The sequence below is a fragment of the Thalassovita mangrovi genome (assembly GCF_009857745.1).
Lineage (GTDB): Bacteria > Pseudomonadota > Alphaproteobacteria > Rhodobacterales > Rhodobacteraceae > Thalassobius > Thalassobius mangrovi.
Window position 1 is genome coordinate 733,641 of sequence record NZ_WWEN01000002.1, and the last position, 112,015, is coordinate 845,655.

General features: G+C 63.8%; 106 protein-coding genes, 2 tRNA genes, 2 pseudogenes and 1 riboswitch (2 of these 111 only partly in view). Of the genes and pseudogenes, 46 read left to right on the forward strand and 64 right to left on the reverse strand.

Annotated features, from left to right (window positions below; all coding sequences use genetic code 11):
- The 5 genes from GR167_RS05325 to GR167_RS05345 form a co-directional block, all read right to left on the reverse strand.
- Positions 1-1,288: the 5' portion of a HAMP domain-containing methyl-accepting chemotaxis protein gene (locus GR167_RS05325; RefSeq protein ID WP_160972389.1), read on the reverse strand. Its footprint begins 776 nt before the window's first position; 1,288 of the gene's 2,064 nt are visible here — the first part of the coding sequence; it begins with the start codon at positions 1,286-1,288; its stop codon lies beyond the left edge, outside the window.
- A gap of 638 nt (positions 1,289-1,926) precedes the next feature.
- Positions 1,927-3,297: a serine hydrolase domain-containing protein gene (locus tag GR167_RS05330; protein ID WP_212769831.1), complete on the reverse strand. Its 1,371-nt coding sequence runs from the start codon at positions 3,295-3,297 to the stop codon at positions 1,927-1,929.
- 569 nt (positions 3,298-3,866) lie between these two features.
- Positions 3,867-4,994: an aminotransferase class V-fold PLP-dependent enzyme gene (locus GR167_RS05335; RefSeq protein ID WP_160972391.1), complete on the reverse strand. Its 1,128-nt coding sequence runs from the start codon at positions 4,992-4,994 to the stop codon at positions 3,867-3,869.
- Positions 4,995-5,071: 77 nt separating this feature from the next.
- On the reverse strand, positions 5,072-5,530 hold the full coding sequence (locus tag GR167_RS05340) for an Lrp/AsnC family transcriptional regulator (protein ID WP_160972392.1): 459 nt from the start codon (positions 5,528-5,530) through the stop codon (positions 5,072-5,074).
- Entirely contained in the window at positions 5,527-5,982 is a 456-nt protein-coding gene (locus tag GR167_RS05345; protein WP_160972393.1) for an Lrp/AsnC family transcriptional regulator, read from the reverse strand. The genes GR167_RS05340 and GR167_RS05345 overlap by 4 nt, the downstream gene beginning before the upstream one ends.
- A gap of 132 nt (positions 5,983-6,114) precedes the next feature.
- Between GR167_RS05345 and ilvC the strand changes: the two genes are divergently transcribed.
- A complete protein-coding gene (gene ilvC / locus GR167_RS05350) occupies positions 6,115-7,137 on the forward strand; it encodes a ketol-acid reductoisomerase (protein ID WP_160972394.1) in 1,023 nt (340 codons plus the stop codon).
- A 102-nt stretch (positions 7,138-7,239) separates the two neighbouring features.
- On the opposite strand, the gene folP is transcribed toward ilvC, so the two are convergent.
- The 7 genes from folP to GR167_RS05385 all read right to left on the reverse strand — a co-directional run bounded on the left by folP (position 7,240) and on the right by GR167_RS05385 (position 16,546).
- The gene (folP, locus tag GR167_RS05355; protein WP_160972395.1) at positions 7,240-8,241 is read right to left on the reverse strand and encodes a dihydropteroate synthase; all 1,002 of its coding nucleotides are present in this window, start codon (positions 8,239-8,241) and stop codon (positions 7,240-7,242) included.
- 39 nt (positions 8,242-8,280) lie between these two features.
- Complete coding sequence (locus GR167_RS05360; protein ID WP_160972396.1) at positions 8,281-9,189, reverse strand: dihydroneopterin aldolase; 909 nt, start codon at positions 9,187-9,189, stop codon at positions 8,281-8,283.
- A gap of 117 nt (positions 9,190-9,306) precedes the next feature.
- Positions 9,307-9,873, reverse strand: a complete 567-nt coding sequence (locus GR167_RS05365) for a cell wall hydrolase (RefSeq protein ID WP_160972397.1) — start codon at positions 9,871-9,873, stop codon at positions 9,307-9,309.
- Positions 9,874-10,074: 201 nt separating this feature from the next.
- The gene (gene ppdK, locus GR167_RS05370) at positions 10,075-12,642 is read right to left on the reverse strand and encodes a pyruvate, phosphate dikinase (RefSeq protein WP_160972398.1); all 2,568 of its coding nucleotides are present in this window, start codon (positions 12,640-12,642) and stop codon (positions 10,075-10,077) included.
- A 130-nt stretch (positions 12,643-12,772) separates the two neighbouring features.
- Positions 12,773-15,028 carry a glycine--tRNA ligase subunit beta gene (gene glyS / locus GR167_RS05375; protein WP_160972399.1) on the reverse strand — a complete coding sequence of 752 codons (2,256 nt, stop codon included), beginning with the start codon at positions 15,026-15,028 and terminating at the stop codon, positions 12,773-12,775.
- A 1-nt stretch (position 15,029) separates the two neighbouring features.
- Complete coding sequence (locus GR167_RS05380; RefSeq protein ID WP_212769833.1) at positions 15,030-15,557, reverse strand: DUF6446 family protein; 528 nt, start codon at positions 15,555-15,557, stop codon at positions 15,030-15,032.
- Positions 15,557-16,546: a glycine--tRNA ligase subunit alpha gene (locus GR167_RS05385; RefSeq protein WP_160972400.1), complete on the reverse strand. Its 990-nt coding sequence runs from the start codon at positions 16,544-16,546 to the stop codon at positions 15,557-15,559. Before GR167_RS05385 ends, GR167_RS05380 begins: the two co-directional genes overlap by 1 nt.
- 290 nt (positions 16,547-16,836) lie before the next feature.
- Between GR167_RS05385 and GR167_RS05390 the strand changes: the two genes are divergently transcribed.
- A complete protein-coding gene (locus GR167_RS05390) occupies positions 16,837-18,480 on the forward strand; it encodes a serine protease (RefSeq protein ID WP_306419553.1) in 1,644 nt (547 codons plus the stop codon).
- Positions 18,481-18,559: 79 nt separating this feature from the next.
- Here the strand turns inward: GR167_RS05390 and GR167_RS05395 are convergent, their stop codons facing one another.
- Positions 18,560-20,008: a TrkH family potassium uptake protein gene (locus GR167_RS05395; protein ID WP_160972402.1), complete on the reverse strand. Its 1,449-nt coding sequence runs from the start codon at positions 20,006-20,008 to the stop codon at positions 18,560-18,562.
- A 194-nt stretch (positions 20,009-20,202) separates the two neighbouring features.
- Here GR167_RS05395 and GR167_RS05400 point away from each other — a divergent pair, with 194 nt between their 5' ends.
- Positions 20,203-20,799, forward strand: a complete 597-nt coding sequence (locus tag GR167_RS05400) for a LysE family translocator (protein ID WP_160972403.1) — start codon at positions 20,203-20,205, stop codon at positions 20,797-20,799.
- A gap of 92 nt (positions 20,800-20,891) precedes the next feature.
- Here the strand turns inward: GR167_RS05400 and GR167_RS05405 are convergent, their stop codons facing one another.
- The 4 genes from GR167_RS05405 to GR167_RS05420 all read right to left on the reverse strand — a co-directional run bounded on the left by GR167_RS05405 (position 20,892) and on the right by GR167_RS05420 (position 24,217).
- Positions 20,892-21,107, reverse strand: coding sequence for a hypothetical protein (locus GR167_RS05405; RefSeq protein WP_160972404.1), 216 nt, complete (start codon positions 21,105-21,107; stop codon positions 20,892-20,894).
- Positions 21,108-21,262: 155 nt separating this feature from the next.
- The gene (locus GR167_RS05410) at positions 21,263-21,610 is read right to left on the reverse strand and encodes a hypothetical protein (protein WP_160972405.1); all 348 of its coding nucleotides are present in this window, start codon (positions 21,608-21,610) and stop codon (positions 21,263-21,265) included.
- Positions 21,611-21,804: 194 nt separating this feature from the next.
- Positions 21,805-22,905 (reverse strand): GTP cyclohydrolase FolE2, encoded by a 1,101-nt coding sequence (folE2, locus tag GR167_RS05415; RefSeq protein WP_160972406.1) that lies wholly within the window; start codon positions 22,903-22,905, stop codon positions 21,805-21,807.
- A 130-nt stretch (positions 22,906-23,035) separates the two neighbouring features.
- On the reverse strand, positions 23,036-24,217 hold the full coding sequence (locus tag GR167_RS05420) for an aminotransferase class I/II-fold pyridoxal phosphate-dependent enzyme (RefSeq protein WP_160972407.1): 1,182 nt from the start codon (positions 24,215-24,217) through the stop codon (positions 23,036-23,038).
- A 60-nt stretch (positions 24,218-24,277) separates the two neighbouring features.
- Positions 24,278-24,354: riboswitch (SAM riboswitch) on the reverse strand.
- Between the two features lie 117 nt (positions 24,355-24,471).
- On the opposite strand from GR167_RS05420, the gene GR167_RS05425 reads away from it, so the two are divergent.
- On the forward strand, positions 24,472-25,413 hold the full coding sequence (locus GR167_RS05425) for a DUF726 domain-containing protein (RefSeq protein ID WP_160972408.1): 942 nt from the start codon (positions 24,472-24,474) through the stop codon (positions 25,411-25,413).
- A gap of 26 nt (positions 25,414-25,439) precedes the next feature.
- Positions 25,440-26,147: a glutathione S-transferase family protein gene (locus tag GR167_RS05430; RefSeq protein ID WP_160972409.1), complete on the forward strand. Its 708-nt coding sequence runs from the start codon at positions 25,440-25,442 to the stop codon at positions 26,145-26,147.
- 23 nt (positions 26,148-26,170) lie between these two features.
- On the opposite strand, the gene GR167_RS05435 is transcribed toward GR167_RS05430, so the two are convergent.
- The 5 genes from GR167_RS05435 to GR167_RS05455 form a co-directional block, all read right to left on the reverse strand.
- Entirely contained in the window at positions 26,171-26,779 is a 609-nt protein-coding gene (locus GR167_RS05435) for an inner membrane-spanning protein YciB (RefSeq protein WP_160972410.1), read from the reverse strand.
- Between the two features lie 11 nt (positions 26,780-26,790).
- Complete coding sequence (locus tag GR167_RS05440) at positions 26,791-27,693, reverse strand: EamA family transporter (RefSeq protein ID WP_160972411.1); 903 nt, start codon at positions 27,691-27,693, stop codon at positions 26,791-26,793.
- Complete coding sequence (locus GR167_RS05445; protein WP_160972412.1) at positions 27,690-28,127, reverse strand: hypothetical protein; 438 nt, start codon at positions 28,125-28,127, stop codon at positions 27,690-27,692. The genes GR167_RS05440 and GR167_RS05445 overlap by 4 nt, the downstream gene beginning before the upstream one ends.
- A complete protein-coding gene (ftsY, locus tag GR167_RS05450) occupies positions 28,120-29,319 on the reverse strand; it encodes a signal recognition particle-docking protein FtsY (RefSeq protein WP_160972413.1) in 1,200 nt (399 codons plus the stop codon). Before ftsY ends, GR167_RS05445 begins: the two co-directional genes overlap by 8 nt.
- 118 nt (positions 29,320-29,437) lie before the next feature.
- Positions 29,438-30,085 carry a lysoplasmalogenase family protein gene (locus GR167_RS05455; protein ID WP_160972414.1) on the reverse strand — a complete coding sequence of 216 codons (648 nt, stop codon included), beginning with the start codon at positions 30,083-30,085 and terminating at the stop codon, positions 29,438-29,440.
- A gap of 84 nt (positions 30,086-30,169) precedes the next feature.
- On the opposite strand from GR167_RS05455, the gene GR167_RS05460 reads away from it, so the two are divergent.
- Positions 30,170-30,559: a hypothetical protein gene (locus tag GR167_RS05460; protein WP_160972415.1), complete on the forward strand. Its 390-nt coding sequence runs from the start codon at positions 30,170-30,172 to the stop codon at positions 30,557-30,559.
- Between the two features lie 87 nt (positions 30,560-30,646).
- Entirely contained in the window at positions 30,647-31,663 is a 1,017-nt protein-coding gene (locus GR167_RS05465) for an alkane 1-monooxygenase (RefSeq protein ID WP_160972416.1), read from the forward strand.
- Positions 31,664-31,730: 67 nt separating this feature from the next.
- Here GR167_RS05465 and xseA read toward each other — a convergent pair whose 3' ends face one another.
- Positions 31,731-33,281 carry an exodeoxyribonuclease VII large subunit gene (gene xseA, locus GR167_RS05470; protein ID WP_160972417.1) on the reverse strand — a complete coding sequence of 517 codons (1,551 nt, stop codon included), beginning with the start codon at positions 33,279-33,281 and terminating at the stop codon, positions 31,731-31,733.
- A gap of 82 nt (positions 33,282-33,363) precedes the next feature.
- Between xseA and purD the strand changes: the two genes are divergently transcribed.
- On the forward strand, positions 33,364-34,626 hold the full coding sequence (gene purD / locus GR167_RS05475; protein WP_160972418.1) for a phosphoribosylamine--glycine ligase: 1,263 nt from the start codon (positions 33,364-33,366) through the stop codon (positions 34,624-34,626).
- A 100-nt stretch (positions 34,627-34,726) separates the two neighbouring features.
- A complete protein-coding gene (locus tag GR167_RS05480) occupies positions 34,727-35,329 on the forward strand; it encodes a LuxR C-terminal-related transcriptional regulator (protein WP_160972419.1) in 603 nt (200 codons plus the stop codon).
- 6 nt (positions 35,330-35,335) lie between these two features.
- Here GR167_RS05480 and GR167_RS05485 read toward each other — a convergent pair whose 3' ends face one another.
- On the reverse strand, positions 35,336-36,043 hold the full coding sequence (locus GR167_RS05485; protein ID WP_160972420.1) for an FG-GAP repeat domain-containing protein: 708 nt from the start codon (positions 36,041-36,043) through the stop codon (positions 35,336-35,338).
- A 26-nt stretch (positions 36,044-36,069) separates the two neighbouring features.
- Positions 36,070-36,393, reverse strand: coding sequence for a 2Fe-2S iron-sulfur cluster-binding protein (locus tag GR167_RS05490; protein WP_160972421.1), 324 nt, complete (start codon positions 36,391-36,393; stop codon positions 36,070-36,072).
- 203 nt (positions 36,394-36,596) lie between these two features.
- On the opposite strand from GR167_RS05490, the gene GR167_RS05495 reads away from it, so the two are divergent.
- Positions 36,597-37,133 (forward strand): peptidoglycan-binding domain-containing protein, encoded by a 537-nt coding sequence (locus GR167_RS05495; RefSeq protein ID WP_160972422.1) that lies wholly within the window; start codon positions 36,597-36,599, stop codon positions 37,131-37,133.
- 97 nt (positions 37,134-37,230) lie between these two features.
- On the opposite strand, the gene GR167_RS05500 is transcribed toward GR167_RS05495, so the two are convergent.
- The 6 genes from GR167_RS05500 to rpiA form a co-directional block, all read right to left on the reverse strand.
- On the reverse strand, positions 37,231-38,604 hold the full coding sequence (locus GR167_RS05500; protein WP_160972658.1) for a Do family serine endopeptidase: 1,374 nt from the start codon (positions 38,602-38,604) through the stop codon (positions 37,231-37,233).
- A 340-nt stretch (positions 38,605-38,944) separates the two neighbouring features.
- Positions 38,945-39,139 (reverse strand): DUF2065 domain-containing protein, encoded by a 195-nt coding sequence (locus GR167_RS05505; protein WP_160972423.1) that lies wholly within the window; start codon positions 39,137-39,139, stop codon positions 38,945-38,947.
- On the reverse strand, positions 39,139-40,017 hold the full coding sequence (gene hflC / locus GR167_RS05510; protein WP_160972424.1) for a protease modulator HflC: 879 nt from the start codon (positions 40,015-40,017) through the stop codon (positions 39,139-39,141). The genes GR167_RS05505 and hflC overlap by 1 nt, the downstream gene beginning before the upstream one ends.
- Positions 40,018-40,020: 3 nt before the next feature.
- Positions 40,021-41,175 (reverse strand): FtsH protease activity modulator HflK, encoded by a 1,155-nt coding sequence (gene hflK, locus GR167_RS05515; RefSeq protein WP_160972425.1) that lies wholly within the window; start codon positions 41,173-41,175, stop codon positions 40,021-40,023.
- 91 nt (positions 41,176-41,266) lie between these two features.
- Positions 41,267-42,628, reverse strand: a complete 1,362-nt coding sequence (gor, locus tag GR167_RS05520) for a glutathione-disulfide reductase (RefSeq protein WP_160972426.1) — start codon at positions 42,626-42,628, stop codon at positions 41,267-41,269.
- Between the two features lie 218 nt (positions 42,629-42,846).
- Positions 42,847-43,635, reverse strand: coding sequence for a ribose-5-phosphate isomerase RpiA (gene rpiA / locus GR167_RS05525; protein WP_160972427.1), 789 nt, complete (start codon positions 43,633-43,635; stop codon positions 42,847-42,849).
- A gap of 240 nt (positions 43,636-43,875) precedes the next feature.
- Between rpiA and GR167_RS05530 the strand changes: the two genes are divergently transcribed.
- Positions 43,876-45,249 carry an L-serine ammonia-lyase gene (locus GR167_RS05530; protein WP_160972428.1) on the forward strand — a complete coding sequence of 458 codons (1,374 nt, stop codon included), beginning with the start codon at positions 43,876-43,878 and terminating at the stop codon, positions 45,247-45,249.
- Between the two features lie 71 nt (positions 45,250-45,320).
- Entirely contained in the window at positions 45,321-46,304 is a 984-nt protein-coding gene (locus tag GR167_RS05535; RefSeq protein ID WP_306419554.1) for a DMT family transporter, read from the forward strand.
- Positions 46,305-46,329: 25 nt separating this feature from the next.
- On the opposite strand, the pseudogene GR167_RS05540 reads toward GR167_RS05535, so the two are convergent.
- Positions 46,330-46,866 (reverse strand): annotated as a pseudogene (locus GR167_RS05540) (thiamine pyrophosphokinase); the annotation flags it as partial.
- Positions 46,867-47,003: 137 nt separating this feature from the next.
- Here GR167_RS05540 and GR167_RS05545 point away from each other — a divergent pair.
- A complete protein-coding gene (locus GR167_RS05545; protein WP_160972430.1) occupies positions 47,004-49,052 on the forward strand; it encodes a hypothetical protein in 2,049 nt (682 codons plus the stop codon).
- 73 nt (positions 49,053-49,125) lie between these two features.
- Here the strand turns inward: GR167_RS05545 and GR167_RS05550 are convergent, their stop codons facing one another.
- Complete coding sequence (locus tag GR167_RS05550) at positions 49,126-49,824, reverse strand: HAD family hydrolase (RefSeq protein WP_160972431.1); 699 nt, start codon at positions 49,822-49,824, stop codon at positions 49,126-49,128.
- Positions 49,825-49,931: 107 nt separating this feature from the next.
- Here GR167_RS05550 and GR167_RS05555 point away from each other — a divergent pair, with 107 nt between their 5' ends.
- A complete protein-coding gene (locus GR167_RS05555; RefSeq protein WP_160972432.1) occupies positions 49,932-50,387 on the forward strand; it encodes a MarR family winged helix-turn-helix transcriptional regulator in 456 nt (151 codons plus the stop codon).
- Positions 50,388-50,406: 19 nt separating this feature from the next.
- On the opposite strand, the gene GR167_RS05560 is transcribed toward GR167_RS05555, so the two are convergent.
- Positions 50,407-50,685, reverse strand: a complete 279-nt coding sequence (locus GR167_RS05560) for a DUF3572 domain-containing protein (RefSeq protein ID WP_160972433.1) — start codon at positions 50,683-50,685, stop codon at positions 50,407-50,409.
- A 191-nt stretch (positions 50,686-50,876) separates the two neighbouring features.
- Between GR167_RS05560 and GR167_RS05565 the strand changes: the two genes are divergently transcribed.
- Positions 50,877-52,274, forward strand: coding sequence for a diguanylate cyclase domain-containing protein (locus tag GR167_RS05565; protein ID WP_370741247.1), 1,398 nt, complete (start codon positions 50,877-50,879; stop codon positions 52,272-52,274).
- Here GR167_RS05565 and GR167_RS05570 read toward each other — a convergent pair.
- From GR167_RS05570 to GR167_RS05585, 4 genes are all read right to left on the reverse strand, one after another.
- Positions 52,255-52,845, reverse strand: coding sequence for a periplasmic heavy metal sensor (locus GR167_RS05570; RefSeq protein WP_235915843.1), 591 nt, complete (start codon positions 52,843-52,845; stop codon positions 52,255-52,257). The two genes, GR167_RS05565 and GR167_RS05570, sit on opposite strands and share 20 nt — an antisense overlap.
- Positions 52,846-52,849: 4 nt before the next feature.
- Positions 52,850-53,227 carry a hypothetical protein gene (locus tag GR167_RS05575; protein WP_160972435.1) on the reverse strand — a complete coding sequence of 126 codons (378 nt, stop codon included), beginning with the start codon at positions 53,225-53,227 and terminating at the stop codon, positions 52,850-52,852.
- Positions 53,220-53,804: an RNA polymerase sigma factor gene (locus tag GR167_RS05580; RefSeq protein ID WP_160972436.1), complete on the reverse strand. Its 585-nt coding sequence runs from the start codon at positions 53,802-53,804 to the stop codon at positions 53,220-53,222. Before GR167_RS05580 ends, GR167_RS05575 begins: the two co-directional genes overlap by 8 nt.
- Before the next feature lie 116 nt (positions 53,805-53,920).
- Complete coding sequence (locus GR167_RS05585) at positions 53,921-54,499, reverse strand: EF-hand domain-containing protein (RefSeq protein WP_160972437.1); 579 nt, start codon at positions 54,497-54,499, stop codon at positions 53,921-53,923.
- A 243-nt stretch (positions 54,500-54,742) separates the two neighbouring features.
- Here GR167_RS05585 and GR167_RS05590 point away from each other — a divergent pair, with 243 nt between their 5' ends.
- Positions 54,743-55,132, forward strand: coding sequence for a DUF983 domain-containing protein (locus GR167_RS05590; RefSeq protein WP_160972438.1), 390 nt, complete (start codon positions 54,743-54,745; stop codon positions 55,130-55,132).
- Positions 55,133-55,153: 21 nt separating this feature from the next.
- Positions 55,154-55,861 (forward strand): NUDIX hydrolase, encoded by a 708-nt coding sequence (locus GR167_RS05595; RefSeq protein WP_160972439.1) that lies wholly within the window; start codon positions 55,154-55,156, stop codon positions 55,859-55,861.
- On the opposite strand, the gene GR167_RS05600 is transcribed toward GR167_RS05595, so the two are convergent.
- The 3 genes from GR167_RS05600 to GR167_RS05610 form a co-directional block, all read right to left on the reverse strand.
- Entirely contained in the window at positions 55,824-56,723 is a 900-nt protein-coding gene (locus tag GR167_RS05600) for a DMT family transporter (protein WP_160972440.1), read from the reverse strand. The genes GR167_RS05595 and GR167_RS05600 overlap by 38 nt on opposite strands.
- A gap of 113 nt (positions 56,724-56,836) precedes the next feature.
- Complete coding sequence (locus GR167_RS05605; RefSeq protein WP_160972441.1) at positions 56,837-57,709, reverse strand: MBL fold metallo-hydrolase; 873 nt, start codon at positions 57,707-57,709, stop codon at positions 56,837-56,839.
- A 97-nt stretch (positions 57,710-57,806) separates the two neighbouring features.
- Positions 57,807-58,451 (reverse strand): peroxiredoxin, encoded by a 645-nt coding sequence (locus GR167_RS05610; RefSeq protein WP_160972442.1) that lies wholly within the window; start codon positions 58,449-58,451, stop codon positions 57,807-57,809.
- A gap of 99 nt (positions 58,452-58,550) precedes the next feature.
- On the opposite strand from GR167_RS05610, the gene GR167_RS05615 reads away from it, so the two are divergent.
- A complete protein-coding gene (locus tag GR167_RS05615; RefSeq protein ID WP_160972443.1) occupies positions 58,551-59,435 on the forward strand; it encodes a hydrogen peroxide-inducible genes activator in 885 nt (294 codons plus the stop codon).
- A 55-nt stretch (positions 59,436-59,490) separates the two neighbouring features.
- On the opposite strand, the gene GR167_RS05620 is transcribed toward GR167_RS05615, so the two are convergent.
- Positions 59,491-61,950 carry a GcvT family protein gene (locus GR167_RS05620; protein WP_160972444.1) on the reverse strand — a complete coding sequence of 820 codons (2,460 nt, stop codon included), beginning with the start codon at positions 61,948-61,950 and terminating at the stop codon, positions 59,491-59,493.
- Between the two features lie 105 nt (positions 61,951-62,055).
- Between GR167_RS05620 and GR167_RS05625 the strand changes: the two genes are divergently transcribed.
- A complete protein-coding gene (locus GR167_RS05625) occupies positions 62,056-62,700 on the forward strand; it encodes a TetR/AcrR family transcriptional regulator (protein ID WP_160972445.1) in 645 nt (214 codons plus the stop codon).
- A gap of 39 nt (positions 62,701-62,739) precedes the next feature.
- On the opposite strand, the gene GR167_RS05630 is transcribed toward GR167_RS05625, so the two are convergent.
- Positions 62,740-63,786 (reverse strand): aldo/keto reductase, encoded by a 1,047-nt coding sequence (locus tag GR167_RS05630; protein ID WP_160972446.1) that lies wholly within the window; start codon positions 63,784-63,786, stop codon positions 62,740-62,742.
- An 86-nt stretch (positions 63,787-63,872) separates the two neighbouring features.
- Positions 63,873-64,301, reverse strand: coding sequence for a DsrE family protein (locus GR167_RS05635; protein ID WP_160972447.1), 429 nt, complete (start codon positions 64,299-64,301; stop codon positions 63,873-63,875).
- A 201-nt stretch (positions 64,302-64,502) separates the two neighbouring features.
- Between GR167_RS05635 and metG the strand changes: the two genes are divergently transcribed.
- From metG to GR167_RS05650, 3 genes are all read left to right on the forward strand, one after another.
- Positions 64,503-66,215, forward strand: a complete 1,713-nt coding sequence (gene metG, locus GR167_RS05640) for a methionine--tRNA ligase (protein WP_160972448.1) — start codon at positions 64,503-64,505, stop codon at positions 66,213-66,215.
- 79 nt (positions 66,216-66,294) lie between these two features.
- Complete coding sequence (locus GR167_RS05645) at positions 66,295-66,846, forward strand: hypothetical protein (protein WP_160972449.1); 552 nt, start codon at positions 66,295-66,297, stop codon at positions 66,844-66,846.
- Positions 66,847-66,984: 138 nt separating this feature from the next.
- A complete protein-coding gene (locus GR167_RS05650; protein WP_160972450.1) occupies positions 66,985-68,520 on the forward strand; it encodes an acetolactate synthase large subunit in 1,536 nt (511 codons plus the stop codon).
- Positions 68,521-68,577: 57 nt separating this feature from the next.
- Here GR167_RS05650 and GR167_RS05655 read toward each other — a convergent pair whose 3' ends face one another.
- From GR167_RS05655 to glpD, 3 genes are read right to left on the reverse strand one after another with little or no spacing between them, the layout of a single operon-like run.
- Entirely contained in the window at positions 68,578-69,093 is a 516-nt protein-coding gene (locus tag GR167_RS05655) for an alkylphosphonate utilization protein (protein ID WP_160972451.1), read from the reverse strand.
- Positions 69,094-69,152: 59 nt separating this feature from the next.
- A complete protein-coding gene (gene glpK, locus GR167_RS05660; protein ID WP_160972452.1) occupies positions 69,153-70,643 on the reverse strand; it encodes a glycerol kinase GlpK in 1,491 nt (496 codons plus the stop codon).
- A gap of 53 nt (positions 70,644-70,696) precedes the next feature.
- On the reverse strand, positions 70,697-72,259 hold the full coding sequence (glpD, locus tag GR167_RS05665) for a glycerol-3-phosphate dehydrogenase (protein ID WP_160972453.1): 1,563 nt from the start codon (positions 72,257-72,259) through the stop codon (positions 70,697-70,699).
- Between glpD and GR167_RS05670 the strand changes: the two genes are divergently transcribed.
- From GR167_RS05670 to GR167_RS05690, 5 genes are read left to right on the forward strand one after another with little or no spacing between them, the layout of a single operon-like run.
- Positions 72,252-72,527 carry a hypothetical protein gene (locus tag GR167_RS05670; protein ID WP_160972454.1) on the forward strand — a complete coding sequence of 92 codons (276 nt, stop codon included), beginning with the start codon at positions 72,252-72,254 and terminating at the stop codon, positions 72,525-72,527. The two genes, glpD and GR167_RS05670, sit on opposite strands and share 8 nt — an antisense overlap.
- Before the next feature lie 17 nt (positions 72,528-72,544).
- On the forward strand, positions 72,545-73,975 hold the full coding sequence (locus GR167_RS05675; RefSeq protein WP_160972455.1) for a circularly permuted type 2 ATP-grasp protein: 1,431 nt from the start codon (positions 72,545-72,547) through the stop codon (positions 73,973-73,975).
- Positions 73,976-73,979: 4 nt separating this feature from the next.
- Positions 73,980-74,921 (forward strand): alpha-E domain-containing protein, encoded by a 942-nt coding sequence (locus tag GR167_RS05680; RefSeq protein WP_160972456.1) that lies wholly within the window; start codon positions 73,980-73,982, stop codon positions 74,919-74,921.
- Between the two features lie 5 nt (positions 74,922-74,926).
- The gene (locus tag GR167_RS05685; protein ID WP_160972457.1) at positions 74,927-75,742 is read left to right on the forward strand and encodes a transglutaminase family protein; all 816 of its coding nucleotides are present in this window, start codon (positions 74,927-74,929) and stop codon (positions 75,740-75,742) included.
- Positions 75,743-75,781: 39 nt separating this feature from the next.
- A complete protein-coding gene (locus tag GR167_RS05690) occupies positions 75,782-76,564 on the forward strand; it encodes a proteasome-type protease (RefSeq protein WP_160972458.1) in 783 nt (260 codons plus the stop codon).
- Between the two features lie 112 nt (positions 76,565-76,676).
- Here the strand turns inward: GR167_RS05690 and GR167_RS05695 are convergent, their stop codons facing one another.
- On the reverse strand, positions 76,677-76,895 hold the full coding sequence (locus GR167_RS05695) for a DUF1127 domain-containing protein (protein ID WP_160972459.1): 219 nt from the start codon (positions 76,893-76,895) through the stop codon (positions 76,677-76,679).
- Positions 76,896-77,057: 162 nt separating this feature from the next.
- Here GR167_RS05695 and GR167_RS05700 point away from each other — a divergent pair, with 162 nt between their 5' ends.
- Entirely contained in the window at positions 77,058-78,677 is a 1,620-nt protein-coding gene (locus tag GR167_RS05700; protein WP_160972460.1) for a hypothetical protein, read from the forward strand.
- Positions 78,678-78,800: 123 nt separating this feature from the next.
- Here the strand turns inward: GR167_RS05700 and GR167_RS05705 are convergent.
- Both GR167_RS05705 and GR167_RS05710 read right to left on the reverse strand, forming a co-directional pair.
- Positions 78,801-78,887, reverse strand: a tRNA-Leu gene (locus tag GR167_RS05705).
- Positions 78,888-78,945: 58 nt separating this feature from the next.
- On the reverse strand, positions 78,946-79,488 hold the full coding sequence (locus GR167_RS05710) for a tetratricopeptide repeat protein (protein ID WP_160972461.1): 543 nt from the start codon (positions 79,486-79,488) through the stop codon (positions 78,946-78,948).
- Positions 79,489-79,589: 101 nt separating this feature from the next.
- Between GR167_RS05710 and GR167_RS05715 the strand changes: the two genes are divergently transcribed.
- Together GR167_RS05715 and GR167_RS05720 are read left to right on the forward strand one after the other, a co-directional pair.
- On the forward strand, positions 79,590-80,387 hold the full coding sequence (locus GR167_RS05715; protein ID WP_160972462.1) for a rhomboid family intramembrane serine protease: 798 nt from the start codon (positions 79,590-79,592) through the stop codon (positions 80,385-80,387).
- On the forward strand, positions 80,380-80,748 hold the full coding sequence (locus GR167_RS05720) for a GFA family protein (RefSeq protein ID WP_212769834.1): 369 nt from the start codon (positions 80,380-80,382) through the stop codon (positions 80,746-80,748). Before GR167_RS05715 ends, GR167_RS05720 begins: the two co-directional genes overlap by 8 nt.
- Positions 80,749-80,777: 29 nt before the next feature.
- On the opposite strand, the gene GR167_RS05725 is transcribed toward GR167_RS05720, so the two are convergent.
- Both GR167_RS05725 and GR167_RS05730 read right to left on the reverse strand, forming a co-directional pair.
- Entirely contained in the window at positions 80,778-81,575 is a 798-nt protein-coding gene (locus GR167_RS05725) for an inositol monophosphatase family protein (protein ID WP_160972463.1), read from the reverse strand.
- A 158-nt stretch (positions 81,576-81,733) separates the two neighbouring features.
- Positions 81,734-82,639, reverse strand: coding sequence for a LysR family transcriptional regulator (locus GR167_RS05730; protein WP_160972464.1), 906 nt, complete (start codon positions 82,637-82,639; stop codon positions 81,734-81,736).
- A gap of 98 nt (positions 82,640-82,737) precedes the next feature.
- Here GR167_RS05730 and metF point away from each other — a divergent pair, with 98 nt between their 5' ends.
- Together metF and GR167_RS05740 are read left to right on the forward strand one after the other, a co-directional pair.
- Positions 82,738-83,604, forward strand: a complete 867-nt coding sequence (gene metF, locus GR167_RS05735; protein WP_160972661.1) for a methylenetetrahydrofolate reductase [NAD(P)H] — start codon at positions 82,738-82,740, stop codon at positions 83,602-83,604.
- Positions 83,605-83,668: 64 nt separating this feature from the next.
- Entirely contained in the window at positions 83,669-84,157 is a 489-nt protein-coding gene (locus GR167_RS05740; RefSeq protein ID WP_160972465.1) for a PaaI family thioesterase, read from the forward strand.
- On the opposite strand, the gene GR167_RS05745 is transcribed toward GR167_RS05740, so the two are convergent.
- The 3 genes from GR167_RS05745 to GR167_RS05755 are packed head-to-tail and all read right to left on the reverse strand — an operon-like array spanning position 84,141 to position 88,691.
- The gene (locus GR167_RS05745) at positions 84,141-85,205 is read right to left on the reverse strand and encodes a T6SS phospholipase effector Tle1-like catalytic domain-containing protein (protein WP_160972466.1); all 1,065 of its coding nucleotides are present in this window, start codon (positions 85,203-85,205) and stop codon (positions 84,141-84,143) included. The genes GR167_RS05740 and GR167_RS05745 overlap by 17 nt on opposite strands.
- Positions 85,183-87,480 (reverse strand): xanthine dehydrogenase family protein molybdopterin-binding subunit, encoded by a 2,298-nt coding sequence (locus GR167_RS05750; RefSeq protein ID WP_160972467.1) that lies wholly within the window; start codon positions 87,478-87,480, stop codon positions 85,183-85,185. The genes GR167_RS05745 and GR167_RS05750 overlap by 23 nt, the downstream gene beginning before the upstream one ends.
- Positions 87,481-87,536: 56 nt before the next feature.
- Positions 87,537-88,691: a type III PLP-dependent enzyme gene (locus GR167_RS05755; RefSeq protein ID WP_160972468.1), complete on the reverse strand. Its 1,155-nt coding sequence runs from the start codon at positions 88,689-88,691 to the stop codon at positions 87,537-87,539.
- Between the two features lie 104 nt (positions 88,692-88,795).
- On the opposite strand from GR167_RS05755, the gene GR167_RS05760 reads away from it, so the two are divergent.
- The 3 genes from GR167_RS05760 to GR167_RS05770 all read left to right on the forward strand — a co-directional run bounded on the left by GR167_RS05760 (position 88,796) and on the right by GR167_RS05770 (position 93,030).
- Positions 88,796-89,230, forward strand: coding sequence for an Lrp/AsnC family transcriptional regulator (locus tag GR167_RS05760; RefSeq protein WP_160972469.1), 435 nt, complete (start codon positions 88,796-88,798; stop codon positions 89,228-89,230).
- Between the two features lie 249 nt (positions 89,231-89,479).
- Positions 89,480-92,572: a valine--tRNA ligase gene (locus GR167_RS05765; RefSeq protein ID WP_160972470.1), complete on the forward strand. Its 3,093-nt coding sequence runs from the start codon at positions 89,480-89,482 to the stop codon at positions 92,570-92,572.
- Positions 92,573-92,700: 128 nt separating this feature from the next.
- The gene (locus GR167_RS05770) at positions 92,701-93,030 is read left to right on the forward strand and encodes a DnaJ family domain-containing protein (protein ID WP_160972471.1); all 330 of its coding nucleotides are present in this window, start codon (positions 92,701-92,703) and stop codon (positions 93,028-93,030) included.
- Here GR167_RS05770 and GR167_RS05775 read toward each other — a convergent pair.
- Entirely contained in the window at positions 93,027-93,815 is a 789-nt protein-coding gene (locus GR167_RS05775) for a crotonase/enoyl-CoA hydratase family protein (protein WP_160972472.1), read from the reverse strand. The genes GR167_RS05770 and GR167_RS05775 overlap by 4 nt on opposite strands.
- 117 nt (positions 93,816-93,932) lie before the next feature.
- Here GR167_RS05775 and GR167_RS05780 point away from each other — a divergent pair, with 117 nt between their 5' ends.
- Together GR167_RS05780 and GR167_RS05785 are read left to right on the forward strand one after the other, a co-directional pair.
- A complete protein-coding gene (locus GR167_RS05780) occupies positions 93,933-95,039 on the forward strand; it encodes a pyridoxal phosphate-dependent aminotransferase (protein ID WP_160972473.1) in 1,107 nt (368 codons plus the stop codon).
- Positions 95,040-95,236: 197 nt separating this feature from the next.
- Positions 95,237-95,632: a DUF6858 family protein gene (locus GR167_RS05785; protein WP_160972474.1), complete on the forward strand. Its 396-nt coding sequence runs from the start codon at positions 95,237-95,239 to the stop codon at positions 95,630-95,632.
- An 85-nt stretch (positions 95,633-95,717) separates the two neighbouring features.
- On the opposite strand, the gene GR167_RS05790 is transcribed toward GR167_RS05785, so the two are convergent.
- A complete protein-coding gene (locus GR167_RS05790) occupies positions 95,718-96,914 on the reverse strand; it encodes a pyridoxal-phosphate-dependent aminotransferase family protein (protein ID WP_160972475.1) in 1,197 nt (398 codons plus the stop codon).
- Between the two features lie 200 nt (positions 96,915-97,114).
- Here GR167_RS05790 and GR167_RS05795 point away from each other — a divergent pair, with 200 nt between their 5' ends.
- On the forward strand, positions 97,115-97,801 hold the full coding sequence (locus GR167_RS05795) for a fused DSP-PTPase phosphatase/NAD kinase-like protein (RefSeq protein ID WP_235915845.1): 687 nt from the start codon (positions 97,115-97,117) through the stop codon (positions 97,799-97,801).
- Positions 97,798-99,684 (forward strand): ABC transporter ATP-binding protein, encoded by a 1,887-nt coding sequence (locus GR167_RS05800; RefSeq protein WP_235915846.1) that lies wholly within the window; start codon positions 97,798-97,800, stop codon positions 99,682-99,684. Before GR167_RS05795 ends, GR167_RS05800 begins: the two co-directional genes overlap by 4 nt.
- Here GR167_RS05800 and GR167_RS05805 read toward each other — a convergent pair.
- Positions 99,620-100,234, reverse strand: a pseudogene (locus GR167_RS05805) (TIGR04283 family arsenosugar biosynthesis glycosyltransferase); the annotation flags it as partial. The gene GR167_RS05800 and the pseudogene GR167_RS05805 sit on opposite strands and share 65 nt — an antisense overlap.
- 67 nt (positions 100,235-100,301) lie before the next feature.
- Between GR167_RS05805 and ygfZ the strand changes: the two are divergent.
- On the forward strand, positions 100,302-101,033 hold the full coding sequence (ygfZ, locus tag GR167_RS05810) for a CAF17-like 4Fe-4S cluster assembly/insertion protein YgfZ (protein WP_160972477.1): 732 nt from the start codon (positions 100,302-100,304) through the stop codon (positions 101,031-101,033).
- Positions 101,030-101,818 carry a fructosamine kinase family protein gene (locus GR167_RS05815; RefSeq protein WP_160972478.1) on the forward strand — a complete coding sequence of 263 codons (789 nt, stop codon included), beginning with the start codon at positions 101,030-101,032 and terminating at the stop codon, positions 101,816-101,818. The genes ygfZ and GR167_RS05815 overlap by 4 nt, the downstream gene beginning before the upstream one ends.
- 110 nt (positions 101,819-101,928) lie before the next feature.
- Here GR167_RS05815 and efp read toward each other — a convergent pair whose 3' ends face one another.
- The gene (gene efp, locus GR167_RS05820; protein ID WP_160972479.1) at positions 101,929-102,492 is read right to left on the reverse strand and encodes an elongation factor P; all 564 of its coding nucleotides are present in this window, start codon (positions 102,490-102,492) and stop codon (positions 101,929-101,931) included.
- A gap of 214 nt (positions 102,493-102,706) precedes the next feature.
- Between efp and GR167_RS05825 the strand changes: the two genes are divergently transcribed.
- From GR167_RS05825 to GR167_RS05835, 3 genes are all read left to right on the forward strand, one after another.
- Positions 102,707-103,027 carry a DUF6280 family protein gene (locus GR167_RS05825; RefSeq protein ID WP_058261650.1) on the forward strand — a complete coding sequence of 107 codons (321 nt, stop codon included), beginning with the start codon at positions 102,707-102,709 and terminating at the stop codon, positions 103,025-103,027.
- A gap of 150 nt (positions 103,028-103,177) precedes the next feature.
- Positions 103,178-103,669 carry a cupin domain-containing protein gene (locus GR167_RS05830; RefSeq protein WP_160972480.1) on the forward strand — a complete coding sequence of 164 codons (492 nt, stop codon included), beginning with the start codon at positions 103,178-103,180 and terminating at the stop codon, positions 103,667-103,669.
- 73 nt (positions 103,670-103,742) lie between these two features.
- Entirely contained in the window at positions 103,743-105,197 is a 1,455-nt protein-coding gene (locus tag GR167_RS05835; protein ID WP_160972481.1) for a cobyric acid synthase, read from the forward strand.
- Here GR167_RS05835 and GR167_RS05840 read toward each other — a convergent pair.
- The 3 genes from GR167_RS05840 to GR167_RS05850 all read right to left on the reverse strand — a co-directional run bounded on the left by GR167_RS05840 (position 105,191) and on the right by GR167_RS05850 (position 108,199).
- Positions 105,191-105,961 carry a hypothetical protein gene (locus GR167_RS05840; RefSeq protein ID WP_160972482.1) on the reverse strand — a complete coding sequence of 257 codons (771 nt, stop codon included), beginning with the start codon at positions 105,959-105,961 and terminating at the stop codon, positions 105,191-105,193. The two genes, GR167_RS05835 and GR167_RS05840, sit on opposite strands and share 7 nt — an antisense overlap.
- A gap of 83 nt (positions 105,962-106,044) precedes the next feature.
- Positions 106,045-107,466, reverse strand: coding sequence for a TolC family outer membrane protein (locus GR167_RS05845; RefSeq protein ID WP_160972483.1), 1,422 nt, complete (start codon positions 107,464-107,466; stop codon positions 106,045-106,047).
- Between the two features lie 79 nt (positions 107,467-107,545).
- The gene (locus tag GR167_RS05850) at positions 107,546-108,199 is read right to left on the reverse strand and encodes a protein-L-isoaspartate O-methyltransferase family protein (RefSeq protein ID WP_160972484.1); all 654 of its coding nucleotides are present in this window, start codon (positions 108,197-108,199) and stop codon (positions 107,546-107,548) included.
- Between the two features lie 145 nt (positions 108,200-108,344).
- Here GR167_RS05850 and GR167_RS05855 point away from each other — a divergent pair.
- Both GR167_RS05855 and GR167_RS05860 read left to right on the forward strand, forming a co-directional pair.
- Positions 108,345-108,418: transfer RNA gene (locus GR167_RS05855), tRNA-Cys, on the forward strand.
- Positions 108,419-108,875: 457 nt separating this feature from the next.
- Positions 108,876-110,090: a tyrosine-type recombinase/integrase gene (locus GR167_RS05860; protein ID WP_235915847.1), complete on the forward strand. Its 1,215-nt coding sequence runs from the start codon at positions 108,876-108,878 to the stop codon at positions 110,088-110,090.
- A gap of 235 nt (positions 110,091-110,325) precedes the next feature.
- Here GR167_RS05860 and GR167_RS05865 read toward each other — a convergent pair whose 3' ends face one another.
- Together GR167_RS05865 and GR167_RS05870 are read right to left on the reverse strand one after the other, a co-directional pair.
- Entirely contained in the window at positions 110,326-110,715 is a 390-nt protein-coding gene (locus GR167_RS05865; RefSeq protein ID WP_160972486.1) for a hypothetical protein, read from the reverse strand.
- Positions 110,716-110,968: 253 nt separating this feature from the next.
- Positions 110,969-112,015, reverse strand: the final stretch of a protein-coding gene (locus GR167_RS05870; RefSeq protein ID WP_160972487.1) for a metallophosphoesterase. The gene runs 2,061 nt beyond the window's last position; only the last 1,047 of its 3,108 coding nucleotides appear in the window; its start codon lies beyond the right edge, outside the window; its stop codon occupies positions 110,969-110,971.

Consider the following 112,015-nt stretch of genomic DNA (forward strand, 5'->3'; position numbering starts at 1 on the left):
CGGCCTGTTCGGACGCGCCCTGGCTCAGCTGTTCCGAGCTGGCCGCCATTTCCTCGCTGCCCGACGCGACATTGCGCGAGGCCGCAGTGACATCGCCGACGACGTCTTTCAGACGCGCCGTCATATTCGCCAGCGCGGCAAGCAGGCTGCTGGAATCGCCTTCGCGGGTCTTGATCGCGACGGTCAGGTCGCCTTCGGCGATCTGGGTCAGCACGTCCTGGGCATAGGCGGGTTCGCCACCCAGTTGACGGTAGATGCCGCGAACGATCCAGATTGCAGCGGAACTGGCGATGAGGGTCATCACGATCAGCGCGCCGATCTGAAGCCGCTTGCTCATCTCATAGGCCGCGGCGACATTGGTTTGTGCATTGGTCATGCGAACCTGCAGACGTTCCACAAGCGTGGCAAGCTGTGCATCCGCGGTGCGGCGTGCATTGGCAGCCGCGTTGTTACTGATCTGCAACGCCGTGTAATCGCCGTTCTCCAGGGATTTCGACAGCCCCAGTTCGATATAGGGCAACCAAATTTCTCCAGCGTTCTTAAGTTCGACCAGATTGTCGTTATAGACATCCGGCAAAGCTTGTTCGGCTACCGCGAGGGTTTCCATCATGGAAGCGATCCGATCATGCGTGCGATCAGCAAGCTTCTTGACCGTCTCGGGATCGACCGCAGATGCCAAGGTACTGTAGACATTGACCCGGATCCGCAGGATCGCCGCTTCGAGCTCCGCGATCGCCGCATATTCCTTGCTGCCGCCCATGCCGCCGAATTCGGCCGCCGCGCTTTCATTGGCGATCAGCTGATCCTTCAGCTTCTTCATCGCCGCAGCCACCGCCTGATAGGATTCCACACCCTCGTTCTGAAGGGTTTCACGCGCTTTCAGGATTGACTGCAGACCTGACGCGTCCCGAACCTTGTAGCTCGCAAAAAGATAATTTTCCCACTCCTTTTCGAAGGCGTCTAGCAAAGCCTGGTCGGAGGGTTCAGACACTTCGCGCAGCTCGGCGACGAGGCCTTCGATTTTTTCAGCGCGTTTGTCCATATCGGCCGCACGTGCGTCTTTTTGCTCTTTGCGTGGCTCGAGAAGCAGGACTTTTTCGTTCCGTGCGATCTGGATGGATTCCGTGCGAATTTCGTTGGCCAGCTCTACACCGCGGACCTTGCGGCTCAAGACATCGTCGAACTCTGCCTTGAGCTCACCCATCTTCAAAATGCCGAGCCCAATGCCCGCAGCCGCAAGCAACACCACAAGGGTGAAAACGGCCGATAATTTGAACTTAAGGGTCACTTTGATAACTCCCGTTACTACATTACTGTCGAGGGCTGCGTTCCTTGCCCCCATGCTTACAGATATCCGCCCCGGTTTCAGGGTGGTCGTGATTTCGGTGCTGAGATTTGACGAGGCTGCGGATCTTCCGGCCGTCAATGAATTCCGTCCCTGGCGTGGCTCTGCGCGCTGTTCACCGGCAGACGATGAAATTCCAAGTCGCATTCATTGCGGGCCGTTCCCTGCTCGCTTGCAGTCCAATGTCTTTTACATGCGTCTCCTTTGCGGATTACCCAATGAAGGAGACGGCTGCATTTGCAGCATTTTTAAATCAGAATGGCCTTTACATACTTATTTGCGAATGTATTTTCACTTACATACTTTTGAGAAACACATTTCCCGCTCCGCGAAGCGCCGGGGTTTAACAACCCTTAATTTCACAACCAAAAGTACACACCCTTAAAAGGTGAGCGATATTCCCCGCGCAGACCCCACCACCTCCGAAAGGCGGTGACGGGAAAGAGCAGCAGTCCGGCACGTCAGTCCGCCACAGCGAGCGGGAAATAGACTTCGCCAATACGCCCTGAACAATGGGGCATGAACGCTTCCAATGCATGGTCCGGCAAAAGACGTCTTCCCCCTGCATGACCCTGCATACATCAGCCAAGCGCCTTGAGCAGCGCCGCCACCAGTTTTTGCGGCCGGTAGTTCAGGTCTGACGGTGTCAGCCCCATCCGCACCACCACCAGATCGACTGACGGGATCACCGTAACGGTTTGCCCGTCATGCCCTTCAAGCCAATAGGTATCGGCAGGCAGCCCATAGGCCCGATCGTCGCCGGCCTTTTGCTCGGAAGCAGGGCCGGCCAGCCAAGTCATCCCCTGTCCGTAAACCGCATCGGCCTGCGAGGGCGCGTGCATCATGGCCGCGAACCCTTCGGGCAGGATCTGGCGCCCGTTCCATGTGCCATCCTGCAACAGGAATTGCCCGAACCGCGCCCAATCGCGCGCGGTCGCGTAAAGGTAAGAGCCGCCCACGAAAGTGCCTGCCGCATCGGTTTCAAAAACCGCGCTGCCCATCCCCAGGGGGGCGAACAGCGCCTTGCGCGGCCAGTCAAGCGCGGCCTGGCGATCACCAATCGCGTTTTGCCAGATCCGCGACAGGATCACCGACGTGCCGGTGGAATAGTTGAAGGTCGTGCCCGGCTCGTGATCGAGCATTTGCGAGGCTGCGAACCCTGCCATATCGGATTGCAGATAGAGCATCCGCGTCACATCCGAGACATCGCCGTAATCCTCGTTGAAATGCAGCCCGCTCGACATCGACAACAGCTGCGCCACGGTGATCGCGGCGCGCCCGTCATTGTCCCATTGCGTCAGCAGCCGGTCTTGATCCAGGCGCAGCTTGCCCGCCTCGATCACGGTCCCCGTGAGGGCGGCTGTCACCGTCTTGCTCATCGACCAGCCCAGCAGCGGCATCTGCGGGGTGAACCCCGCGCCATAGCTTTCCGCCACGATCCGGCCGTGATGGACAACGACGGTCGCGCGCATTCCCGGTCCGGCCAAATCCGGGTCCGCGATGATCTGCGCCAGATCGCCATGTCGGCTCAGATCCACCGCCGTGCCCTCGGGCCAAAGTGCTGGCGAGGCCACCGGACCCGGCGCGGCAGGCGCTGACTGATCGTCAGCCTGCGCCAGGTTGCCATCGGGCAACGCCGCGCAGCCAAGCCCCGGCCTGTGTTCGGATGTCATCGGCGCGATCAACCTCAGGAAGGCCGACCGCACCCGGCCCGTCGCGTTGTCGCTGTTCAGCATGAAAGCGCGCAGCACCGGATTGCCAGGCGCCTGCACATCGGTCTCGAGAACCTCATTCGGGTTTCGGCCCTGCAAATAGGTCGCGGAACAGACGATCTTGGAACTGTATCCGGCACCCACCCGCAGCAAGGTGGGCGGCACCAGATAGAGGTAGAGCACCGCCGCGAATAGCCCTGCGATGACAAGGGCCAGCAGCCCAACCAGTAATTTACGCAAGTTCCACATGCTCGACCTCCCCAGCTTTTGCGACAGTCTTGTCAAAGCGGACAGGGCGCGCAAAGACATTCTTGCCCGATTAACGTCGGGTCATCGGCGCGGCGAGGCGCAACCGATCATGTCAGAGTGGTCGGCATGCGGCAGCTTTGGACTCGGCTATCTCGGCCTATGTCTCCGCGCGTCAGCGACTTTGAACATTCCGTTTCCCGCGCAATGCGGCCGACGGGCTTGACCTCAGTGAAGGGCATCTTCACGCCGATTATGTCAACGATACCATCTATCGCCGGCGGGTACGCTATTGGCGCCTCCGCCCAAGTCGCATGTCGAAACGGTTTCTACGACATCATAGCCCTGAATGGCGCTGCGAGTGGCTATACGGCACCCGCACGGCGCATAACGATGGGCCCGCTTCTTAAAGGTTGCAGGCATCGAGGTAAAAACCAAGCAGGCGAAAACGAGGTGGCAACTATCGGCCGGGCTAGGGGCGCTGCCCCCTCTGCCTTGAAAATCCCGGGGATTTTCAAGGCATTCACCCCCGGGATATTTTTAAACAGAAGAAGCCCTGAGGGTCAGAGCACCTTGTCGAGCACCGTTTTCAGACGGGCGAGCGTGGCGTCGGTATCGTAGAGCTTGTCGAGACCGAACAGACCCAGCCGGAAGGTCATGAAACCTTCGGGTTCGTCGCAGGCCAGCGGCACGCCGGCGGCGATCTGCATGCCAAGGGCGGCGAATTTCTTGCCGTTCTGGATGTCGGGATCGTCGGTATAGCTGACCACCACGCCGGGGGCGCCGAAGCCTTCGGCGGCGACCGAGGTCACGCCCTTGTCGGCCAGCATCTTGCGCACGCCGTTGCCGAGCGCCCATTGCGCGTCCTGCAGCTTGTCGAAGCCGTAATCGCGGGTTTCCTGCATCGTGTCGCGGAAGGCGCGCAGCGCGTCGGTGGGCATGGTGGCGTGATAGGCATGGCCGCCGTCCTCATAGGCCTGCATGATCGACCGCCATTTCTTCAGGTCCAGCCCGAAACTGTCGGAGGTGGTGTTTTCCAGCCGCTGCAGCGCGCGGTCGGACATCATCACCAGGCCCGCCGAGGGCGAGGCCGACCAGCCCTTTTGCGGCGCTGAGATCAGAACGTCGACGCCGGTCTTTTCCATGTCGACCCAGACGCAGCCCGATGCGATGCAGTCGAGAACCATCAGCGCGCCGACCTCATGCGCGGCAGCGGCCAGCGCGGTGATGTAGTCTTCGGGCAGGATCAGCCCGGCTGAGGTTTCCACATGCGGAGCGAAGACCACGTCCGGTTTCGTCTCGCGGATCATCGCGACGACTTCCTCGACCGGGGCGGGGGCGAAGGGCGCCTGCGGCCCGTTGCCGGTCTGACGCGCCTTGAACACGGTGGTTTGCGCGGCGAAACCGCCAGCTTCGAATATCTGGCTCCAGCGGTAGGAAAACCAGCCGTTGCGCACGATCATCGCATGGGCGTCATGGCCGAACTGGCGGGCGACGGATTCCATGCCATAGGTGCCGCCGCCGGGGACCAGCGCCACGCCCTGCGCCTTGTACACTTCCTTCAGCATCTCCGAGATGTCGCGCATCACCTGCTGGAACGCCGCCGACATGTGGTTGAGCGACCGGTCGGTGAAGACGACGGAAAATTCCTGCAATCCCTCGGGATCAACGGTATCGAGCAAAGCGGGCATGTTCAGGCCTCCCAATTTCGGTTGCCTGTTGGGTAGCGCGGATTGTCCGCTTTGTCCAAGCCTATGACGGTATGCAATCAGCCCAGCGGGCCGGGGCGGCGTTCCTCGCTCAGCAGCACATTGGCCTCGACATCGCCGATGCCGGGCAAGGTCATGATCCGTCGCCGCAGCACCCGTTCGAAATCGGCGATGTCGCGGGCGGTGACGCGCAGCCGGTAATCGAACAGGCCCAGAACGTGTTCGACCGTCTGCACCTCGGGGATGGCGGTGACGGCGCGTTCGAAATCTTCCAGGCTGACGCGGCCCTTGGTGGCCAGCTTGACGCCCAGAAAGACGGTGACGCCGAAACCCAGCTTTTCGTAATCCAGATCGAGCTTGCGCCCGGTGATCACGCCGCTGTCCTGCAATCGCTTGATCCGCCGCCAGGTGGCGGGCTGGCTGAGCCCCAAACACCGCCCCAGGGCGCCGGCGTTCTGGGTCGCGTCCTCGGCCAAGGCGCGCAAGATCTTGCGGTCGATTTCATCGAGCTCCATCATATCGGCAGGCTTTCCTCGGACTTGATCCGCGCCACATGCATCAGGGTTTCGATATCGGCGATATGCGGCAGGGTCAGGATGCGCGACCGGTAGATGTCCTGATAATGCGCCATGTCGCGGGCGATCACCGACAGGCGCACATCGACCCGGCCAAGGAAGGTCTGGATCTCGATCACCTCGGGGATGTCGCGGGCGGCGGCGAGGAATTCGTCGAAGGCGCGGGTCTGGGTCTTGTCCAGCGTGATGCGCAAGGACACCTCGACCTCGAAGCCGAGCGCGCGCCAGTCAATCACCGCGCGCTGGCCGCGCAGCACCCCGCTTTCGCGCAGCTTGTCGAGCCGCCGCGACAAGCGCGACGCCGTCATCCCGATCCGGTCGGCCAGATCGGGCAGCGACCCGTTCGGATCGTTCTGCATGTGGCGCAGAATGCGCCGGTCTAGATCATCGAGCATGATTTTTTCAATACTGCGAATTTTGACGAATGATCAATCCATTTCTGCGGTATTTTTCATTCCAAACGCTCTCGCATCGCGGTTTCCGCCACGTATGATCACCGCCAGAGATAAAAAGGAAGGAGCGCCCCAATGCGCGTTTATTACGATCGCGATTGCGACATCAACCTGATCAAGGACATGAAAGTGGCCATCCTGGGCTATGGTTCCCAAGGCCACGCCCACGCACTGAACCTGCGCGATTCCGGTGCCAAGAACATCGTCGTGGCGCTGCGCGAAGGCTCGGCCTCGGCCAAGAAGGCCGAAGCGGAAGGGCTGCAGGTCATGGGCATCGCCGAAGCGGCGGCCTGGTGCGACCTGATCATGTTCACCATGCCCGATGAACTGCAGGCCGAAACCTACAAGAAATACGTCCACGACAACCTGAAGGAAGGCGCTGCAATCGCGTTTGCCCACGGCCTGAACGTGCATTTCGGCCTGATCGAGCCGAAGGCCGGCGTCGACGTCATCATGATGGCGCCGAAGGGCCCGGGCCACACCGTGCGCGGCGAATACGTCAAGGGCGGCGGCGTGCCCTGCCTGGTGGCCGTCGACAACGACGCGTCGGGCAAGGCACTGGAAATCGGCCTGTCCTATTGCTCGGCCATCGGTGGCGGCCGTTCGGGCATTATTGAGACCAACTTCCGCGAAGAATGCGAAACCGACCTGTTCGGCGAACAGGCCGTTCTGTGCGGCGGTGTTGTCGAGCTGATGCGCATGGGCTTTGAGACCCTGGTCGAAGCCGGTTACGCGCCGGAAATGGCCTATTTCGAATGCCTGCACGAAATGAAGCTGATCGTCGACCTGATCTATGAAGGCGGCATCGCCAACATGAACTACTCGATCTCGAACACCGCCGAATACGGCGAATACGTGTCGGGCCCGCGCATCCTGCCCTACGAGCAGACCAAGAAGGCGATGAAAGAGGTTCTGACCGACATCCAGAACGGCAAGTTCGTGCGTGACTTCATGCAGGAAAACGCCGTCGGCCAGCCGTTCTTCAAGGCCACCCGCCGGATCAATGACGAACACATGGTCGAGGAAGTCGGCGCCAAGCTGCGCGCGATGATGCCCTGGATCGCCGCCGGCAAGATGGTGGACAAAGAAAAGAACTAAGCGTCTTTGCAGATGCTTTGGAAAGCCCCCGGTGCGCCGGGGGCTTTTTTCGTTGCGGATAGCGTTGACCCGGCGGCCTGACGGCCTTGTTCCGGGCCGGGATTACGCCGTATGCACCGCCTGCCACAGGTTCAGCGCCGAGCGGGTTTCGAACACGTCATGGACGCGCAGCACCTGCACGCCCTGCGCCACCGCGCCAAGCGCCACCGCTACCGATCCGGCGGCGCGGTCGCGCGGTTCCGGCGCATTTCCCAGCGTGCCGATGAATTTCTTGCGCGACACGCCCAGCAGGATCGGGCAGCCAAGGCTGTGGAACAGCCCGATCCGCCGCAGCAGCGGCAGGTTATGTTCCATCTTCTTGCCGAACCCGATGCCGGGATCGGTCAGGATACGGGTTCGCGGAATGCCCGCCGCTTCCAGCGCCGCCACCCGCTCTTCGAGGTAATCGTAGACGTCCAGCAAAACGTCGTCGTAACGCGGCGCCTGCTGCATGGTTTCGGGATCGCCCTGCGCGTGCATGACGCAGACCGGCAGGTCGTGGGCGACGCAGTAAGGCGCCAGATCGGGATCGAAGGTGAACCCGGCCACGTCGTTGACCAGGTCGGCCCCGGCGTCGATGGCCGCCTGCGCCACCGGCTTTTTGCGGGTGTCGATGGAGATCGGCACCGCCATTTCGGCGCGGATCGCCGCGATCACCGGGGCGGTGCGGCGGATTTCTTCCTCCACTGGCACCTCGGCCGCGCCGGGGCGGGTGGATTCGCCGCCGATATCGATGATCGCCGCCCCCTGCCCCACCATCACGCGGGCATGGGCCAGCGCCTGATCCGGCGCGTTGTGGCGGCCGCCGTCGGAAAAGCTGTCGGGGGTGACGTTGAGGATGCCCATCACCTGCGGCGCGGACATTGGCATGCCGGCGATATCGGCGCGGGGGGCACACAGACGGTCCAGAACCTCGGGGGGCGCTTGCCGCGCGGGAACCCGCTGCGGCGCGCCGTCGCGCGACAGCACTTCAACCTCATTGAACCAGGTCCAGCCCTCGGCAAGCGTCAGGGCGTCATCGGGGCGATTGGGATCGGTCTGCACAAGCGGGCGATAATAGGTCATGCCCCGAGACATGCGCAAAACCGGCGCCGATGGCAAGGCTCAGAGAACCTTCACATCCGCCGCCACCGCGCGCAGCGGCAGGTCGGGCGCGTCGGGCAGGTCTTCACCGATCACCAGCATATCGGCGGCCTGCATTTCGCGGGCGAACCACAACACCAGCGCCAGGCCCTCGCCCGAGGGCCCATCGACCGCATCGAGCACGATCTTCGACGGCGCCCAGACGCTGATCTGGTCGTTCTTCATCGACCAGTCCAGTTCGGTGCGCGAATTCACCACCACGCAGCGCTTGTCGCGCGCCGCCAGCACCCAGGCGTTCTGTTCGATCGCCAGCAGGTCGATGCGGCGCTGCGCCATCGGATGTTCGGCAACGGGAGCCGCGACATCGGGCGCACCGACACAGAGGATGGTGGGGCGATGTTCGGCTTTCAGTTGGTCGATCCAACCGCCCAGCAGCGGCGAACGGATCGCGGCGTTTGACAGGTAGACGACCTGCGGATGCGGGTGATCTTCCGCCAGCGGTGCGGTTTCGGGTGCGCGGGAACGGACGATTTCCACCCCCAGGGCGCCGGGGCCACGATCGAGCTTTTCGATCCGCACGAAGACCCGTTCGGCCTGCGGTTCCATCAGGATGCGCTGCGCGATCCGGTCGGCCAGGGTTTCCAGCAGGTTCAGCCGCTCGGCGGCCAGTTCATGGGAAATTGCCTCGGTCACCTTGTCATAGGACAGGATGCGATCGACGTCGTCATCCACCGGCCCGGTCAGCGGCCGCACCTCGACCACGACGTTGAAGCAGATCCGCTGGGTGGTGCCGCGTTCGGCCTGGAAGGCGCCGATTTCCACGTCGACGATGTGATCGCGCAGCGAAATCCGGTCCAGCGGACCTTCGGGCGCGGTGCCTTCGGACCGTGCCGAGGGGTGGGCAAAGGCCCATTCGATTTCATGGCTCATCGCGATCTCCGGTCAGCGGGCGTCGGTTCGGGCCGACCCTAATCGGCCCCTTCCCTAGACCACATCCGCCCTGCGGCACAAGACCGGCGAAATGCGTCACCGGCGGCACAAAACCGGTCAGTTCTGCGAAATCTGGGTCTGCGGGCGATAGAAGTGGTGCACACCGATCGTCGCGGTGCGTGCGAATTTGCGCGACCAGCGCGGACTGACCGCCTTGGTGTGGTAATAGGTGGCGCCGTCGGTCAGTTCGCGCGGCGCGCCGCCGACCATCAGCTTGGCCACCTTGCCGACCTGTTCATAGGCGTCGTGTTCGGCGATGACTTCCTTGTAGCCGTCGCAGGTATAGGTGAACTGGCACTGGTATTTGCGCCCGGTGCCCTGATGCACCACGCCGCAGACGGTGTCGGGAAACTGCGGGCTGTCGACGCGGTTCAAGATCACCTCGGCCACGGCGAACTGGCCCTTGACGCTTTCGCCGCGCGCTTCGAAATACAGCGCCTCGGACAGGCATTGCCATTCTTCGCCGCCCTTGGCTTCGGGCAGCCCCTCAAGGAAGCCGCGGGTATAGGCGATCTTGGTCTTTTTCTTCGACGGGTTGAACAGGTTGTCCAGCTTCTCCCCGCGCAAGCCGAACAGACCACGCTTTTCCTGCTTCAGCACCTGATCGACCTGGGTGTCTGCCATTGCCGGAACCGCAAAAGCGGCCGCCAAGAGAAATGCCAAAATTTTACGCATGCTTCCGTTCTCCTTGCTGCGAAGACCCTGCCGGGCCCGCGAACAGACGGTCACATATTAAAATTCCATACTTTAGTCTAGCCGCCGCCAGGAAAGCCGCCACGCTAAAGCAACAGCTTTCGCAAAACAAGTCTAAAAATTATGAATTATTTATAAATCTTTCAGCGGCTTATCCGGAGTCGCGCCGATTTTTTCGAGAACGGCCAGTTGAGCGGCCGCCAGCCGAGCGACCGGCACCCGGAACGGCGAACAGGACACGTAATTGAACCCTGCGGCGCGGCAGAAGGCGATTGATTCGGGGCTGCCGCCATGTTCACCACAAATCGACAGCACCAGGTCGGGCCGCGCCTTGCGGCCGCGTTCTGCCCCGATTTGCAGCAATTCGCCCACCCCGTCGGTATCCAGGTCGTGGAACGGATCTTCGGGGAAAACGCCCTTCTGCACATAGGTCGACATGAACCGGCCCGCATCGTCGCGCGACAAGCCATAAGTCATCTGGGTCAAGTCGTTGGTGCCGAAGGACAGGAAGGCCGCGTGCGGCGCGATTTCGCCCGCCCGCAGGGCGGCGCGCGGCGTTTCCACCATCACCCCAAGGCGATAGGTGAAATCGCGGCCCTTTTCGGTGCGCACGGCGGCGGCGACCGCATCGACCCGGGTCTTGACCAGCTCGACCTCGCGCTTGGCGCTGACCAGCGGGATCATGATTTCCGGCACCACCGGGTCGCCGTCGCGGCTGGCCTCGATTGTGGCTTCGAAGATCGCGCGCGCCTGCATGTCGTAGATTTCCGGCACCGTGATGCCCAGCCGCACGCCGCGCATCCCCAGCATCGGGTTGTATTCGCTCAGCTGCTCGACCCGGCGGGTAACGTCCGACAAAGGCAGGTCCAGCGCCTCGGCCAGTTCGCGGTGACCGGCGCGGTCATGCGGCAGGAATTCGTGCAGCGGCGGGTCGAACAGGCGGATGCAGACCGGTTGCCCCTGCATGATCCGGAACAGTTCGATGAAATCCGCCCGCTGCATCGGCAGCAGCCGTTCCAGCGCCGCCTCGCGGTCCTTGGCGGTGTCGGCGAAGATCATTTCGCGCATCACTGTCAGCCGGTCGCCCTCGAAGAACATGTGTTCGGTCCGGCACAGCCCGATCCCCTGTGCCTTGAAATTGCGGGCGACCTGGGCATCGGCGGGGGTGTCGGCATTGGCCCGCACCCCGATATCGCGCACCTCGTCGGCCCAGGTCATCAGGGTCTGGAACGCATCGTCCTGCGCCGCCTTGATCAACGGCGGTTCACCCGCCAGGACCTCGCCATTGGTGCCGTCGATGGTGATCACGTCGCCCGCATGCAATTCCCGCCCGTCGGGGGTTTTCAGCATCTTGCGGCGCAGATGGAACTTGATCGACGAGGCGCCCACCACGCAAGGCAGGCCCATGCCGCGCCCGATCACCGCGGCGTGGCTGGTCATGCCGCCGCGTTCGGTCAGCACGGCGGCGGCGGCGTGCATGCCGCGGATATCCTCGGGGCTGGTTTCGCGGCGCACCAGAACGCAAGGCTCGCCGCGCGCGGCGCTGGCCTGGGCTTCGGCGGCGGAAAACACGATACGGCCGCTGGCGGCGCCGGGGCTGGCGGCGATACCCTTGGCCAGAACGTCGCGCGGCGCGTCCGGATCGACCTGGCGGTGCAGCAATTCGTTGATGGCGCGGGGATCGACCCGGGTCAGCGCCTCTTCGCGCGGGATGATGCCATCATTGGCCAGCGACACCGCGATGCGGATCGCGGCATGGGCGCTGCGCGCCACCCGCACCCCGTCGAGAACGTGCAGATTGCCGTTCTCGATGGTGAATTCGGTCTGCATTTCCTCGCGCAGCCGCACCCGCATCAGCCGGGTGTATTCGATCAGCTGCTCGAAGGCTTCCGGCGCCAGTTCCTGCAACGACGGCCCGCGCGGGTCGCGTTCCAGATACAGCGCCGCCGAGCGCCGCGCCAGCGCATCGCGCCCCTGCGATTGCGACAGGTAACGACCGGTAATCTTTCGTTCGCCGGTCTTGGAATTGACCAGCTGGATCACCCCGGACCCGCATTCGCCCTTGCCCATGCTGGGGGCCATTTCCTGCACCACCAACCCGAGCCCGGCATCGGCCGGCGCGCCCTTGGCCTGGCGCAACAGCCGCGCGGTGGTGCCGCTCCAGGCCCGCGCCATGGAACGCAGCACTTCCAGCAGCTGCACCGCCGGGTCCTGCGGGAACTCCTCTTCGGTTTCCTCCTCATAGGCGCGCAGCACCTCGGTCAGGCAATCGGGGTCGTCCTGGTTGATGTGGTCGAACATGTCCGGATCGAGCCGCGCCACGTGGATCGCATAGGCCTGCACGAAGCGCAGATACATCGCGGTGGCGGCCTCGCGGCCCAGCTGATCGCACAGATCGACGAAGCGCGCGTCGTTGATGCCGATATTCAGCACCGCCCCCGGCCCGCCCCAATCGGGATCTTCCGACGACGGCCGGACGCAGAGCAAAGCCGCATCGTCGAACGGTTCCATCAGCGCCGCCATGTCCGGGGTTTCCCCCGCTGCGATCCGCTTCACCTCGTCGAAGCTCAGCGCCACTGTCTTGGGCACCGGCAGGTCCAGACGGACCAGCCGCTGAAGACATTTCGCACGCCCGCCATGCGTGGCGGGGCTGACCGGCGCGGTCGGGGTGATATAGGTGATATCCGGATCTTGCTGCACTGCGGCACCCTTCGTTGGTATGCCGCAGAATACGCCTGACGCGTGCCGTGGCAAGCCCGACCTTAATATAAGCAGCAAGAAAGGCGGCCGGAAACCGACCGCCTTTCTTGCTGACTTCACGTCAGTGGTTTCAGCCTTCGACCCGGGTCAGATCGGCGACACCCAAGCAGATCTGCCGGATGCGCGCCAGCAGGTTCAGCCGGTTGCGGCGTACCACGTCGTTGTCGGTATTCACCTGCACCGTATCGAAGAATTCGTCGATCGGGGCGCGCAGCGCCGCCATCGCGGCCATAACCGCTTCGAAATCTTCCGCCTGCATCGCCGGGGCGATGGCGGTTTCGGCGCTGTCCAGCGCAGCGAACAGCGCCTTTTCCACCTCGGTTTCGGCGAATTTCACATCCGCCCCGAAACTGTATTCGACGCCATCCTTTTCCTCGGCCTGGGTCAGGATGTTGTTGGCCCGCTTGAAGCCCTGCAGCAGGTTTTCACCGTCATCGGTTTTCAGGAAGCCGCCCAGGGCATGGGCACGCTTGACCAGCAGGGTCAGGTCGTCGCTGCCTGCCATGTCGAGACAGGCGTCGATCACGTCGTGACGCAGGCCTTCGTCGCGCAGATAGACCTTGAGCCGGTCATGCAGGAAGGCCAGCAGATCGGTGGACAGGTCCGGCAGCGCGTCGCCCACGGTGCGCAGCAGCGACCCTTCGCCGGTGTCGGGCGCGCCGTCCTTGCCTTCGAGCCGTTCGATCACGGCACGGAAAGCGGCGCCGAACACGCCGTGTTCGGCGATTTCGTCCAGCGTTTCTTCCAGCGCCTCGATCTCGCCCTCGCTGGCGCCCATGTGGTTCAGGTTGATCTTGTGCTTCAGCAGTTGGCTATCGATGAACCGGTCCAGGTGCACGCGGATGTCACCGGCCAGCACGATACGGATCACGCCCAAAGCAGCCCGACGCAGCGCGAAGGGGTCCTTCGATCCGGTTGGTTTTTCGTCGATCGCCCAGAACCCGGTCAGCGTGTCGAGCTTGTCGGCCAGCGCCACCACCTTGGACACGTCGCCCGCCGGCACGTCGTCGGACGGGCCCAGCGGCGAATAATGTTCTTCGCAGGCTGCGGCCACTTCGGCCGGAAGCCCCGCCGCTTCAGCGTAATAACGCCCCATCAACCCCTGCAATTCGGGGAATTCATAGACCATTTCGGACGACAGGTCGGCCTTGGCCACCCGTGCCGCCTGTTCCGCCAGATCCGCCTCGACCCCCAGCACCGGGGCGATTTCGCGCGCCAGCGCCGCGATCCGGTCGATCCGCGCGGCCTGGGTGCCCAGTTTGTTGTGGAAGGTCACGTTGGCCAGCTGGTCGGTCCACTGATGCATCCCCGCCTTGGCGACGCGCAGATCGTTTTCCCAGAAGAATTTCGCATCCGACAACCGCGCCGACAGCACCTTCTGGTTGCCCGCCAGGATGGTCGCGCCGTGGTCAGAAGTTTCGCGGTTCGCCACGGTGATGAAGCGTTCGATCCGCCCGGTCTTGGGGTTTTTCACCGAGAAGAATTTCTGGTGTTCCTTCATCGAGGTCTGCAGCACCTCGGGAGGCAGGTCGAGGAATTCGGCCCCGATTTCGCCCACCAGCACCACCGGCCATTCGACCAGACCCGACACCTCGGCCAGCAATCCGCGGTCCTCGACCACTTCCAGCCCGCAGGCGAAGGCCTGGTTGGTGGCGTCCTGCCAGATGTGATCGGCGCGTTCGCTTGCGTCCAGAATCACCCGGTCGCGTTTCAGCTTGGCGGCGTAATCGTCGAACCCGTTGACCGGGAAGCGGCCCGCACCCATGAAACGGTGGCCTTCGGTCATGTTGCCGGATTTGATGCCGTCGACATCCATCGGCACCACTTCGGCCTCGCCTGCGTCATTGGTCAGGATGCACAGGATCGAATGCAGCGGCCGCACCCACCGCAGGGAACCGGTGCCCCACCGCATGGATTTCGGCCAGGGGAAGTTGCGGATCGCGTCTTCCAGCACCTCGGCCACGATTTCCGACGCCGGACGGCCCGGTTTTTCGATCACGGCAAAGAACACCTTGCCCTTCTTGTCGTCGCGTTCCTCCAGTTGGTCGCGGGTCACGCCCGCGCCGCGCAGGAAACCCTCGATCGCCTTTTCCGGCGCATCGGTGCGCGGCCCCTTGCGTTCCTCGCGCACGGTCGGGCTTTTGTCCAGCAGCCCCTCGATCGCCAGCGCCAGGCGGCGCGGGGTCGAAAAGGCGGCGGCGCCAGCATAGGTCAGGCCCGCCTCGACCAACCCGTCGGTCACGCGTTTCTTCAGGTCTTCGGCCGCCCGCGCCTGCATCCGGGCGGGGATTTCTTCCGAAAAGAGTTCGATCAGCAAATCGGGCATGTCAGTAGCCTTCCGGGGGAGTGGGGCAATCTGCGGGGGCGGGTTCGCCGTCGAACACGACCGCGCCGCAGTGGTTGATCTGGTGCCAGACATAGCCGCGCCCGTCCTGGGTCACGGCGACAACGCGGTCGACACCGTATTGGATGTTGCGCTGACCGGCGAAGGCCAGCGCCGTGCCGTTTTCCAGCTGCGCGCCAAGCGCCTTGGCGTCGAAGCAATCGAACCAGCCCGGCGCGACCAGCGGCTCGGCACCGTCATAGGCTTCATAGGTTTCGGTCAGCATCGCCTGGCTCATCTGGGTGGTGAAACAGGCGCGGTAGCGGATGGGCGAGCTGTTGGAATCGATCGCCTCGAAATCCGCGTAAAGGATCGGTTCGGGCAGGCCGGTCACCAGCGACGTGATCCGCACGTCATCGGTGCCCGAGGCCGCGACCTCGTCGTAATAGGCGTAGACCTGAAGGTAATACATGGCCACGCCGGCCACCAATGCCGTTACCACGATAAACCCCGCGAGCAGTTTTCCGATCATCAGAACTTTCCAAAATCCGGGTTGTCGGCGTAGGCTTTTGCCAGGTCTTCCCCTTCTTTCTCTTCCGTATATCCCCCGGCTTCGGTCTGCACGAAGGCATCGGCGCATTTCTTGGCCAGCGCCCGGACCCGGCCGATATAGGCCTGCCGCTCGGTGACCGAAATCACCCCGCGCGCATCGAGCAGGTTGAACAGGTGCGATGCCTTGATGCACTGGTCATAGGCCGGATGCGCCATCACGATGCGCTTGCCGGTCTTGGGATCGACGAAAGGATGATCGAGGATCGCCTCGCATTCCGCCTCGGCCTCTTCGAAATGCTTCAGCAGCACATCGGTATTGGCGACGTCGAAATTCCAGCGGCTGTATTCTTCTTCGGTCTGGCGGAAGATGTCGCCATAGGTCAGCGCGATTTCCGTCTGCGGATCGTTATAGGGCATTTCCATCACGTGATCGATGCCCAGAACATACATCGCCAGACGTTCCAGACCGTAGGTCAGCTCGCCCGAAACCGGGTGGCAGTCGTGGCCGCCGACCTGCTGGAAATAGGTGAACTGCGACACTTCCATCCCGTCGCACCAGACTTCCCAGCCCAGGCCCCAGGCGCCCAGCGTCGGGGATTCCCAGTCATCCTCGACGAAGCGGATGTCGTGCATGTCCATGTCGATGCCGATCGCCGCCAGCGACCCCAGGTACAGGTCCTGCAGATCCGGCGGGCTGGGTTTGATCAGCACCTGGTATTGGTAATAGTGCTGCAGCCGGTTGGGATTTTCGCCATAGCGCCCGTCGGTCGGGCGGCGCGACGGCTGCACATAGGCCGCGGCCCAGGATTTCGACCCCAGCGAACGCAGCGTGGTGGCCGGGTGGAAGGTGCCCGCGCCGACCTCCATGTCATATGGCTGCATCACGGCGCAGCCCTTGCCGGCCCAGTAATTCTGAAGCCTCAGGATGATCTCCTGGAAACTGCGCGGTTTGCTGATCTGTTCTGCCATGATCGCTGCCCTGCCGGCCCTTTTGGTGTCGCTGTGGTGTCGCTTGAAATCGCTGGCCCTAACTACGGCCCACACACGGCGGGGTCAATTGCACCTTGGCGCATATTTTGGGTGCAACCCCCTGTGATTTTGATAAAACAAAAGCTGAGGTGAGGATACCGCGACAGGTAAGGATTGTACCGCTTATGATGAAATTATTGGTTTCGCTCTTTTTTGCAGTGACGATGATGGCCCGTGCGGCCGTCGCCCAGCAGGATTTGGTCTGGGTTCAAATCGAAGCACAACCGAATTTGGCCACCGCGCAGGACCGGATACGCGATTACGCCGCGTCGCTGGAAGACGTGAACGGTTTCTCGATGCCCGGCGGCTGGTACGCGATCACGCTCGGCCCCTACGGGCGCGCCGATGCCGAACAGGTTCTCGACGTGCTGCGCGCCGAGGGCAAGATCCCGCAAGACAGCTACATCGCCTTCGCGTCGAACTACCAGCGGCAATTCTGGCCGGTGGGAAGCGACATGCTGGCCCAGGCCGAGGCGGTCACCCCGCCGCAGGACACCATGCAGGAAACCGTCCAGATCGAGGAACCGATTCAGCCCTCGATCGTTCAGCTGCCCGATGAAAGCCCCGCCGAGGCGCGCCGCAGCGAAGCGGCACTGAGCAAGGAAGAACGCATGCAGCTGCAGGAAATGCTGCAATGGGCGGGGTTCTACGACTCGGCCATCGACGGCGCCTTCGGCCGCGGCACCCGCGCGTCGATGTCGTCCTGGCAGGAAGCCTACGGCTACGAAGCCACCGGCGTTCTGACCACCCGCCAGCGCGCCGAACTGGCCCGTCAGTACAACGCGGTGCTGGAAGGCATGGACATGCAGATGGTGCGCGACCGCGAGGCGGGCATCGACATGAAACTGCCGATGGGTGTGGTCGCGTTCAGCCGTTACGAGGCCCCGTTCGCCCATTACGACGCCACCGGCGACATCCCTGCCAAGGTGGTGCTGATCAGCCAGGCGGGCGATCAGAAGACGCTGTTCGGGCTTTACGACATCATGCAGACGCTGGAAATCGTGCCGCTCGACGGTCCGCGCCAGCGCAAGGATGACAGTTTCATGCTGATCGGCGAAAGCGCCAGCATGGTGTCGCATACCCAGGTCAGCCTGAAAGACGGGCAGATCAAGGGCTTCACCCTGGTCTGGCCCGCCGGGGACGAGGAACGCCGCAAGCGTATCCTTGGCCAGATGCAGGAAAGCTTCACCCGCACCTCGCGCGTGATGAGCCCCGCCGCCGGCGGCGAGGCCGAGCAAAGCGTCGACCTGCTGTCGGGGCTGGAAATCCGCAAGCCGCGCGTGTCGCGCTCGGGCTTCTTCGTCGACAGCAGCGGCACCGTGGTCACCACGATCGAAGCGGTGCAGCAATGCAGCCGGATCACCCTGGAAGACGGGATCGAGGCCGAAATCGCAGGCCAGAACGACGCGCTTGGCGTGGCGGTGCTGAAACCCAAAACGGCGCTGGCGCCGGTGCAGGTGGCCGAACTGCAGCTGGCCGACCCGCGGCTACAATCGGATGTGGCCGTGGCGGGCTATTCCTATGGCGGCATCCTGGGCGCGCCGACGCTGACCTATGGCACCCTGGCCGATCTGCGCGGGCTGTCGGGCGAAGAGGAACTGGCGCGGCTGACCCTGACCGCCCTGCCCGGCGATGTCGGCGGCCCGGTCTTCGACGCTGGCGGCGCGGTGATGGGGATGCTGCTGCCCAAGGCTGCGGGCGGCAAGCAACTGCCCGAAGATGTCAGCTTCGTGCTGGACGCGGCCAGCATCGGCGGCCTGCTGTCGGAACTGGGCCTGACGCCCACCGCCACCGACACGCTGGATCAAATGGACCCCGAGGACCTGACCGACAAGGCCAGCGGCATGACCGTTCTGGTCAATTGCTGGGAATGATCCAAGCGACAATCTAGAGAGACGAAACCGGCGCTGCGGCGCCGGTTTTTCTTTGCCCGGCGCTCAGCCCGGCCCGGGATCAGGCCCGCCAGAACGCCACGGTCAGCATCGCGTAGACCGCCAGCAGCTCCAGCCGCCCGATCAGCATCGCCCCCGACAGCAGCCATTTGGCGCCGTCGTTCAGTTCGGAAAAATTGCCCGCCGGCCCGATCGTATCGCCCAAGCCCGGCCCGATATTGGCCAGTGCCGAGGCCGCGCCGGACACCGAGGTGATGAAATCCAGCCCCGTCATTGCCAGCCCCACCGACACCAGTCCCAGCGTCACCATGAAGAACACGAAGAACGACATCACCGAATTCAGCACGTCGTCGTCGATCTTGCGCCCGGCATAGCGCGGCACGAACATGCCGCTGGGCGAACGGGTCTTGCGCAGCTGCGCCCGGATCGAGGCCAGCAGGATCTGGTAGCGGAAGATCTTCACCGAACAGGCGGTCGACCCCGCGCAGCCACCGATCAGCCCGGTGAAGAAGAACAGCGTGATCAGCAGGTTGCCCCAGCCCATGTAATCGGCGCTGGCATAGCCGGTGCCGGTGATGATCGAGGTGATGTTGAACACCGCCTCGCGGAAGGATTTTTCCCAGTGATGCGGGAACACCGCCAGCAGCACGACGGTGGTGAAGCCGATCAGCACGGCGATGACCAACAGGAAGCCATAGACCTGCCGGTCCTTCAGCAGCGCGGTGCGGTGGCCGTTGACCATCTGCACGTAGCGCACGAAGGGCAGCGCGGCCAGCACCATGAAGACGGCGGCGACATATTCCAGCGGCCCCGAAAACGCCGCGAAGGACGCATCGCGGGTGGAAAACCCGCCGGTGGAAATGGTGGTCAGCGCATGCACCGTGGCATCAAAGGTTTCCATCCCCAGCCCCATATAGGTCAGCAGGCACAGCGCCGTCAGCGCCACGTAGATCACCGAAATCTGCGACGCGATCTCGGTCGCGCGGGGCAGGATCTTGCCCATCGTGTCGAAGCTTTCGGAACGGAAGATCTGCATCCCGCCCACCCGCAATTCGGGCAGGAACACCATCGCCACCACGATGATGCCGATGCCGCCCAGCCATTGCAGGATGCCGCGCCACAAAAGCAACCCCTTGGGCATCGTGTCGAGCCCGGTGAGAACGGTGGCCCCGGTGGTGGTCAGCCCCGACATCGCCTCGAAAAACGCATCCACCGGGCGGGCGTCGGTTTCGCCCAGCATGAAGGGCAGCGCGCCGAACATCGGCAGGGCCAGCCAGACGCCGGTGGTCAGGATGAAGGTCTGCTGGATCGACAGCCCCTCGCGGGTGCCGTTCTGGCAGGCCAGCGCGATCAGCCCGCCGGTCAGCACCGTCAGCAAAGCGCTTTCCGCGAAGTTGCGCCAGTGGTCGCGGCCTTCGGCGATATCGACCAGCATCGGCGGCAGCATGGTCAATCCAAGCGCCGCCACCAGCAGGCCGATCACATATCCGACGGGTCTCAGATCAAACATGACAGCAGCGATGGCGTGGGCGGGCCGGGCTGTCAAGCCGTCTTGGCCCGCGCCACCCGGGGCGGGATGGGCGCGCCCCTGCGACACAGCGCCAACCGATGCATCTGCATGCAATGAACCGGTTTGCGCAGGAAACGGATCGGCACAAGGCGACACCAGTGGCTACACCGGCGAAAGACCATCCGAGGTATGCCATGATCGACCTGACGGTTGCTTTGATCGTTTTCCTGTTCCCCCTCGCCTACAGCCCCGGGCCGGGGAACATGTTCTTCGCCGCCAACGGCGCCCGCTTCGGCCTGCGCGCAACCCTGCCCGCCCATGTAGGCTATCATATCGCGACCTGGATCATCACCGTTGCCATCGGGCTGGGCTTCGCCGCTGCACTGGAACGGTTTCCGGCGGTCTTCGTCTGGCTCAAATGGGCCGGCTCCGCCTATGTGCTGTATCTCGCCTGGCGGTTCTTCCGCGCCGGGGCGATCGAGGCGGACGGTGCCGCGCGACCGGCCAGTTTCGCCGACGGGGTGATCCTGCTGGTGCTCAATCCCAAGGCCTATGCGATCATCATCCTGATGTTTTCGCAGTTCCTGGACCTGACGCGGCCGCAGGGCATCGCCGTGGTGGGCTGGATCGCCACCGTCTTCACGCTCAACAACCTGGTGGCGTTCCTGACATGGACCGCGATCGGCAACCGGATCGCGGCTTTGTTTCGAAGCCAGACCAGCGCGCGCCGGCTCAACACCGGTTTCGGCCTGATCCTGGCCGGGGTTGCGCTATGGATGATGTCGGGCTGAGCGGAGCCGCAACCGGCCCCTGAAATGCTAAAACCCGCGCCATACCGGATGGCGCGGGTTTTAAATAAGGTCGGATCGGGTATCTGATCCGATCAGATATAGAACATGTCGCGGAACACGTAGCGGGTGATGTCGTCGCGCTTCAGGCCCATTGCGGCCAGTTCTGCGTCACTCTTCGCTTCCAGCTTCTGGACCTGATCGATACGCGATTTGCGGTTCATGTAGTTGTTGAGCCCGGTCGCGATGCCTGCCCAAAAACCTTCGTTGCGGCCAGCTAGGCCATGAATATTCGTTGCTTGCGTTGCCATTTTGGAACCCTCGTTTGCTTCAATGGTTCCTCCCCTTGGCACTCAATATAGGTAAACCTAGCTGACATGACTATTTCCGTTTCTGAATAGCGGCCCTGCATCTGCTGCAACGCAGAAAAATTCCCCCGCAAAATGCGGCAGTGCAGAAATTCCGCTCAGACCGGCATATTGTTCGTCGCCTCGCCTTCTTCGGTCGCGCTGGCTTGGCTTGCCGGTTCGGGCATGGCCGGCGGGGCCGAGGGCTTGCGCGTCTTGCGTGCCCGCGTGGCGCTGGCTTTCGTCGCCCCGCGCGACCGGCTCGCGGGTTTCGTGGCCTTGCGGGCGGTGGCGGTTGCCTGCGCCGGCGCCGCTTCGGCCTCGTCTTCGTCCTGCGCCATACCGGCCAGCGGGGCCATCGCCATTTGCGTCAGCGTCTTCATCATCTGCGTCTGAAATTCCAGCCCGAGCGACGTCAGGCGGAACATGGCGACCGACATTTGATAGGGATTCATGACATGGATCATCTTCTATCCTCTCTGGAACAAAGCGTGTGACTTGGGAATCCGCCTATCAGGCTTGCGTTACGGCAAGATGAAGGCGTTTTCCCCCAAGTCTGCGCGACCAAACGGGCCCCGGCCAAACGATTCCGCCCGCCAAAAGGGCGCGCGGACGCCCCGACACGCCTTTTTGCATGCAATTTAGGCGCTCACGCGCGCGATCAGCCGACGTGGTAGAGCGTGTTGAACAGTTTCGGATCGATGCTTTCAGACGAAAACGTGTCGCCCTCGGTCAGGATGGACACCGCGTCATGGCTGTGCAGGCTTTCCTGATGGCTGGCCACGATGCGGAAATCGCCGACGCGCGGATCGTCTTCCAATTGCTGCGCGAACAGCCGCGTGGCATCCTCGACGAAGATCGGGTTGGCCGCGTTCAGCTCGGCAAAGGCCTGTTCGTCCTCGCGCTTGACCATCACCTGGGTTTCGGTCGGCACCGCGGTGCGCGCCATGTCGATCAGGTCTTCGAACCACAGGATCGCGCCCGGCCGCGCCTCGACCGAAATCCGCGCCACGGACCGCTGCGAATGCGGCGTCGCCAGCTGGCCGCGGAACTGCCGCGCGTGTTCGCTGAGTTCCAGCGAACAGGGGCAGGTCGAGGAATAGACGTAATCGAGATGCATGATCTTTTTCCGCGTCCCGGCGGTTTCGATCAGTTCCAGCGCGATGTCGTAATACTGGAAACCTTCCAGCCCAGACCGCAGCGACGGCAGCTTCACCGGATAGGAAAACCGCATCTGGATACGCGCGTCGAAACTGTCCAGGTCGGCCTTGTAATCTTCCAGCGCCGCGTCGATCACCTCGAAGCTGAAGGTCTTTTCGGCGTGCTTGTAGAAGGACCGCATGATGCGGGACATGTTGATGCCCTTCTTTTCCGCTTCCAGGCTGACGGTGCCGGTGACGCTGGTTTCCAGCGTCAGGTCCGACGCGTCGCGCCGGTGGAACCGGATCGGCAGGCGGAAATTGGAAATGCCGACATGCTGGATCACCCGCTTGGCGCCGCGGATCAGGCTGGCCGGGCCGTTCTGCAGATCGGGCAGGCTGTCCTTGTACTCGCCGTCGACCTCGAATTCCTCGGGATATTCGCGCCGCAGCGCCGGGTAATTTGCCAAAACGGCATCCGGCAGCAGCCGCGAAATCGCCGGATCGAGATCGGCGATTTCCTCGGGCGTGGCCTGTACGGCCCAATCCCGCAACCGGGCCAGGGCCTCTTCCGCCTCTTTCCGGCGGGTCATGGCATCGATTTCAGCGGTATGGACATTCATTTTGCCCCTCCTGCGCATGCTGGTCGCATTGCTAATTTAGGACCGAAACCGGGGATTTCCAAATCCCGACGTTTTTTACCGGAAAAACGCATTCCGGGACACGCGACCCCGGAAACGCGCATCGCCCCGCTTACGCCTTGTCCAGCGCCTGTTTCAGGTCCGCGATCAGGTCCTCGGGGTCTTCCAGCCCGACCGAGAACCGCACCAGTCCGTCGGAAATGCCCAAGGTGTCCTTCTGCTCCTGCGGCAGGCGCTGATGGGTGGTGGTGGCGGGATGGGTGGCGATCGACTTGGCATCGGCGAAGTTGTTGGAAATCGTCACGATCTCCAACGCGTTGAGGAAGCGGAAACAGGCCGCCTTGCCGCCCTTTACCTCGAAGGTCACGACGGTGCCGCCCGCCGGGGCCTGGCGCCGCGCCAGCTCATGCTGCGGATGGGCCGCATGGGTCGGGTAGCGCACGGCGTTCAGCTTGGCATGGCCCGACAGCGCCTCGGCGATCTGTTCGGCCGCCGCCGCCTGCGCCCGCACCCGCAGTTCCAGCGTTTCCAGCGCCTTCAGATGGGTCCAGGCGGTGAACGGGTTCATCGCCCCGCCGGTATGCTTGATATAGGTCTCGATCGGTCCGCGGATCAGCTCCTTCGAGCCGCAGATCACACCGCCCAGCATCCGCCCCTGCCCGTCCACATGCTTGGTGGTCGACACGATGGAAATGTCGGCACCGCAGGCCCGGGCATAGGAAAACACCGGCGTCGCCATCGCGTCGTCGACCAGCACCAGCGCGCCATTGGCATGGGCCAGGTCGCAGACATGTTTCAGGTCGATCACTTCCAGCGTCGGGTTGGAAATCGATTCCAGGAACACCAGACGCGTGTCGGGCCGGATCGCTGCCGCCCAAGCTTCGTTGTCGGTGCCATCGACCAGCGTCACCTCGACCCCGAAGCGGCCAAGGATGTCTTCGAGAATATACAGGCACGACCCGAACAGCGCCCGCGCCGCGACGACGTGATCGCCCGATTTCAGCAAAGCGGTCAGCGCGCCGTTCACCGCCGCCATGCCGGATGCGCAGGCAAAGGCATCCTCGTATCCCAGGTAGCCGGAAATCCGGTCCTCGAACATCGCCATGGTCGGGTTGCCGTAGCGGGCATAGATGAATTCATCCTCGCCCGCCTTCTGGAACCGCGCCTCGGCCTGTTCAGCCGTGTCGTAGACGAAGCCCTGCGTCAGGAAAATCGCCTCGCTCACCTCGTTATACTGGCTGCGGCGGGTGCCGCCATGGACCAGCTCGGTGCGCTTTTTCCAACCATCGCTCATCTGTCATCCTCCGGCGCCTGTCGCGCCAAATAAAAAAGCCCCGTCGCGGTCAAGCGAAAGGGGCCTTTCATCCTGACCTTTTAGCGGAATGTTTAACGTGGCCCGCAATCCGGTAACAAATCGCCACATGCGCCCGCTGATACGCCTCTGCGCATGGTCCGTCAACCGTCACCATTCTGTAACCCGGCATTCACACGGGCTTTGCAGGCTTGGCCTAAACAAGCCGCATCGAGCAGAAGTAGAGGGTTCGGGGAATGCCCATTCTACGGATCAACGCGACCGATACCGGGCCACGGCTGCACGGCGCCGGGTACAGGCTGCAACCGGTACTGCAAGACCTCGCTCAGGGGACCGGCCCGGTCATCGTGATGGTGCACGGGTTCAAATTCGCGCCGGGTGCCGATGACGACTGCCCGCACCGGCATATCCTGTCGCTGACCCCCGCCGTCGCCTGCTGGAAGGCGCAAAGCTGGCCCGCCGGGCTGGGCTTTGGCCGCGGCGCGCACGACGAGGGCCTGGGCATCGCCTTCGGCTGGCAGGGCACCGGCACGATCTGGCAGGCTTATCGCCGCGCCGCGCAGGCGGGCGAGGCGCTGGCCGAGGTGATCGCCACCCTGCGCCACCACGCCCCGGACCGGCCGATCCACGCCATCGCCCATTCGATGGGCGCGCGGGTGGTGCTTTCGGCGCTGACCCACCTGCCCGCGCACAGCGTGAACCGGATGCTGCTGCTGGGCGGCGCGGAATACCATTCGACCGCGCTGGCGGCGATGACCACGCCGGCCGGGCGCAGCGCCGAGTTGATCAACGTGACCAGCCGGGAAAACGACCTGTACGATTTCCTGCTTGAACGGCTGGTGGCCCGGCCGGAGCGCGGCGACACCACGCTGGGGGCAAAGGCGCCGGGCACCTGCAACACGCTGACGCTGCAACTGGACGATCCCGCCACGCTGATGACCTTCGCCCGGCGCGGGGTCCAAGTCGCGCCGCCCGAACGCCGCGTCTGCCACTGGTCCTTCTACCTGCGCGACGGGGCGTTCGGGCTGTACAGCGCGCTGCTGCGCGACGCGCATGCCTTCCCGCTGGGCGCCTTGCAGGCGATGCTGCCCGAAACCCCAAGCCGCCGCTGGTCACGGCTTTTTGCCCTGCCCGATCTTGCCCTGCCCTTGCCACTGGCCGGGAAAGCCCCATCATGAGTGCGATCTGACAAGGAACGCGCGACATGACCGACCCGATCGAACTTTATTACTGGCCGACGCCGAACGGCTGGAAAATCACCATCGCCCTCGAGGAGATGGAGCTGCCCTATAACCTGCACCTGGTGAATATCGGCGCGGGCGAACAATTCGACCCCGAATTCCTGAAAATCGCCCCCAACAACCGGATGCCCGCGATCGTCGATCCCGACGGACCCGGCGGCGACCCGATTTCGATCTTCGAATCCGGCGCGATCCTGCAATACCTGGCGCGCAAGACCGGCCGGTTTTACGGCGAAACCGAACGCGACCGGGTGGCGGTGGATCAGTGGCTGATGTGGCAGATGGGCGGGGTCGGCCCGATGGCGGGACAGGCGCATCATTTCCTGAAATACGCACCCTCGATGGAACCGCCCAACGACCTGCCCTATGCCAAGGACCGGTACAGGAACGAGGTCGCCCGGCTCTACCGGGTGCTGGATACGCAATTGGGCAAGCATGAATACGCGGCGGGGGATTTCTATTCCATCGCTGACATGGCGATCTGGCCCTGGGCGTCGCTGTGGGAAGGCCAGCAGCAGACCCTGGACGACAAGCCCAACCTGAAGCGTTGGCTGGATCAGCTGAGCGCACGGCCGGGCGTTCAGAAAGGCCGCGCCGTGGCCGCCGAAAAACGCGCCAAGCTGCAGGACAACAAGGACGCGCAGAAGGTGCTGTTCGGGCAGAAGGGTTGAGAGAGGGGGCCGAATTCGCCCCCTTACCCCTCGTCGTCCTCTTTGCTGACGCCGTATTTGCGGAACACCGATCCCTGGCTCATGAAGAACAGGAACACCGCCGCGGTCAGCCCGAAGGTCTTGAAATAGACCCAAGCCTCTTCGCTCTGGGTGCGCCAGATGAATTCGTTGAGTACTGCAAGGCCGAGGAAGAAAACCACCAGCCGCCGGGTCAGCACCAGCCAGCCTTCCTTGCTCAACGGCAGATGCGCGTCCATCAGCGACTCGAGATAGCTGTGCCCGCGCAGCAGCCCGAACCCCAAGGCCCCGGCGAAGAACAGGTAGATCAGCGTCGGCTTCATCTTGAAGAAGCGGGGATCGTTCAGCCAGACCGACAGCCCGCCGAACACCACCACCAGCACCAGCGTCACCACCTGCATCTTCGACAGATGCCCGGTCAGCCGCCACAGCGCCAGCGTGCTGAGGATCATCAGCGGCACGAACCCGGCCGTCACCGCGATGAAGCCTTCGTATTCGGTGCCGCCGAAGGTGAACACCCGGTCCTTCAGCAGAATATAGGCCGCGAAGAACGCCACGATGGGCCCGTATTCCAGACCCGATTTCAGCAGCGGATTGATCGTCTTTTCAGCCATGGTGCCTCCTGTCAGCCTCCTACCTCAACTATGACCGCGCCCGCCGCGATCAAGCCCATCAGCGCGATCCGGCGCGGGCCCACGGTTTCCTTCAGCACCAGCCAGCCGATCAGCGCCGCGAAAACGGTCGAGGTTTCTCTCAGAACAGCAGCCTCGCCCACCTTGTCAAGCCGCGTGGCCAGCATGATCGACCCGAAGCTGAGAAACGCCACCACCGCCCCCACGACGCCGCGCGCCATCAGGGGCCCCAGGCTGGGCCGGTTCGCCATGCCGCGCCAGCGCAGCGCCGCGATGGGCGGCATCACCAGCCCGTCGAACAGAAAAAACCAGGCCAGGAAGGTGAACGGATCGGCGGTGGCGCGGATGCCATAGGCGTCGTAGGTGGTGTAGCAGGCCACGAAAAGCCCGGTCGCCACCGCCAGCATCAGCGCGATGACCAGCGTGTCGCGGTTCAGTTCCAGATAGATCAGGTTATAGACCGCCAGCCCGAAAATCCCCGCCAGCAGCACCGCCACCCCCAGCCATTGCACACCTGTAAAGGTTTCCCCGAACAGCATATAGGCGCCGATGACGGCGAAAAGCGGCCCCGTGCCGCGCACCACCGGATAGACGACCGTATAGGCACCCTTGGAATAGGCGAAGGCCTGCAGGAATTTGTACGTCGTATGGATGACGAAGGCGGTGGCGAAGATCGGCCACATATGCGGCTCGGGCCAGGGCACAACGAACAAGGCGAAGGGCGCGGCCATCGCCGCATAGCTGAAATCGATCGCACCGCGCGACATCCAGGGATCGTGCCGCCCCTTCTGCAGCGCGCCGAACACCGCATGCAGGAACGCCGCCGACAGGGCCAGGATCAGGGCCAACTGATGACCGGCCTCGGTACCTTCCAGCCCGGTCAGCCAGGCGGTCATATCACCCGCGGTTCGAACTGGCCCCTGGCGATGTCGCGCAGCCTTTCGACGCGCTCGGAAATGTCGATTTCGCTGCCGTCATGGGCCAGGACGGTGGTGCCGCCCTCGGCCTCTTCGGCATAACCGTCGATCAGCACCGAAATCATCGACGAGATCACGAAGTCGCTGCGATAGGCGCGCAGCAGGCAGAAATCCTGAATCCGAGGCAGGGCGTTTTCGCGCTCCGCGTCCCAGATCAGCCGCCCGGCGCCGACCACTTCGTCGCCATCGGTGACGATGCATTCGGAATAGAGAATCCGGTCATCGGTCCAGTTGTCGTCGCCGAGATAGGGATAGCTCAGCCGCGAGGTTTCCATCACCTCGTCCACGGCCGCATGGACCGCCACGATATCCCAACCGTATTCGTTTCTCAGTGTGTCGTGAATCTCAATCATCAAGACCAGTCAGCGCCTTTGCAAATTCTTCAGGGTCAAAGGCTTGCAGATCGTCGATCTGCTCGCCCACGCCGATCGCATGGATCGGCAGGCCGAACTTGTCGGCCAGCGCCACCAGCACGCCGCCCTTGGCGGTGCCGTCGAGCTTGGTCATCACCAGGCCCGATACATCGGCCAGTTTCTGGAACGTCTCGACCTGGCTCAGCGCGTTCTGGCCGGTGGTCGCGTCCAGCACCAGCAGCGTGTTGTGCGGCGCGGTTTCGTCTTTCTTGCGGATCACCCGCACGATCTTGGCGAGTTCCTCCATCAGGTCGGCGCGGTTCTGCAGCCGCCCGGCGGTGTCGATCAGCAAAAGGTCTGCGCCCTCGGCCTCGGCCTTGGTCATCGCGTCGAAGGCGAGGCTGGCCGGGTCAGATCCTTCCGGCGCGGTCAGCACCGGAACCCCGGCGCGGTCGCCCCAGACCTGCAATTGTTCGACCGCGGCGGCGCGGAACGTGTCACCGGCGGCGATCACCACCGATTTGCCCGCCGCCTTGAACTGGCTGGCCAGCTTGCCGATGGTGGTGGTCTTACCCGATCCGTTGACACCGACGACCAAAACCACCTGCGGTTTCTTGGGGTAGATCGGCAGCGGTTTCGCCACGTTTTCCATGATCCGGGTGATTTCGTCGGACAAGAGCCGCTTGATTTCCTCGACCGACAATTTGCGGCCGAAACGGCCCTCGGCGATATTGGCGGTGACGCGCAGCGCGGTGTCGACCCCCATGTCCGAGGCGATCAGCAGCTCCTCAAGCTGCTCCAGCATGTCGTCGTCGAGCACCCGGCGGACGACCGGCTTGGCCTCCTTGCGGCCCATGATCCGGCCCAGCAAGCCGGGCTTGGCCGCCGGTTGCGGTGTTTCCACGACCGGCTCAGACTTGGCGGGTTCGGGTGTGGGTTCAGGCTCGACCGGCTCGGGCGCGGCGGGGGCCGCTTCCGGTTCCGGCTCGGCTTCCACTGCGGGCGCAGGCTCCGGTTCAGCATCAGGCTTGGGGGCCGGTTCAGGCGCGGCAGGCTCGGGCGCAGTGACCTCTTCGGGTTCCGCGACGGTCTCTTCGACCTCGCCACCTTCCTCGACGATGGAATCCAGCCCCTCCTCGATCCGGGACGAGGATTTGGTCAGCCGCTGCTTGAGTTTTCCAAAGAAGGACATGAAGGGGATTCCGTAAGTCTTTCGAATGACCTAGCCACTCTGCCACGCCATTGGAAGCCCCGCCCCTTATTTCCTTGGGGATGGGGCTGTGGAAAACCCTGTGGGAGGGCATGTATTTTCAGCCAAGGAATCCCATGAATAAAAGGACTTGCGCGGCGTAGTAAAAGAACCAGATCAGGAACGGCGCGATCCTGCCGAAGATGCCCCCCGAAATCACGAAAAGTTCCACCGAAAGGATCAAATCGGACAGGATGAAGCTCAATGCGCCGGCCAGGATCGTGGCCCGGGGAATCGGCAGCTGCGCCGCCATCGCCCCCATCGTCATGATCAGCACCACGTAGAACCGCACCGGGATCTTCAGCCCGCCGGTGCGCGGGGCCAGCCAGAATTCTGTCGATAAGCCCAGCCCGATCAGCGCCAACGGCACCGCCCAGGCCAGCGCGTCACCGCCGAAGTGAGGGCCGAACTGCACCGCGAAGGCGACGACATAGAGAATGTGCCCGACGGCAAAGGCGCCGATCCCGGCCTTGAGCCAGTTTTCGCCCGGCCGCGACAGCAGGAAATCGCCCGCCGCGCAGGCCCAGAGCCCCGCCAGCGCCCATCCCGGCGCCCCCGCCAGCCCGATCCCGACGGCAGGCACCGCCACCGCCCCGGTCTTGACCAGTGTTTTCAGCAGGCTCGGCCCCCGATGGCAGAACCAGGCGAGGTAGAGCGCGGAAAGCCCCGCGCCGATCAGCAGATAGACAGGATGGATGCCGTGGATCATATGTCGCCCCTGTTCGCCCCCGTTATCGCGCCGCCCGCGCAATTGTGACTTGGCCTGCGCGCGTTTGTTGCGCAGGATGGCGGCATGAAATGGATTGTGCCACTGCTTTTTTCCGCCATGCCCGCGTTGGCGCAGGACGCGATGTCCGGCCTGGAATTCGACGCCTACACGCGCGGGAAGACCTTCTATTACGGCGATGGCGACAGCCCCTATGGCGGCGAGGAATATCTCGACGACCAGCAGGTGCGCTGGTCCTTCCTCGACGGCAAATGCAAGGATGGCCATTGGTATCAGGACGGCGAACTGATCTGCTTCGTCTATGACGACAGCCCCGATCCGCATTGCTGGAGCTTCTTTCAAAGCCCAGGCGGGCTGATCGCGCGCTTCGCAGGCGATCCGGATCAGACGGTTCTCTACGAGGTGAACAAATCCGACGACCCGATGCTGTGCCTGGGCCCCGATGTCGGGGTCTGAGCGGGGTGCCGGGGCGATTGCCGCCCCCGGTGCGAGGCGATAGGCTGGCGCAAATCGCCCCAGTATCGCCCCTGCCCGGATCGCCCGATGTTCCTGTTCACCCTCGCCACGCTGACACCGGCCCTGCTGCTGATCCTTTCGGCATCTCGCGGCGGGGCTTGGGTGGCGATCGCGGTCCTGTTCATCACTTTGTTCACCTTCCTGATGGACCGGCTGGGGCACAAGGCGGCCGAGGCACGCCCTGATGCCGAATTTCCCGCAGGCGACGGGCTGTCGGTCGTGCTGGCGCTGCTGCACCTGCCGATGCTGGCGCTGGCGGTCTGGGCAGTGGGTGGCGACAGCGGTTTCACGGTGTGGGAACGCGCCGGGCTGCTGGTGGGCTTCGGGCTGTTCTTCGGCCAGATCGCGCATCCCAACGCGCATGAGCTGATCCATCGCGGCAACCGCTGGCTGTCGGGGCTGGGCAAGATGGTCTATATCACCCTGCTGATCGGCCATCACGTGTCTGCGCACCGTTTAGTGCATCACACCCATGTCGGCACCGATACCGATCCCAGTTCGGCCAGACAAGGCGAAGGGTTCTGGCGTTTCACACGACGCGGCTGGACCGGCGCCTTCCGCGCCGGTTTGCACGCCGAAAACGCCCGCCGCACGCGCGCGCGGCGGTCGTCCCTCCTGTCCCATCCTTACCTGCACTATGTCGGCGGGGCGGTTCTGACGATGACGCTTGCCGCCCTCGCCTTTGGCCCGGGGGGCTTTGCGGCGCTGATCGGGATGGCGGGATATGCGCAGATCCAGTTGCTGCTGTCCGATTACGTGCAGCATTACGGGCTGCGCCGCGCGATACGTGAAAACGGCAAGCCGGTGCCGGTGGGCCCCGAGCACAGCTGGAACACGCCGCATTGGTATTCCAGCGCGATGATGCTGAACGCGCCGCGCCATTCCGATCACCACATGCACCCGTCGCGGCATTACCCGGCGCTGCGGCTATCCCCCGAAATGCCGGTGCTGCCGCATTCGCTGCCGGTGATGGCGGTGATCGCCTTGTGGCCCGGGCTGTGGCGGCGGGTGATGGATAAGCGCTTGGCGGCGTTGGGCGTTTAGGGGGCTGACTGCCCCCCTTGGCCTGCGGCCAATTCCCCCCGTGAGTATTTTCACCAAGAAGAAACGGTCAGAACAGGCTGCCCTGTTCGGGCGGTTTCGGCTTGGTTTTGGGCTGGGTTTTCGCGGGCTTGGCGCCGAGCGTCAGGCGGCCGTCGGCGAATTCGATTTCCAGCGCCTCGGCCTTTGCCGCCGCCTTCTTGCTGGTGACCACGTCGCCATCGCCGCGCACTACCGCGTAACCGCGTTTCAACGTCGCCTTGTAGCCCAGGGTTTCGCGCAAGCGGTCCAGCGCCTCGACCTGGCCCTGCCAGGTCGTGAGCTGGCGCTGGCCGGCATCCGACAAGCGTTGCGCCAGGCGGGCGAAATCGTCGCCCTTGCGCGCGAGGTCGCGCTGCAGCGGTTCGATTTTCAGCCGGTCGGCCCTGCGGCCCAAAGCTTCGCGCTTGGCCTCGACCCCGCGCTGGAGACCTGCCGCCAGGCGGGGCGACAGCGCCGACAGGGCGCGTTTTTCATGCTCGATCCGGCGGGTCAGGTTGGCCGGGCGCAGCCCGCCGCGGATATCCGACAGCTTCACCTGGCGCATCTGCACCGAGCGGATCAGCGCCTGCGGCAGGCGTTCGCCCCAGCTGTCGAGCCGCTGGCGCGGGCTTTCCAGCAGCGTGTCGGCGCGCGGCAGGGCACGCGACAGGTCACGCAGCCGCTGGCCGCGCTGCGTCACGCCCTGGGTCAGCGCCCGGGTCAGCCGCGCGTTCTGCTGGTCGAGCCAGCCCAGCAGTTCCAGCCGCACCGGTACCGCCAGTTCGGCCGCTGCCGTCGGCGTCGGTGCGCGCATGTCGGATACGAAATCGATCAGCGTGGTGTCGGTTTCATGCCCCACCGCCGAGATCAGCGGAATTTCCGACGCCGCCGCCGCGCGGGCGACGATTTCCTCGTTGAAGCCCCACAGATCCTCGATCGAGCCACCGCCGCGCGCCACGATCAGAAGATCCGGGCGCGGCAGCGCGCCGCCCGGGGTCAAAGCGTTGAAGCCCGCGATGGCGCGGGCGACTTCGGCGGCGCATTTTTCGCCCTGCACCGCCACCGGCCAGATCAGCACCTTGCGCGGGAAACGGTCGCGCAGCCGGTGCAGGATGTCGCGGATCACCGCGCCCGAGGGCGAGGTGACGACGCCGATCACTTCGGGCAGGTAGGGCAGTTCCTGTTTGCGTTCGGGGGCGAACAGACCTTCGGCGGCCAGCATCTGCTTGCGCTTTTCCAGCATCGCCATCAGCGCGCCCATGCCCGCCGGTTTCAGATCCTCGATCACGATCTGGTACTTGGACTGGCCCGGGAAGGTGGTCAGCCGCCCGGTCGCCACCATTTCCATCCCTTCCTCGGGTTGGGTGGTCAAGCGTGACGCGACCCCCTTCCAGATCACCCCGGCGATCACCGACCGGTCATCCTTGAGGTCCAGATAGATATGGCCAGACCGCGGCCGCGACACGCGCCCCACCTCTCCACGCACCCGGACATGGGCGAATTCGCCCTCGATCATCCGCTTGATCGCGCCGGACAGTTCGGTGACGCTGAATTCGGGCGCGTTTTCGCCTTCGCGGGGATCGTCGATCAGATCGGACATGGTGGATCGGCCTGCTTCACTTGTTTCCTGCCTCAACCCACCTTAGAACGCCGCCAACGGAAGGCCAAGCGGAGTCAGGCTCATGAACATTCTCATCCTCGGCGGCGGCGGGCGCGAACATGCGCTGGCCTGGGCGGTTCTGCAGAACCCGAAATGCGACAAGCTGATCGTGGCGCCGGGCAATGCGGGCATCGCCGCGATTGCCGACTGCGCCGATCTGGACATCCTGAACGGCGCGGCCGTGGTGAATTTCTGCGAGGAAAACGCGATCGACTTCGTCATCGTCGGCCCCGAAGCGCCGCTGGCCGCGGGCGTGGCCGACCGGCTGCGCGATGCCGGGTTCCTGGTCTTCGGCCCGTCCGAGGAAGCGGCGAAGCTGGAAGCCTCGAAAAGCTTCACCAAGGAGATCTGCGACGCTGCCAAGGCGCCCACCGCCGGTTACGGCCATTTCACCGATGCAGAGGCTGCCAAGGCCTATATCCGTGAACAGGGCGCGCCGATCGTGGTCAAGGCCGACGGGCTGGCCGCCGGCAAGGGCGTGATCGTGGCGATGGACGAAGACACCGCGCTGGCCGCCATCGACGACATGTTCGGCGGCGAATTCGGCTCCGCCGGGGCCGAGGTGGTGATCGAGGAATTCATGGAAGGTGAAGAAGCCTCCTATTTCATCCTGGTGGATGGCGAAACCTGCCTGCCCATCGGCACCGCGCAGGATCACAAGCGCGTCGGCGAGGGCGACACCGGGCTGAACACCGGCGGCATGGGCGCCTATTCCCCCGCCCCGGTGCTGTCGGACGAGATCGCCGAGAAGGCGATGGAGGAAATCATCAAGCCCACCATGAAGGCGATGGTGGATCGCGGCACGCCCTATCAGGGCGTTCTTTACGCCGGGCTGATGATCAAGGACGGTCAGCCGCGGCTGGTGGAATACAACGTGCGTTTCGGCGACCCGGAATGCCAGGTTCTGATGCTGCGGCTGGGCGCGCAGGCGCTCGACCTGATGCAGGCCTGCGCCGAGGGCCGTCTGGCGGACGCCCAGGTGAACTGGGCCGACGATCACGCGATGACCGTGGTGATGGCCGCCAAGGGCTACCCCGGCGACTATGTGAAGGGCAGCGTGATCAAGGGGCTCGATACCCTACCCGAAACCAGTTCTGAAATGTGCTTCCACGCCGGGACCGGCGAAAAGGACGGCCAAATCATCGCCACCGGCGGCCGGGTGCTGAACGTCACCGCGCGCGGCGCGACGCTCAAGGAAGCCGCGGATCGCGCCTATGCGATGGTCGACCGGATCGACTGGCCCGAAGGCTTCTGCCGCCGCGATATCGGCTGGCGCGCGCTTTGACCCCAGCCCGCCCGGCGCGACAGAACATTTGCGCCGGGCCTTTCGCGCCCCTATCATGCCCGGGCTTGCAATCCCCAATCACCCGGAGCAGCTCGAAAAAATGGCAGACCTGGAAGAACAGGCTTACGAAAGCGGCGATTTCACCAAGCTGATCGTCGAATATGCGCCGATCGGGCTGGTGGTGACCGAAAGCCGGGTGATCCGCGACTGCAACCCGGCCTTCGCGCAGATGTTCGGCTATGAGCAGGACGAATTGCGCGATACCAGCTTCGCCATCCTGTACCCCACCCAGGAAGAGTTCGTGAACATCCGCAATCGCGGCGTGAAGGAGCTGAGCGAACAAAGCCCCTATTGGGACGAACGGGTGATGATGCGCAAGAATGGCGAATTGTTCTGGTGCCGGGTGCGAGGCCACAGCTTCACCCCCGACGAGCCGCTGCGCCGCGCGGTCTGGACCTTGTCGGACCTGTCGGATAGCCGCCCCTACCAGCCGCTGACCCGGCGCGAGCGCGAGGTGTTTTCGCTGATCAGCGAGGGCAAGACCAGCAAGGAAATCGCCATCACCCTGGGCATGTCGCACCGCACGGTCGAGGTGCACCGGTCGCGCCTGTTGAAGAAATTCCGCGCCGCCAATACCGCCGGGCTGTTCCAGTCGCTGGGCGCAATTGGTGGCGACCACGTGGTCAATAGCGGCCGGGGCTGAACGGGGTCAGTTCGCGCAGTTCAGCGCCTGTGTGAAGCTTTCGGGACCTTCGTAGCGGCCGATGGAACGCGCGCTCAAATGCCCGTTTTCCAACCGCACCGCCATCACCCGCCGCCAATCGGCATCGGCGGTGACGATCTCGGGTCCCTGCCCGCAATCGCGGAAGCCGCCGCCGATTTCCGCATCGCCCAGCCGGTGATTGGTCAGACCTTTCAGAGTGGCGACCTCGCGCAACGCGCCATCGCGGAACCGCCAGACCCGCAGCACACGCGCCAGGTGCGGGCGGTCGATATAGGCCAGTTCGACAGATCCGTCGCCATCCAGGTCGGCACCGCCCAGCGGCGCAAGCCAGCGATGGGTCCGGCCGATATGCGGGGTCGCGGCGATCTTGCCGGTCTCGTCATAGACAGCCAGCGAGGCGCCGCGCGCAATGTCGGTTTCGATCACCACCACCTCGGCATCGCCGTCGCCATCCACGTCGATCAGTCGCGGCGAGTTATCTTCGAAAACGTGGGTATCGGGCAGCGTCACGCGCAGGGCGCGGCCATCGGACAGGCGCATCCGCAACGCGCCCCATTCCTCGGTATCGCCGAACACCCCATGGGCATAGCGTGTGGTGGGGTCCAGATAACGGGCCGAGGTGATCTCGGCCGCAGCCGGGGCCGCCTGCAAGGCGGCCCACAGCAGCAAAGGCAGGGCGGCGATCCGGTGCATCCGCTGTCGCCTCGCCCTGCCCCGCATCAGATCTGCTTTTCGGGCATATGGACGACCAGACCGTCCAGCGCGTCGGTCACCTTGATCTGGCAGGTCAGGCGCGAGCGTTCGGCGTCGGGCTCGAACGCGAAATCCAGCATGTCCTCTTCCATGTCGTCCTTCGCGGGCAGTTTTTCGACCCAGGCCGGATCGACATAGACGTGGCAGGTCGAACAGGCGCAGGCGCCGCCGCAATCGGCCTCGATGCCGGGGATATTGTTGTCGCGCGCGCCTTCCATCACGGTCAGACCGTTGGCGACCTCGACGACATGTTCGGTGCCGTTATGTTCGATATAGGTAATCTTCGCCATCCGGGCGGCCTCCTGATCTTAGGCTTTGTTCGTGTCAGTCACAGTTCCTAGCCAAGCACGGCGCCAGAAACCAGTCCCTTTTGCGTGAACGCGGCGAAGCGCGCGGCCCTCCGCGCCATTCTGCCGCCCGTTCAAGCGGCTTTCGCGGGGACTGCAAACAGGCTAAAGTATGTAAAACAATTTATGAAACGAGATATCGAGCAATGCGTTTCCTGCCCCTGATACTGGGCCTTGCCGGGGCCCCGGCCCTGCTTGCGGGATGCGATAATGCCGCGCCGGTGCCCGGCCTGCCCGCAGAACCGCAGGTCACGCGACAGATGGACAGCGCCCCGCCGGGGGCCGCGCCCGGTACCTGCTGGGGCAAGCACGTGGTGCCCGCGATCTATGAAACGGTGACCGAACAGGTGATGCTGCAACCGGCCGAGGTGCTGGCCGACGGCACCGTCACCCAACCCGCGATCTACAAGACCGAAACCCGTCAGGGCATCGTGCGCGAACGCAAGGAAACCTGGTTCGAGATGCCCTGCGACACGGTGCTGACGCCGGAATTCGTGGCCTCGCTGCAGCGGGCGCTGCAGGCGCGCGGGCTCTATCACGGCACGCCCAACGGCGAAATGGATGCCCGCACCCATGCCGCCATCCGGCGCTATCAGAAACCGCAGGGGCTGGATTCCGGGCTGCTGTCGATCGCCGCGGCGCGCAAGCTGGGGCTGATCGCGGTGGCCAACCCGAACGGCTGAACGCCGCCCATCCCAGCCCGACGCATCCCCGAGACCGCAAAAGAAAAGGCCGCCCTGAAGGCGGCCTTTCCCATTTCGTTGCGTGAGCGGTTTGGTCTTAGTTTTCCTCGACCGACAGGGCCACGAAGCGCGGCTCACCGGCGCGGCGCACCAGCAGCAGCAGCGACTTGCGGCCTGCCTCGCGGGCCTCGTCGATCCGGTCCTGCAGGTCCGTGGCGGTGCTCAGCTTCTGCTGACCGGCCTCGGTGATCACGTCGCCGGCGCGCAGGCCCTTTTCATAGGCTTCGGTGGTTTCGTCGACATCCATCACCACCAGCCCCTTGGTGCTGTCCTTGAGCTTCAGCTCCTCGCGTAGCTGATCGGTCACCGGGCTCAGCGTCAGGCCCAGCATCTCGGTCGGCGCATCGGGGGTGACCTCTTCGCTCGGTTGCGCGGCCGGGATCGCCTCGGCCTCTTCGCGGCGGCCCAGGGTGACCTTCAGCGTCACGGTCTTGCCGTCACGGAACACGGTGACGCGCACCGCCTTGCCGACCTCGGTATTGCCGACCTTGCGCACCAGCGAGCGGGTGTCGACCACGTCGGTGCCGTCGAAGTTGACGATCACGTCGCCCTGCAGGATGCCGGCATCCTTGGCCGGGCCGTCGGGCACGTCGGTGACCAGCGCGCCGCTGGTTTTCTCAAGACCCATAGCCTCGGCCATGTCGCCGGTCATGTCCTGGATACGCACGCCCAGCCAGCCGCGGCGGGTTTCGCCGAATTCCTTCAGCTGGCCGACCACGTTCTTGACCACGTTCGACGCCATCGAGAAACCGATGCCGATCGAACCGCCATTGGGGCTGAGGATCGCGGTGTTCACGCCGATCACTTCGCCATCCATGTTGAACAGCGGCCCGCCCGAGTTGCCCCGGTTGATCGCCGCGTCGGTCTGGATGTAATCGTCATAGCTGCCCGACAGCGCCCGGTTGCGCGCCGACACGATACCGGCGGAAACCGAGAAGCCCTGGCCCAGCGGGTTGCCCATCGCCATCACCCAGTCGCCGACGCGCGCGGTGTCGCTGTCGCCGAAGCTGACATAAGGCAGCGGCTTGTCCGCCTCGACCTTCAGCAGCGCGATATCGGTGTTCGGATCGGTGCCCACCACGGTGGCTTCCAATTCGTCGCCGCCGAAGAATTCGATCACGATCTCGTCGGCGCTCTCGATGACGTGGTTATTGGTGACGATGTAACCGTCCTCGGAGATCACGAAGCCCGATCCAAGCGCCGAGGACCGGCGCGGCCGATCGCCGTTGTTGCGATCCTGGAATTCGCGGAAGAAATCCTCGAACGGGCTGCCTTCGGGGACGATCGGGTTGGGGCCCTGGCTGCCCGCGACGACGGTCGATGTGGTGATATTGACCACCGCATCGCTGATTTGGCTGGCCAGATCGGCAAGGCTGTCAGGCCGCGCCGCGGCCTGCAGCGTCTGCGCCATCACCAGCACGGTGGCCACCAGGCCAAGCACGAAGGCCTTGAACGTGCCGGTATTCGGTCGGGGGATTGAAACGACTGGACTGTTCACTCCCGTTACTCCTCTATTCTGAGTGATGCCGCCACCATTCCCGCTGGCGCGGCGATGTGCAACTCAATCCGGCTCTCTGTGCCTCAATAGCGCGTGAAGACCCGGTGAGCCGTTGGGGGCGCTGCCCCCAAACCCCCGAGGTATTTCGGCCAAGATGAAGAGGCAGGCAAGACGGCGGGGCGGAGCCGCCCGGTTTTAAGACAGTCTAGCGCAGAACCGCGCCGGTGCCGAGTCGTGTTTGCCAAAGGACCGGTCACGCGCCGAGCGATTTGGCGATCCAGACCAGCAGCAGGCCGATGGCCATCGCCGCCATGCCGACGGTGCGCAGGGTGGTTTCGGGCAGTTGCCGCAGCGCCTGCAGAAGCTGTTCCACAAGCGAAGGGGCCAGCGCATAGGCCAGCCCCTCCACAATCAGCACCAGCCCGAGGGCCAGAAGCGCGGTCGCCATCACTGCGCCAACCGGTCCGACTTCAGGTAGTCGAAGAATTCGCTGTCCGGCGTCATCACCATCGACGAATTCGACCCCTGCAGCGCTTTCTCATAGGCCTGCAGCGAGCGGTAGAAGGCGAAGAATTCCGGGTCCGCGCCGAAGGCTTCGGCGAAGATCGCGTTACGCTCCGCATCGGCCTCACCGCGGATCACCTGCGCTTCGCGCTCGGCTTCCGACAGGGTTTCGACCACGGTCCGGTCGGCCAGCGCGCGCACCCGCTGCGCCGCTTCGTTACCGCGGGCGATCTCGTCGGCCGCTTCGCGTTCGCGTTCCGCCCGCATCCGGGCGAAGGTGGCGTTGAGGTTCTGTTCCGGCAGGTTGGTCTGCTTCAGACGCACGTCGACCACGTCGATCCCCAGCGAGCGCGCGCTGTTGCGGGCCTGATCGCGAATCCGCTGCATCAGAATCCGGCGGTCTTCCGACAGGATCGTGTCCGAGGTGACCTGATCGGCGCCCAGAACTTCGCGGATCTGCGCGTTGAGGATCGAGCTCAGGCGATCCTCGGCCAACCGCACGCCGCCGACGCCGACGGCCTGACGGAACCGCACCACGTCGCTGATGCGGTAGCGCGCGAAGGCGTCGACCACCAGGCGGCGGTCATCGGACGGGGTCACCTCGATGGTTTCGGTATCGAGCGACAGGATACGGTCGTCGTATTTGACCACTTCCTGGATCAGCGGCACCTTGAAGCTGAGACCGGGTTCTTCCTTCACGGCCTTGATCTGGCCGAATTGCAGCACCAATGCCTTTTCGCGTTCGTCCACGACGAAGACCGAGGACAGCACGCCGATCAGGGCGATCACCAGGGCCGGGATAAGAATGGCTGTTTTACGCATCGCTTATTTCCCCTCATCCGTCGTCGGTCGGCGCAGTTCGTTCAGCGGCAGGTAGGGCACCACGCCCTGGCCGCCCCCGGCACCGGTCAGGGCGCCGTCGAGGATGGTCTTGTCGACGCTGCCCAGCACCTTTTCCATGGTTTCCAGATACAGACGCTTGCGGGTCACGTCCGGCGCCTTGTCGTATTCCGCGCGCACGGCGCTGAAGCGGCTGGCCTCACCCAAGGCGTCGTTGACGACCTGGGCGCGATAGGCCTCGGCCTCTTCCTGCGTCTGCGCCGCCTTACCGCGGGCCTCGGCGAGCACCCGGTTGGCATAGGCATCGGCTTGGCGCTGCAGCCGGTCGCGTTCCTGTTCGGCGGCCTGCACTTCGCGGAAGCTGTCGATCACCTCGCGCGGCGGGTCGGCCTTTTCGAGGTTCACCCGCACGATGTTGATGCCGCTTTCGTATTCGTCGAGCGTCGCCTGGATGTTTTCCTTCACGCTGTCGGCGATGATGCCGCGGTCGCGGTTCAGGATCGGCGCCAGGTTCGACGCGGCGATGATTTCACGCATCACCGATTCCGATACCGCCTGAACGGTCAGGCGCGGATCGGCGATGTTGAACAGCAGCTTGGAGGGATCGTTGATGTTCCACACCACCTGGAAGTCGATATCGACGATATTGGCATCGGTGGTCAGCATCAGCCCGGCATCCTGCCCGCCGCGCGACAGGCCGATATTTTCGGTCCGTTCCGAGGTCACGTTGACCACTTCAGCCGACACGATCGGCCAGGGGGCAAAGTTCAGACCCGGGTTGCCGGTCTTGTAATATTCACCCAGCAGCAGTTCGACCGACTGTTCTTCGGGCTTCACGGTGTAGAAGCTGGAAAAGGCCCACAGACCGACCGCCACCAGAACGCCCAGTCCGATCGTGCCCTTGTTGAAGCCCAGGCCGCCCGGGCCGCCAACGCCGCCGGTACCCCGGCCGCCGCCCGCACCGCCGCGGCCGCCCATCAGGACGCGCAGCTGTTCCTGGCCCTTCTTCATCAGTTCGTCGATTTCGGGAATTTGCGGCCCGTCATCCTGGGGACGGCGCCCGCCCCCGTTGTTGCGACGGTCGTCGTCGCCCCTGTTTCCTCCGCCGCCGCCCCACGGGCCGCCCGAATTGCCTGCCATTGGCTTATGATCCTTTTCTTTCTGCGCCCGTTGCCGGGTCAGTTCACGTGGTCGTGTACCAACCTGTGCAATCGGGCGGGAATTTCAAGCTTTATACCGTACGAACCGGCGCTTTCATGGTGACAATTTCTTCCGACATTGTCGGGTGAACCGCCACGGTCCGGTCGAAATCTTCCTTGGTCGCGCCCATTTTGACCGCGATCCCGGCCAGCTGGATCATCTCGCCCGCGCCGGGCGCGACGATATGACAGCCCAGCACCTTGCGGGTCTCGGCGCTCACGATCAGCTTCATCAGTACCCGCGCCTCGCTGCCCGCGAACAGGCTGCGCATCGGCCGGAAGGAGGAGCAATAGACCTCGATCGGGCCCTTGTCGCGCGCCTCTTCCTCGCTCATCCCCACGGTGCCCATTTCCGGCTGGGTGAAGATGGCGGTCGGGATCAGGTCGTGATCGACCGGGGTCGGGTTGCCCTTGAACACGGTTTCGACGAAAGCCATGCCTTCGCGGATCGCCACGGGGGTCAGGTTGACCCGGTCGGTGACGTCACCGATGGCATAGATCGAGGGCACGGCGGTCTGGCTGTACTCATCTACCTCGACCTTGCCGTTGCGGCCGAGCTTCACGCCCGCCTCTTCCAGCCCCATATCGTCGGTATTGGGCACCCGGCCGGTGGCGAACATCACCTGGTCGAACAGCTTTTCGTCGCCATTGGTCGCCTTAACCCGGATAGCGCCCGAAGCGTCGCGTTCCATCGACAGGATATTGGTGCCCAGGTGCAGGTTGATGCCGCTCTGGATCATCTCGTCGGATACCAGCCCGCGCGCTTCGTCATCGAAGCCGCGCAGGATCTGCGCGCCGCGGTAATATTGCGTGACCTCGACACCCAGCCCGTTCAGCACACCGGCGAATTCGCAGGCGATATAGCCGCCGCCGACGATCAGGATCGATCCGGGCAGCTTATCGAGGTGGAAGATGTCGTTCGAGGTGATGCCCAGCTCCTCGCCCGGGATGCCAGGCTTGATCGGGCGGCCGCCCATCGCCAGCAAGATATGCTTGGCGGTCTTGCGTTCACCGGTGGAAAGCTCGACCGTATGCGCATCGACGACCTTGGCGCGCGCGTCGAAGCTTTCGACGCCCGACCCGGCCAGCAGCTTGCGATAGATGCCTTCCAGCCGGTCCAGTTCCGCGTGCAGCTTGCCCTTGAAGCTGTCCCAATTGAAGGTGCCGGTGGGCATGTCCCAGCCATAGGCCCGCGCCTCTTCGGCAAGCCCTGGGAATTCCGAGGCGAAGACCATCAGCTTCTTGGGCACGCAGCCCCGGATCACGCAGGTGCCGCCATAGCGGTCTTCCTCGGCCAGGGCCACCTTGGCGCCGGTTTCGCCCGCCGCCACCCGGGCCGCGCGCACGCCGCCCGATCCACCGCCGATCACGAAGAGGTCATAGTCGAAACTCATGGGAAGCTATCTTTCGTTCTGAAGACTTCGGTTGCGACCACATCTATGTCGTCGGCGGAAAAGTTCCAACCCGCAACCCACAGCTATTTGACCACCGCTTGGGTTGAGGGGGTACGGCAAAGCGAGAAGCCGGGCCAGCGCCAGTTCGCGGGGTAGCGCTGACCCGGCGGCCTTCGGCCTTGTTCCGGGCTTAAGCTTCTTCAGTTAGGAATGCGGGCTCAGTCGCTCAGATCGGTGAACAGGTTGTCGCTGTCGACGAATTCCAGCTTATCCTCTTCCACCGAGTCGTCATTGATGTCGCGCACCTGCACCCGGCCGTCGCCGTAGCCCACGATCACCGTGTCGCAGATATCGATGAACAGCCCGTTTTCCACCACGCCGGGGATCTGGTTCAGCACCATCGCCAATTGGCGCGGGTTGCCGATCCGGTTCAGGTGCAAATCGATGATGTGATTGCCCTCGTCGGTGAAGAACGGCGTGTCGCCGTTCATCCGCAGGGTCGATGTCTGGCCCAGCACATCCATGCTGTCGAGCATTTCCTCGACCAGCGCCTTGGTGGTCTGCCAGCCGAACGGGATCACTTCGACCGGCAGCGGGAAGGCGCCCAGGGTTTCGACTTCCTTGCTGACGTCGGAAATCACGATCATCCGGTCGCTGGCCGTGGCCACGATCTTTTCCTGCAGCAACGCGCCGCCGCCGCCCTTGATCAGGTTGAAGTCGGCGTCGAATTCATCCGCCCCGTCGATGGTGACATCGAGCCAGCGCGCCTCGTCCAGGCTGATCACTTCGATGCCGCATTCGCGGGCCAGCGCCGCGGTGCGGGTCGAGGTCGGAACGCCGCGGATCTTCAACCCGTCGTCGCGCACCATTTCGCCCAGGCATCGCACCATCCAGGCGGCGGTCGACCCGGTCCCCAGACCGACGCGCATCCCGTCTTCCACGAATTCCACCGATTTCTTGGCGGCGACGAATTTGGCCTTGTCGATGGGCGACAGTTCTCCGGTCATGGCGGCGACTCCATTGGTTTTTCCGCAGCTTATAGGAAAGATGCCTCTCAGGCGCGAGAGACAATGACGGAATTTGCGCCTTTCGAGGTGCAAAGGCCGCTTTTTCGGTCACCTTCCCCGCCCCTGTCCCTCCCCTGCACTGCGCGAATATGTCCGGAATTGTCGCTTTCCGGCGTTGCCGCCCGCGCACCGGGCTGTAGGGTGGCCCGAAACGCAACCGTCATCCAAAGGCCCCTGTACATGTTCCTGTCGGTATTCGAGATGTTCAAGATCGGGGTCGGCCCGTCCTCGTCGCACACGATGGGGCCGATGGTCGCCGCGTCGCGGTTCCTGTCGATGATGCGCGCCTCGCCCTTCGATTTCCACGGATTGCGCGCGTCGTTGCACGGGTCGCTGGCCTTCACCGGCGTGGGCCATGCCACGGACCGGGCCACCGTTCTGGGGCTGGCCGGGTTCGAACCGCAAAGCTATGATCATGACAAGGCCGAGGCCGCGCTGGACGACATCCACCGCAGCAAAACGGTGACGCCGCCAGACCTGCCGACACTGGCCTTCGACCCCGAAGCCGATCTCGTCTTCGATTACGGCCCGCCCCTGCCCGGCCATGCCAACGGCATGGTGCTGATGGCCACCGACGCGCAGGGCGACGTGATCCTGCAAGAGGTATTCTATTCCATCGGCGGCGGCTTCGTGATGACCGAAGCCGAACTGGCCGCGGGAAAGAACACAGACGAAGGCGCCCCGGTGCCCTTCCCGTTCAAGACGGCGGTCGAAATGCTGGAAATGGCAAAGACATCGGGCAAGACCATCGCCCAGATGAAGACCGCAAACGAGGTATCGCGCTGCGGTCAGACAAACCTCAAGACCGGGCTGACCCGGATCTGGGAGGTGATGAACGGCTGCATCGAACGCGGGATGGAGAGCGAAGGCATCCTGCCCGGCGGGTTGCAGGTGAAGCGGCGGGCGAAATGCATCCACGAGGCATTGCTGGCCGAACGCGGCATGAACCTGACCGCGCCGCATGTGATCAACGACTGGATCAGCATGTACGCGATGGCGGTGAACGAAGAAAACGCCGCCGGCGGGCAGGTCGTCACCGCCCCCACCAACGGCGCGGCGGGGGTGCTGCCTGCCGTGATCCGCTACTGGCTCGACCATGTGCCGGGGGCCAGCCTGTCGCGGATCGACGAATTCCTGCTGACGGCGGCCGCCATTGGCGGTCTGATCAAGCACAACGCCTCGATCTCAGGCGCCGAAGCGGGCTGCCAGGCCGAGGTCGGCAGCGCCGCCGCGATGGCCGCCGCCGGGATGTGCGCCGTAATGGGCGGCACGCCCGAGCAGATCGAAAACGCCGCCGAGATCGCTTTGGAACACCACCTCGGAATGACCTGCGACCCGGTCAAGGGGCTGGTGCAGGTGCCCTGCATCGAACGCAACGGGTTGGGCGCGATCAAGGCGGTCAGCGCCGCGTCGCTGGCCTTGCGCGGGACCGGGGATCATTTCGTGCCTCTGGATGCGGCGATCGAGACCATGCGCCAGACCGGGCGCGACATGCACGAGCATTACAAGGAAACCTCGCTTGGCGGGCTGGCGGTGAATATTCCGAATTGCTGACCGGCGCGACCCGACGTCAATCAGCACCTTCCAGGATTGCCCCCACCCCGTCGCCTTCCTAACCTGCGCCCATGACGCAGGATCGCCCCCTTCTCGGTATCGCCTTGATGCTTGCCTTTTCCGCCATGGCGCCGTTTGCCGACGCCATCGCGAAGATATTGGGCCAGACCCTGCCGATCAGCCTTATCGTGCTGTTCCGTTTCGTGGCGCAGTTGGCGATCCTGCTGCCGGTGGTGATGCTGACCCGCCGCACCTGGTCCTTCACCCCGCGGGTGCTGCGCCTGTCGCTGATCCGCACGGTCCTGCATATCCTCGGCATCGGGCTGATGGTGGCCGCGCTGCGCGTTCTGCCGCTGGCCGATGCCATCGCCATCGCCTTCGTGCTGCCCTTCCTGATGCTGCTGCTGGGCAAGGTCTTCCTGAACGAAGAAGTCGGCCCGCGCCGCCTGGCCGCCTGCGCGGTGGGGTTTGCGGGCACGCTGCTGATCGTGCAGCCCAGCTTCCAGCAAGTCGGCTGGCAGGCGCTGCTGCCGCTGGCCGTGGCGGTCAACTTCGCCTTTTTCATCCTGGTCACCCGCTCGGTGTCGAAGGAAATCGACCCGATGGCGCTGCAGGTCGTGTCGGGCGGCATGGCGGTGGTGATCCTGCTGCCACTGCTGGGGGGCTATTACCTGTGGGCCGGGCAGGACAGCATGCCCGCCGCGCCGAACCTGACCGAATGGGCGCTGCTGGCGCTTATGGGGGTGATCGGGACGGTGGCGCATCTGCTGATGACCTGGTCGCTGCGCTATGCGCCCTCGACCACGCTGGCGCCGATCCAATATGTCGAATTGCCGATGACCACCTTCGTCGGCTGGCTGATCTTTTCCGACCTGCCCAACGGGTTGGCCGCGCTTGGCATCACGATTTCGGTCAGCGCCGGGATCTATATCATCCTGCGCGAGCGGGCCATGCTGGCGCCTGCGAAAGCGCCCGTGCCGCCGGCTCCAGCTCTGTCAGCGGCAGCATCATCAGCATCGCGGGCGCGTCGAACCACAGATGCAGCGGGCCGCTGATTTCGTTCGAGGTACCGACCCGCCCATCGGGCGCGAAATCCAGCCCCTCGATCGGCCAGCGCAGCCCGGCCGAACGCCCGGTGACGGCGGCCATCGGGAACAGCGACACCAGGGTGCCCACCGGCAGATCCAGCCGCAATTCGGGTGGCGCAACGAAGCTGATCAGCTCCGGCCCCAGCAGGATGCAGCGCCGCTCGGGGCGACGCACCATCGCGTTGAACGCCGCCATCTGGTGATCGATCCGGCTGCCGTTGAACCCCGCGCCCAGCACCAGCGGCGCCTCGATATGGCGCAGGCATTTGTCGAAATCGGTGCTTTCCTGTTCGGCGATGGGATGCAGCCGATCATCCGGGATCGCTGCCCGCGCGGCCTCCGACAAGCTGTCGAAATCGCCGATCACCGCCACCGGGTCCAACCCCAGTTTCAACGCCACGTCTGCGCCGCCATCGGCGCAGACCACTTCGGGCGCCAGGGCCAGCGCCGCCTCGATCGCCTGGCTCGGCACGGTTCCTGCACCGATCAGCGTCACCGGGGAGTCGGAAAAAACAATCGCATCATTCATGGCGGGATTACTGCCCGGTTTGGAAACAGACCACAATATGGTCACAAAATGATACGCTTAAAAACGCAGATTCGTTCGGCTTTCGGCGGGATACGGATGGTAGTCAGTTAGGCCAGAGGCAAAAAAAGGCGAGTTCAATGGTTTCGAACAGCAAGGTTCTTACGGTTTCCTACGGCACTTTTTCGTGCACCCTGGAAGGATTCGACGATTCCTTCGATACGATGAAGGCGATCGCCGAATATTTCCGCGACCTGGCGGCGGATGACCGCTATTTCGGGGCCGAACCGCCGACCCCCGACGCCGAAATGCTGGCCCGCATTGCCGAACGCGAAATCGAACGCCGGGTGCAGGCGCGCGAGGAACGGGGCGCCATCGTGCTGACCGCCGCGGCCAGCACCACCGCCGCTGCCGAACCTGTCGCCGAACCGGAAGCCGCCGAAGCCGTCGAAACCGCGGCTGAACCGGTCGCCGCCGAACCTGCCGCTGCGCCCGAACCGGTTGCCGAAGAAGTTCAGGCCGAAGAAACTGTTGCCGAAGTCGAAGAAGAAATCGAAGAACCGGAGGCCCCCGTTGCCGAGGCCCCCGTCGAGATCGTTTCGGAACCGGAAACCACCGAGGTCGAGACCGAGGAACCGGTCGCCGAAGACCTGCCTGCCGCAATTGCCGAACCCGTCACTGAAGCGGAAATCGAAACGCCGGAGATCGAAACCCCGGCGGCACCGGCCCCCGACGCTGCTGTCAGTCTGCTCGATGACAGCAGCGTCGCGGCCAAGCTCGAACGCATCCGCGCCGTGGTGTCGCGCGGCAAACCGGCGGACGAAAAGACCTATTACACCGAGGACGAACACGCCGAGGAATACGCCGAGGATTTCCTGGCCGAGACCGTCGACCAGATCGAAGAGGTGATCGAAGCCGACGACCAGGCCGAACTGGAGGCCGAGGAGGCGCAGGAAGAAGACTTCTCCTCGATCATCGCGGCGGTGCAGAAATCCAGGGCGGAACCGGCGCCGGAACTGCCGGAAGAAGCTGAGTACGAGGCGGAAGAAGAAGCGGAACTGGAAGCCGAAGCCGAAGCCGAAGCCGAAGCCGAAGCCGAAGCCGAAGCCGAAGCCGAAGCCGAAGCCGAAGCCGAAGCCGAAGCCGAAGCCGAAGCCGAAGAAGCCATCCTCGCGGCCGAGGAAGAGGTCAAGCCCGCAGCCGAACCGGTGCGCCCGGTCCGTCCGGTGCGCGTGCTGAAGATGAAGCGCGCCGATTTCGAAGCGGCGCTGGAAACCGGTCAGCTGGAAGAGGAACAGGAACCCGAATCCTCGCTCAGCCCGGAGGACGAGGCCGACCTGCTGCGCGAACTGGCAGAGGTCGAAGCCGAATTCGCCGTCGGCCCGGAAGCGGAAGAAGACGCCGACGAGGTCCGCTCGATCTTCGCCGAAGCCGAAGAAGACGAAGAGGACGAAGAAGAACAGCCGGAACCCGCCCGCGCCCAGATGGAAGAACCGGACCTGTCGCGGCTGATGGCCAAGACGCAGTCGGAAATGGACAGCCCCGAAGGCGCCAACCGCCGCAAGGCGATCGCCCATCTGCGCGCCGCCGTCGCAGCGACCCGCGCCGAAACCGAAGCGGGCGGCGGGTTGAAGCAGGGCGACGACAGCGCCGACGCGTTCCGCGACGATCTCAACAGCGTGGTGCGTCCGCATCACCCGGTCCGGTCCAAGGACAGCGCGCCGCGCCCCGAACCGGCCCGCCCGGCGCCGCTGAAGCTGGTGGCGTCGCAGCGGATCGATACGGTGACCGAAAAGGCCACCGAAGCCGCCCCGGCGCGCGCCGTGATGCCGGTAACCCCCCGCCGGGTGCGGCTGAACCGCGACACCGACCGGGCGCCGATGCAGGACAACGCGGGCCAGTACGGCAGCTTCCCCGAATTCGCCGAAGCGAAGGGCGCCGAAACCCTGTCCGACCTGCTGGAAGCGGCGGCGGCCTATCTGTCCTATGTCGAAGGCCACGACCAGTTCTCGCGGCCGCAGTTGATGAACAAGGCGCGCCAGGTCGAGGATCTGAGCTTCAGCCGCGAAGACGGGCTGCGCTCCTTTGGGCAGCTGCTGCGCGAGGGCAAGATCGAAAAGCTGCAGGGCGGCCGTTTTACGGTGTCCGAACAGATCGGGTTCAAGCCCGAAAGCCGCGCCGCCGGCTGATCTCTGCCGCGATCGCCTTGATATGGCCTGCCCCGGTTCAACCGCGGGCGGGCCTTTTCATTTCAGGCTGAAATCAGACCGCGCCGCCGTCCAGCCAGGCCGGGATATGCCCGATATCGGGCAGCACCGCATCGGCCAGCGGCGCCAGCTCCGCCTCGGGCGCCAACCCGGTCAGAACCCCCAGCGTACGCATCCCCGCCCGGCGCCCGGCCAGCAGGTCATGGGTGCTGTCGCCCACCATCACCACGCTTTCCGGCGCCAGCCCGGCATGGCGCGCGAAGGCCAGCAACGGGTCCGGCGCCGGTTTGGCGCCGAAGCCGCTGTCGAATCCGGCGATGAAATCCAACTTGTCCTCGACCCCGGCCTGCGACAGGTGCGCCCGCGCCGAATGTTCGGAATCGTTGGTCATCACCCCCAGGGCCAGGCCGCGCTGCGCCAGCCCGTCCAGGAACGGCGGCAGCGGCACCGCCGGGGCCAGCGGCGCAACCGCGGCGCTTTCCATCAGCACGATTTCCAGCTCGGCCACGCTGCGCCCCGGCAGCACGGTGGCGATGCATTCGGCGGCTTCGCGGTTGGTGCCTGCGATGACCGGGCTGTGCGGCAGGAATTGCTTTGCCGCCAGATCGAAGGCGATACTGTCGGCGATCCGGCCCGCCAGCGCGTCGTCGCCAGCCGACAGATCGGCGATCAGATCGGCCGACCAGACATCCCAGGTGGCCCGGAAATCGAACAGCGTGCCGTCCTTGTCGAACAAGATACCTTCGATCGTCATACCGCCATCCATCCCGGTTCCGTCGCGGCCAAACTGACCCGGCGGGGCATGAATGACAAGCCCGGCTTTGCTTGACTTTCAGCCCCTGTTCTGGCGGGATTCCGGTCATGGAAGAGGATACAGCATATCGCCTGCATCAATCGCTCGGCTATCATCTATCTGTCGCCGCCCGTCAGCAGGAACGGCGGCTGGACGAGGCGCTGAGACGGCTGGGCCTCACCCGTATCAGCTGGTGCATCCTACTGGCAGCGGGCAATGAGGGCTTGAACCAACCCTCTGAAATCGCTGAATTTGTCGGGATCGACCGGACTGCCACATCGCGCGCGCTGCGGGGAATGGAAGCCGACGGGTTGCTGAAACGCGCCAGCGGCACCGAAGACCGCCGCACCCGGCGCGTGGTGCTGACCCCCAAGGGCCGCGACCTGATCGCGAAGGGCAGCGTCCATGCCCGCGAAAATGCGGCGCATATGTCGCAGGTGCTGAGCGGGGAGGAAGAAGCGGAACTGAAGCGGCTGCTGGCCAAGCTGCACGCCGCCGGTGGCGGCCCCCTGCCCGGGCTCTGATCGCCGCCTCAACCCGTGCTCAGGTCCAATGGGGCTGCTGGCCGCCCGGCAGCGCCGCACGCGCCCGCATCAGGCTATCATAGGGCAGGTTCAGCGCCTCGCAGCAGGCGACGATCCAGGCGTCGTCCATCAGCAGGAAATCCAGTACCGATCCCAGGAAATCCGGATCGGCCGCATTGGCCTTCAGGTCATCGACGGACACCCCCGTCGCCCCCATGAAAACCGGCAACAGATCGTCATTTGCGGCAAGCCAGGCCAGCGCCTGCAGGCCGGTCGTTTCGGCGGCACTCTCGTTCAAGGGTCACTTTTTCCGTTATTATAACTAAACTGGAAACGATTTCTTAACCATTCTCACGGCAAAACTAAAGATGATAATAAGCAGACTTTAGGCAGCCATTACAACCGTTTGGCGATGTGACAGCCCCCTAAAGGTCTTGAAAGCGGTAACCCACTGCTCCGCGAACGAGTGGTCCCTGAAGACAGCCAGATATGCCAAGCAAGATCTTGATAGCAGATGGAATGGCAATTGACAGAGCCGTTATGCGTCTCAAGCTGGCATCGGCCTATTACGACGTGGTCCAGGCCAGCAGCGGCGGCGAAGCGCTTGCGATTCTCGACCGCGAAGACCCTGACCTGGTGATGGTGAGCGGGCCGCTTCCCGACATGTCCTGCGAAAGCTTCTGCAAGGTGATCCGGGCCACGGAAACCGGCCGGGACCGGCCGCTGCTGCTGATGCTGCCCCGCGCCGACCGGCCGACGCTGATTTCCGCCCTGCGCTGCGGCGCCGATCAGGTGCTGCCCGCAACCGTCAGCGATCAGTTGCTGTTTTCCCAGCTGCGCGCGCTGATCCGCGGCCAATACAGCAGCGAACAGGCGTTCCTGCGCGACAATTCCAGCCCCGCCTTCGGCTTCGGCGAACCGACGGCGCCGTTCCTGTCCGGGCTGAAGATCGCGATCGTCGCCGACGACCGCAGCCTTGCCCGGCGCTGGCAAAGCGACCTGCACCTGCCCGATCAGTTCCGGCTCAGCAACCACACCCCGCGCAGCCTGATCCGCGACATCGAAACCCAGGGCAACCCCGACATCCTGATGGTCGGCGTCGACGGCCAGACCCCCGATTGCGGCCTGTCGCTGCTGGCGGGGTTCTGCGCCAATACCCGCAAGCGGCGCAGCATGGTGCTGGCGGTGATCACCAATGGCGACGACGCGCTAGCAGCCGAGGCGCTGGACCTTGGTGCGAATGACGTGCTGGTGAACGGGTTCAGCGCCGCCGAAGCCGAGGAAACCATGCTGCGGCTGACCCGGCTGGCGCGGCGCAAACACCTGGCCGACAGCCTGCACAGCACGCTCAGGAAGGGGCTGCGCGACGCGATGATCGACCCGCTGACCGGGCTGTATAACCGGCGCTACGCCTTCCCCTACCTGCAGAAAATGATTGAAGAGGCCGCCACCGGCGCCGCGCCGCTGGCCGTGATGGTGGCGGATCTCGACCACTTCAAGCGGATCAACGACCAGCACGGCCATGTGGCGGGGGATGACATCCTGCGCCGCGTGACCAACCGGATGTCGGCCTGCCTGCCCGCCGGCGCGCTGCTGGCGCGGTTGGGGGGCGAAGAATTCCTGATCGCGATCCCGTCGATGTCGGACAGCGAGGCGCGGCTGACCGCGCGCAGGCTGTGCGATGCGATCGGCGACGTTCCGTTCACCCTGCCCGGGGCGGCTGCGCCGATCCCGGTCACGATCAGTATCGGCCTATCATTGGGCGGCGGTGTGAACGCGCAGCGGCCAGCCAACGCACAGCAGCTTATGGAACAGGCCGACCGGGCGCTGTATCGCGCCAAGTCGGATGGCCGCAATCAGGTGATGTTCAGTCGTCCTGCCGCATGAAATTCCGGTCATGCCCATGGTCCGCCCCGTAGCCGGGGATCTTGCCGCGCGGCAGGCGGCCATGTTCGCCGCCATGCCCGTCATGGAACCGCTTCTGCAGCGCCTGTTCCAGCCGGTCGGCATAGGCGGCACGGTCACCGTCGCTCATCTCGCTCAGGTGCTGCAACAGCAGCTTATGGCCAAGCTCGGCGCGTTTCTGGCCGAATTCCAGCTGCCTACGCAGGATCGCGGAGGCGGCATCGGCATCGAAGGGCTGCGCCCGCAGCGTCGCGACCATCGCATCGAAATCGGCGTTCATATCGCTGCGCGACGGCAGGTCTTCGCGATGCTGGCGGAACATGTCCCGCCCGATCTGGCGCCGTTCCTCGGGCGTCAGCGCGTAGGTATAGACCCCGGCGACCTGATCGCCGCGCACCGGCGGCCCGTCCTTGGCCGGGCCGAAGCGCAGCACGGCGCCGGCCACCACGCCCAGAACCGCCAGGTTCAGCGCCAGCGACACGAAAAGCACGATCCGCAGCCACAGCCGCGGCGATCCATTCTTGACCGGTTTTTCCATTTCCGTTTCGCCCATTGCCTCAGCCTTCCGCCATATCATCGAACTGGAACCCCGGCATCAGGTCCACCAGATAGGTATCCGCGCCGCTGTTGAGATAGGCCTCGGCCGTCGTCGACACCGCCGCGGGCGGGTTCACCCCGATCCACAGCCCGGTCACGCTTGCCGTGGCCAGCCCGGCCACCGCCGGCCAGCCGCCGATCGCCGAAAGCAGCTGGCGCAACAAGCCCCGCGCGGCGCGCTGCGGCCTTGCCTGCGGGGCGGCCTGCGCCGCCAGCCGTTGCTGTTCGGCCAGGGCGTTGTCCAGCACCCGCTGCATCAGGTCCGGGGACGGGTCCGCCGCCTGCCGCCGCGCCGCATCGAAAAAGACGTCCAGATTGTCCAGATCCCGCTCAGTCATCGGAATACCCCAGTTCATCGCGCCGTCCCTTCAGAAGGGCGGACAGCGCCCGTTTCCCACGCGCGGTCAGACTTTCGACCGCTTCGGTGCTGATTTCCATCGCTTCGGCAATCTCGGGATTGCCCAGGCCTTCGATATGGCGCAGCACCACCGCCTGTCGCTGCCGCTCGGGCAGATCGTCGAGAGCGGCGTATAATGCCTTTATACGCGCCGCGTCCTGAATTCCGTCGGCGGCGCTGGCTTTATCGTCTTCGGGTTCGGGAATCGCGTCGATCCCGATGCTGCGCTGACGGCGCAGCCGGTCGGTGCACAGGTTCGCGACCACGCGATAGAGCCAAGTGGTGACCTTGGCCTCGCCCTGGCGCCAGTCCGGCGCGATCTTCCACAACCGCATCATCGCTTCCTGCGCGACATCTTCGGCCTCGGCCCGGTTGTTCAGCATCCGCATCGCCTGCGCGAATGCGCGCGGCGTCAGCCGCAGGTTCAGCGACCGGGCTGCATCCGCATCCCCGTTTGCGAACAGGACGAGCAAAGCCTCGTCATCAACATCGCTGAGTGCATCAAGGGCCATGTTCATCGTCCCGCAGCCGTATCGTTTTCCCCTGTTCCAGGCAATTCAAATTGCCGAAAACAGGCAGGGTCGGGAACAGTGACCCTGCCTGCCAACAGTTTACTCGTTACGAACCCCTGGGATTACTCGCTCGGCTGGCCCTGGCGCATTTTCGGGCCCTGGCCGTCGCAGTCACCGCCGCCACGCTTGAATTCGCCGTGATGGCCGTCGCGCTTGAAATCACCGTGACCGGGGCGGCCCTGATCGTGCCCGCCACGCGGTTGCATCTGGGCGAATTCCTCGGCGCTGATGGCGCCATCCTTATCGGCGTCCATACGCGAGAAGAACATGTCGCCGCGGCCCTGCATGGGCTGCATTTCCTCGGCGCTCAGCATGCCGTCGCCATCGGTATCGCGCTTCTCGATCATCCGGCCCATGCGCTGCTGCATCCGTTCGGCGCGTTCCTGGGTCGCGCGGGCAGCCATTTCCTCGGCGCTCAGCTTGCCGTCGCCATTGGTGTCGGCGGCGTCGAAACGAGCCTTGAAATGGGCCTGGATTTCTTCGGCGGTCACCTTGCCGTCGGCATTGGCGTCGAATTCCTCGAAGGTGACGCGCGGGCCGCGCGGACCTTCGCCGCGATCCTTGCCGAAGGCCGATGCGGTCACGGCGGTGCCCGCCAGTGCGATCGCGGTGATACCGGTGATGATATATGCACGTTTCATTTGTTTACTCTCCAAATTTCAACCACTCTGAAACCAGGTCCTTGCCCGTTTTCTGCAAGCTTCAACGCGCCGGGTCGCAGGTTCCGTCGCACGCTGTCACAAAGGTCACGCAGGCGTGATCTGCGCGTTATTCAGATATTCGAATGTCAAGATTTGCGACATCGGGACGCAACGACAATCCGCACCCTTTCTATTCCACCGCGAATGGCCCAAATTTACGGCTTACGGAAATGCGAGGAAACCATGGCTGATCAAACGCTGGCTGTTCAGGAACGCGAAACCCTGCCCGCCCTGCTGCGCGGCTGGCGCGGCAAATGCCCGAGCTGCGGCAGCGGGCCGATGCTCAAGGGCTATCTGAAGGTGCGCGACCATTGCCCGGTCTGCCGCGAGGAACTGCACCATCACCGCGCCGATGACGGGCCGGCCTACCTGACCATCCTGATCGTCGGCCACCTGATGGCGCCGCTGCTGCTGGTCGTGTTTGAGATGTTCCGCCCCGAGCCGCTGGTGCTGATCGCGATCTTCTCTATTGGCACGGTCGGTTTGTCGCTTTACCTTCTGCCAAGGCTGAAGGGGGCGCTGATCGGGTTCCAATGGGCCCGGCAGATGCACGGGTTCTCGAAATCCGGCTGATCCCCCGCCAGGGGAGGACAAATGACAATCGACAAGACCGCCATTCGCGACGCCGCTACGGTGATCGTTCTGCGCAACCGCACGACCAATCCGCATGTCCTGATGGGGCAGCGCGGGTCGAAGGCCGCGTTCATGCCCAACAAGTTCGTCTTTCCCGGCGGCGCGGTCGATGCCGAGGATGCAGATGTGCCGCTGGCCACGCACTTGCCGCAGGTGTGCCGCGAACGGCTGCTGGAAGACAGCGAACGGGACATGAGCCATGCGCTGGCCGTTGCCGCGATCCGCGAATTGTGGGAAGAAACCGGCCTGGTGCTGGGCCAGAAGGGCGCATGGGACATGCCCCCGCCCGCCGACTGGGCCAGCTTTGCCGCCACCGGGCACCTGCCCTCGGCGCATCCGCTGCAATTCGTGTTCCGCGCCATCACCCCGCCGGGCCGCCCGCGCCGCTTCGACGCGCGGTTCTTCCTGATCGACGCCGATGAGATCGCCAGCGACCTGGACGATTTCAGCGCCGCCTGCGACGAGCTTTCTCATCTGCAATGGATTCCGCTGCCCGAGGTGCGCGAATTCGACCTGCCCTTCATCACCGAGGTGGTTCTGGCCGAGGTCGCCGCGCGCGCCCATGACATGACGCCTCCCGCCAGCGTGCCCTTCTTCAAGAACAACGAGGAAGAAAACCTGTTCCTGCGCCTTAAAGGAAAAGGACCAATGACAGGACGCTCGCACTGATCAGCGCGATCCCGGCGCCTTCGCGCCGGGACAGCTTTTCGCGGAAGAAGAACACCGAAGCGGCGATGGAAAAGATCACCTCGACCTGGCCGACGGCAAAGACGTAGGCGGCGTTCTGCAGCGTGAAGGCTGTGAACCAGCCCAGGCTGCCGCCCAGGCTCGCCAGCCCCATCCAGACCGAAGTACGCCAGGAGCCCACCACCTTGGTCAGCTGCCCCGGTTCGCGCCACATCAGCCAGAGGCTGAGCGCGATCGCCTGCGAGGTGGTGACGAAGGCCAGCGACACCAGCGCCCGCATCAGCGGGTCGTCGCTGCCGACCTGCAAAGTCGCGCCGCGATAGCCCACCGCCGAGACGGCGAAGAACGCCCCCGACAAAAGGCCCAGACCGGCGCCCTTGTTCAGGATGCGGCGGGTCCAGCCGCCTTCCGCCTCGGGCGGTTTGGACAGCACCACAACCCCCACCAGCCCCAGCAGGATCGCCATCAGGCCCTGAAACGACACCCGGTCGCCCAGCACCACGAACCCCACCAGCGCGGTCTGCACCACCTCGGTTTTCTTGAAGGTGATACCGACGGCGAAATTGCGCTGCGCGAACAAGGCCACCACGCACCAGGTCGCCAGGATCTGCGTCAAAGCGCCGGTCAGCGCATAGGCCGGGAACAGCGGCCCCAGGTCGGGCAATCCGGTACCGCGCCAGCCCATGTAGCCCAGGGCCAGCGCCATAACGAAAGGCGCGGAAAACAGGAACCGCGCCAGCGTCGCGCCGCCGGCGGACAGCACCCCCATGCTGAGGAATTTCTGCAGCATGAAGCGCAAAGTCTGAAAGGCTGCGGCGGCGATGGAGATGAGGACCCAGATCATGGGTCCGTCATGACCGATTTCGACCGGCCACGCCAGCCCCGGTGGCACAACTCACCGCGCCACACGCAAAAATGGGCGCGCGCAAGTCAAAGCCTGCGCGCGCCCGAACCGCATCAACGGGAGGAGAAGTAGTTGAGCGGCAGCTTCAGATAGGACCGGCCGTTATCTTCCGCCTCGGGCAGGCGGCCGCCGCGGATATTCACCTGCAGCGCCGCCAGCATCAGCTTGGGCAGCGGCAGGGTGGCGTCGCGGGCATCGCGCACCGCGCGATAGGCCGCTTCGTCCGGCGCGTCGCGGAAGTGGATATTGGCCGCCTTGTGGTCCGCCACGGTCGCCTCGCATAGCGCTTCGCGCCCGCCCGGGGCATAGTCGTGGCCGACGAAAACGCGGGTGTCGTCGGGCAGCGCCAGGATCGCCTGGATGCTGTCGTAAAGCGCCTTGGAACTGCCACCAGGGAAATCGGCGCGACTCGACCCGCTGTCGGGCATCATCAGCGTGTCATGCACGAAGGCCGCGTCGCCCGCGACATAGGTGATCGACGCCATCGTGTGGCCGGGCGAGAACATCACCTTCACCGGCACGTTGCCGACCATGAAGTCTTCGCCATCCGCGAACAGCTTGTCCCACTGGCTGCCATCGGTGGGGAAGGCGCCGGGCAGGTTATAGATGCCCTTCCACAGGTCCTGCACCTTGACCACCTGATCCCCGATCGCGGTGGGCGCGCCCAGTTGCTGCGACAGCCAGGGCGCGGCCGAGAAATGATCGGCATGGGGATGGGTGTCGAGGATCCAGACCACCTCGATCCCGGCGTCGCGGACGTAATCCAGGATGATCTGCGCGTTCGACATGTTGGTGGCGCCGGCCAGCGGGTCGAAATCCATCACCGGGTCGACGATGGCGCCCTTCATCGTGTCGGGATCGTGAAACACGTATTGCCAGCTGCCGGTGGGCTGATCCCAAAAGGATTTGACGATAGGATTGGTCATTTCGGGGCCTCCTGTTTCGAAATTTGCGGCCTTGGTCTTACCAAGCCGGTTTCAGCATCAAAGGGGGGATGGCCCGGTTTGCACCGGGCCGATCCGATCACAGCATGCGGGTCGAGAAGTACCAATCGACCGTTTCATAACCTTCCGAAGCGCGGGCTTCGGCTTCTTCCGGGGTTTTCGGCGTCGGCACGATCACCGGCTGGCCCGGCTTCCAGTTTTCCGGCATCGCGCAGGAATTTTCATCCGCGGTCTGCAGCGCCACCAGCAGGCGGTGGATTTCGTCGACCGACCGGCCCGCGTTCATCGGGTAGTAGACCATCGCGCGCAGCACGCCCTCGGGATCGATGATGAAGGTCGCGCGGACGGCGGCGGTATCCGATGCGCCCGGCTGGATCATGCCATAGGACTGGGCCACTTTCATGTTCAGGTCGGCGATGATCGGGAACTTGATCTCGACGCCGAATTTTTCCTTGATGTTCAGCATCCAGGCGATGTGGCTGTAGTGGCTGTCGATCGACAGGCCGAGCAGTTCGGTGTTCATCGCGGCGAAGTCATCCTGCTTCTTGGCGAAGGCGATGAATTCGGTGGTGCAGACCGGGGTGAAGTCGGCCGGGTGCGAGAACAGGACCAGCCATTTGCCGCGGTAATCTTCCAGCGTTTTCTGGCCGTGAGTGGTGGGGGCGTTGAAAGCCGGAGCCTGTTCGTTGAGCCGGGGCATCTGTGCTTGGGTGGTGTCGGTCATTGTTGTTTTCCTTGTCTGTGCGTTTCGATGATCCATAGATAGGGGATTGAAATTCATTGGTGAAATTGATTAAACAAACTTCAGTTATAGGATTTACCAATGATAACTCTGCGCCATCTCCGCTTCCTCGTCGCCGTCGCCGATGAGCTGAACTTTTCCCGCGCCGCCGAAATGTGCCACGTCACCCAGCCCACGCTCAGCGCCGCACTGAAGGAAATGGAGGACCGGCTGGGCGTGCAATTGGTCGAACGCACCCGCCGCAGCGTGATGATGACCGAAATCGGCGCCGAGATCGCCGAGAGGGGCCGCCGGTTGCTGGTCGGCGCCAAGGAGATCGAGGAATTGGCCGCCGCCCATCTGCGCCCCGACCAGGGCGATCTGCGGCTGGGCACGATCCCCACCGTCGGCCCGTTCCTGCTGCCGCGCGCGCTGCCGCTGATCCGGCGGCAATTCCCGGCGCTGCGGCTGTTCCTGCGCGAGGAACTGACCGAAAGCCTGCTGGACGGGGTCAATAGCGGGCGGCTGGACCTGGCGCTGATCGCCCTGCCCTTCGACATCGGCAACCTGCACCGGATGGAGCTGTTCGACGACGGCTATCAGCTGGCTGCGCCGCCGGAAAACCTCGATCCGGAACCGCTGGAAACCGGCAAGCTGATGCTGCTGGAAAAGGGCCATTGCCTGCAGCGCCACGCGCTCAGGGCCTATCCCGATCGCACGCTGGAACAGGATGAAAGCTTCGCCGCGACCAGCCTGACCACGCTGATTTCGATGGTCAGCGAAGGATTGGGCATTACCCTGTTGCCGAACCTGGCGGTGGCGGCGGGGGTGGTGGGCGCCCAGCAGGTCAAGCTGACCCCGCTGCCCGACGCCTGCCCGCGCGAGGTGGTGCTGGTCTGGCGCAAGACCTCGTCGCGCGCCGCCGTGTTCGAACAGATCGGCGAGCTGCTGAAACAGGCGCAGGCGGAACTGGCAGCGAAGCTGTAAGAAAAACGCCCCGCCTTGGGAAAGGCAGGGCGTTCGCATCATTGCGTTGACCCGATCAGCAGCGGATCCTTTCCATCGCCGGATCGAACAGCGGCTTGAGCGAGGCTATCGCCTTCACCCGCTTGCCCGCCACGCCGATTTCCCAATCGCCGCTATTGACGATCTCGGCCTTCAGTGGCTCGTCCCACTCGGCAAAGCCGATGCCGACCGCGCCGCCCAGCGTATGGCCATAGGCGCCGACCTGGATATGGCCGACCTCCTGGCCGTTCAGATAGATCAGCTCGTTGCCATACATCAGCGGCTCCGGGTCCTGCAGCAGGAATTGCAGCATCCGGTTCTTCGGCACGCCCGCCGCCTTGATTTCGGCCAGCGCGTCGCGGCCGATGAAGCCGCCGGGCTTGTCCAGCTTGACGGCAAAGCCCAGCCCAGCTTCGATCGGGTTGTCGGTATTGTCCACATCGATGCCGAAATCGCGATAGGCCTTTTCCAGCCGCAGCGACGACAGGGTCTGCATGCCTGCGTTGCGGATGCCGAATTCCTGCCCCGCCTCGATCAGCAGGTCGTAAACCTGCACCGCGTACAGGGCCGGCACCTGCAATTCCCAGCCCAATTCGCCGACATAGGTGACACGCAGCGCGAAGACGTTGAAGAAGCCCACGTCGATGTTCCGGCCGGTCATGAAGGGGAAGGCTTCGTTCGACAGATCGGCGTCGGAAACCTTCTGCATCAGGTCGCGCGCCTTGGGGCCGTGGATGTTGATCTGGGTGATGCCCGGCGTCACGTCGGTGATGGTGACGAATTCGCCCTCGCCGATATGGCGGCGCATCCAGGTTTCGGTATGGCCGTGGGAATTTTCGCCCACCACCACCATGAACTTGTCCCTCTCCAGCCGGGTCACGGTCAGGTCGGCCTCGAACCCGCCGACCTCGTTCACCCATGCGGTATAGACCAGACGCCCAGGTTCCACGTCCACCTCGTTGCAGCTCACCCGGCTCAGCAGCGCGCAGGCATCACGCCCCTGGACAAGGAATTTCGACATCGAGGACATGTCCATGATGATCACACCCTCGCGCGCGGCGCGGTGTTCTTCGGCGTGCCAGTCGAACCAGTTCTGCCGGCCCCAGCTGTAACGCTCGATCTTCGCCTGTTCCGGCGTCGGCGCGAACCAGTCGGGCAGTTCCCAACCGTGGCTTTCGCTGAAATAGGCCCCGGCATCCTTCAGCCGGTCGTAAAGCGCCGATTGCTTCAGCCCGCGCGCGGTCTTGAAGCTTTCGTTGGGGTAATGCGCGCCGAAGCTTTTCGCCAGCAATTCGGGCGTGCGGGCGCGGCGGAAGGCCGGGGTGTTGTGGCTGCCATCGGCAAAGCGTTCGACGTTGAAGGCGGTGTGATCGACCGGGCAATGCCCCTCGACGATCCAATGGGCCAGCGCCATGCCGATGCCCGGCCCGTTCAGGATGCCCAGCGAATTCAGCCCCGCCGCGACCCAGCAATTGCCCAGCTCCGGCGCGGGCCCCACCAGCGGCGCCAGGTCGGGGGTGAAGCTTTCCGGCCCGCAGAAGAATTTGCGGATGCCAGCCTCGGCCGCCTGCGGCACCCGTTCGAAGGCGCGTTCCAGATGCGGCGCCATCCGGTCCCAATCGGGATCGATTTCGCCGAAGGTGAAGTTTTCCGGGATATGATCGATATTCCACGGTGCGGCGTCGGGTTCGAACAGCCCCACCAGCAGCCCGCCGACTTCCTCGCGGTAATAGGCCCAGCTATGCGGATCCTCGACCAGCGGCAGGTCGCGGCTGATGCCCTCCATCGGTTCGGTGATCAGGTAATAGTGTTCGGCGGCCTGCAGCGGCAGGTTCAGCCCGGCCCTGGCGCCGATCTGGCGCGACCACATGCCGGCGGCGATCACCACGTTTTCGGCCATGATGTCGCCCTTGTCGGTACGCACGCCCACAGCCTTGCCATCGCGGGTGATGATCTCGCTCACGCTGGTGTCTTCGAAGATCTTCGCCCCGCGCGACCGCGCGCCACGGGCCAGCGCCATGGTGGTGTCGACCGGATTGGTGCGGCCTTCCTTCGGATACCAGAAGGCCGTGATCGTGTTGGAAAAGTCACCGATGGGGAAGCGTTCGGCGGCCTCGGCCGGGGTGATTTCATGCACCTCGATGCCGAAGCGGCGCATGAAGGCAGTGCCGCGGCGCATTTCCTCGACCCGCTCGGGCGTGTCGGCGGGCTGGATATAGCCCACTTCGCGCCAGCCGGTGGCCTGCCCCGTTTCGTCCTCGAGCCCCGCGATCAGGTTGCGGCCATAGGTGTAAAGCTCGCATTCCCATTCGCTGCCCAGGACCGCCGGCACGATTTCCCCGGCGGCGTGCCAGGTGGTGCCCGAAGTAAGCTTGTCGCGCTCCAGCACGACGACATCACTCATCCCCAGCTTGGTCAGGTGATAGGCGATGTTACAGCCGATCGATCCGCCGCCGATGATGACGGTCTGGGCGTGGCTGGGCAGTGCGGTGGTCATGGGGCTTCTCCGGGCAGGGAATCGGTGTTTGATCAAAATTCTACGATTGACCCGGCCCCCAAATCAATCCATTGATTGAATGAGCATTCAGTGAAATTCCCGGAAATGACCGCAACCACCCGTAAATCGGACAAGGAAAAGAAACCGCGCACCGCGCCGGCGGAAGTGCGACGGGCGCAGCTGATCGACGCCACCATCACCTGTATCAGCAAATACGGCATTTCCGGCACCACCCTGACCGGCGTCACCAAGGAAGCCGGGCTGTCGCTGGGGCTGGTCAATTTCCACTTCAAGAGCAAGGACGCCCTGCTGACCGAAACGCTGAACACGCTGGCCGCCGAACATCGCGACCTGTGGATGAAGGCGATTGAGCGCGACGACCTTGGCGCGGCGGACAAATTGACGGCGATCGTCGAGGCGCAATTCCACCCGCGCATCTGCAGCCGCAAGAAACTGGCAGTCTGGTTCGCCTTTTTCGGCGAGGCCGGGCACCGCAAATCCTATCGCGAACATTCATCCCGGTTCGATATAGAACGGCAGGAAATCTGCGCGGGCCTGTGCCGCCAGATCATCGTGGAGGGCGCTTATACCGGCCCCGATCCCGAAGGGATTTCAATGACGATGGAAGCCATGTTCGACGGGTTCTGGCTGAATATGCTGATGTACCCGGCGACCTTCACCGGCAAGGCCGCCGTGGCACAGGTACGGACCTATCTGGCAACGCTGTTTCCCGGCCATTTCAACGTCTGAGGCCGGGGTCAGCGGGGGCGCACGCCCCCGCCCATCCGATCAATAGGGCATCGGGTGACGCTTGTGCACCGTGTCCAGTTCTTCCATCAAGGCGTCGCTCAGCACCACATCGTCGCCGTCGAGGATATGTTCCAGCTGCGCCAGCGACGAGGCCCCGAAGATAACCGAGGTCATGAAGGGCCGCTGCCGCGCCCAGGCGATCGCCATGTGAATCGGATCGATCCCGTGTTCGGCGGCCACTTTCAGATAGGCATCGACCGCGTCGAACACCCGTTCGGTCTTGCGCCCGCCCAGTTCCGGCACCACCGACATGCGCGATCCCGCAGGCACCGCGCCGTTCTGGTACTTGCCGGTCAGAAGCCCCGCCGCCAGCGGCGAAAAGGCGATCAGCCCAACATCTTCATTCGCGTTCACCTCCGCCAGGTCGGTGTCATACAGACGGCACAGCAGCGAATATTCGTTCTGGATGGTGACCGGGCGCGGCCCGCCGGTGCGTTCGGCGGTCTGGCACCACATGGTGGTGCCCCAGGCGCTTTCATTGGACAGGCCGAAGTAGCGGATATTGCCCTTGTCGACCTGTTTCTGCAGCGCTTCCAAGGCGTCTTCCATATGGGCGATGGTGTCGGCGCGGTTCTGCCCCGACGCATCGAAGCGCCAGTTTCTGCGGAACATGTAGGAGCCGCGATTGGGCCAGTGGAACTGGTAGATATCGATGCAATCGGTCTTCAGCCGCTTGAGCGATCCCTCGATCGCCTCGGGGATGGTCTGCGCAGAGATCGGCGCGCCGTCGCGGGCATGCTGCATGCCCTCGCCCGAATGCTTGGTGGCCAGGATGAAATCACCCCGCCGCCCCGGATTGGCCGCGATCCATTTACCGATATATTCCTCGGTCCGGCCCACGGTTTCCTTGGACACCGGGTTGACCGGGTACATTTCAGCGGTGTCGATGAAATCGATCCCGCGCTCCAGCGCCAGGTCGATCTGGGCATGGGCGTCGGCGATGTCGGTCTGGGTGCCGAAGGTCATCGTGCCGAGGCACAGGTCGGTGACCGTCAGCCCGGTGCGGCCCAGCGGTTTCTGTTGCATGTGACTGCTCCCTCATGTCGCGCATTCGGGGGCAAAATACCCCGCCCGGCGCAAAAGGCCAGACGGGGCAAAACGTTTCGCCGCGCTTACGGACGCACGTAGGAGTAGCCTTCCTCCTGCAGCTGGACCAGCCGCACCACGCCCGAGGGCACCACCGAAGCTTCGCTCATCAGCGGGACATCCTTGCCCAGCTTCTGGCTCATCTTGCGCAGGGTGTTGCCGCAAGCGGAGAACTTCAGATGTTCGTTTTCGAGCGACATCGCCTTGACGCGGTCGGCCACCGGGCTTTTGCCCTCGACGAACATGACAAGGCCCGGGCCATAGGCGACAAGCTCGATTTCGACCTGTTCGCCCTGTTCGTCGTAATAGGACTTCACGTTCTGCACGTTGTTCAGCGCCATGTTCAGCGCCGCCGGATCGCCGCTGTTCACATGCACGGCGATCTTGTGCGCCGCACCGGCCAGCGCGGCGATCGGAGTGAGGGCCAGCACGGCCGCCAATACCAGTTTTTTCATTGTTGTTTCCTCCCGTTTATCTTCGCAGATGCGACAATATTACCCGAAAAGTTTCGAATATGTGCATCTAAAATTTGCATCCCCCGACGAATTCCGCCCACGTCCTGCCGAACCGCCCGTCAGGAAATGCCCACCGCGGCGCTGGAACACGGGTTCGCCATGCGCTAAAGGGGTCGGGAAACGCAGCAAGGGCATGGGTAAATGGCACGGCATCTGATCACCTCGGCGATCCCTTACATCAACGGGATCAAGCATCTGGGCAACCTTGTGGGCAGCCAGCTTCCGGCGGATCTGTTCGCGCGCTACCAGCGGGCGCGCGGCAACGAGGTGATGTTCCTCTGCGCCACCGACGAACACGGCACCCCCGCCGAACTCGCCGCCGCCAAGGCCGGGCAGCCGGTGGCCGATTACTGCGCCGAGATGCACCTGGTGCAGGCGCAAATCGCCGAAGGATTCGGGCTGAGTTTCGATCATTTCGGCCGCTCGTCGAGCGAGGAAAACAAGAAGCTGACCCAGCATTTCGCCGCCAAGCTGGCCGAGAACGGGCTGATCCGCGAAGTCACCGAAAAGCAGATGTATTCCAAGGCCGACGGCCGCTTCCTTCCCGACCGCTATATCGAAGGCACCTGCCCCAATTGCGGTTTTGAATCGGCCCGCGGCGACCAGTGCGACAACTGCACCAAGCAATTGGACCCGATCGACCTGATCAACCCGCATTCGACCATTTCGGGATCGACCGATCTGGAAATGCGCGAAACCAAGCATCTGTACCTGTGCCAGAGCAAGATGAAGGATCAGCTGGAAGCCTGGATCGATTCCAAGACCGACTGGCCGGTGCTGACCACCTCGATCGCCAAGAAATGGCTGAACGACGGCGACGGGTTGCAGGATCGCGGCATCACCCGCGATCTGGACTGGGGCGTTCCGGTCAAGAAGGGCGACGAGGACTGGCCCGGCATGGAAGGCAAGGTGTTCTACGTCTGGTTCGACGCGCCGATCGAATATATCGCCTGTTCGCAGGAATGGGTTCATGCCGGCAAGGGCAACGACTGGGAACGCTGGTGGCGCACCGACAAGGGCGCCGACGACGTGACCTATACCCAGTTCATGGGCAAGGACAACGTGCCGTTCCATACGCTCAGCTTCCCCTCCACCATCCTCGGCTCGGGCGAGCCGTGGAAGCTGGTGGATTACATCAAGTCGTTCAACTACCTGAACTATGACGGCGGCCAGTTCAGCACCTCGCGCGGGCGCGGCGTGTTCATGGATCAGGCGCTGGAAATCCTTCCGGCAGATTACTGGCGCTGGTGGCTGCTGTCGCACGCGCCGGAAAGCTCGGACGCGGAATTCACCTGGGAAAACTTCCAGGCCTCGGTGAACAAGGACCTGGCCGACGTACTGGGCAACTTCGTCAGCCGGATCACCAAGTTCTGCCGTTCGAAATTCGGCGAAGCGGTGCCGGAAGGCGGCGTTTACGGCGCACAGGAAGAGGCGCTGATCGCCGACCTGACCGGCAAGATCCGCGCTTACGAGCAGTTCATGGAGGACAAGGAAGTCCGCAAGGCGGCGCAAGAACTGCGCGCGATCTGGGTGGCGGGCAACGAATACCTGCAATCGGCCGCGCCCTGGTCCACCTTCAAGGAAGACCCCGAACAGGCCGCCGCGCAGGTGCGCCTTGGCCTGAACCTGATCCGGCTTTACGCGGTGCTGTCGGCGCCGTTCATCCCGGGCACCTCGGCGACGATGCTGGCGGCGATGAACACCCAGGACGACAGCTGGCCCAACGACGTGCCCGCGGCGCTGGCCGCCCTGTCCGCCGGTCACGGCTTCACCGTGCCCGACGTGTTGTTCGGCAAGATCACCGACGAGCAGCGCGAAGACTGGCAACAACGCTTCGCCGGCACCCGCGACTGAGCAAAGCCCGCCAATTGGCGGGCTTTCTTTTTATTAAACAATTTTCTATTCGCACCAGCCACGCATTTCGGAGGCACACATGTCAGACCTGCTATCCCTGATAGAGACGCTTCAGTCGAATTACGTCAGGGAATTTGAAGCCGCCTATTACCAGCAGCTGGACCTCAACGAAGCAGTCTTCCCCGAAATTGCGGTGGAGATGTCGGGAGGCACGTATAAAAAGCTGTTTGTAATAGACTTGGTGGCCCGCAACGGCGCAAAGCAGGCGGCGGTCGAAATCCTGCCGACGACCAAGGCGTACGACGGCGGTATCGCAACCAATTATCGCTCCATCTCCTTCGTGATCGGCCAGGCGACATGGGACAACATTTCGATCACTCTTGAGCCAGCCAAGAATAACCTTGTCGGCTTCGAAGCATGGTTCGACAAGTGGATGGACCTCGACGGGAAGCGCCGCGAGGAAGGAAGCCCGACCTCAAACATCATCCATTCGGTCAGTTTCCACGAAGACCAGATGGAGATCGACTTTGGCACAACGTCCACGGCAGCTTTCGTGGAATTGGTGGACCTCTTTTCAAAAAATGGGATTGAGAAGGTTCGAATCGAAAGCACCAGAAAACGGCCGCAATAACATCGAAAACCCGGGCCGAGGTCAGTCACGCTTCAGCTCCACTGACAGATGAATACCACCCGCGAGGTAAACCACGCTGCCCCTTGGCCCCGGCCCGGAAACATGCAAACTCCCCCGGAAACGAGAGGGAGTTTTTTCATGAACGGCGCAGAAAGCCTTGTGCAGTCGCTTCTGGCGGCGGGAATCGATACCTGTTTCGCCAACCCCGGCACCAGCGAGATGCATTTCGTGTCCGCCCTTGACCGCCATCCCGGCATGCGCTGCGTGCTGGGCCTGTTCGAGGGCGTGGTGACCGGCGCCGCCGACGGCTATGGCCGGATGATGGACAAGCCCGCCGTCACCCTGATGCATTGCGGCCCGGGCCTGACCAACGGCATGGCCAACCTGCACAACGCGCGCCGCGCCAATACGCCGGTGCTGAACCTGATCGGCGATCAGGCGACCTCCATCGTGCACATGGACCCGCCGCTGGCCGCCGATACCGAGGCGCTGGCGCGCACCCTGTCGGTCTGGACCCGCCGGTCGGTCGATCCCGCCCGCGCCGCCGCCGACGCGATGGAAGGCGTCCGCGCCAGCATGGAAGCCCCGGGCGTCGCCAGCCTGATCCTGCCTTCCGACACCGCCTGGACCGAGGGCGGACAGATCGCCGCCTATCTGCCCCCCGCGCCGCCCACCGGCCCGACCGGGCTGGCGGTGGACCGCGCGGCAGCGATGCTCATGAACGGCAAGAAAACCGTGCTGCTGCTGTCCAACCGCGCCCTGCGCGAGGCGCCGCTGAAAATCGCCGGACGCATCGCGCACAAGACCGGCGCGCGGCTGATGACCCTGTCGCAGATCCCGCGCCTGCAAGCCGGGCTGGGCCGGGTGCCGATTGAACGCATCCCCTATAACGTCGACCTGTCGATCAAGGCGCTGGAAGGGGTGGAACAGATCATCCAGATCGGCGCGCGCGAACCGGTCAATTTCTTCGCCTATCCGGGCAAACCCAACGTGCCGATGCCCGAGGGCTGCACCTGCCACATGGTCACCCGCCCGGATCAGGATCACATGGCCGCGTTGGAGGCGATTGCCGACGCGGTGAAGGCGACCGAAGACGCGCCGCTGCCTTCCGCCCCCGATCACGGCAGCCTGACCGGCGCGATCAGCCCCGAATCCCTGGGCGCCGCGATCAACCAGAACCTGCCCGACAACGCGATCATCGTGGATGAAAGCGTGAGCTACGGCCGCGCCTTGCTGCCGTCCTTCACCACCGCCAAGCCGCATGATTACCTGCACCTGAACGGCGGCTCCATCGGCCTGGGCATCCCGATGGCCACCGGCGCAGCCGTCGCCGCGCCGGGCCGCCGTGTGGTGGCTTTGCAGGCCGACGGATCGGCGCTTTACACTCTGCAGGGGCTGTGGACACAGGCGCGTGAGGGGCTGGACGTCACCACCGTGATCCTGTCGAACCGCCGTTACGCGATCCTACAGGGCGAAATGACCGCTGTGGGCGCGAACCTTGGCCCGGCGGCGCAGGAGCTGTTCAACCTCGACCGCCCCGCCACCGACTGGCAGGCCATCGCCAAGGGCTTCGGCATCCCGGCGACGCAGGCTTCGGATATGGAAAGCTTCGTCGACCAGCTCAACCGCGCCAACGCGACGCCGGGGCCGCAGCTGATCGAGCTGATGATCTGACAAAAAGAAAGCCCGCCGGACCGGCGGGCTTTTCGTTTCTCGGTATGTGTGCCTTGATCAGCTCTTTTTCACGAACTGGGTCAGGATCACGATCCGCTGGCCTTCGACCCGGCCTTCGATCTGGCCTTCATTGTCGGGCACCAGGGAAATGTTGCGCACCGCGGTGCCGCGCTTGGCGGTGAAGCCCGCGCCCTTGACCGGCAGGTCCTTGATCAGGACAACGCTGTCGCCCTGCGACAGGACCGCGCCGTTGCTGTCGCGGTGGATGATTTCGGGTTCGGTGGACAGGCCCGCCTCGGCCCATTCCATCACCTCGGGTTCCAGATAGGCGATGTCCAGAAGGTCGCGCGCCCAGCCCGCGTCGATCTTGTGCAGCATCCGCCAGGCCAGCACTTGAACCGCCGGTTCGGTCGACCAGATCGCGTCGTTCAGGCATTTCCAGTGCGGCGCGTCCTCGGCGCCGTTCTGAACGCCGTCGGCGCAGGTGGCGCAAAGCAGCACGGTATCGTCGCGCGGGGCGACCTGAAAGGGCGTCGCATCGGCGGCGCCGCAGAAGGCACAAATTTCGGACATCGGGATTTCCTTTCGCTAGTGCCCCGCTTATCGGCCCCCGCCGCCCGGTTGTCCAGCGCTCAGGCCGAAGGGACACCCAATGTCGCAGCAACGGCAGCCTGCCAGCGGGCATATCGGCGGTCGCGCTCCCCCTGCCCCATGCGCGGCTCGAACCCATCGGCGCGCGCCCAGGTGGCGGCGAAGCCTTCCGCGTCGGGGCAAATCCCCGCCCGCATCCCCGCCAGCCAGGCCGCGCCAAGCGCGGTGGTTTCCAAAACCTTCGGGCGGTCCACCGGCGCGCCGAGGATGTCGGCAAGGAACTGCATGGTCCAGTCCGATGCCGCCATGCCGCCATCGACCCTGAGCGTGGTGTCCCCCGTCCCGCCCGGCCAATCGGCCTGCATCGCCTGCAACAGATCGCGGGTCTGGAACCCCACGCTTTCCAGCGCTGCGCGGGCGAATTCGGCCGGACCCGATCCGCGGGTCAGCCCGAACACGGCGCCGCGGCAATCGGGGTTCCAATAGGGCGCGCCCAGCCCGGTAAAGGCTGGCACGATCACCAGCTCCTGCGCCGGGTCGGCGCGTTCGGCCAGCGCCTGCGTGTCGCCCGCGCTTTCGATGATCCCCAACCCGTCGCGCAGCCATTGCACCACCGCCCCCGCGATGAAGATCGACCCTTCCAGCGCATAGGTGGGCCTTCCGTCGAACTGATAGGCGATGGTGGTCAGCAGCCGGTTTTGCGACTTCACCGGCACATCGCCGGTATTCAGAAGCGCGAAACACCCCGTTCCATAGGTCGATTTCATCATGCCCGGTTTGAAACAGGCCTGGCCGATGGTCGCCGCCTGCTGATCCCCCGCCACGCCAAGGATCGGGATGGTGCCGCCCAGAAGGTCGGTCGTGCCGAAATCGGCGGCGCAATCCCTAACCTCCGGCAGCATCGACATCGGGATGTCGAGCAGGTCGCAAATCTCCGCGCTCCACTGCCCTTCGCGGATGTCATACAGCAAAGTGCGCGCGGCATTGGTGGCGTCGGTCGCATGCACGCGCCCGCCGGTCAGTTTCCAGATCAAGAAGCAATCCACCGTGCCGAAGCGCAGCTTGCCCGCCCGTGCCCGGTCGCGCGCGCCCTCGACGTGATCGAGAATCCATTTCACCTTGGTGCCGGAAAAATACGGGTCGAGCAGCAGGCCGGTGGCTTCGCTGATCATCGCCTCATGCCCCGCCGCGCGCAGCGCCGCGCAGGTGTCGGCGGTGCGCCGGTCCTGCCAGACGATGGCGTTATAGATCACCTCGCCGGTATCGGCGTCCCAGACCAGCGTGGTTTCGCGCTGGTTGGTGATGCCGATCCCGGCCACCTGACCCGGGCCGATCCCGGCCTTGTCCAGCACCACGCGCGCGCTCTGCAGGGTGGTTTGCCACAGGTCCTCAGGCGCATGTTCGACCCAGCCCGATGCGGGAAAATGCTGCTGAAATTCCTGCTGCGCGATCTGCACGGGGTGCAGGTTTGCGTCGAACAGGATCGCGCGGCTCGACGTGGTGCCCTGATCTATGGCCAGAATATAGCGCATATGCCCTCCCCTTTTCGCGCCAGATTGGCGAAAGCGGGCAGCGGTTTCCAGCCCTATCCCTGCGCCTCGATCCATTCCGCGACGTCCGCCGCCTGATCGGCGCTCAGCCGCAGGCCCAGCTTGGATCGCCGCCACAGCACATCCTCGGCCGTCCGGGCGAATTCGCGCGACAGCAGCCAGCGCAACTCGGCCTCGCTCAAACCGCCGCCGAAATCCCGGCCCAGATCGGCGGCGGTTTCGGCATCGCCCAGCACCTGTTCCACCTCGGTGCCATAGGCACGGAACAGACGTTCGGCCCATTTTTCGGTCAGGAACGGGTAGCGGTCCCGCAGCGCCGCCTTGCGCGCTGACACCTCTTCCACCGGCATGTCGCCGCCCGGCAGCGCCACGCCCGCCGTCCAGCCCTGCACCGGCGCGCCCAGCAGCGGCGCTAGCTTTTCCAGCGCCTTTTCGGCCAGCCGGCGATAGGTGGTGATCTTACCGCCGAAGACGCTGAGCAAGGGCGCACCGTCCCGATCAAGCTTCAGCACGTAATCGCGGGTCGCCGATTGCGCCTTGCCGGCGCCGTCGTCGAACAGCGGCCGGACGCCGGAATAGGTCCAGACGATATCGTCGCGGCCCAGCTGCGTGTTGAAATAGCCGTTGGCGAAGTCCAGCAGATAATCGGTTTCCCCATCGCTGATCCGGGCCGGGGTGTCGGGGTCGGCGTGATCGGCATCGGTGGTGCCGATCAGGGTGAAATCCTGCTCATAGGGAATGGCGAAGATGATCCGCCCGTCGCCGCCCTGGAAGAAATAGCATTTGTCGTGGTCGAACAGGCGGCGGGTGACGATATGGCTGCCGCGCACCAGCCGGATCGCGGCGGGGCTGTCGAGATGAATCACATCGGCAAGCACCTCGCTGACCCAGGGCCCGGCGGCGTTGACCAGGGCACGGGCGGTCACCTCGCGCGTGACCTCGCCGTCTTGCAGGGTAATGCGCCACAACTCGCCATCGCGCCGGGCCGCCGCAACCTTGGTCCGGGTCATCACATCGGCCCCGCGCGCGGCGGCGTCGCGGGCGTTCAGCACCACCAGCCGGGCGTCATCGACCCAGCAGTCGGAATATTCATACGCCTTGGCGAAACGATCCTGCAGCGGCGCCCCGGCCGGATCGGTTTTCAGGTTCAAAGCCCGGGTGCCCGGCAGGATGTCCCGCCCGCCCAGGTGGTCGTAGAAAAACAGCCCCAGCCGGATCATCCAGTCGGGCCGCCGCCCCTTCAGCCAGGGCATGAACAGCGTCAGCAGCCGCGACGCGGGCGTGTCGCTTTCGAACCGCATGTCCCGGTGCAGCGGCAGTACGAAGCGCATCGGCCAGCTGATATGCGGCATGGCGCGCAACAGCACCTCGCGTTCGCTCAGCGCCGCGCGCACCAGGTTCAGTTCGAAATATTCCAGATAACGCAGCCCGCCGTGAAACAGCTTGGTCGAAGACGACGACGTCGCCTGCGCCAGATCGCCCATTTCTGCCAGCCCCACCGACAATCCCCGCCCCGCCGCATCGCGCGCGATGCCGCAGCCATTGATGCCGCCGCCGATGATGAAAAGGTCGTAAGGGTCTTGCCGGGACATGGTCATCGCTCTCTCGAACCGCCTGCGTTTTGTCTTTGCGGGGCGCGCGACCGGGCATCAAGCGTGCCGGGGGATCAAGCGCAAAGCGCCGCCCCGCCGCCCGCCGGCATCGCCCCGATGTGATCGCGAAGGACAAAAAGCGATCAACCCCCTCGCACCCGAATGCACAAGGATTAATCGCCTCGCCCAGAAAAACACCCGTGTGATTGCAAATCGTGTTACCCTTCATTGCAACCCGGATGCTTTCCTTTTCTGCTTTGAAGATGAAACTTGAATGACGATTGCAGGCAGATGAATACGCCAACCCGTTTTTTCGACGAAATGTTCGGCTCCGCCGATGGTCCGCGCAGCCCCTATTCGCAATATTTCGACTGGTTCGAGGGCGAAGACCCAAAGGAACTGCGCAAGAAATCCCAGGAAGCAGAGGCGTTTTTCCGCCGCATCGGGATCACCTTCAACGTCTACGGCCAGCAGGAAGCCGACGAACGGCTGATCCCGTTCGACATCGTGCCCCGGATCATTTCGGCGCGCGAATGGCAGCAGCTGGAAAAGGGCATCGAACAACGGGTGCGGGCGATCAACGCCTTCCTGCACGACATCTATCACCGGCAGGAAATCGTCCGGGCCGGGCGGTTGCCGAAGGAAATCATCGCCCGCAACGACGCCTTCCTGCCCAAGATGATTGGCGTCACCCCGCCCGGCGGCGTCTATACCCATATCGTGGGCACCGACCTGGTGCGCACCGGGGAAAACGAATTCTACGTGCTGGAAGACAATGCGCGGACGCCCTCGGGCGTGTCCTACATGCTGGAAAACCGCGAAACCATGCTGCAGATGTTCCCCGAGCTGTTCACCAAGCTGAAGGTGCGCCCGGTCAGCTCCTACCCGCAGAACCTGCGCCGGTCGCTGGCCGATTGCGCCCCGCCCGCCTTCGACGGCGACAAGCCGGTGGTCGCGGTGCTGACCCCGGGCATTCACAATTCGGCCTATTTCGAACATGCCTTCCTGGCAGATCAGATGGGGGCGGAGCTGGTCGAGGCGCATGACCTGCGCATCGTCGACGGCCGGGTGGCGATGCGCACCACCCGCGGCTACACCCCGATCGACGTGATCTATCGCCGGATCGACGACGATTACCTGGACCCGTTGAATTTCAACCCCGACAGCCTGCTGGGCGTGCCGGGCATCCTGGACGTCTACAAGGCGGGCGGCATCACCATCGCCAACGCGCCGGGCACCGGCATCGCCGACGACAAGGCGCTGTATTCCTACATGCCCGACATCGTCGAATTCTATACCGGCGAAAAGGCGATCCTTCAGAACGTGCCGACCTGGCGCTGTTCCGACCCGGACAGCCTGAAATACGTGCTCGATAACCTGTCCGACCTGGTGGTGAAGGAAGTGCACGGATCGGGCGGCTACGGCATGCTGGTCGGTCCCGCCGCCAGCAAGCGCGAACTGGCACGGTTCGAAAAGAAACTGCGCGCCCGGCCGAACGCCTATATCGCCCAGCCCACCTTGGCGCTGTCCACCGTGCCGATCATGACCAAGAAGGGGCTGGCCCCGCGCCATGTCGATCTGCGCCCCTTCGTTCTGGTGTCGCCGAAACAGGTGCGGATCACCCCCGGCGGGCTGACCCGCGTGGCGCTGAAGGAAGGGTCGCTGGTGGTCAATTCCAGCCAGGGCGGCGGCACCAAGGACACTTGGGTATTGGGGGACTGAACGGATGCTGGGAAAAACCGCTGGCGGGCTGTTCTGGATGTTCCGCTATCTCGAACGCTGCGAAAACACCGCCCGCCTGATCGAAGCGGGATGGCGCATCGCCCTGACCCGGACGAGCGATGGCGACAACGAATGGGAATCGATCATCAAGACGGCCGGGATTCGCGACATCTACGCCCAAAAACACGACGATTTCGACGCCGCCCATGTGGTCAACTTCCTGCTGCGCGACGGCGACAACCCGTCTTCGGTGCTGTCGTCGATTGGCGCTGCGCGCTCGAACGCGCGGCTGGTGCGCACCGCGCTGTCCTCCGAGGTTTGGGAATCCGTCAACGAATACTGGATGGCGATGAAATCGGCGCTGGCCCGCCCGGTCAGCGCCCGCAACCTGCCCAAGGTGCTGCAGGAAATCCGCTACCGCACCGCCATCGTGCGCGGCACCCTGTCGGGCACCATGCTGCGCAACGACATCTACAATTTCTGCCGCCTCGGCACCTTCCTGGAACGGGCCGACAACACCGCGCGCATTCTCGATGTGAAATATTACGTGCTGCTGCCCTCGGCGTCCTTCGTGGGATCGTCGATGGACAATGCGCAATGGGAAAACATCCTGCGCTCGGTGTCCGCCGAACGCGCCTTCGGCTGGTTGCATGGCGGCGAAATCACCGCCTCCGGCGTGGTGGACTTCCTGATCCTCGACCAGCGCCTGCCGCGGTCGCTGGCCTTCTGCAACGCCAAGATCCGCGGCAACCTGGAACATCTGGAAAACGATTACGGCATCCACCAGAAAAGCCAGGACCTCGCTAAGAAGATCTGCATGAAATTCGACGGCCGCAAGACCAGCGACATCTTCGAGGACGGGCTGCACGAATTCCTGGAAACGGCGATCCGCGACAACGCGATGCTGGCCAGCCAGATCGAACAAGATTTCCGCTTCTACGGGTGAGAACCATGCGCCTCAATATCAGCCATACCACCACCTACAGCTATGACAGCCCCAACGATTACGCGCTGCAGCAATTGCGGCTGATCCCGCGATCGGGCCACGGCCAGAAGGTGATCGACTGGCAGACCCGGATCACCGGCGCCGCGCGACAGCTGAGCTATGACGACGAATACGGCAACCATGTCGAGCTGGTGCTGGCCGATCCCGGCGCCACCCATGTCGAAATCGTCAGCGAAGGCGTGGTCGAAATCGAGGACCGCGCCGGGCTGTTGGGGATGCAGAAGAACCGCGCGCCGCTCTGGCTGTTCGAGGGGGCGACGCCGATCACCGCGCCGGGCAAGGCGCTGCGCAAGCTGGTGGGGGGGATGAAACCGGAAACGGATGAGACCGATCTGGACCGCGCCCACCGCCTGTCCGCGACCGTGTCGGACCTGATGGAATTCACCCCGGGCCACACCGCCAGCCACACCACCGCCGAAGAAGCGCTGGAAGACGGCAAGGGCGTCTGCCAGGACTATTCCCACGTGATGATCGCGGCGGCGCGGATGATCGGCTGGCCGGCGCGCTACGTGTCGGGCTACCTGCTGATGGACGACACCGAGGATCAGGATGCCAGCCACGCCTGGTCCGAAATCTGGATCGACGGGCTCGGCTGGATCGGGTTCGACGCGGCTAACAGGATCTGCCCCGACGACCGTTATGTAAGGGTGGCCGTGGGGCGCGATTACAAAACCGCCGCGCCGATCCACGGGCTGCGTCACGGATCGGGGCAAGAAGACCTGCATGTCGCGTTGAAAGTTCAGTCGCAAGCTGATCAATAGGGACGTCCCCCTGCGGAAAGAAGGAATCGCGCGCCCGTCATGACCTACTGTGTTGGCCTCACCCTCGATCGCGGCATGGTTTTCATGTCCGACACCCGCACCAATGCGGGCGTCGACAATATCTCGACCTTCCGCAAGATGCGGATTTGGGAACAGCCCGGCGAACGGTCGATCACCCTGATGAGCGCCGGTAACCTGGCCACCACCCAGGCCGTGGTCAGCCTGCTGGAGGAACGCGCCAAGCAGGTGGCCGACCGCGATCCCGGCATCATGGCCTGCGAAAGCATGTTCGAGGTCGCCACCATGGTCGGCGACACCCTGCGCGAAGTGATCCGCGACAACACCGAACACGGCCAGCGCGCCGAATCCACCTTCCACGCCACGCTGCTGCTGGGCGGGCAGCTGGGCGACGGGCAGATGCGGCTGTTCCTGATCTACCCCGAGGGCAATTTCATCGAAGCCAGCCCCGACACGCCGTTTTTCCAGATCGGCGAAACCAAGTACGGCCGCCCGATCCTGCTGCGCGCCTATGATCCCGAAATGAGCTTCGAAGACGCGATCAAGCTGCTGCTGGTGTCCTTCGATTCCACCATCAAGGCCAACCTGTCGGTGGCCCCGCCGCTGGACGTGCATGTCTATGAAAAGGACAGCCTGAAAACCGGCAAGGTGTTCCGGATCGACGCCGACAACGATTATTTCCACGACATTTCGGACGGCTGGGGCGTGGCGCTGCGCGAAGCCTTCGCCAGCCTGCCGCAATTCGATTTCGACAAATCCCTGTCCAAGCGCGAGGCGAGTTTCCGGCACAAGGACGAGGGCTGAGCCGCTACCATGCCGATAAAAGGAAACCGCCCGGCTTAAGAACCGGGCGATGCGATAGTTTGCTATTGTTGTGACCGCGCCCTGATTTGATGACACCGCGGTTCGCGGGGGGCTAGCCGCGCCGGCAGAACAGCAGCTTGGCCTCTTCGCGGGTTATCCCGATGTCCTCCAGCCGTTCATCGGGCAGGTTTTTCAGCATTTGTTTCTCGCGATAGCGGCAGTCGGCATCGGCGATCCAATTCAGAACCCGCAGAAAGAGAGGCAGACGCGAACGGCTCTTGCCTTTGGTGGCGGGAAGGGTGGCGCGGGCGGCATGGGTTGCGATCTGCATGGTTGTGTTCCTCTCATGGGCTGAAACGTCTGATGAGCCCAGGATCGCATCTGCCTGTAATTTGAGCGCAATTAGGCGCGTGATACCCCGTGCAAGAAGCGCAAAATTTCCGTAAAATAGGGTCATTCAACGCAAAAAACTTCAGTGTGCATTTTGTCGGACATGTCCAAGCTCACCCTGCGCCTATTCGGCGCGTTCCGGGCCCATGACGGCTCAGGGAAGGGTGTGGACGGGCTGTCGCGCCGCGGTCAGGGGCTGCTGGCCTATCTGGCAACCCAGCCGGACATGCGCGCCGAACGCACGCTTGTCGCCGATCTTCTCTGGTCGGACCGCTCGGAAGAGCAGGCCCGCGCCTCACTGCGGCAGGAGCTTTCGCTTCTGCGCCGGACCCTGCCGGACGGCGTGCTGGAGGCAAATCGCCAGCATGTCTGGCTGGCCCCCGAACGCGTTTGCGTCGAAACCGGGGAGGGTGATTTTCTTCAGGGGTTCGATCTGCATTCGGAAGGATTCGAGGATTGGCTGCGCCAGATGCGGCAGACCGAGAAACCCGGAACGGCAAAGCGATCCCCTGCCCCGGCGGCGCGCGCCTCCCGTCCCAGCCTCGCCGTTCTGCCCTTCGACGAATTCGGCGTCGGCGAAAACGACATGTTCGCCGACGGCGTCGTCGAGGAGATCACCAGCGCCCTGAGCAGGGTTCATGATTTCCATGTCATCGCCCGGCAATCGGCCTTCGCGCTTCAGGGCCAGCGCCTCGACATACCGGAAATCGCCCGGCATCTCGGCACCGAATACCTGGTCGAAGGCAGCATCCGCCGCGCAGGCGAGCGGGTCAGGATTTCGGTTCAGCTTGTTCAGGGCAGCAACGGCCGCGCGCTCTGGTCCGAAAGGTTCGATGACCGGCTGGACGACCTGTTCGAACTCCAGGACCGGATTGCAAGCCAAGTCGCGGGGCAGATTTCCCCCAATGTGCGCGCGGCCGAGATCGACCGCGCCCGGCAACGGATGCCGCAGGACCGGACCGGATATGAACTCATCATGAGCGCGATGCCCCATTTCTGGACCCATCGGGCCGAGGAAAACGCCATTGCCGTTTCATTCCTCGATCAGGCGATCAGCTATGATCCGGCCCATCCGCTGCCCAAGGCGCTGAAGGCCTGGGCTCTCGCGCAGCAATGCACCTATCTGTGGACCGAAACCCCCAAGGAGGTCCGTCAGCAGGCCTATGAGTTGGCGAACCAGGCTGCGGACGAAGCCCGGGATCATGTGCTGACGCTCGTTGCCATCGGCGCCACGATTTCGATGGTCTCCGATGAAATCGGACGGGCCAGCAGTTTTCTCGATCACGCGCTGGCCCTCGATCCCAACAACGCCTGGGGCTGGATGCGGAAAGGGTATCTCGGCATCTACAGCGACCGCCCCGACGAGGCCCGCCGCGCCTTCGATACCGCGATACGGTTGAGCCCGCTTGATCCCTACATGCACAACATGGTCATCGGCCTGGGCATGACCGAGTTTCGGGACGGAAACTTCGAAAAGGCGAAAGAGATCATCAAGCGCGGCATGGAACTGGGCCCGGGCGTGCAATGGGCCTACCGCCCGCTGATCGCGATCAACATGGCGCTCGGGCTGGAAGATGAGGCCATGGCGGCCGCCAGGGCCTTCAAGGACGCGCATCCCGGTGTCACGATCCAGCGTATCATCGATTCCCTGCCACCGACGTTTTCCCTGACCTTTTCGATTTACATCGACGGGCTGCGCAAGGCAGGCGTCCCCGAAACCTGATCAGGTCAATCCAGCGATTGACAGGCCTGCGTTCACTTGGAAGACAACGCATTTGTAGGTGTACCGGGAAGTGTTCCTGCGATTTCTTCGACTGAAAAAACCAAATAACTCTTCTGAATCAAATGGTACGGGCGGCCGGACTCGAACCGGCACGGCCTATACGGCCTAGAGATTTTAAGTCTCCTGTGTCTACCATTCCACCACGCCCGCGCCGGTCCGGTGGCGGGACAATAGCGCAAGCTGTGGGGGTGTAAAGCGGGTCAGGGGTTCAAAGGTCCTCGCCCGGCGGGTCCTGCAGCAGGTGACGTTCGGGCAGCCATGGGTTGAGCGCCAGCGCCTCGCGTAAAACCGCCTGCCCCTCCTCCATCCGGCCCAGCCCCATCAGCGTCATCGCCTTGCCCGCCAGCGCCGCCACATGGGCGGGCGACAGCGCCAGCGCGCGGTCCAGATCGTCCAGCGCGCGGGCATAATCCTGCTGGATGAAGCGGACGAAGGCGCGCTGGTTGTAGCCTTCGGCATAGTCGGGGCAATAGGCGATCAGCCGGTCGAAATCCTCCACCGCGCCGATCAGGTCGAAGGCGCGGCGGCGGCGCATGCCTTGATCCAGCACCTCCTGCGCCGCTTCGTCCGGGGCATCGGCCCAGAGCGCCCACATCTCGTTGGTGATCAGCCGCGCCTGGTATTCGTTGGGCGCCTGCTGCGCGCGGCGCAGCAGATCGGCCAGCGCCTCGGAATGATCCGGCGCGACGGGACAGGCCCGCGCCATCGGCGCGGCGCACAGGACTGCAAGGACAAGCAACCAGCGTTTCATCCTGAAAATACTGGCACGAAACCGCCCCGGGTCAAGTCATGCCGCCCTGCGCGGCCCGATGCATGGTTGACGCCGCCCCGAAAAGCCGAAATCGTCGCCCCATGTTTCCGATCCGCGACCACAACCCGTCCCTGAGCACGCCCTATGTCACCTATGCGCTGATGCTGGTGAACGTGCTGGTGTTTCTCAGCTATGTCAGCCTGTTCGGCGACCAGCGCGCCCTGGGGGCGTTTTTCGACCAATGGGCCCTGATCCCGGCCCGGGTGTCGCAGGGCGAGGGCATGATCACGCTGTTCACCACCATGTTCATGCATGGCGGTTTCATGCACCTGGCGGGCAATATGCTGTTCCTGTGGATTTTCGGCGACAACCTCGAGGACGAGATGGGCCATGTCGGATACCTGCTGTTCTACCTCGCCTCGGGGCTGGCGGCGGCGCTTGTCCACGTGATGGCCGCGCCGCATTCGCCGGTGCCCACGGTCGGCGCGTCGGGCGCGATCGCCGGGGTGATGGGGGGATATCTGCTGCTTTATCCCAAGGCGCGGATCGACATCCTGTTCATCTTCATCATCTTCTTCCGCATCTTTTCGGTGCCGGCCTGGGTCATGCTGGGCATCTGGTTCGTGATCCAGCTGATCGCGGGCACCGAAGCCGACGCGACGATGGGCGGCGTGGCCTACTGGGCCCATGCGGGCGGTTTCATCGCGGGCTTCATCCTGACCCTGCCGGTCTGGCTGCGCAAGGGCGGGACCGGGTACTGGAACCAGTATCACGGCCGGCCACCGCATCCGGAAGCCGAATATGAACTGACCCCGACGCGCATTCCCCGGGTCAGGCGGCGCGGCGCCCCGCCCCGCGTGACCCGCGTCCCCCGTGTGAAAAGGAAGAAAGATGACTGATCCGGTGAAAGCGACCTGCCATTGCGGCGCGGTGGAACTGTCGGTGCGGCTGACCGAGGGACTCGACAGCGCCCGGCGCTGCGATTGTTCCTTCTGCGCCCGGCGCGGGGCGATCGCGGTTTCGGCGCCGCTCGACGGGGTCGAGGTGGTGAAGGGGGCGGAGAACCTGACGCTCTACACCTGGGGCACCGGTGCCGCGAAGCATTATTTCTGCAAGACCTGCGGCATCTACACCCATCACCAGCGCCGCTCGGACCCGACGCAATACGGGATCAACGTGGCCTGTATCGAAGGGGTCAATCCGCGCGATCTGGGTGAAGTGCCCTGGACCGACGGGATCAATCACCCGTCGGACCGCTAGAGCCGGGCCGCAACGCCGCCCGGGGAAACTCAGCTTTCGCGGGCGCGCACGATGCCGGCGAACTTGTCGAAGATCTCGTTATTCGCGGCGACGATGTCGCCATGTTCCAGCGGATCGTGGCCGTCGCGGATCGGCCCGACCATGCCGCCCGCTTCGGTGACGATCAGGGTGCCCGCGGCCAGATCCCAGATGTTCAGTTCGCGTTCCCAGAACCCGTCGTAGCGGCCCGCCGCCACATAGGCCAGGTCCAGCGCCGCCGAACCCCAACGCCGCACACCGGCGCATTCGGGCATGATCCGCGCCAGGTCCTGCAGCGTCGCGGGCAGCGTGCGCTTGCCGGCGAACGGAATACCGGTGGCGAAGATCGATTCGATCATCCGGTTGCGGCCGGAGACCCGCAGGCGGTTGGAATCGTTCAGCCAGGCCCCGGCGCCCTTTTCGGCATAGAACATTTCGTCCTTGGCGGGATCGTAGATCACCCCCGACACGATCTGTCCCTTATGTTCCAGCGCGATGGAAATCGCCCAATGCGGCAGCCCGTGCAGGAAGTTGGTGGTGCCGTCCAGCGGATCGACGATCCAGCGCCGGGTCGGGTCCTGGCCCGCTTCTTCGCCGCCTTCCTCGCCCAGCCAGCCATAGGTCGGACGCGCGCCCATCAGTTCCTGTTTCAGGATTTCCTCGGCGGCCAGATCGGCCTTGGACACGAAATCGCCCGCGCCCTTCATCGAGACCTGAAGGTTTTCCACTTCGCGGAAGTCCTTCACCAGCGATCGGCCCGCCTTGCGGGCGGCCTTGAGCATGATGTTGAGATTTGCGCTGCCTTGCATCGGTCCGGTCCCTCATTATCCAAGCCGCGCGTATACGCGGCGCGGGCCTGTTTGCCAAGGGGAAAGGCGGCGTATCGACATGCCCGCTAAAAGGGGGCGCTGCCCCCGCCGCCACAAGCGGCGACTCCCCCGGGATATTTTTGAACAGAAGAAGCCGTTTACTGCCGCTGCAACTTGACCGGTTCGGTGCGCGCCAGGCGGATGAAATGGGCGAAAAAGGGCCGCGTCGCGTCGTCCGAGCGCACCGCCGCGTAAAGCCTTTTCGTCAGGCCGTTTTCGGTGATCGGGCGGGTGACGTAATCGGAGGAATATTTCACCTCGCGCACCACCCAGTCGGGCAGCACAGTCACGCCGCGGTTCGACGCCACCAGCATCAGGATGACCGCGGTCAGTTCCACCGGCCGGATCGCCGCCGGTTCGATTCCCGCCGGGGTCAGCAATTCGCTGAAGATATCCAGCCGCGAGCGGTCCATCGGATAGGTGATCAGCGTCTCACTGGCGAAATCTTCCGGCTCGATGAACGGCTTCTGCGCCAGCGGGTGGGCGCTGGCGGCGACGAAGACCGGGGAATAATCGAACAGCGGCACGAAATCGACTCCGGCCAGGTCCTCGGGGTCCGAGGAGATCACCAAGTCGACCTCTTCCTTCTGCAACGCGGGCAGCGCGTCGAAGGCAAGCCCCGCGCGGATGTCGAGATCGACCTCGGGCCAGGCCTTGCGGAACTGTTCCAGCACCGGGAACAGCCATTCGAAACAGGCGTGGCATTCGATGGCGATATGCAGCCGCCCGGTCTTGCCGGTGACGATGCCCTTGAACTGTTCCTCCAACGCGGCCATTTCCGGCAGGATCTTTTCCGCCGCCGCCAGCAGCCGCTTGCCCGCCGCGGTCAGCTTCATCGGCTTGGAGCGGCGCACGAAAAGCTCCACCCCGGTCTGTTCTTCCAGGTGCTTGATCTGGTGGCTGAGCGCCGACTGGGTGATGTGCAGCTGATCCGCCGCCCGCGCCAATCCGCCGGCATCGTGGATCGCCTTGATCGTGCGCAGGTGGCGCAGCTCGATATGCATTATGAACGATCCTCATGTTCACGTTGAGAATTATGAAGTTGTCTCACAAACAGATTCGGGCGACAAGGGCGCAACCACAAAAGATGGATTCCGTGATCATGACCGTGCCCGCCGTATCGTTCGAATTTTTCCCGCCGCAGAACCTGGAGGCGTCATTCCGCCTGTGGGACACGGTGCAGGTTCTGGCGCCGCTGGGCCCGCGTTTCGTGTCGGTCACCTATGGCGCCGGCGGCACCACCCGCGACCTGACCCGCGACGCGGTGGCGACGATCCACAAGCATTCCGGGCTGAAAGTGGCCGCGCACCTGACCTGCGTCGATGCCAGCCGCGAAGAAACCCTGGCCATCGCCGATGAATTCGCCGCAGCGGGCGTCACCGATATCGTGGCGCTGCGCGGCGACCCGCCCAAGGGCAGCGGCTCGTTCCAGCCCCATCCGGACGGTTTCGCCAGCTCGATCGAACTGATCGAGGCGCTGGCGGAGAAGGGCAAGTTCACCATCCGCGTCGGCGCCTATCCCGAAAAGCACCCTGAATCGCCCGATCACCAGGCCGATATCGATTGGCTGAAGCGCAAGTTCGACGCCGGTGCCGACGAGGCGCTGACCCAGTTCTTCTTCGAGGCGGACACCTTCTTCCGCTTCCGCGATGCCTGCGAAAAGGCCGGTATCGACAAGCCGATCATCCCGGGCATCCTGCCGATCGAGAATTTCAAGGGTGCGCGCAACTTCGCCAAGCGCTGCGGCACCTCGGTGCCCGACTGGGTGATCGAGGCCTTCGAGAAGGCCGAACGCGACGGCCGCCAGGACCTGCTGGCCACCGCCCTGTGCACCGAGCTGTGCACCGACCTGATCGAGGGCGGCGTGGAAAACCTGCATTTCTACACGCTGAACCGGCCGGAACTGACCCGCGACGTGTGCCATGCGCTTGGCGTCACGCCCAAGACGCAGCTGGAAAACGTCGCGTAACAACGCTTTCCCGGGCTTGCCTGTCTGTGCCTCCCCGCGTCACCTTGGCGCGGGAGGATCAGACATGACCGAAAGACCGATCGCCACATCGCCGCAGGACCTGCCCAGCCAGGACGAATTGCTGAGCATGTCGGGGCTGGAAGCGATGCAACGGATGCAGCGCGGGGAAAGTTCCGGTCCGCCGATTTCCAAGTTGCTGAATTACCGGCTGACCGAGGTCGAGGACGGCCGCGTGGTGTTCCGCGGCGAACCGGAATTCGCCTCCACCAACCCGATGGGCACGGTGCATGGCGGCTGGTACGGCACGCTGCTGGACAGTTGCATGGCCTGCGCGGTGATGACCAAGGTGCCCAAGGGCAGCGTCTACACAACGCTGGAATACAAGATCAACATCCTGCGGCCGATCCCGCTGGGGATGGAGGTCGAAGCGATCGGTGTGGCGCAGCATGTGGGGCGCTCCACCGGCATCGCCAATGGCGAAATTCGCGGCGTCGCGGACGGCCGGCTGTACGCCACCGGATCGACCACCTGCATCGTCATGAAACTGCGCTAGAATTCGCGGCCGGGGTGCCGCAGCGCTCGGCCGGCACGGTGTCGTGCAGGTGTTCGGACGGATCGGTGCCGACCAGGCGGCGCTTGCGCAGCAGGAACATCTTGCCCCAGTGGCGCCATGTCCCGACCGACGGCGCGGCGGCGTCGCGCGGGAACTCCTCGCGCCAGCCCTCGGGCAATGGCAGGCCGCAGCTTTGCGCCCGTTCCAGCATCCAGACCAGCGGGATATTGGCCAGCGGCCGGGCCTGTTGAAAATCGCCCAGCTGGCCGCCGATATCGCCATGGGTGCCGCGGAACCAGACCTGCTGAATCTGCTGCGCGCCGGATTCGCGGCTGTCCCACAGCACCGGTTCGAACACCTTGCGGGTTTCATCCAGCGCCAGCGCGTGGAAACCGCGCTTCACCGCCTGGCCAAGCTCATGCGAATGGAAGGCATGGTTTTGTTCCGACCAGCGCCACAGCAGCGGCAGCCGCAGGCCCAGCGCCTTCACCGTGTCCCAGACGCCGATCATCTCGATCTCGAACCCCTCATGGCAATGGGCGGCGCGGAAGGCGGCGCTGGCGGGGCTGCCCGGCGGGCTTTGGTAATGACGATAGGCGAGCTGGATGTTGCGTTCGGTGGCGGCGTCGGGTTTCAGCAGCCCGACCTGGTCGATCACCCCCGCCAGCGACCGCACCGCATAGGCGCCGCGCGAATAGCCGAACAGGAACACCTTGTCGCCGGGCCGGTAGCGGCTGGCCAGGTAACCGTAGGCGCGGCGGATCTGCCGGTTGATGCCGCGCCCCATCAGCACGTCGGGCGCATCGCGCCATTGCAGCAGCTGCACCCCGGCTTCGTAATAGACCGACACCGGCGCGCCCTGCTGTGACAGCAAGCGGTAGGTCAGCCCGGCATTGGTTTCCTCGCCCGGGGTGAGCGTGGACATGGTGCCGTCGAGGATGATCGCATGGATGATGGGCCCGCGCGTAACGCTTACCGGGGAATGGCCCGACCAGAAGCCGGGCCTGACCCATTTGAAGAATTGCTTAGCGAGCGTCCTCAGTCGCATCTTGCAAGGTCTCCCAGACTCGCAGCGGCGTGACCGGCATGTCGATCTTGCGCACGCCGCGCTGCCAAAGCGCATCCAGCACCGCGTTCATGGTCGATGCCATCGCGCCGACGGTGCCCGCTTCGCCGCAGCCCTTCATGCCCATCGGGTTCGACGTCGACGGCACCGGTTCGGCCGAAAAACCGATCATCGGCATGTCTGCCGCCCGCGGCATCGCGTAATCCATGAAGGACCCCGACAGAAGCTGGCCTTCGTCATCATACACGACCCGTTCCATCATAACCTGACCGGCGCCCTGCGCCACGCCGCCATGAACCTGGCCCTCGGCCAGCAGCGGGTTGATCAGGTTGCCGAAGTCGTCGACCACCGTGTATTTCACCAGCTCGACCGCGCCGGTGTCGGGATCGACCTCGACCTCGGCGACATGGGCGCCGTTGGGATAGGACCGTGCCGGCAAGGTCGCCCGCGCCTCGTGCACCAGAAGATCGGCCCGCCCGTCGGCCCGCGCCATTTCGGCGGCTTCCAGGAAGGTCGGCGTCATGTTCGACCCCGGCGCGCGGAAGGTTTCATCGTCGAAGCGGATGTCGGCCTCATCGACCCCCATCTTGTCGGCCAGGTAGGGGGTGAAGGCCTCAACCATCTTGTCCACCGTCGCCAGCGTCGCATTGGCCTGCACCGTGACCGACCGCGACCCGCCGGTGCCGCCGCCCTGTGCGATACGGTCGCTGTCGCCCTGCACCACCGAAATCATGTCCATCGGGATGCCGGTCTGATCGCTGAGGAACTTGGCATAGACGGTTTCGTGCCCCTGCCCGTTCGACTGGGTGCCGACATAGATCGACACGGTGCCGTCCTCGTTGAATTCCACCTTGGCACCCTCGGAAGGATCGCCCAAGATGCTTTCGATGTAATAGCTCAGCCCGATCCCGCGCAGTTTTCCGCGCGCTTCGCTGTCGGCGCGGCGGGCGGCGAACCCGGCGCGGTCGGCCTTGGCTTCGGCCGTCGCCAGCACCTTGTTGAAATCGCCCACGTCGTAATTTTCGCCGGTGGCGCTCATATAGGGGAACTTGTCTTTCGGGATGAAATTGATCCGGCGCAGCTCCCACGGGTCGACGCCCAGTTCGCGCGCCGCCTGATCCATCATCCGTTCCAGCACATAGATCGCCTCGGGCCGGCCGGCGCCGCGATAGGCATCGACCTGGGTGGTGTTGGTATAGAACCCCTCGACATGCAGATAGGTATCCTGCACGTCATAGGTCCCCATCAGCACGCGGGCGAACAGGTTCGACTGGATCAGCTGGCCGAAATTGCTGTTATAGGCGCCCAGGTTGGAACGGGTATCGACGCGATAGCCGATGATCCGGTTATTTTCGTCAAACGCCAGCGCCGCGTCGCTGATCAGGTCGCGGCCGTGATGGTCGCTCAGCATCGCGTCGGACCGTTCCCCCATCCAGCGGACCGGGCGGCCCAGCACCATCGCGGCATGGGCGGCGGCGAAATATTCCGGGTAAGGCGGCGCTTTCATCCCGAAGCCGCCACCGACATCGGGGGTGGTGACATGGACGTTTTCCGGCTCCAGCGACAGCGCCTTGGCCAGCGCCGCCTTGACGCCCCACACGCCCTGCCCGCCAAAGGCCAGGTGCAGCCGCCCGTCCTGCCAGTCGGCAAAGCAGCCGCGCGGTTCTATCGAATTGACGATGATCCGGCTGTCTGTGATTTCCATCCGCACCACATTGGCGGCGCGCCGGAACGCGGCGGCGCAGGCCACCTCGTCGCCCAGGCCCCAGTCATAGGCGCGGTTATCCGGCGCCTCGTCATGCAGCGGCGTCCCGCCCGGGGCGAGGTCCAGCTTGGCCGGCAGGTCTTCATAATCCAGTTCGATCAGCTCGGCCGCGTCGCGCGCCTGATCCAGCGTGTCGGCCACGATCACCGCCACCGGTTCGCCGACATGGCGCAGCTTGTCCTTGGCCAGGATCGGACGATGGGGCGCGGCCGCGTCGGACCCGTCGCGATTCTTCACCGTCACCGCCGACAGGCCCATGGTGATGCCCGCCGCGATCAGGTCATCGGCGGTCAGGACCAGGTGCACCCCGTCGCTGTCGCGCGCATCCCCGACATCCAGCGACAGGATTTCCGCATGCGCCACCGGCGAGCGGAAAACATAGGCCCGCAGCGCGCCCTCGGGCGCGACATCGTCGACATAGCCGCCATGGCCGGTCAGGAACCGGGTATCTTCGACCCGGGTGATCGCTTGGCTCTTGCCGAATTTTTCCATGGCGCACCCCATTTTTCATCTGCTGGCGGGATCTCTTCCCTGGTGCGACACTAACCCTACGATCCGGGCTGTCCACCCCCCTCGGCACAGAGTGACGCGACCGTGACCGGCCGGCCCGGTCCGTAACCGTTGAACCGGGTGGCAAGCGCCAAGGAATAGGCACCCATGCCGTCGAACAGAACGTAATCGCCTTCCTGAAGGTCGCCGGACAGTGCCACCGGATCGGGCAGCCGGTCGATGCTGTCGCAGGTCGGTCCGAAGGCGACGCGCGCCACCTTGTCGCCGCTCCGCGCCCGGCCGTCGGGCGACACGCAGCGGACGCGATCCACCCCGTGCATGTCGCGGTATTCATAAAAGCCGCCATAGATGCCGTCGTTGAGGAACACCGACCCGTCCTGGCGGATCGCCTTGACCCGTGTCGCCAGGGTGAAGGCCTCGGCCACCATCGCCCGGCCCGGTTCGCAGACCAGCTCGGGCACGGTGTCGAACACCTCGCCCGCAATCTTTCCGATCCGGTCGAAGATCGCCTCCAGATCGGGCGCCGTCCCGGCCCGGTGCGACGCGAACCCGCCGCCCACATTCAGCCGCCCGATCGTGACGCCCGCCTGCCGCGCCACATCCGCGGCGGCCCGGATATAGGCCTCCCACGGGTCGGGCAGATCGCATTGGGTGCCGGGATGGAAGGTCAGCGCCGGGCGATAGCCCCGGTCTGCCACCTGCCGCAGCAGTTCCGCCGCACGCTCCGGCCCGACGCCGAATTTCGCCCCGAAATCATAGGCCGCCCCCTTCACCGGCAGCGCCAGCCGGACGGCGATTTCCAGATCGCGCCCCAGCGGCGCCAGCTTGTCCAGCTCGTTCGGGCAATCGACCGAGGCCGAGGCGATGCCGAACCGCGCCGCTTCCTTGATCTCGGCCACCGACCGCACCGGGTTGTTGTAATGCAAGACCGCATCGGGGCAGACCGCGCGCACCGCCTCCATCTCGGCGGGCGAGGCCACGTCGAAGGCCGTCAGCCCGGCCGCCGCCAGGTTGACCAGCACCGCCTCGCCCGGGTTGGCCTTGACCGCATAGGTCACCAGCCCGGGAAACCCGTCCAGGAAACGATGCGCCGCATTCTGCAGGGCGACGGGGCTGAAATACATCACCGCCTCGTCGGGCTGGACGCGTTGCAGATGCCGCTCGGGCGACAGCCAATAGGGGTCGGGCCGCATGGACTACCTCTCTGTTTTTTCCCACTATCCGCCGGATCGGCGTCATACCTGCGCGTAAGAATGACCAAATTGACTCTTTCTTTCGTCACTTTCATATTATGACCATGCAAAACGACGAAACCGATGCAGCCCTGCTGACCCTTCTGGCCGAAAACGCCCGGCTTCCCGTCGCCACGCTGGCGCGGCGGCTGGGGCTGGCGCGCACCACCGTGCAGGCGCGACTGGACCGGCTGGAAAACAACGGCACCATCGCGGGCTATGGCGTGCGGCTGGGCCGCCCGGCGCAGCCCCGGCTGCGCGCCACGGCGCTGTTGTCGATCGAACCGCGCTCGGGCCCGGCGGTGCTGGCGCGGCTGAAATCGCTGCCCAATGTTATGCGCGTCCACACCACCAGCGGCCGGTTCGACATGATCGCCGAAATCAGCGCCCGGACCACCGAGGAACTGGACGACACGCTGGACCGGATCGGCGAGGCCAAGGGGGTGAAAAGCTCCGAAAGCCTGATCCAGCTCAGCACCAAGATCGACCGCGGGGCCTGAACGGCGCGCGCATTGGGGGCCAGCCCCCAAACCCCCGGAGTATTTTCACCAAGAAGAAACGGCAAAGCGCACCTTCGTGTTTCTTCTTGGCCCAAATACTCCCGCCGGAGGCGGACCCGAGGCGCAGGCCGCAGGCCGGAGACGAGATAAACATGCGCAGCCGCAGGCTGCACCGCCTGATAACGGCTTTTCCTTCCGCGCCCAATTCGATAGACGATCATCAACGATATTTGACGCGGGATCCGGATCATGGCGATGGAAAAGACCTTCAACGCGGCCGAGGCTGAAAGCCGCCTTTACGCGGCCTGGGAAAAGGCGGGCTGCTTCACCGCCGGTGCGAATGCGAAACCGGGGGCGTCGAGCTTCTGCATCATGATCCCGCCGCCCAACGTCACCGGCGTTCTGCATATGGGCCACGCGTTCAACAACACGCTGCAGGACATCCTGATCCGCTGGAAGCGGATGCAGGGCTTCGACACGCTGTGGCAGCCCGGCCAGGACCACGCCGGCATCGCCACCCAGATGGTGGTGGAACGCGAACTGGCCAGGAACCAGGAACCGTCGCGCGCCGAGCTGGGACGCGAGGCCTTCCTGGAAAAGGTCTGGGAATGGAAGGCGCAGTCGGGCGGCACCATCATCGAGCAGTTGAAGCGCCTCGGCGCCTCCTGCGACTGGTCGCGCAACGCCTTCACCATGTCGGGCGCCGAGGGCGCGCCGGCGGGCGAAGAGGGCAATTTCCACGATGCCGTGATCAAGGTCTTCGTCGAGATGTACCGCAAGGGGCTGATCTATCGCGGCAAGAGGCTGGTCAACTGGGACCCGCATTTCGAAACCGCGATTTCCGACCTCGAGGTCGAGAATATCGAGGTCAACGGCCATATGTGGCACTTCAAGTACCGCCTCGCCGATGGCGAGACCTACGAGTATGTCGAGAAGGACGAGGACGGCAAGGTCACCCTGCGCGAGACCCGCGATTACATCTCGATCGCCACGACGCGCCCCGAGACCATGCTGGGCGACGGCGCGGTCGCGGTACACCCGGATGACGAGCGTTATGCCCCGATCGTGGGCAAGATGGTGCATCTGCCGCTTTGCGATCGCCTGATCCCGATCATCACCGACGAATATCCCGATCCCGATTTCGGATCGGGCGCGGTGAAGATCACCGGCGCGCATGATTTCAACGACTACCAGGTCGCCAAGCGCGGCAAGCTGCCGATGTATCGGCTGATGGACACCAAGGGCGCGATGCGCGCCGACGGGCTGCCCTATGAGGACGCGGTCAAGCGCGCCCGCGAGATCGCCGCTGGGTCGGAAACCAGCGAGATCGAAGTCGACGCGCTGAACCTGGTGCCGGAAAAATACCGCGGCATGGACCGGTTCGAGGCCCGCAAGGCGGTGATCGAGGATATCACCAACGCAGGCCTGGCGGTGATGATCCCCGACGAGGAAGGCACCGAGGTGCCCTTCGTCGAAAGCAAGCTGATCATGCAGCCCTTCGGCGACCGTTCCAAGGTGGTGATCGAGCCGATGCTGACCGACCAGTGGTTCGTCGACACCGACAAGATCGTTGGCCCGGCGCTCGACAAGGTGCGCGACGGCACGGTGAAGATCCTGCCCGAAAGCGGCGAGAAGACCTATTATCACTGGCTCGACAATATCGAACCCTGGTGCATTTCGCGCCAGCTGTGGTGGGGTCACCAGATCCCGGTCTGGTACGGGCTGGACCTGAGCGCGCCGGATTTCAACGACGATGAGGGCGACGGCGATCTGGACCTGGTCGAACTGGGCCGGTTGCTGAACGAAGGCGGCATGCTGCATGCCGGCGACGTGCATCACTGCGCCGCCGATTTCGAAGGCGTCATCGCGAAATTCCTCGACGACAACGCCGATATCCCGGCGCCGCTGAACCACGCCACGGTGATCGAGGTCGCCGACAAGCACGAAGCGATCCACAAGCTGGCCGAGAGCCTGGGCCACTATGCCGTCGATCAGGACCCGACCAAGCTGGTTTACCCGGTCTGGCGCGACCCGGACGTTCTGGACACCTGGTTCAGCTCGGGCCTGTGGCCGATCGGCACGCTGGGCTGGCCGGAACAGACCGAGGCGCTGGAGCGGTATTTCCCGACCAACGTTCTGATCACCGGGCAGGACATCCTGTTCTTCTGGGTGGCGCGGATGATGATGATGCAGCTGGCCGTGGTGGACGAAATCCCGTTCGACACCGTCTACCTGCACGGGCTGGTGCGCGACGCCAAGGGCAAGAAGATGTCCAAGTCGACCGGCAACGTGGTCGATCCGCTCGATATCATCGACGAATACGGCGCCGATGCTTTGCGCTTCACCAATGCCGCGATGGCGTCCTTGGGCGGTGTTCTGAAACTCGACATGCAGCGGATCGCGGGCTACCGCAATTTCGGCACCAAGATCTGGAACGCCACCCGTTTCGCCGAAATGAACGACGTGTATGCAAACGGTGCACCGGCGGCGGAGATCCCGGCGGCCAGCGCCACGGTAAACAAATGGATCATCGGCGAGGTCGCCAAGGTCCGCGAAGTGGTGGACGAGGCGCTGGAGAACTACCGCTTCAACGACGCAGCGCAAGCGCTTTACGCCTTCGTCTGGGGCAAGGTCTGCGACTGGTACGTGGAATTTTCCAAGCCGCTGCTGCAGGGCGAGGACGAAGCCGCCAAGGCCGAGACCCAGAAGGTCATGGGCTGGGTACTGGATCAGTGCCTGATCCTGCTGCACCCGATCATGCCCTTCATCACCGAAGAGCTGTGGGGCGCCACCGGCGAGCGCGCCAAGATGCTGGTCCATGCCGATTGGCCGACCTACAAGGCGGCCGATCTGGTCGATGCGGCGGCGGACCGGGAAATGAACTGGGTGATTTCGCTGATCGAGGAAGTTCGGTCTGCCCGCGCCCAGATGCATGTGCCCGCGGGCCTGCATATCCCGATGCTGGTCACCGCGCTGGATGACGCGGGCAAGGCCGCCTGGGCACGCAACGAGGTGCTGATCAAGCGGCTGGCGCGGATCGACAGCCTGACCGAGGCGGCGGATTTCCCCAAGGGCTGCATCACCGTCGCGGTCGAGGGCGGCACTTTCGGCCTGCCCCTGGCCGACATCATCGATATCGGCGAGGAAAAGGCGCGTCTGGAAAAGACGCTGGGCAAGCTGGCCAAGGAATTGGGCGGGCTGCGCGGGCGGCTGAACAACCCGAAATTCGTCGAAAGCGCACCGGAAGAGGTGGTCGAGGAAGCCCGCGACAACCTGGCAGCGCGCGAAGAGGAAGAAGAGAAGCTGAAGGCGGCGCTGGCGCGTCTGGCCGAACTGGGCTGATCATAGATCAGCCTTCGCCTGGCCCGCGGGCGGTGTGAGGGGGCCCTGCCCCCTCTTGGCCTGCGGCCAATTCACCCCCGGAGTATTTTTTCCAAGATGAAACGGGGAAACGTGTTAGGCTCTTGCACATGCGTTCCTTGAGACAATTGATCGAACGGCAGATCCTGAAGGCCCAGGCCGAGGGCAAGCTGGAAGGGCTGGAGGGCGAGGGCAAGCCCCTGCCCGAACGGCCCGAGGAGTCTGTGGTCGATCCCGCGATGGCGGCCGGATACCGGATCATGGCCGAGGCCGGGGCCCTGCCCGAGGAATTCGGGTTGAAGAAGGACCTCGATGCGGCACGAGCCGACTGGCGGGCGGCGACGGACGAAGCAGAAAAGAAACGGCTGATGGCGCGCATCGCCGATCTGGAAATGCGCTATAACATCGCCCGCGACGCGCGGAAGAAATTCATGGGTTAGTCGAAGCGCGGTGCGCGCTTCTGCATATTGGCGGCGATGACCTCCATCTGATGCGGCTTGCCGATCAGACCCGCCTGTTCGCGGCTTTCCTCCAGCAGAACATCGGCCTCGGGCGCACCGCTTTCGGCCACCGCGATCAGCCGCTTGGCCGCGCGCATCGCCGAGGGGCTTTTGCCCGCGATCTTTTCGGCCAGCGCCAGCGCGGCCGCCTTGGGATCGTCGGCCAGTTCGGTCACCAACCCGATCGCCTGAGCCTCATCGGCCGCGACCTGATCGGCAGTATAGGTGAGTTTTCGCAGCACGTCCGAACGCAGCAGCTTCGGCAGCACCACCATGCCGCCCATGTCGGGCACCAGCCCCCATTTCATTTCCATGATCGACAGTTTCGTGTCGGGATGCGCGATGCGGATATCGGCGCCAAGCGCGATCTGCAGCCCGCCGCCGAAGGTCACCCCGTGCAGCGCCGCGATCACCGGCACCGGCACGTCGCGCCACACCAGCGACACCCGCTGGAATGCGTTCGACAGGCCATGGGTGCGCGGCATGATCAGCGCCTCGGGGTCTTCCGCAGCAAAGCGGCCGAAATTGGCCACGTCCAGCCCGGCGCAGAAGGCCGGGCCTTCGCCCGACAGCACCACGGCGCGGACGTCATCGTTGCCGATCAGCGCTTCGCCGGCCGCGATCAGGCTTTCGACCATCTCGACATCCAGAGCGTTCATCTTGTCGCCGCGGGTCATGGTGACGCGGGCGACGTGGTTTTCAATCTCGGTGCTGACGCGGCTCATCTCAATCCTCCTCTGTCCTTGGTCCCACTATCCGGCGTCACGCCGCGCAAATCCACCGGGACGTTGGGGCAGTTCTTGCCGCTTGCCGGAACCGCATGGTTCGGTTTATCTGGCGCCATGACTGGACCGCGTTACACCCCGCTCACCGAAACCCTGCCCGCAACCGTGCCCTTCGTGGGCCCCGAGGCGCAGGAACGCGCGATGGGCCATGCCTTCCGCGCACGGCTGGGCGCCAATGAAAACGTCTTCGGCCCCTCGCCCCGCGCGGTGGAGGCGATCCGCGCCTCGGACGCCGATCTGTGGATGTATGGCGATCCCGAAAGCCACGACCTGCGCCACGCGCTGGCCGATTTCCACGGCATACGCCCCGAAAACATCGTCGTCGGCGAAGGCATCGACGGGCTGCTGGGATACCTGGCGCGGATGCTGGTGGATCAGGGCGACGCTGTGGTGACCTCCGACGGCGCCTACCCGACCTTCAACTACCACGTGGCGGGGTTCGGCGGCGTGCTGCACAAGGTGCCCTACACGGGCGACAGCGAAGACCCAGCGGCGCTTTTCGCCAAGGCGGCCGAAGTGGGCGCCAAGATCGTTTACCTCGCCAACCCCGACAACCCGATGGGGACCTGGCGCAAGGGCGCCGATATCGTCAAGGCGATGGATGCGCTGCCAGAAGACACCCTGCTGGTGCTGGACGAGGCTTACGTCGAATTCGCCCCCGAGGGCACCGCGGCAGAGGTCGATATCGAAGACCCGCGCCTGATCCGCATGCGCACCTTTTCCAAGGCCTATGGCCTCGCGGGCGCCCGGGTCGGATACGCCCTGGGGGCCGAGCCGCTGATCACCGCTTTCAACAAGATCCGCAACCATTTCGGCATGAACCGCAGCGCCCAGATCGGCGCTTTGGCGGCGTTGCAGGATCAGGACTGGCTGGCACAGACCTGCGCCAATGTGGCCGCGGCGCGCGATGAAATCGCCCGGATCGCGGCGGAAAACGGGCTGACTGCCCTGCCCTCGGCGACCAATTTCGTCGCTGTGGATTGCGGTGGCGACGGCGCTTTTGCCAAGGCGGTGCTGGACGCGCTTGTCGCCGACGGGATTTTCGTGCGCATGCCCTTCGTGGCGCCGCAAAACCGCTGCATCCGGGTCAGCGCCGGCCGGCCCGAAGACCTAGAAGCCTTCGCCGCCGCCCTTCCCAAGGCGCTGGCACGCGCCCGGGGCTGAGCGCCCCGAACCGAAACCCCTCGAAACAGGCAAGGCCGGGCCGCGCGCCCGGCCTGTTGCGTTTCGTGCTATGGTGATCCCTGCCCGCGGGGTGAGGCAAGCTGCCACAGCAATCAATTATATATCGCAGATACATATTAAATCGGGTAGCAAGGCCCCACCACATCAGCATCCGGTCACAGACAAGGATTACCCGAATGAAACAATCTCTTCTGATGGAAAAATACCCGGTTTTCGAACTGGAGATTCCGAAATCCGAAACCAGCTGCGCCAGTGTCGATGACATCATCGCTGCGCTGAAGGCCAAGATCGACGCCCATCCCAAAGTCGCCGATATCGCCACCTTCGATCACTACGCCCATACCACGTCGATCGACGGCACCATCGCCGAGAACATCAAGGCCGCCAAGAACATCGTGTTCTGCTTCGGCGTGGCGCTGCCCAACCCGCATGTGCTGGCGGTGCGGCCGCGCTCGATCGGCGTCGCCGATATGGGCGATCACTTCCACCTGGCCTTCTTGGAACCGCCGATGGAAGTCGCCACCAAGGAAATGGAAGCCTGGTGCAAGGCGCTGGCCGACAAGAAAGCCTGAGCCGTTTCTTCTGTTCGAAAATATCCTCGGGGGGCGCGGTCAAAGCCCTGGGCTTTGACCGCCGGGGGGCAGACAGCCCCCCGCCTCACCCCGCCGCCATCACCGCCGTTGCCGCTTCCAACGCGCCGCTGCCATGCGGGATATCCAGCGCCTTGAAGGCGGTCTCGATGGTGCCCAGCATGCCCAGCACCATATGGGCGTTCAAATGCCCCATATGGCCGATGCGGAAATAACCGCGCCCATCCGGATCGCCCTCTTCCGACATGCCAAGCCCGATGCCCAGCGTGACGCCCGCATTGGTTTCCACCCATTCGCGCAGCTGGTGCCCATAGGGCAGCCCCAGCCGCAGCGAAGTGACCGAGCGCGCGCGCTGATCGGCATCGGCGACGTTCAGGGTCAGCGGGCCGTCTTCGCCCCATTTGTCCGCCGCGGCCCAGATCGCCCGGGCCAGAACGTCGTGGCGTTGCCAGACGTGTTCCAACCCCTCGCCGTGGATCATGTCCAGCGCCGCGCGCAGGCCGTACAGGTGATGGGTCGGCGCTGTGCCGCCGAAATGCTGGTAGAAGCCCTGCGGGTTGAACCGCGGCACCCAGTCCCAGTACCGGCTGACCCGTTCCATCCCGGCGCGCACCTCGACCGCGCGGGGACCGGCGAAGACGAAGCCCAGCCCGGGCGGCGTCATCAGCCCCTTCTGGCTGGCGCCCACCATCACGTCGACGCCCCATTCGTCCATCTCGAACCGGTCGCAGGCCAGCGAGGCGACGCAATCGGCCATCAGCAGCGCCGGATGCCCGACCGCGTCCAGCACCGTCCTGAGCCCGGCGATATTGTTCAACACGCCGCTCGACGTGTCGACATGGGTGCCCAGCACCGCCTTGATCTTGTGATCCTTGTCGGCGCGCAGCGCCTCTTCGACGCGGTTCAGGTCGAACGGCTGGTTGCGGCCGAAATCGATCAGCTGGATATCGGCGCCAAGCCCGTCGGCCATATCGGCCCAGCCATGACCGAACCGGCCGGTCGCCGGAACCAGGATGCGGTCGCCCGGGGCGATCACGTTCGCCAGCGCCGCTTCCCAGGCGCCGTGCCCGTTGCTGATATAGATCGCCGCGTTATGCTCGGTCCGCGCCACGCGCTTGAGATCGGGAATGATGCCTTCGGTCATCTCGACCAGCGCGCCCTCGTAGATATTGGGCGAGGACCGGTGCATGGCGCGCAGCACTTCTTCGGGCATGACGGACGGGCCGGGAATGGCAAGATAGGGACGACCGTAGGAAAGATTCATGAGGGAACTCCGAAATAACGCGGCGAGGTTAGCCGGAACCGGGTCGGCGTCAATCTCCGGTATAATCAAATTTGGTGATGTGGCCCATTTCCGAACGGCAGCCGACAAAACGCCTAAGGCGGAGGCATGGTATGGCCATCGAACTTGCCTATATGGTGGGGGATCACTACAAGACGCGCGACTGAACGGCCCCAAGGACGATGATGAACCCGGTTAAGAAAATCAAAGCGTTGGAAAAGGGAAAGCACCTTCCGGTCCCGCTGGATCTGGACGATCCCGAACACCGCCGCAAGGCGATGACGCATTACAACTGGTTCGACCATGCGATCCTGCGCCGCCGCTGGACCAATTTCTTTGAAATCGCGCCGGGGGTCTATCGGTCCAACCAGCCGACGCATGAGCGGTTCGAAACCTACGCCGCGATGGGCATCAAGGCGGTTTTGAACCTGCGTGGCGAAGGGGTGCAACCGCGCTACCTGCTGGAAAAGGAAACCTGCGATTCCCTGGGCATCAAGATGGTCAACATCTCGCTGCACGCCCGCAAGGCGCCGCCGAAGGAAAACCTGCTGCAGGTGATCGAGGCGATGCGCACCATCGACCGCCCGTTCCTGATGCATTGCAAATCCGGCGCTGACCGTGCCGGGCTGGCCAGCGCGGTTTACCTGATGGTCTATGAAGGTGTGCCCGTCTCCGAGGCCAAGAAGATGCTGTCGGTGAAATTCATCCACCTGAAATGGTCCAAGACCGGCATCCTGGACTACTTCCTCGAGGTCTACGAGGCGCGGCTGCGCAAGGGTGATATCGCCTTCCTCGACTGGCTGCGCGACGAATATGACGAAGAGGTGCTGACCGCCGGGTTCCACAACGGCCGGAAGCTGCCGCAATGACACAGGCGGCCGGGGTCAAAAGCCGTCAGCTGCTGGCCTGGCTGTGGTCGAAATACCTCCACAAACATCTGTGGCTGCTGCTGGCGGCCCTGGGCTTCATGGCGCTGGAAGGATCGACGCTGGGCGCGCTCAGCTGGATGATGAAGCCTATGTTCGATCAGGTCTTCGTCGCCGGCGATCACGGCGCGCTGTGGTGGGTCGGCCTGGCGATCATGCTGATCTTCATCACCCGGGCATTGGCGAGCGTCGGGCAAAAGGCACTTCTGGCGCTGATTTCGCAGCGTTCGGCCGCCGATATGCGGGTCGAAATGCTCGATCACCTTATGCGGCTCGACGGCAGTTTCCACCAGACCCACCCGCCCGGGTTCCTGATCCAGCGGGTGCAGGCGGATGTCGAAGCGGTCGGACAGGTCTGGAACGCCGTCATCACCGGCGCCGGGCGCGACCTGGTCGCGCTGGTCATCCTGATGGGCGTGGCCCTGTCGGTCGACTGGCAATGGACGCTGGTGGCCTGTATCGGCACCCCGATCATGGTGCTGCCGTCGCAGATGGTGCAGGGTTTCGTGCGCCGCCGCGCCCGCGAGGCGCGCGATCTGGGCGCCAAGCTGGCCACCCGTCTGGACGAGGTGTTCCACGGCATCGTCCCGGTGAAGCTGAACCGGCTGGAAAGCTACCAGTCGCAGCGCTACCGCGACCTGACCCAGGAACTGGTCACCGCCGACGTGAAGGCGAAACTCGGCGCCGCCGCGATCCCCGGGCTGATCGACGTGATGGCCGGATTGGGGTTCCTCGGCGTGCTGGTCTTCGGCGGGTCCGAGATCATGTCGGGCGAAAAGACCATCGGCCAGTTCATGACCTTCTTCACCGCCATCGGGTTTGCCTTTGAACCGCTGCGCCGCCTGGGCGCGGTCACCGGCGTCTGGCAGAACGCCGCCGCCGCGATCGAGCGGATCAAGGAATTGCTGGATACCAAGCCCGCGCTGGTATCCCCCGCGCGCCCCAAACCCGCGCCCCTGGGCATGCCGGAAATCCGGCTGAGCGGGGTGGAACTGTCCTATGGCGACACACGCGTTCTGAACGGCACCACGCTGGTCGCGCCCGCGGGCAAGACCACCGCTCTGGTCGGCGCCTCGGGAGCGGGGAAATCGACGATCTTCAACCTGCTGACCCGGCTGGTCGATCCGCAGGCCGGGTCGGTCACCATCGGCGGCGTGGCAGCATCCGACATGACGCTGGCCGATCTGCGCGGGCTGTTTTCCGTGGTGTCGCAGGACGCGGCGCTGTTCGACGAGACGCTGAAGGAAAACATCCTGCTGGGCCGGACCGACATCAGCGACGAACAGCTCAAAACCGTGCTGGAAGCGGCCCATGTCAGTGACTTCCTGCCCAAGCTGCCCGAGGGCTTGCTCAGTCCCGTCGGCCCGCGCGGGTCGAACCTGTCGGGCGGCCAGCGCCAGCGCGTCGCCATCGCCCGCGCGTTGCTGCGCGACACGCCGGTGCTGCTGCTGGACGAGGCCACCAGCGCCCTGGACGCGCATTCGGAAAAGGTAGTGCAGGACGCGCTGGATCAGCTGTCCAAGGGCCGTACCACGCTGGTCATCGCGCACCGGCTGTCCACCGTGCGCAACGCAGACAAGATCGTGGTGATGGACAAGGGCCGCGTTGTCGACGAAGGCACCCATGACGAACTGCTGGCACGCGGCGGCCTCTATGCCGACCTGCACAAGCTGCAGTTCAAGACCGAGGGCCCGAGCGCCGATAAGATCGCGCAAGATCGTGCGGATCGGCGCCGGAAAGATAGCGCAAAAGGGTCCAAAGATTCCGAAACCCGCGACGGGTCCAGCCTTCTGTCACGTATCTCGCGGCGCTTGTTCGGGCGCTGAGCGGGATTTCCCGCAACCGCCCGCGCAGCTTGCGTACCATCGCCACGTCTTCCATCAGCGGCTGATCGGCGAATCCGCCGGTGCTGTCGTAAAGCGCCCGCGACAGCAGCAACCCCTGATCGCCATAGGGCAGCCCGAACAGCCGCGCCCGCAGGTTGGCCCAGCCCGCAACGAAACGCGGCGCCGGACCGGCGGCATCGAAGCGCAGCCGGAAATACCCCGCCCGGTCCGGGTGGGACGCGATGTGATCCAGCACGCAATCGGACCAGCCGGGATCGAGAACCGTATCGGCATGCAGCACCAGCAGCCAGTCTCCCTGCGCCGCCTGCATCCCGCGCCGCAACTGCCCGCCGCGCGATGCTTCGCCCGCGACCAGCTCCGCGCCGACCTCCCCGGCGATCTGCAACGTCGCGTCTGAGGACCCGCCGTCGCTGATCACCACTTCGCGCAGCAGCCCGGCTTCCAGCCCTTCCATCAGCGCCATCAGGCAGGCCGGCAGCTGCTTTTCCGCGTTCAGCGTGGGAATGATCACTGAAAGGGCTGCGCGCATGTCTGTCCCCTGTTGCCGTCCGTGACCCGCGCTATATTACAGTCACGCGCCGAACGGGAGAGTTGAAATGAGCCGCACCATATTCCGCATCACCGGGGCAGATGCCCGCCATTTCCTGCAAGGGCTGGTGACCAATGACGTGGAAAGGCTGTCTCAGGGCGCGGTCTATGCCGCGCTGCTGACGCCGCAGGGCAAATACATGGCCGATTTCTTCCTCGTCCCCGACGGCGACGCGGTGCTGCTGGACGTCGACAGCGCCCTTGCCCCGATGCTGGCGCAGCGGCTGAACATGTACAAGCTGCGCGCCGACGTGACGATCGAGGAAACCGGGTTGCAGGTGAAACGCGGTACCGGCCCCACGCCCGACGGCGCCTTTGCCGATCCACGCGATCCTGCGCTTGGCTGGCGTCTCTATGGCGACGAGGGCGGCGACGACGGCAGCGACTGGGATGCGATCCGCGTCGCCCAGTGCATCCCCGAAACCGGGATCGAGCTGACGCCCGACACCTATATCCTGGAGGCCGGGTTCGAACAGCTGCACGGGGTGGATTTCCGCAAGGGCTGCTATGTCGGGCAGGAAGTCACCGCGCGGATGAAGCACAAGACAGAGCTGCGCAAGGGGCTGCGGGTGGTTGAGATAGAGGGCGAGGCCGCGCCGGGCACGCCGATCATGGCGGGCGAAAAGGAAGCGGGCACGCTTTACACCTCCGCCGGGGGGCAGGCGATCGCCTATCTGCGCTTCGACCGCGCCAGCGGCGAGATGGTGGCGGGTAAGGCCCGGCTGCACCTGGTGGAATGAGCCTGATCGCCCGGATCGAGGCCCTGACCAGGGCAAAGGTGGCGCAAGTCCGGGCGCTGCATGGCGGCGACCTGTCCGAGGTCGCCCATGTGACATTGGCCGACGGACGCGAATACGCCTGTAAGACCGGGCCGCTGGTGTCAGTTGAGGCGCGGATGCTGGACGCCATCGGTGCGACCGCCCCTGCCCCGCGATTTGTCGAGGGTGATCTGCTGTTGATGGATTACCTGCCCGGGGAGCCGGCAACCCCGACGCATTGGCGCGACCTGGGCCGCGCCTTGCGCGCGCTGCACGACCGTACCGGCGACGCCTTCGGCTGGCCGGAACCTTACGCCTTCGGCGCTGTCGCCATCCCCAACGATCCGGCCCCCAATTGGCCGATCTTCTGGGCCGAATGCCGGTTGCGCCCCAGCCTGTCCTTTCTGCCCCCCGATCTGGCGGGTCGAATCGAGACGCTGATCGCCACCCTGCCCGACCGCCTGCCCAAGGTGCGCCCCGCGCTGTTGCATGGCGATCTATGGACCGGCAATGTGCATTTCAGCCACGGCCGGGCCTGGCTGATCGACCCGGCCTGCTATTACGGTCACGGCGAGGTCGACCTCGCGATGCTGCACCTGTTCGGATCGCCCCCCGCTGCGTTCCGGGACGGCTATGGCGTGGTGGAGCCGGGCTATGGCGAAAGGCAACCGATCTACCAGCTTTGGCCCGCTTTGGTGCATTATCGGCTGTTCGGCAGCGGTTATGCCGGGATGTTGGACAGGCTGCTGAGCGCGGCGGGAGTATAACGGCGCTACCCGGGCCGCTGACACGGCTGTTCCGGGCTGGGCGCAGACTATCTCAAACGAAAACAGCCGGGCGATGGCCCGGCTGTGACGTCGCGTAAGCGGAAACGCGCTCAGGCGCGTTCGGCGTATTCCATGGTTTCGGTGTTCACCACGATGTCTTCGTCCTGCGCGACGAAGGGGGGCACCATCACCCGAACGCCGTTGTCCAGAACGGCGGGCTTGAACGAATTCGCGGCGGTCTGGCCTTTGACGACCGGCTCGGTCTCGACGATCTTGCAGACCACTTTCTGCGGCAGCGTCATGTTCAGCGCCTCGGTGTCGTAATATTCGATCACCACGGTCATGCCGTCCTGCAGGAACGGGCGGCGTTCGCCCAGCAGGTCCGCCGGCAGTTCGATTTGTTCGAAGGTTTCGGAGTCCATGAACACCAGCATTCCGTCGCTTTCATACAGGAATTGCTGGTCTTTCTGTTCCAGGCGCACCCGTTCGACCTTGTCCGCCGAACGGAACCGTTCGTTCAGCTTGGACCCGTTGCGCAGGTTCTTCATTTCGACCTGGGCAAATGCGCCGCCCTTGCCGGGCTTGACGTGGTCCACCTTCACGGCGACCCACAGACCGCCCTCATGTTCCAGCACGTTGCCGGGACGAATTTCGTTACCGTTGATCTTAGGCATATGACAAAACCTTGCAAAAGGTTGATGGAAGTTTGAACGCACCTATATATGGCCCTCAAGGCCAAAGCAAGGAAGCCGGGACGCTAAAGGCAAGGGTATGAGCCATGCGTATTTTGCATGGAAGCCATGCAACAGAAGCCTACCCGAATCAGGAACAATCGGTCATAAGCCTCGCTACGCCAGAAAAGACAAGAGCAATAACAAAGGACGAATCATGAAAGATTTCGTTGACGGCACCGCCTTCAATAACGAGCAAGGCAACCGGGCCCGTAAACTGTTCGCAGCCGTTGTGTTGGCTGCTCTCGACGATGCAATCGCCGATGACAAGAAATATGGCAACGGTCCGGAACAAATCGCCCGCTGGGCACGGTCGCGCGACGGTCGCGAAGTTCTGTCCTGCGCCGGGATCGATCCGAACGAACGGGTTGTGAACGGGCTGATGGAATTCGTCGGCAAAGGCGTGCGTACCTCGGTCGCGCTGTCGCGCGAAGAAAGCGAACGTCGCAACGCGGCGCAACAGGCCGAAGCCGCCTGATCCAAGGCTGCTGCGGCCACAGAAAAAACGCGCTCCCCCGGGGGCGCGTTTTTCGTTTCCGCACACATGTCCTGCAGGATTTCACAAATCGGAATTTCCCTTGCCCCCGCCCCGGCTGTTAGTCTGCGCGCGTCACAACCGGAGATTTCGATGACCAAGAAAATAGACATCGCCGCCCTGCCCGCCAAAACCGGCACGATGTATCCGCCGCCGCATCACCAGAACACCAAGGCACGGGTGAAACGCGCCCTGGGCGATGCCGCCGGGCTGACCCAGTTCGGCGTCAACCAGACGCTGCTGCCGCCCGGCACCTGGTCCGCCCTGCCCCATTGGCACGAAAAGGAAGACGAATTCGTCTATATCATCGCGGGCAATCCCACGCTGGTCTATGGCGATAGCGAAGAACAGCTCGCCCCGGGCGATTGCGTCGGCTTCAAGGCGGGCGAAGAGATCGGCCATTGCCTGCAGAACCGGACCGACAGCGATGTGATCGTGCTGGAAATCGGATCGCGGATGGCGGGGGAACGCGCCTTCTATCCCGGGCTTGACCTAGTGGCCGATACCACCACGCCCAGTTTCTACCTTCATCTCGACGGCTCGCCTTACGAGGATGTGCGCCGCCGCGGGCCGGAAGACGACTGAAACCCGTCGCCTTGCGGCTTTTGCCCGGCGCCTTTTGGCCCTAAAACCGATCCGAACAAACCGGGGGCGGCGTATGGCCAAGGCAATCATGATCCAGGGCGCGGGATCGAACGTGGGCAAATCCATGGTCGTGGCCGGGATCGCCCGCGCGTTGACCAATCGCGGCCTGACCGTGCGCCCGTTCAAGCCGCAGAACATGTCGAACAACGCCGCCGTCACCGAAGACGGCGGCGAGATCGGCCGCGCCCAGGCGCTGCAGGCGCTGGCGGCCCGGGTGGCGCCGCATACCGACATGAACCCGGTGCTTCTGAAACCGGAAACAGATACCGGCGCGCAGGTGATCGTGCAGGGCAAACGCTTCGCCACCCTGCGGGCGCGCGATTACGCGCGGGAAAAGCCCGATCTCCTGACCCCGACACTGGAAAGCTTCCGCCGCCTCTGCGCCACGGCCGATATCGTCGTGGTCGAAGGCGCGGGCAGCCCGGCCGAAATCAACCTGCGCAAGGGCGATATCGCCAATATGGGCTTTGCCGAAGCCGCAAACGTGCCGGTGATCCTGCTGGGCGATATCGACCGCGGCGGCGTCATCGCGCAACTGGTCGGCACCCAGACGATCCTGCCAGGGCCAGACGCGGACCGGATCAAGGGGTTTGCAATCAACAAGTTTCGCGGCGATGTGCGGCTGTTCGACGACGGGCTGCAGGCGATTGTCGATCGCACCGGCTGGCCGTCGCTGGGCGTGTTGCCGTGGTTCGCCGATGCCTGGCGCCTGCCCGCCGAGGACGTGATGGATATCGCGTCATCGAAAGGCGAGGGTTTCAGGATCGCGGTGCCCCGGCTGGCGCGGATCGCCAATTTCGACGACCTCGACCCGCTGTCGGCGGAACCCGGCGTCAGCGTCGAAATCATCGAACCGGGCCGCCCGCTGCCCGGCGACGCCGACATGGTGCTGATCCCCGGATCGAAATCCACCATCGCCGATCTGGCCCATTTCCGCGCCCAGGGCTGGGATATCGACCTGCAGGCGCATGTGCGGCGCGGCGGCCACGTGCTGGGCATTTGCGGCGGCTACCAGATGCTGGGCCGCGACATCGCCGATCCCGACGGGATCGAGGGCGCGCCGGGCACGGTCCCGGGGCTGGGCCTGCTGGACGTCACCACGGTGATGAAGCCGCAAAAACGCCTGGCGCTGACAAGCGCGACCTATCTGCCCACGGGCGATCCGGTCGAGGGCTATGAAATCCATCTGGGGGAAACCACCGGCCCCGATTGCGCCCGTGCCTGGCTGCAGGTGGACGGCCGCGTCGAGGGCGCCGGCAGCGCCAACGGACGGGTGCGCGGTTGTTACCTGCACGGGCTGTTCGGGTCGGATGGGTTCCGCGCGGCCTACCTGTCGGGCCTGGGCGCCAGCGCCGAAACCGCCTATGCGGAAGAACTCGACGCCGTGCTGGACGCGCTGGCCGCGCATGTCGAAACCCATCTGGATCTCGACCTGCTGCTGCGGCTGGCGCAGGATCCGTCTTACTGAAGATCGTGGCTGGTCAGGGCGCGGTGGATTTCACGGCGCACCAGTTTGCGCACGTTGCGGGTGATCCGTTCGCCAAGCGCGCCCTGCAATTCCTGCCGCACGATATCGGTCACCAGCTCGCGCAGGGTTTCCTCGTCGAGGATGCCTTCCTCTTCGCCGCCGAATTCGGACAGGTCGTCGAGATCGGCATCGTCTTCGGCCTCGGCACCGGCGGCGTCATAGGCCGGGGCCTCGACGAATTCCGCCTCGTCCTCTTCTTCGGCCGCATCGATTTCATACGCGTCGTACCCGACATCAGCTGACGTGTGGGCGCTGGCCGGTTCCTCGGCGACGGCATCTTCCCACTCGACCGGTTCCGGCTGTGTCGGTTCGGGCTTGATCCGAACGCTGCGCATCGGGGCCGCGTCGAAGGCCGGTTCCACGGGGGCCGCCACGACATCCGCTGCGACGTCTTCCTCTTCGACCATGTCGGCGAACCGCGCTTCCAGGTCGGCGCTTTCCAGCGGCTGGGGTTCCTCGGTATCCTCGGCATAGTTGTCATCGGGGATATAGGGGCTGTCCGCCGCCATCGCCGGCGCGGCTTCCGCCGTGGCGGCAGCCGCAGACGCCTTTGATTCGGCCCCGCCCGGCGCGTCGGAAATCCGCAAGGCCGGTGTCAGGACCAGCTTGCCCGGCACGTCCTTTGCTGCGATTTCGGGACGCGAATCCTCGGAAACCAGCCGTCGGATGGACGCGAGCACATCCTCGATTTCTACATTCGTCACCGGGTCTGACATTGATTATCCCACTCTTGCCTCGGGGTTCACTGTAACCCCGGGCAAAGATTCTCACAACTCACCGGCGGAATTTACTCTTTGCTGATGCCCCGCAGCACCCGGTCCAGCTTGCGGCCCTGCTCGCTGAGCATCGCAGGGGCGTTCTTGACCTGGTTGTAATAGGCGGCCGGGTCATAGCGGGTGACCTTCAGGTTCAGGTGATCCGCGGTCAGGTATCCCATATTCGCCAGCAACGCGTAGGAGGCCAGGTATTCATTGCCGCGCGCGGTGATCAGGGTGGCCTGCGCATCCAGCAGTTCCTGTTCCGCGTTCAGCACGTCCAGCGTGGTCCGCGCGCCCAGGGTCGCCTCTTCGCGCACGCCGCGGAAGGCGATGGTTGCAAAGCGCACCTGCCGTTCACCGGCATCGCGGGCGGCACGGGCCACCTGCAGGCTGGCATAGGCGGTGGAGGCATCCTGCGCCACCGAAATGCTGGTCAAGCGCAGCGCCGCGCGGGCGGCATCGCGCTGTGCGGCCGCCTTGCGGTAAGCAGCGGCCAGCCGGCCGCCCATATAGATCGGGCCCGACACTTCGACCCCGACCGAACCGCCCTTGGAAAAGGCTTCGTTGTCGAAGGTTTCCTCGATCCCATAGCTGCCGGTCAGCGACACCGTCGGGCTCATCGAGGCGCGGGCGATTTCCACCGCCATATCGGCCACGGCCACATCGTGCTGCGCCTTGAGGATATCGGGGTGGTTCTTCAGCGCCAGCGCCTTGGCCTGTTCCACCGATTTCGCCGGGGTGACGGCTGCGGGCGGCGCGGTCAGACGGCCCGGCTGCCGGCCGACGGCGGCGATGAAATATTCGCGGGCGGCCTGGTAATCGCCCTGAGCCTGCGCCAGCGACGCGCGCGCCTGCGCCAGGCGCGCCTCGGCCTGGGCGACGTCGGTGCGGGTCACCTCGCCCACGTCGAACCGGTCCTTGGCGGCGCGCAGTTCTTCGCTGATCACGCGCACGTTGTTCTGCCGCAGCGCGACAGTTTCGGATTGCGCCTGCATGTTGGTATAGGCGTCAACCGCCTGAAGCAGCACGTTCTGTTCGACCGAGACCAGGGTCTGGCGGGTCGACAGCACGCTTTCCTTCGCCGCGTTGAGCTGGATCTTGCTGCTGCCGCCATCATAAAGAAGGATCTCGGCCGAGAGGCCCATCGACACGGTGGTCGTTTCGCGTTCGATCGGGGTGTAGAAGGTCGAGGAGGACGAGGTCCGCGCAAAGCTGCGGGTCACGTCGCCGGCCCAGGCCAGCACCGGACGCAGCGCCGACAGCGAGGTCGCCACGTCTTCGTCCGCGGCGCGCAGCAGCGCCCGGTTCTGTTCCAGCAGACCGCTGTTCTTGTAGGCGTCGGCCATCACGTCGGCCAGTGTATCGGCCCAAGAGGCGGCCGGGACCGCCAATGCCATCGTGACCGCGGCGATGCCCGTCGCCAGTTTCCGTCTGATCCGTGTCGTGCCCATTGCTCGCTCCGTTATTTTGCCTGCTCGGTTTTCTTGCCTGTTCAACTGACAACGCGCCCCGCAGGGCGCGCCGGATAGATCAAAGCTTGAAAGCGCGATGACGTTCGAACCCGTTCAGCACCGGCGCACCGGCATTGAACGCGTATCGCCAGGTCATCTCGCCGTCGATCTTGTAGCCGACCTGCGCGACGCCAAGCGCCCCTTCGGCCTTTAGGCAGCCGATCCGGCCGCCTTCCTTCAGCTGGTCGATAATCGCAGCCGGCACATGTTCGGCGGCGCCTTCCAGCATGATCACGTCATAGGGGCCGTGTTCCGCGGCGCCATCGGCCAGCGCGCCGACATGCATCACCACATTGTCGGCGCCGACCCGCGCCAGCGCGGCCTGCGCATCCTCGGCCAGCGACTCGTCTTCCTCGACCGCCACCACGGCTTCGGCCATCCGCGCGATCACCGCCGCCGAATAGCCCAGACCGCAGCCCAGATCGAGCACCAGTTCGTCATCCTGGATATCCAGCGCGTCCAGCATCTTGGCCAGGGTGCGCGGTTCCAGCACGACACGGCCGCCGCCCAGATCGATGTTTTCGCCCACATAAGCGGCTTCGGTCTTGTCCGCCGGCACGAATTCTTCGCGCGGGACATTCAGCATCGCTTCGATAATCGGGAACTTGGTCACGTCCGAGGGACGGATCTGGGTATCCACCATCATGGTGCGGCGTGCGGCAAAGTCTGTCATCTGCTAAACTCTTTCGTTCAGATTCCTGCTTATCTTTTGTCACATCCTACACCAGGCGGCAACGGTCCTGAAACGGCAAATCGGGGTCGCATGAGGGCTTGCAGCCGGGAAGTTTATCCTTTAATCGAGCTTCACCCACTTTGGCGGCGAGTTGGCGGAGTGGTGACGCAGCGGATTGCAAATCCGTGTACACCGGTTCGATTCCGGTACTCGCCTCCATTTTATTCTAAATAAACTACTTAGCTGACTGGCTATCGAGTGTGACACACAGTGAGACACACGATTCATGATGCTGTCATCTTACCTATGCAAGTCCCGGCATGGAGTTTATTACTTCCGCTGGCCACTGCCAAAGCACCCTCAAGCACCACGCACAACCATTCGTCTTTCCTTACGCACAGGCTGCCCAAATCGGGCTAGCGAATTGGCCCGCTATCTTGCATGCTGCGGCAAATCTATTCGGGAAGACAACTCGTTGGCACAACTGCGACATGAGCACCTGCGCACCCAAGTAAGGGACTATTTTAAGCAGTCTCTCGAGAGGTACAATGAGTGGATTGCACGAACTGGCGGCAAAACAAGGGCAAGAGAGGTCCTCGAACTTGAGCACCAAAGCCACTCAGACGTCCTAGAGGGACGGGAAGATTGCGCCTCAGATGTTTACCTCGAAGATCACATGACGCGGTTTATTGATTTCTGCACCCTTCCCGGAGCGGGATCGCCAGAGAACGCAGATCAAATATTGCATGAGCTGCGAAAGGCGCGCAGAGACCAATTAGAAGCCATTCTGGGGCGCATATCGGATCTTGAGCGGTATTCCTTCCAAGAAACGCATAAGGCTCCTGAGAGGCCCGCTGCGCGCCCAGAAGAGACTTCTTCGCCTTTGGGTATAGCTGTGAAAGAATTCCTTGCAGAGCATTCCCGTCAATGGTCTCCCAAGACCGTCGGGCAAAATCGGGCTTATCTGGACATTCTAATCGAATACTTCGGCCCAGACCGACGCCTTGGCACGATAACCAAGCAGGACGCGAACGAGGTTAAGAAGGTTTTGCAGGCGCTACCGGCTAGCAGGAACACCAAGCCGAAGTTGAAGGCCATACCGCTTATGCAGGTCATCGAGGAACCCGGCTACAACAAGATCGCGCCCAAGACGATCAACAGCCACATCCAAATGTTCAAGAGTTTCTTCGACTGGGCAGAGCGACACGGCTATACGCCGCATACTCTTTTTGACGGCATGAAAGTCGCCAAGGCGAAGAACAGTGAAACCGAGCGCAAACCCTTCTCACCGGACCAAGCCTGCCTGCTCTACAACGAGTTGACTGAAAACCCGTCCGGGCTAGTGCGCAAAGACAGTCACAAATGGGGAATGCTCCTTGGCATGTTCACCGGGGCACGTCTCAACGAGATTTGCCAACTCGACGTCGCTGATGTGCAAGTCAACGGAGACATTTGGTTCCTAAACATCACTGACGAAGGTGACGACAACAAGCGACTTAAGACAACGGCAGGGAGGCGCAAGGTACCTCTGCACTCAGAGTTGATCAGTATTGGATTTCTTGACTTCGTGAAAAGTCGCAAGTCCGGCATGAGGCTGTTTCCCGACTACAGCTATAGTGCCAACGGCGGATATGGCCGCAACTTAGGGCGTTGGTGCAATGAGAGCTTCTTACCCAAATTGGGTATCAAAGAGCCGGGGCTGGTTTTCCATAGCCTGAGACACACCGTCGTTACTCGCCTTAGCCAAGCAAGCGTACCAGAACCGATTATTCAGTGCCTAGTCGGCCACGCAAGGTCAGGCGTAACTCAAGAAGTATATAACCGCGAAGGCTTCACGCTTGCACAGCTCCAAGAAGCCGTAGATTGCCTAGTACCTCACAATAAGAGTTGAAGTACAAGAAAGACAGTGGAGCATATTTTACCCTCAACTCTTGTAGCCATCTCGTTTCTCATGGTCATTCGAGGTTGGTAGTAAAGACCGCTCCCAACTCAAAACAGCCATTGGCGCAGACCAGCGCGCATTCCATTTTTCGACAAGCGGTTTTGGCATCGATGGATTTAAACACGGATGTTCCAAGATCTTAAACCCGCATTTTTCGAACACAACTTGGCCTGCGGCCTTGAGATCATGCCTTCGTAACAATGTAAAACACGGAGAGGTTGGACGGAAAGCGACTTCGAGATGGACGTAGTGGGTCCAAGAGGCGCTTGCCATTACCATCCCAAACCATCCAATGCCAGTTACGATCAGATCTCTTTTTGGTTCTGATTAGAAGGTTGTCATTTCGCTCCTCAAAAAAGGTGCGGTTAAGAAGGCTTCTTCCTCCCATTCGATTACTCATCTCGAAGCCGAGAGCGCCCAGAGCGGCCTTTATCTGCGCCTCTGTCGAGTAGCCACCTTCATTGCGCTCCTGAAACGCTTCGAGCGCGTCATCTAGCGTCGAGCAACTAGTCAGCATCGCAACACAACAAGGACCGCAATCGGCAGAGCCTGGGCGCTGAGGAAAATATTTCATGATAGATGCCTTTTAGAACAATTTCACAAACCACAAGCCCCATCATATAGTTGGCGGCTGTGCAATGAAGGCCATTCATACGCCAAGCAGCGAATGACCGCTCCCAGCCCATTCGAGACGTTCTTGGGGGGCGAAGAATGAGCCGTCTCCTGCCATTCGCTCAGAGCGCAGCAACTGCCAAGGATCAAAACTGAGAAAATATACATCACGGCGCGGGATTTAGTGAACCGATGAGGCAAGCAGGATGAGAAAGTTAGAGGTTCCCTTTTTTAAGCTTGGCGTTCTCTTTCATGTCGCGAAGGAGTCTTGCCTTTTTGAGGCTGTCGAAACTCACCGTTCCGGAGATAGACTTATGTTTCTGCAAGGAAAGCAGTATTCCCTCGATGTTATCTCTCTGTTCCTTGCTACGACCAGACGCTAAGAACTTAACCCTGAGTGTTTTCAGACTTGCAGTCGCTAAGTTTATGTCCTCCTCAGCTACAATGCTCTCGACGTAGCTCTTTCTATTATCTTCATTAGGCAAATCTAGGAGAGCATCTCTGGCAAACAGAGAACCCATTGGGGATAGGTTAGGCATCAAGCGCCTCAATGCTGTGCTTAACTGCGGATTACGAAGTGCATCAGAAAGGATGCGAGAAAGGGCGTTCGGAGCATTGTATTTAAATTCTCTGGCCGACTTGTCCGGGTCCAAAATGGCACCCATGTTGATAATCCTCACCCCGCCCGCAAGTACTATAGGCTTCGAAACAATATCCTCTCTATTTGCACACAAGAAACCTACCCAAACTTCAGCGGCTTGGTATAGTTTTGCGATGTGGCGAAGTTTTTCTGGCCCCGGGACTTGAAGCGAGTTTTTAAGCAAGAGAGCGTATAGCTTCATCGAGACTAGAAGCCTCGCCTCAGCCTCCTTGACCTCTAGGCGCTCAGCTACACCACGTCGCCTCTGCACTCGGGAAAGTTCTTGGTTGTCAAAGCGATCAGCCTTCTCTGGCGTAGGCTCAACGCCGCCCAAATCGTCAGCTGCTCGAACGAAATCAGTATGTTCACCACCATGCTGAGCCTGCTCTGCGCAGGTGTTTAGCCACTCTTCGCTCAGAGAAATACCGTTATCCTGATAGTTGTCATCAAGAACCGCCTCCAAGCTATCGACTGCGTCATGTAGTGTGTTCAATACAGATCGAGTGTCCGTCCCCTCCAAGTCGCCATAGAATGCAATCTCTTTGTGGTATTTGAAAAGCGCTTCTCCGGTCGTAACATTTCCGGCAAAGGTCGGATCCGCCTTCATCTGCCGGGCCACAAA

Bases quoted from the DNA above. Each gene is read 5' to 3' on its own strand.
- GR167_RS05335 (WP_160972391.1), bottom strand. From the start codon at position 4,994: ATGCCCGCTTTGCTCGATACCGTTGATCCCGAGGGATTGCAGGAATTT.
- GR167_RS05340 (WP_160972392.1), bottom strand. From the start codon at position 5,530: ATGATGGAGCTCGATGAAATCGACCGCAAGATCTTGCGCGCCTTGGCC.
- GR167_RS05345 (WP_160972393.1), bottom strand. From the start codon at position 5,982: ATGCTCGATGATCTAGACCGGCGCATTCTGCGCCACATGCAGAACGAT.
- ilvC (WP_160972394.1), top strand. From the start codon at position 6,115: ATGCGCGTTTATTACGATCGCGATTGCGACATCAACCTGATCAAGGAC.
- folP (WP_160972395.1), bottom strand. From the start codon at position 8,241: ATGACCTATTATCGCCCGCTTGTGCAGACCGATCCCAATCGCCCCGAT.
- GR167_RS05360 (WP_160972396.1), bottom strand. From the start codon at position 9,189: ATGAGCCATGAAATCGAATGGGCCTTTGCCCACCCCTCGGCACGGTCC.
- GR167_RS05365 (WP_160972397.1), bottom strand. From the start codon at position 9,873: ATGGCAGACACCCAGGTCGATCAGGTGCTGAAGCAGGAAAAGCGTGGT.
- glyS (WP_160972399.1), bottom strand. From the start codon at position 15,028: ATGCCCGATTTGCTGATCGAACTCTTTTCGGAAGAAATCCCCGCCCGG.
- GR167_RS05380 (WP_212769833.1), bottom strand. From the start codon at position 15,557: ATGATCGGAAAACTGCTCGCGGGGTTTATCGTGGTAACGGCATTGGTG.
- GR167_RS05385 (WP_160972400.1), bottom strand. From the start codon at position 16,546: ATGGCAGAACAGATCAGCAAACCGCGCAGTTTCCAGGAGATCATCCTG.
- GR167_RS05395 (WP_160972402.1), bottom strand. From the start codon at position 20,008: ATGTTTGATCTGAGACCCGTCGGATATGTGATCGGCCTGCTGGTGGCG.
- GR167_RS05400 (WP_160972403.1), top strand. From the start codon at position 20,203: ATGATCGACCTGACGGTTGCTTTGATCGTTTTCCTGTTCCCCCTCGCC.
- GR167_RS05405 (WP_160972404.1), bottom strand. From the start codon at position 21,107: ATGGCAACGCAAGCAACGAATATTCATGGCCTAGCTGGCCGCAACGAA.
- GR167_RS05410 (WP_160972405.1), bottom strand. From the start codon at position 21,610: ATGATCCATGTCATGAATCCCTATCAAATGTCGGTCGCCATGTTCCGC.
- folE2 (WP_160972406.1), bottom strand. From the start codon at position 22,905: ATGAATGTCCATACCGCTGAAATCGATGCCATGACCCGCCGGAAAGAG.
- GR167_RS05420 (WP_160972407.1), bottom strand. From the start codon at position 24,217: ATGAGCGATGGTTGGAAAAAGCGCACCGAGCTGGTCCATGGCGGCACC.
- GR167_RS05425 (WP_160972408.1), top strand. From the start codon at position 24,472: ATGCCCATTCTACGGATCAACGCGACCGATACCGGGCCACGGCTGCAC.
- GR167_RS05430 (WP_160972409.1), top strand. From the start codon at position 25,440: ATGACCGACCCGATCGAACTTTATTACTGGCCGACGCCGAACGGCTGG.
- GR167_RS05435 (WP_160972410.1), bottom strand. From the start codon at position 26,779: ATGGCTGAAAAGACGATCAATCCGCTGCTGAAATCGGGTCTGGAATAC.
- GR167_RS05440 (WP_160972411.1), bottom strand. From the start codon at position 27,693: ATGACCGCCTGGCTGACCGGGCTGGAAGGTACCGAGGCCGGTCATCAG.
- GR167_RS05445 (WP_160972412.1), bottom strand. From the start codon at position 28,127: ATGATTGAGATTCACGACACACTGAGAAACGAATACGGTTGGGATATC.
- ftsY (WP_160972413.1), bottom strand. From the start codon at position 29,319: ATGTCCTTCTTTGGAAAACTCAAGCAGCGGCTGACCAAATCCTCGTCC.
- GR167_RS05455 (WP_160972414.1), bottom strand. From the start codon at position 30,085: ATGATCCACGGCATCCATCCTGTCTATCTGCTGATCGGCGCGGGGCTT.
- GR167_RS05460 (WP_160972415.1), top strand. From the start codon at position 30,170: ATGAAATGGATTGTGCCACTGCTTTTTTCCGCCATGCCCGCGTTGGCG.
- GR167_RS05465 (WP_160972416.1), top strand. From the start codon at position 30,647: ATGTTCCTGTTCACCCTCGCCACGCTGACACCGGCCCTGCTGCTGATC.
- xseA (WP_160972417.1), bottom strand. From the start codon at position 33,281: ATGTCCGATCTGATCGACGATCCCCGCGAAGGCGAAAACGCGCCCGAA.
- purD (WP_160972418.1), top strand. From the start codon at position 33,364: ATGAACATTCTCATCCTCGGCGGCGGCGGGCGCGAACATGCGCTGGCC.
- GR167_RS05480 (WP_160972419.1), top strand. From the start codon at position 34,727: ATGGCAGACCTGGAAGAACAGGCTTACGAAAGCGGCGATTTCACCAAG.
- GR167_RS05485 (WP_160972420.1), bottom strand. From the start codon at position 36,043: ATGCACCGGATCGCCGCCCTGCCTTTGCTGCTGTGGGCCGCCTTGCAG.
- GR167_RS05490 (WP_160972421.1), bottom strand. From the start codon at position 36,393: ATGGCGAAGATTACCTATATCGAACATAACGGCACCGAACATGTCGTC.
- GR167_RS05495 (WP_160972422.1), top strand. From the start codon at position 36,597: ATGCGTTTCCTGCCCCTGATACTGGGCCTTGCCGGGGCCCCGGCCCTG.
- GR167_RS05500 (WP_160972658.1), bottom strand. From the start codon at position 38,604: ATGGCGCAGACGCTGCAGGCCGCGGCGCGGCCTGACAGCCTTGCCGAT.
- GR167_RS05505 (WP_160972423.1), bottom strand. From the start codon at position 39,139: ATGGCGACCGCGCTTCTGGCCCTCGGGCTGGTGCTGATTGTGGAGGGG.
- hflC (WP_160972424.1), bottom strand. From the start codon at position 40,017: ATGCGTAAAACAGCCATTCTTATCCCGGCCCTGGTGATCGCCCTGATC.
- hflK (WP_160972425.1), bottom strand. From the start codon at position 41,175: ATGGCAGGCAATTCGGGCGGCCCGTGGGGCGGCGGCGGAGGAAACAGG.
- gor (WP_160972426.1), bottom strand. From the start codon at position 42,628: ATGAGTTTCGACTATGACCTCTTCGTGATCGGCGGTGGATCGGGCGGC.
- rpiA (WP_160972427.1), bottom strand. From the start codon at position 43,635: ATGACCGGAGAACTGTCGCCCATCGACAAGGCCAAATTCGTCGCCGCC.
- GR167_RS05530 (WP_160972428.1), top strand. From the start codon at position 43,876: ATGTTCCTGTCGGTATTCGAGATGTTCAAGATCGGGGTCGGCCCGTCC.
- GR167_RS05535 (WP_306419554.1), top strand. From the start codon at position 45,321: ATGACGCAGGATCGCCCCCTTCTCGGTATCGCCTTGATGCTTGCCTTT.
- GR167_RS05545 (WP_160972430.1), top strand. From the start codon at position 47,004: ATGGTTTCGAACAGCAAGGTTCTTACGGTTTCCTACGGCACTTTTTCG.
- GR167_RS05550 (WP_160972431.1), bottom strand. From the start codon at position 49,824: ATGACGATCGAAGGTATCTTGTTCGACAAGGACGGCACGCTGTTCGAT.
- GR167_RS05555 (WP_160972432.1), top strand. From the start codon at position 49,932: ATGGAAGAGGATACAGCATATCGCCTGCATCAATCGCTCGGCTATCAT.
- GR167_RS05565 (WP_370741247.1), top strand. From the start codon at position 50,877: ATGCCAAGCAAGATCTTGATAGCAGATGGAATGGCAATTGACAGAGCC.
- GR167_RS05570 (WP_235915843.1), bottom strand. From the start codon at position 52,845: ATGGGCGAAACGGAAATGGAAAAACCGGTCAAGAATGGATCGCCGCGG.
- GR167_RS05575 (WP_160972435.1), bottom strand. From the start codon at position 53,227: ATGACTGAGCGGGATCTGGACAATCTGGACGTCTTTTTCGATGCGGCG.
- GR167_RS05580 (WP_160972436.1), bottom strand. From the start codon at position 53,804: ATGAACATGGCCCTTGATGCACTCAGCGATGTTGATGACGAGGCTTTG.
- GR167_RS05585 (WP_160972437.1), bottom strand. From the start codon at position 54,499: ATGAAACGTGCATATATCATCACCGGTATCACCGCGATCGCACTGGCG.
- GR167_RS05590 (WP_160972438.1), top strand. From the start codon at position 54,743: ATGGCTGATCAAACGCTGGCTGTTCAGGAACGCGAAACCCTGCCCGCC.
- GR167_RS05595 (WP_160972439.1), top strand. From the start codon at position 55,154: ATGACAATCGACAAGACCGCCATTCGCGACGCCGCTACGGTGATCGTT.
- GR167_RS05600 (WP_160972440.1), bottom strand. From the start codon at position 56,723: ATGATCTGGGTCCTCATCTCCATCGCCGCCGCAGCCTTTCAGACTTTG.
- GR167_RS05605 (WP_160972441.1), bottom strand. From the start codon at position 57,709: ATGACCAATCCTATCGTCAAATCCTTTTGGGATCAGCCCACCGGCAGC.
- GR167_RS05610 (WP_160972442.1), bottom strand. From the start codon at position 58,451: ATGACCGACACCACCCAAGCACAGATGCCCCGGCTCAACGAACAGGCT.
- GR167_RS05615 (WP_160972443.1), top strand. From the start codon at position 58,551: ATGATAACTCTGCGCCATCTCCGCTTCCTCGTCGCCGTCGCCGATGAG.
- GR167_RS05620 (WP_160972444.1), bottom strand. From the start codon at position 61,950: ATGACCACCGCACTGCCCAGCCACGCCCAGACCGTCATCATCGGCGGC.
- GR167_RS05625 (WP_160972445.1), top strand. From the start codon at position 62,056: ATGACCGCAACCACCCGTAAATCGGACAAGGAAAAGAAACCGCGCACC.
- GR167_RS05630 (WP_160972446.1), bottom strand. From the start codon at position 63,786: ATGCAACAGAAACCGCTGGGCCGCACCGGGCTGACGGTCACCGACCTG.
- GR167_RS05635 (WP_160972447.1), bottom strand. From the start codon at position 64,301: ATGAAAAAACTGGTATTGGCGGCCGTGCTGGCCCTCACTCCGATCGCC.
- metG (WP_160972448.1), top strand. From the start codon at position 64,503: ATGGCACGGCATCTGATCACCTCGGCGATCCCTTACATCAACGGGATC.
- GR167_RS05645 (WP_160972449.1), top strand. From the start codon at position 66,295: ATGTCAGACCTGCTATCCCTGATAGAGACGCTTCAGTCGAATTACGTC.
- GR167_RS05650 (WP_160972450.1), top strand. From the start codon at position 66,985: ATGAACGGCGCAGAAAGCCTTGTGCAGTCGCTTCTGGCGGCGGGAATC.
- GR167_RS05655 (WP_160972451.1), bottom strand. From the start codon at position 69,093: ATGTCCGAAATTTGTGCCTTCTGCGGCGCCGCCGATGCGACGCCCTTT.
- glpK (WP_160972452.1), bottom strand. From the start codon at position 70,643: ATGCGCTATATTCTGGCCATAGATCAGGGCACCACGTCGAGCCGCGCG.
- GR167_RS05670 (WP_160972454.1), top strand. From the start codon at position 72,252: ATGGTCATCGCTCTCTCGAACCGCCTGCGTTTTGTCTTTGCGGGGCGC.
- glpD (WP_160972453.1), bottom strand. From the start codon at position 72,259: ATGACCATGTCCCGGCAAGACCCTTACGACCTTTTCATCATCGGCGGC.
- GR167_RS05675 (WP_160972455.1), top strand. From the start codon at position 72,545: ATGAATACGCCAACCCGTTTTTTCGACGAAATGTTCGGCTCCGCCGAT.
- GR167_RS05680 (WP_160972456.1), top strand. From the start codon at position 73,980: ATGCTGGGAAAAACCGCTGGCGGGCTGTTCTGGATGTTCCGCTATCTC.
- GR167_RS05685 (WP_160972457.1), top strand. From the start codon at position 74,927: ATGCGCCTCAATATCAGCCATACCACCACCTACAGCTATGACAGCCCC.
- GR167_RS05690 (WP_160972458.1), top strand. From the start codon at position 75,782: ATGACCTACTGTGTTGGCCTCACCCTCGATCGCGGCATGGTTTTCATG.
- GR167_RS05695 (WP_160972459.1), bottom strand. From the start codon at position 76,895: ATGCAGATCGCAACCCATGCCGCCCGCGCCACCCTTCCCGCCACCAAA.
- GR167_RS05700 (WP_160972460.1), top strand. From the start codon at position 77,058: ATGTCCAAGCTCACCCTGCGCCTATTCGGCGCGTTCCGGGCCCATGAC.
- GR167_RS05710 (WP_160972461.1), bottom strand. From the start codon at position 79,488: ATGAAACGCTGGTTGCTTGTCCTTGCAGTCCTGTGCGCCGCGCCGATG.
- GR167_RS05715 (WP_160972462.1), top strand. From the start codon at position 79,590: ATGTTTCCGATCCGCGACCACAACCCGTCCCTGAGCACGCCCTATGTC.
- GR167_RS05720 (WP_212769834.1), top strand. From the start codon at position 80,380: ATGACTGATCCGGTGAAAGCGACCTGCCATTGCGGCGCGGTGGAACTG.
- GR167_RS05725 (WP_160972463.1), bottom strand. From the start codon at position 81,575: ATGCAAGGCAGCGCAAATCTCAACATCATGCTCAAGGCCGCCCGCAAG.
- GR167_RS05730 (WP_160972464.1), bottom strand. From the start codon at position 82,639: ATGCATATCGAGCTGCGCCACCTGCGCACGATCAAGGCGATCCACGAT.
- metF (WP_160972661.1), top strand. From the start codon at position 82,738: ATGACCGTGCCCGCCGTATCGTTCGAATTTTTCCCGCCGCAGAACCTG.
- GR167_RS05740 (WP_160972465.1), top strand. From the start codon at position 83,669: ATGACCGAAAGACCGATCGCCACATCGCCGCAGGACCTGCCCAGCCAG.
- GR167_RS05745 (WP_160972466.1), bottom strand. From the start codon at position 85,205: ATGCGACTGAGGACGCTCGCTAAGCAATTCTTCAAATGGGTCAGGCCC.
- GR167_RS05750 (WP_160972467.1), bottom strand. From the start codon at position 87,480: ATGGAAAAATTCGGCAAGAGCCAAGCGATCACCCGGGTCGAAGATACC.
- GR167_RS05755 (WP_160972468.1), bottom strand. From the start codon at position 88,691: ATGCGGCCCGACCCCTATTGGCTGTCGCCCGAGCGGCATCTGCAACGC.
- GR167_RS05760 (WP_160972469.1), top strand. From the start codon at position 88,796: ATGCAAAACGACGAAACCGATGCAGCCCTGCTGACCCTTCTGGCCGAA.
- GR167_RS05765 (WP_160972470.1), top strand. From the start codon at position 89,480: ATGGCGATGGAAAAGACCTTCAACGCGGCCGAGGCTGAAAGCCGCCTT.
- GR167_RS05770 (WP_160972471.1), top strand. From the start codon at position 92,701: ATGCGTTCCTTGAGACAATTGATCGAACGGCAGATCCTGAAGGCCCAG.
- GR167_RS05775 (WP_160972472.1), bottom strand. From the start codon at position 93,815: ATGAGCCGCGTCAGCACCGAGATTGAAAACCACGTCGCCCGCGTCACC.
- GR167_RS05780 (WP_160972473.1), top strand. From the start codon at position 93,933: ATGACTGGACCGCGTTACACCCCGCTCACCGAAACCCTGCCCGCAACC.
- GR167_RS05785 (WP_160972474.1), top strand. From the start codon at position 95,237: ATGAAACAATCTCTTCTGATGGAAAAATACCCGGTTTTCGAACTGGAG.
- GR167_RS05790 (WP_160972475.1), bottom strand. From the start codon at position 96,914: ATGAATCTTTCCTACGGTCGTCCCTATCTTGCCATTCCCGGCCCGTCC.
- GR167_RS05795 (WP_235915845.1), top strand. From the start codon at position 97,115: ATGATGAACCCGGTTAAGAAAATCAAAGCGTTGGAAAAGGGAAAGCAC.
- GR167_RS05800 (WP_235915846.1), top strand. From the start codon at position 97,798: ATGACACAGGCGGCCGGGGTCAAAAGCCGTCAGCTGCTGGCCTGGCTG.
- ygfZ (WP_160972477.1), top strand. From the start codon at position 100,302: ATGAGCCGCACCATATTCCGCATCACCGGGGCAGATGCCCGCCATTTC.
- GR167_RS05815 (WP_160972478.1), top strand. From the start codon at position 101,030: ATGAGCCTGATCGCCCGGATCGAGGCCCTGACCAGGGCAAAGGTGGCG.
- efp (WP_160972479.1), bottom strand. From the start codon at position 102,492: ATGCCTAAGATCAACGGTAACGAAATTCGTCCCGGCAACGTGCTGGAA.
- GR167_RS05825 (WP_058261650.1), top strand. From the start codon at position 102,707: ATGAAAGATTTCGTTGACGGCACCGCCTTCAATAACGAGCAAGGCAAC.
- GR167_RS05830 (WP_160972480.1), top strand. From the start codon at position 103,178: ATGACCAAGAAAATAGACATCGCCGCCCTGCCCGCCAAAACCGGCACG.
- GR167_RS05835 (WP_160972481.1), top strand. From the start codon at position 103,743: ATGGCCAAGGCAATCATGATCCAGGGCGCGGGATCGAACGTGGGCAAA.
- GR167_RS05845 (WP_160972483.1), bottom strand. From the start codon at position 107,466: ATGGGCACGACACGGATCAGACGGAAACTGGCGACGGGCATCGCCGCG.
- GR167_RS05850 (WP_160972484.1), bottom strand. From the start codon at position 108,199: ATGACAGACTTTGCCGCACGCCGCACCATGATGGTGGATACCCAGATC.
- GR167_RS05860 (WP_235915847.1), top strand. From the start codon at position 108,876: ATGACGCGGTTTATTGATTTCTGCACCCTTCCCGGAGCGGGATCGCCA.
- GR167_RS05865 (WP_160972486.1), bottom strand. From the start codon at position 110,715: ATGAAATATTTTCCTCAGCGCCCAGGCTCTGCCGATTGCGGTCCTTGT.